Annotated in this window: 111 protein-coding genes and 2 tRNA genes (1 of these 113 only partly in view); 58 read left to right on the forward strand and 55 right to left on the reverse strand. The window is 63.7% G+C overall.

What is annotated here, in order from left to right; all coding sequences use genetic code 11:
* Positions 1-73 precede the first annotated feature (73 nt).
* Positions 74-568: a DUF2244 domain-containing protein gene (locus FJ979_RS26575; protein WP_140500184.1), complete on the reverse strand. Its 495-nt coding sequence runs from the start codon at positions 566-568 to the stop codon at positions 74-76.
* A gap of 22 nt (positions 569-590) precedes the next feature.
* Here FJ979_RS26575 and nth point away from each other — a divergent pair, with 22 nt between their 5' ends.
* Entirely contained in the window at positions 591-1,394 is an 804-nt protein-coding gene (nth, locus tag FJ979_RS26580) for an endonuclease III (protein WP_140584277.1), read from the forward strand.
* A gap of 1 nt (position 1,395) precedes the next feature.
* Here nth and FJ979_RS26585 read toward each other — a convergent pair whose 3' ends face one another.
* From FJ979_RS26585 to FJ979_RS26595, 3 genes are all read right to left on the reverse strand, one after another.
* On the reverse strand, positions 1,396-2,904 hold the full coding sequence (locus tag FJ979_RS26585) for a tripartite tricarboxylate transporter permease (protein WP_140513750.1): 1,509 nt from the start codon (positions 2,902-2,904) through the stop codon (positions 1,396-1,398).
* 10 nt (positions 2,905-2,914) lie between these two features.
* Positions 2,915-3,376, reverse strand: coding sequence for a tripartite tricarboxylate transporter TctB family protein (locus tag FJ979_RS26590; RefSeq protein WP_140496398.1), 462 nt, complete (start codon positions 3,374-3,376; stop codon positions 2,915-2,917).
* 75 nt (positions 3,377-3,451) lie between these two features.
* The gene (locus tag FJ979_RS26595) at positions 3,452-4,429 is read right to left on the reverse strand and encodes a tripartite tricarboxylate transporter substrate-binding protein (RefSeq protein ID WP_140584278.1); all 978 of its coding nucleotides are present in this window, start codon (positions 4,427-4,429) and stop codon (positions 3,452-3,454) included.
* A gap of 307 nt (positions 4,430-4,736) precedes the next feature.
* Between FJ979_RS26595 and FJ979_RS26600 the strand changes: the two genes are divergently transcribed.
* Positions 4,737-5,276, forward strand: a complete 540-nt coding sequence (locus tag FJ979_RS26600) for a GNAT family N-acetyltransferase (RefSeq protein WP_140584279.1) — start codon at positions 4,737-4,739, stop codon at positions 5,274-5,276.
* A 112-nt stretch (positions 5,277-5,388) separates the two neighbouring features.
* Here the strand turns inward: FJ979_RS26600 and FJ979_RS26605 are convergent, their stop codons facing one another.
* On the reverse strand, positions 5,389-6,237 hold the full coding sequence (locus FJ979_RS26605; protein ID WP_246675019.1) for an IclR family transcriptional regulator: 849 nt from the start codon (positions 6,235-6,237) through the stop codon (positions 5,389-5,391).
* Positions 6,238-6,420: 183 nt separating this feature from the next.
* Between FJ979_RS26605 and FJ979_RS26610 the strand changes: the two genes are divergently transcribed.
* The 5 genes from FJ979_RS26610 to FJ979_RS26630 all read left to right on the forward strand — a co-directional run bounded on the left by FJ979_RS26610 (position 6,421) and on the right by FJ979_RS26630 (position 11,655).
* Positions 6,421-7,398 carry a tripartite tricarboxylate transporter substrate-binding protein gene (locus tag FJ979_RS26610; RefSeq protein ID WP_140513746.1) on the forward strand — a complete coding sequence of 326 codons (978 nt, stop codon included), beginning with the start codon at positions 6,421-6,423 and terminating at the stop codon, positions 7,396-7,398.
* A gap of 130 nt (positions 7,399-7,528) precedes the next feature.
* Positions 7,529-8,065 (forward strand): tripartite tricarboxylate transporter TctB family protein, encoded by a 537-nt coding sequence (locus FJ979_RS26615; protein ID WP_140584280.1) that lies wholly within the window; start codon positions 7,529-7,531, stop codon positions 8,063-8,065.
* Positions 8,066-8,069: 4 nt separating this feature from the next.
* Positions 8,070-9,593 carry a tripartite tricarboxylate transporter permease gene (locus FJ979_RS26620; RefSeq protein WP_140584281.1) on the forward strand — a complete coding sequence of 508 codons (1,524 nt, stop codon included), beginning with the start codon at positions 8,070-8,072 and terminating at the stop codon, positions 9,591-9,593.
* A 15-nt stretch (positions 9,594-9,608) separates the two neighbouring features.
* Complete coding sequence (locus FJ979_RS26625; protein WP_140522488.1) at positions 9,609-10,793, forward strand: CoA transferase; 1,185 nt, start codon at positions 9,609-9,611, stop codon at positions 10,791-10,793.
* A 16-nt stretch (positions 10,794-10,809) separates the two neighbouring features.
* A complete protein-coding gene (locus FJ979_RS26630) occupies positions 10,810-11,655 on the forward strand; it encodes a citryl-CoA lyase (RefSeq protein ID WP_140584282.1) in 846 nt (281 codons plus the stop codon).
* A gap of 5 nt (positions 11,656-11,660) precedes the next feature.
* Here FJ979_RS26630 and FJ979_RS26635 read toward each other — a convergent pair whose 3' ends face one another.
* Both FJ979_RS26635 and FJ979_RS26640 read right to left on the reverse strand, forming a co-directional pair.
* The gene (locus tag FJ979_RS26635; protein ID WP_140496381.1) at positions 11,661-12,137 is read right to left on the reverse strand and encodes an NUDIX hydrolase; all 477 of its coding nucleotides are present in this window, start codon (positions 12,135-12,137) and stop codon (positions 11,661-11,663) included.
* A gap of 123 nt (positions 12,138-12,260) precedes the next feature.
* The gene (locus tag FJ979_RS26640) at positions 12,261-12,539 is read right to left on the reverse strand and encodes a hypothetical protein (RefSeq protein ID WP_224557047.1); all 279 of its coding nucleotides are present in this window, start codon (positions 12,537-12,539) and stop codon (positions 12,261-12,263) included.
* 368 nt (positions 12,540-12,907) lie between these two features.
* On the opposite strand from FJ979_RS26640, the gene FJ979_RS26645 reads away from it, so the two are divergent.
* Complete coding sequence (locus FJ979_RS26645; protein WP_140584283.1) at positions 12,908-13,483, forward strand: invasion associated locus B family protein; 576 nt, start codon at positions 12,908-12,910, stop codon at positions 13,481-13,483.
* Positions 13,484-13,557: 74 nt separating this feature from the next.
* On the opposite strand, the gene coaBC is transcribed toward FJ979_RS26645, so the two are convergent.
* From coaBC to ubiE, 4 genes are all read right to left on the reverse strand, one after another.
* The gene (gene coaBC / locus FJ979_RS26650) at positions 13,558-15,030 is read right to left on the reverse strand and encodes a bifunctional phosphopantothenoylcysteine decarboxylase/phosphopantothenate--cysteine ligase CoaBC (protein WP_210241485.1); all 1,473 of its coding nucleotides are present in this window, start codon (positions 15,028-15,030) and stop codon (positions 13,558-13,560) included.
* A 2-nt stretch (positions 15,031-15,032) separates the two neighbouring features.
* A complete protein-coding gene (locus FJ979_RS26655) occupies positions 15,033-15,242 on the reverse strand; it encodes a plasmid stabilization protein (protein WP_140496375.1) in 210 nt (69 codons plus the stop codon).
* Positions 15,243-15,317: 75 nt separating this feature from the next.
* On the reverse strand, positions 15,318-16,892 hold the full coding sequence (gene ubiB / locus FJ979_RS26660) for a 2-polyprenylphenol 6-hydroxylase (RefSeq protein WP_140496372.1): 1,575 nt from the start codon (positions 16,890-16,892) through the stop codon (positions 15,318-15,320).
* Between the two features lie 13 nt (positions 16,893-16,905).
* Positions 16,906-17,682, reverse strand: a complete 777-nt coding sequence (gene ubiE, locus FJ979_RS26665) for a bifunctional demethylmenaquinone methyltransferase/2-methoxy-6-polyprenyl-1,4-benzoquinol methylase UbiE (RefSeq protein ID WP_140584284.1) — start codon at positions 17,680-17,682, stop codon at positions 16,906-16,908.
* A gap of 133 nt (positions 17,683-17,815) precedes the next feature.
* Between ubiE and FJ979_RS26670 the strand changes: the two genes are divergently transcribed.
* The 3 genes from FJ979_RS26670 to FJ979_RS26680 all read left to right on the forward strand — a co-directional run bounded on the left by FJ979_RS26670 (position 17,816) and on the right by FJ979_RS26680 (position 20,301).
* Positions 17,816-18,790 (forward strand): adenosine deaminase, encoded by a 975-nt coding sequence (locus tag FJ979_RS26670; protein WP_140513737.1) that lies wholly within the window; start codon positions 17,816-17,818, stop codon positions 18,788-18,790.
* A 130-nt stretch (positions 18,791-18,920) separates the two neighbouring features.
* Positions 18,921-19,550: a uracil phosphoribosyltransferase gene (gene upp / locus FJ979_RS26675; RefSeq protein ID WP_140496366.1), complete on the forward strand. Its 630-nt coding sequence runs from the start codon at positions 18,921-18,923 to the stop codon at positions 19,548-19,550.
* 187 nt (positions 19,551-19,737) lie between these two features.
* Positions 19,738-20,301, forward strand: coding sequence for a TIGR02281 family clan AA aspartic protease (locus FJ979_RS26680; RefSeq protein WP_140584285.1), 564 nt, complete (start codon positions 19,738-19,740; stop codon positions 20,299-20,301).
* A gap of 30 nt (positions 20,302-20,331) precedes the next feature.
* Here FJ979_RS26680 and deoA read toward each other — a convergent pair whose 3' ends face one another.
* The 6 genes from deoA to FJ979_RS26710 all read right to left on the reverse strand — a co-directional run bounded on the left by deoA (position 20,332) and on the right by FJ979_RS26710 (position 26,553).
* Positions 20,332-21,651 carry a thymidine phosphorylase gene (gene deoA, locus FJ979_RS26685; RefSeq protein WP_140584286.1) on the reverse strand — a complete coding sequence of 440 codons (1,320 nt, stop codon included), beginning with the start codon at positions 21,649-21,651 and terminating at the stop codon, positions 20,332-20,334.
* Positions 21,651-22,457 carry a purine-nucleoside phosphorylase gene (locus FJ979_RS26690; RefSeq protein ID WP_140522472.1) on the reverse strand — a complete coding sequence of 269 codons (807 nt, stop codon included), beginning with the start codon at positions 22,455-22,457 and terminating at the stop codon, positions 21,651-21,653. Before FJ979_RS26690 ends, deoA begins: the two co-directional genes overlap by 1 nt.
* On the reverse strand, positions 22,454-22,846 hold the full coding sequence (cdd, locus tag FJ979_RS26695) for a cytidine deaminase (protein ID WP_140584329.1): 393 nt from the start codon (positions 22,844-22,846) through the stop codon (positions 22,454-22,456). The genes FJ979_RS26690 and cdd overlap by 4 nt, the downstream gene beginning before the upstream one ends.
* A 65-nt stretch (positions 22,847-22,911) precedes the next feature.
* Positions 22,912-23,883 (reverse strand): ABC transporter permease, encoded by a 972-nt coding sequence (locus FJ979_RS26700; RefSeq protein ID WP_140496358.1) that lies wholly within the window; start codon positions 23,881-23,883, stop codon positions 22,912-22,914.
* Between the two features lies 1 nt (position 23,884).
* Complete coding sequence (locus tag FJ979_RS26705; RefSeq protein WP_140556487.1) at positions 23,885-25,024, reverse strand: ABC transporter permease; 1,140 nt, start codon at positions 25,022-25,024, stop codon at positions 23,885-23,887.
* On the reverse strand, positions 25,021-26,553 hold the full coding sequence (locus FJ979_RS26710) for an ABC transporter ATP-binding protein (protein WP_140513932.1): 1,533 nt from the start codon (positions 26,551-26,553) through the stop codon (positions 25,021-25,023). The genes FJ979_RS26705 and FJ979_RS26710 overlap by 4 nt, the downstream gene beginning before the upstream one ends.
* 214 nt (positions 26,554-26,767) lie before the next feature.
* Here FJ979_RS26710 and FJ979_RS26715 point away from each other — a divergent pair, with 214 nt between their 5' ends.
* Positions 26,768-26,977 carry a SlyX family protein gene (locus tag FJ979_RS26715; protein WP_140513732.1) on the forward strand — a complete coding sequence of 70 codons (210 nt, stop codon included), beginning with the start codon at positions 26,768-26,770 and terminating at the stop codon, positions 26,975-26,977.
* An 18-nt stretch (positions 26,978-26,995) separates the two neighbouring features.
* On the forward strand, positions 26,996-27,379 hold the full coding sequence (locus FJ979_RS26720; RefSeq protein WP_140584287.1) for a hypothetical protein: 384 nt from the start codon (positions 26,996-26,998) through the stop codon (positions 27,377-27,379).
* Here the strand turns inward: FJ979_RS26720 and FJ979_RS26725 are convergent.
* From FJ979_RS26725 to FJ979_RS26740, 4 genes are all read right to left on the reverse strand, one after another.
* Positions 27,374-27,814 (reverse strand): GNAT family N-acetyltransferase, encoded by a 441-nt coding sequence (locus FJ979_RS26725; RefSeq protein ID WP_224684735.1) that lies wholly within the window; start codon positions 27,812-27,814, stop codon positions 27,374-27,376. The two genes, FJ979_RS26720 and FJ979_RS26725, sit on opposite strands and share 6 nt — an antisense overlap.
* 107 nt (positions 27,815-27,921) lie before the next feature.
* On the reverse strand, positions 27,922-28,911 hold the full coding sequence (locus FJ979_RS26730; RefSeq protein ID WP_140496350.1) for a BMP family ABC transporter substrate-binding protein: 990 nt from the start codon (positions 28,909-28,911) through the stop codon (positions 27,922-27,924).
* Between the two features lie 194 nt (positions 28,912-29,105).
* Positions 29,106-29,423 carry a hypothetical protein gene (locus tag FJ979_RS26735; RefSeq protein WP_140513730.1) on the reverse strand — a complete coding sequence of 106 codons (318 nt, stop codon included), beginning with the start codon at positions 29,421-29,423 and terminating at the stop codon, positions 29,106-29,108.
* A gap of 130 nt (positions 29,424-29,553) precedes the next feature.
* Complete coding sequence (locus FJ979_RS26740; protein ID WP_224684734.1) at positions 29,554-30,303, reverse strand: hypothetical protein; 750 nt, start codon at positions 30,301-30,303, stop codon at positions 29,554-29,556.
* Positions 30,304-30,672: 369 nt separating this feature from the next.
* Here FJ979_RS26740 and FJ979_RS26745 point away from each other — a divergent pair.
* Positions 30,673-30,762: transfer RNA gene (locus FJ979_RS26745), tRNA-Ser, on the forward strand.
* Positions 30,763-30,861: 99 nt separating this feature from the next.
* Here FJ979_RS26745 and FJ979_RS26750 read toward each other — a convergent pair.
* A complete protein-coding gene (locus FJ979_RS26750) occupies positions 30,862-31,041 on the reverse strand; it encodes a hypothetical protein (protein ID WP_140584288.1) in 180 nt (59 codons plus the stop codon).
* A 190-nt stretch (positions 31,042-31,231) separates the two neighbouring features.
* On the opposite strand from FJ979_RS26750, the gene FJ979_RS26755 reads away from it, so the two are divergent.
* Together FJ979_RS26755 and FJ979_RS26760 are read left to right on the forward strand one after the other, a co-directional pair.
* Positions 31,232-31,477 carry a hypothetical protein gene (locus FJ979_RS26755; protein ID WP_140584289.1) on the forward strand — a complete coding sequence of 82 codons (246 nt, stop codon included), beginning with the start codon at positions 31,232-31,234 and terminating at the stop codon, positions 31,475-31,477.
* A gap of 105 nt (positions 31,478-31,582) precedes the next feature.
* Entirely contained in the window at positions 31,583-32,035 is a 453-nt protein-coding gene (locus tag FJ979_RS26760) for a hypothetical protein (RefSeq protein ID WP_140584290.1), read from the forward strand.
* Here the strand turns inward: FJ979_RS26760 and FJ979_RS26765 are convergent.
* From FJ979_RS26765 to FJ979_RS26790, 6 genes are all read right to left on the reverse strand, one after another.
* Complete coding sequence (locus FJ979_RS26765; RefSeq protein ID WP_140584291.1) at positions 32,008-32,448, reverse strand: hypothetical protein; 441 nt, start codon at positions 32,446-32,448, stop codon at positions 32,008-32,010. The two genes, FJ979_RS26760 and FJ979_RS26765, sit on opposite strands and share 28 nt — an antisense overlap.
* A 476-nt stretch (positions 32,449-32,924) precedes the next feature.
* On the reverse strand, positions 32,925-33,362 hold the full coding sequence (locus FJ979_RS26770; protein WP_140584292.1) for a hypothetical protein: 438 nt from the start codon (positions 33,360-33,362) through the stop codon (positions 32,925-32,927).
* Positions 33,355-33,558, reverse strand: a complete 204-nt coding sequence (locus FJ979_RS26775; RefSeq protein WP_140584293.1) for a hypothetical protein — start codon at positions 33,556-33,558, stop codon at positions 33,355-33,357. Before FJ979_RS26775 ends, FJ979_RS26770 begins: the two co-directional genes overlap by 8 nt.
* A 99-nt stretch (positions 33,559-33,657) precedes the next feature.
* Complete coding sequence (locus FJ979_RS26780) at positions 33,658-34,332, reverse strand: ParB/RepB/Spo0J family partition protein (protein WP_210241486.1); 675 nt, start codon at positions 34,330-34,332, stop codon at positions 33,658-33,660.
* 344 nt (positions 34,333-34,676) lie between these two features.
* Positions 34,677-35,201 (reverse strand): hypothetical protein, encoded by a 525-nt coding sequence (locus FJ979_RS26785; RefSeq protein ID WP_140584295.1) that lies wholly within the window; start codon positions 35,199-35,201, stop codon positions 34,677-34,679.
* The gene (locus FJ979_RS26790; RefSeq protein WP_140584296.1) at positions 35,198-35,791 is read right to left on the reverse strand and encodes a recombinase family protein; all 594 of its coding nucleotides are present in this window, start codon (positions 35,789-35,791) and stop codon (positions 35,198-35,200) included. Before FJ979_RS26790 ends, FJ979_RS26785 begins: the two co-directional genes overlap by 4 nt.
* A 380-nt stretch (positions 35,792-36,171) precedes the next feature.
* On the opposite strand from FJ979_RS26790, the gene FJ979_RS26795 reads away from it, so the two are divergent.
* The gene (locus FJ979_RS26795; protein ID WP_181181815.1) at positions 36,172-36,975 is read left to right on the forward strand and encodes a toll/interleukin-1 receptor domain-containing protein; all 804 of its coding nucleotides are present in this window, start codon (positions 36,172-36,174) and stop codon (positions 36,973-36,975) included.
* A 17-nt stretch (positions 36,976-36,992) separates the two neighbouring features.
* On the opposite strand, the gene FJ979_RS26800 is transcribed toward FJ979_RS26795, so the two are convergent.
* On the reverse strand, positions 36,993-38,348 hold the full coding sequence (locus tag FJ979_RS26800) for a site-specific integrase (RefSeq protein ID WP_140584298.1): 1,356 nt from the start codon (positions 38,346-38,348) through the stop codon (positions 36,993-36,995).
* Positions 38,349-38,713: 365 nt separating this feature from the next.
* Here FJ979_RS26800 and FJ979_RS26805 point away from each other — a divergent pair, with 365 nt between their 5' ends.
* The 8 genes from FJ979_RS26805 to FJ979_RS26840 all read left to right on the forward strand — a co-directional run bounded on the left by FJ979_RS26805 (position 38,714) and on the right by FJ979_RS26840 (position 47,558).
* A complete protein-coding gene (locus tag FJ979_RS26805) occupies positions 38,714-38,938 on the forward strand; it encodes an alkylphosphonate utilization protein (protein ID WP_140584299.1) in 225 nt (74 codons plus the stop codon).
* Positions 38,939-39,356: 418 nt separating this feature from the next.
* Positions 39,357-39,446 (forward strand): K(+)-transporting ATPase subunit F, encoded by a 90-nt coding sequence (gene kdpF, locus FJ979_RS26810; protein ID WP_015315765.1) that lies wholly within the window; start codon positions 39,357-39,359, stop codon positions 39,444-39,446.
* 22 nt (positions 39,447-39,468) lie between these two features.
* The gene (kdpA, locus tag FJ979_RS26815; protein ID WP_140584300.1) at positions 39,469-41,169 is read left to right on the forward strand and encodes a potassium-transporting ATPase subunit KdpA; all 1,701 of its coding nucleotides are present in this window, start codon (positions 39,469-39,471) and stop codon (positions 41,167-41,169) included.
* A gap of 12 nt (positions 41,170-41,181) precedes the next feature.
* Positions 41,182-41,412: a hypothetical protein gene (locus FJ979_RS26820; protein WP_224518924.1), complete on the forward strand. Its 231-nt coding sequence runs from the start codon at positions 41,182-41,184 to the stop codon at positions 41,410-41,412.
* Entirely contained in the window at positions 41,409-43,502 is a 2,094-nt protein-coding gene (gene kdpB, locus FJ979_RS26825) for a potassium-transporting ATPase subunit KdpB (RefSeq protein WP_140584301.1), read from the forward strand. The genes FJ979_RS26820 and kdpB overlap by 4 nt, the downstream gene beginning before the upstream one ends.
* Positions 43,503-43,514: 12 nt before the next feature.
* Positions 43,515-44,084, forward strand: a complete 570-nt coding sequence (kdpC, locus tag FJ979_RS26830) for a potassium-transporting ATPase subunit KdpC (protein ID WP_140584302.1) — start codon at positions 43,515-43,517, stop codon at positions 44,082-44,084.
* A 52-nt stretch (positions 44,085-44,136) separates the two neighbouring features.
* Positions 44,137-46,869, forward strand: a complete 2,733-nt coding sequence (locus FJ979_RS26835; RefSeq protein WP_140584303.1) for a sensor histidine kinase KdpD — start codon at positions 44,137-44,139, stop codon at positions 46,867-46,869.
* Complete coding sequence (locus FJ979_RS26840) at positions 46,866-47,558, forward strand: response regulator transcription factor (RefSeq protein ID WP_140560272.1); 693 nt, start codon at positions 46,866-46,868, stop codon at positions 47,556-47,558. Before FJ979_RS26835 ends, FJ979_RS26840 begins: the two co-directional genes overlap by 4 nt.
* 16 nt (positions 47,559-47,574) lie before the next feature.
* On the opposite strand, the gene FJ979_RS26845 is transcribed toward FJ979_RS26840, so the two are convergent.
* From FJ979_RS26845 to FJ979_RS26885, 9 genes are all read right to left on the reverse strand, one after another.
* On the reverse strand, positions 47,575-49,011 hold the full coding sequence (locus FJ979_RS26845) for an MFS transporter (RefSeq protein ID WP_140584304.1): 1,437 nt from the start codon (positions 49,009-49,011) through the stop codon (positions 47,575-47,577).
* Positions 49,012-49,189: 178 nt separating this feature from the next.
* Positions 49,190-49,672: a DUF992 domain-containing protein gene (locus FJ979_RS26850; RefSeq protein WP_140513722.1), complete on the reverse strand. Its 483-nt coding sequence runs from the start codon at positions 49,670-49,672 to the stop codon at positions 49,190-49,192.
* Between the two features lie 73 nt (positions 49,673-49,745).
* Positions 49,746-50,753, reverse strand: a complete 1,008-nt coding sequence (locus tag FJ979_RS26855; protein WP_140584305.1) for a hypothetical protein — start codon at positions 50,751-50,753, stop codon at positions 49,746-49,748.
* 9 nt (positions 50,754-50,762) lie between these two features.
* A complete protein-coding gene (locus FJ979_RS26860; RefSeq protein WP_140522454.1) occupies positions 50,763-51,773 on the reverse strand; it encodes a hypothetical protein in 1,011 nt (336 codons plus the stop codon).
* A 415-nt stretch (positions 51,774-52,188) separates the two neighbouring features.
* Positions 52,189-52,665 (reverse strand): DUF992 domain-containing protein, encoded by a 477-nt coding sequence (locus FJ979_RS26865; protein WP_140584306.1) that lies wholly within the window; start codon positions 52,663-52,665, stop codon positions 52,189-52,191.
* A 201-nt stretch (positions 52,666-52,866) separates the two neighbouring features.
* Positions 52,867-53,709, reverse strand: a complete 843-nt coding sequence (locus FJ979_RS26870; protein ID WP_140584307.1) for a tetratricopeptide repeat protein — start codon at positions 53,707-53,709, stop codon at positions 52,867-52,869.
* A gap of 141 nt (positions 53,710-53,850) precedes the next feature.
* Positions 53,851-54,117: a 30S ribosomal protein S21 gene (rpsU, locus tag FJ979_RS26875; RefSeq protein ID WP_010911429.1), complete on the reverse strand. Its 267-nt coding sequence runs from the start codon at positions 54,115-54,117 to the stop codon at positions 53,851-53,853.
* Positions 54,118-54,296: 179 nt separating this feature from the next.
* Positions 54,297-54,683 carry an SET domain-containing protein-lysine N-methyltransferase gene (locus FJ979_RS26880; protein ID WP_140496333.1) on the reverse strand — a complete coding sequence of 129 codons (387 nt, stop codon included), beginning with the start codon at positions 54,681-54,683 and terminating at the stop codon, positions 54,297-54,299.
* A 111-nt stretch (positions 54,684-54,794) separates the two neighbouring features.
* Complete coding sequence (locus tag FJ979_RS26885) at positions 54,795-55,553, reverse strand: SDR family oxidoreductase (RefSeq protein ID WP_140513718.1); 759 nt, start codon at positions 55,551-55,553, stop codon at positions 54,795-54,797.
* Between the two features lie 265 nt (positions 55,554-55,818).
* Between FJ979_RS26885 and FJ979_RS26890 the strand changes: the two genes are divergently transcribed.
* From FJ979_RS26890 to FJ979_RS26920, 7 genes are all read left to right on the forward strand, one after another.
* Entirely contained in the window at positions 55,819-57,072 is a 1,254-nt protein-coding gene (locus tag FJ979_RS26890) for a sarcosine oxidase subunit beta (RefSeq protein WP_140496331.1), read from the forward strand.
* A gap of 27 nt (positions 57,073-57,099) precedes the next feature.
* Entirely contained in the window at positions 57,100-57,411 is a 312-nt protein-coding gene (locus FJ979_RS26895) for a sarcosine oxidase subunit delta (RefSeq protein WP_140496330.1), read from the forward strand.
* Positions 57,408-60,401 (forward strand): sarcosine oxidase subunit alpha, encoded by a 2,994-nt coding sequence (locus FJ979_RS26900; protein WP_140584308.1) that lies wholly within the window; start codon positions 57,408-57,410, stop codon positions 60,399-60,401. Before FJ979_RS26895 ends, FJ979_RS26900 begins: the two co-directional genes overlap by 4 nt.
* Complete coding sequence (locus FJ979_RS26905) at positions 60,394-60,978, forward strand: sarcosine oxidase subunit gamma (RefSeq protein ID WP_140522448.1); 585 nt, start codon at positions 60,394-60,396, stop codon at positions 60,976-60,978. Before FJ979_RS26900 ends, FJ979_RS26905 begins: the two co-directional genes overlap by 8 nt.
* A 57-nt stretch (positions 60,979-61,035) precedes the next feature.
* The gene (locus FJ979_RS26910; protein ID WP_140496327.1) at positions 61,036-61,257 is read left to right on the forward strand and encodes a hypothetical protein; all 222 of its coding nucleotides are present in this window, start codon (positions 61,036-61,038) and stop codon (positions 61,255-61,257) included.
* An 80-nt stretch (positions 61,258-61,337) separates the two neighbouring features.
* Positions 61,338-62,123: a ThuA domain-containing protein gene (locus tag FJ979_RS26915; RefSeq protein ID WP_140513714.1), complete on the forward strand. Its 786-nt coding sequence runs from the start codon at positions 61,338-61,340 to the stop codon at positions 62,121-62,123.
* 13 nt (positions 62,124-62,136) lie between these two features.
* Positions 62,137-63,186, forward strand: a complete 1,050-nt coding sequence (locus FJ979_RS26920; RefSeq protein ID WP_140513713.1) for a Gfo/Idh/MocA family oxidoreductase — start codon at positions 62,137-62,139, stop codon at positions 63,184-63,186.
* A gap of 44 nt (positions 63,187-63,230) precedes the next feature.
* Here the strand turns inward: FJ979_RS26920 and FJ979_RS26925 are convergent, their stop codons facing one another.
* The 6 genes from FJ979_RS26925 to FJ979_RS26950 all read right to left on the reverse strand — a co-directional run bounded on the left by FJ979_RS26925 (position 63,231) and on the right by FJ979_RS26950 (position 67,584).
* Positions 63,231-63,479 carry a DUF680 domain-containing protein gene (locus tag FJ979_RS26925; RefSeq protein ID WP_140496324.1) on the reverse strand — a complete coding sequence of 83 codons (249 nt, stop codon included), beginning with the start codon at positions 63,477-63,479 and terminating at the stop codon, positions 63,231-63,233.
* A 193-nt stretch (positions 63,480-63,672) separates the two neighbouring features.
* Positions 63,673-64,317, reverse strand: a complete 645-nt coding sequence (locus FJ979_RS26930; RefSeq protein WP_140496323.1) for a TetR/AcrR family transcriptional regulator — start codon at positions 64,315-64,317, stop codon at positions 63,673-63,675.
* A gap of 104 nt (positions 64,318-64,421) precedes the next feature.
* Positions 64,422-65,198: an SDR family oxidoreductase gene (locus FJ979_RS26935; protein WP_140513712.1), complete on the reverse strand. Its 777-nt coding sequence runs from the start codon at positions 65,196-65,198 to the stop codon at positions 64,422-64,424.
* A 17-nt stretch (positions 65,199-65,215) separates the two neighbouring features.
* Positions 65,216-66,247, reverse strand: a complete 1,032-nt coding sequence (locus FJ979_RS26940) for a phosphotransferase family protein (RefSeq protein ID WP_140584309.1) — start codon at positions 66,245-66,247, stop codon at positions 65,216-65,218.
* Positions 66,244-66,744, reverse strand: a complete 501-nt coding sequence (locus FJ979_RS26945; RefSeq protein WP_263483366.1) for a MaoC family dehydratase — start codon at positions 66,742-66,744, stop codon at positions 66,244-66,246. The genes FJ979_RS26940 and FJ979_RS26945 overlap by 4 nt, the downstream gene beginning before the upstream one ends.
* 24 nt (positions 66,745-66,768) lie before the next feature.
* The gene (locus FJ979_RS26950; RefSeq protein WP_140496320.1) at positions 66,769-67,584 is read right to left on the reverse strand and encodes an SDR family oxidoreductase; all 816 of its coding nucleotides are present in this window, start codon (positions 67,582-67,584) and stop codon (positions 66,769-66,771) included.
* A gap of 120 nt (positions 67,585-67,704) precedes the next feature.
* Here FJ979_RS26950 and FJ979_RS26955 point away from each other — a divergent pair, with 120 nt between their 5' ends.
* From FJ979_RS26955 to FJ979_RS26980, 6 genes are all read left to right on the forward strand, one after another.
* Positions 67,705-68,943 carry an acyl-CoA dehydrogenase family protein gene (locus tag FJ979_RS26955; RefSeq protein WP_140496319.1) on the forward strand — a complete coding sequence of 413 codons (1,239 nt, stop codon included), beginning with the start codon at positions 67,705-67,707 and terminating at the stop codon, positions 68,941-68,943.
* 50 nt (positions 68,944-68,993) lie between these two features.
* Entirely contained in the window at positions 68,994-70,031 is a 1,038-nt protein-coding gene (locus FJ979_RS26960; RefSeq protein ID WP_140556519.1) for a zinc-binding dehydrogenase, read from the forward strand.
* A 228-nt stretch (positions 70,032-70,259) separates the two neighbouring features.
* Positions 70,260-71,426 carry a glycosyltransferase family 87 protein gene (locus tag FJ979_RS26965; RefSeq protein ID WP_140496317.1) on the forward strand — a complete coding sequence of 389 codons (1,167 nt, stop codon included), beginning with the start codon at positions 70,260-70,262 and terminating at the stop codon, positions 71,424-71,426.
* A complete protein-coding gene (locus tag FJ979_RS26970; protein WP_140584310.1) occupies positions 71,419-72,405 on the forward strand; it encodes a glycosyltransferase family 2 protein in 987 nt (328 codons plus the stop codon). Before FJ979_RS26965 ends, FJ979_RS26970 begins: the two co-directional genes overlap by 8 nt.
* Positions 72,402-73,223, forward strand: a complete 822-nt coding sequence (locus FJ979_RS26975) for a ChbG/HpnK family deacetylase (RefSeq protein ID WP_140496315.1) — start codon at positions 72,402-72,404, stop codon at positions 73,221-73,223. The genes FJ979_RS26970 and FJ979_RS26975 overlap by 4 nt, the downstream gene beginning before the upstream one ends.
* Entirely contained in the window at positions 73,220-73,627 is a 408-nt protein-coding gene (locus FJ979_RS26980) for a GtrA family protein (RefSeq protein ID WP_140496314.1), read from the forward strand. The genes FJ979_RS26975 and FJ979_RS26980 overlap by 4 nt, the downstream gene beginning before the upstream one ends.
* 55 nt (positions 73,628-73,682) lie before the next feature.
* Here the strand turns inward: FJ979_RS26980 and FJ979_RS26985 are convergent, their stop codons facing one another.
* The 3 genes from FJ979_RS26985 to FJ979_RS26995 all read right to left on the reverse strand — a co-directional run bounded on the left by FJ979_RS26985 (position 73,683) and on the right by FJ979_RS26995 (position 79,069).
* Positions 73,683-76,814, reverse strand: coding sequence for an efflux RND transporter permease subunit (locus FJ979_RS26985; RefSeq protein WP_140584311.1), 3,132 nt, complete (start codon positions 76,812-76,814; stop codon positions 73,683-73,685).
* Positions 76,811-77,965 (reverse strand): efflux RND transporter periplasmic adaptor subunit, encoded by a 1,155-nt coding sequence (locus FJ979_RS26990; protein WP_140496312.1) that lies wholly within the window; start codon positions 77,963-77,965, stop codon positions 76,811-76,813. The genes FJ979_RS26985 and FJ979_RS26990 overlap by 4 nt, the downstream gene beginning before the upstream one ends.
* Positions 77,966-78,244: 279 nt before the next feature.
* Positions 78,245-79,069 (reverse strand): MurR/RpiR family transcriptional regulator, encoded by an 825-nt coding sequence (locus FJ979_RS26995; protein ID WP_140560291.1) that lies wholly within the window; start codon positions 79,067-79,069, stop codon positions 78,245-78,247.
* Positions 79,070-79,212: 143 nt separating this feature from the next.
* Here FJ979_RS26995 and FJ979_RS27000 point away from each other — a divergent pair, with 143 nt between their 5' ends.
* The 14 genes from FJ979_RS27000 (at position 79,213) to FJ979_RS27065 (ending at position 94,352) form a co-directional block, all read left to right on the forward strand.
* On the forward strand, positions 79,213-80,031 hold the full coding sequence (locus tag FJ979_RS27000; protein WP_140584312.1) for an N-formylglutamate amidohydrolase: 819 nt from the start codon (positions 79,213-79,215) through the stop codon (positions 80,029-80,031).
* Between the two features lie 19 nt (positions 80,032-80,050).
* Positions 80,051-81,607: an amino acid permease gene (locus FJ979_RS27005; protein ID WP_140584313.1), complete on the forward strand. Its 1,557-nt coding sequence runs from the start codon at positions 80,051-80,053 to the stop codon at positions 81,605-81,607.
* A 99-nt stretch (positions 81,608-81,706) separates the two neighbouring features.
* On the forward strand, positions 81,707-83,077 hold the full coding sequence (locus FJ979_RS27010; RefSeq protein WP_140496308.1) for a glutamine synthetase family protein: 1,371 nt from the start codon (positions 81,707-81,709) through the stop codon (positions 83,075-83,077).
* Between the two features lie 61 nt (positions 83,078-83,138).
* The gene (locus FJ979_RS27015; protein WP_140584314.1) at positions 83,139-83,591 is read left to right on the forward strand and encodes a hypothetical protein; all 453 of its coding nucleotides are present in this window, start codon (positions 83,139-83,141) and stop codon (positions 83,589-83,591) included.
* A gap of 8 nt (positions 83,592-83,599) precedes the next feature.
* Positions 83,600-84,004 (forward strand): type II toxin-antitoxin system VapC family toxin, encoded by a 405-nt coding sequence (locus FJ979_RS27020; protein ID WP_224518925.1) that lies wholly within the window; start codon positions 83,600-83,602, stop codon positions 84,002-84,004.
* A 30-nt stretch (positions 84,005-84,034) separates the two neighbouring features.
* Positions 84,035-85,420, forward strand: coding sequence for an aldehyde dehydrogenase family protein (locus tag FJ979_RS27025; RefSeq protein ID WP_140584315.1), 1,386 nt, complete (start codon positions 84,035-84,037; stop codon positions 85,418-85,420).
* Between the two features lie 16 nt (positions 85,421-85,436).
* Positions 85,437-86,609: an iron-containing alcohol dehydrogenase gene (locus FJ979_RS27030; RefSeq protein WP_140496304.1), complete on the forward strand. Its 1,173-nt coding sequence runs from the start codon at positions 85,437-85,439 to the stop codon at positions 86,607-86,609.
* Between the two features lie 240 nt (positions 86,610-86,849).
* Positions 86,850-87,956 (forward strand): ABC transporter substrate-binding protein, encoded by a 1,107-nt coding sequence (locus FJ979_RS27035; protein WP_140522419.1) that lies wholly within the window; start codon positions 86,850-86,852, stop codon positions 87,954-87,956.
* Positions 87,957-88,020: 64 nt separating this feature from the next.
* Positions 88,021-88,935, forward strand: coding sequence for an ABC transporter permease subunit (locus tag FJ979_RS27040; RefSeq protein ID WP_140496302.1), 915 nt, complete (start codon positions 88,021-88,023; stop codon positions 88,933-88,935).
* Positions 88,932-89,723 (forward strand): ABC transporter permease, encoded by a 792-nt coding sequence (locus tag FJ979_RS27045; RefSeq protein ID WP_140496301.1) that lies wholly within the window; start codon positions 88,932-88,934, stop codon positions 89,721-89,723. Before FJ979_RS27040 ends, FJ979_RS27045 begins: the two co-directional genes overlap by 4 nt.
* Positions 89,724-89,739: 16 nt before the next feature.
* The gene (locus FJ979_RS27050) at positions 89,740-90,804 is read left to right on the forward strand and encodes an ABC transporter ATP-binding protein (RefSeq protein ID WP_140496300.1); all 1,065 of its coding nucleotides are present in this window, start codon (positions 89,740-89,742) and stop codon (positions 90,802-90,804) included.
* Positions 90,805-90,931: 127 nt separating this feature from the next.
* Positions 90,932-92,482, forward strand: coding sequence for a sodium:proton antiporter (locus FJ979_RS27055; protein WP_140584316.1), 1,551 nt, complete (start codon positions 90,932-90,934; stop codon positions 92,480-92,482).
* 108 nt (positions 92,483-92,590) lie between these two features.
* Positions 92,591-93,499, forward strand: coding sequence for an endonuclease/exonuclease/phosphatase family protein (locus FJ979_RS27060; protein ID WP_140556537.1), 909 nt, complete (start codon positions 92,591-92,593; stop codon positions 93,497-93,499).
* Positions 93,500-93,506: 7 nt separating this feature from the next.
* Complete coding sequence (locus FJ979_RS27065; protein WP_140496297.1) at positions 93,507-94,352, forward strand: EamA family transporter; 846 nt, start codon at positions 93,507-93,509, stop codon at positions 94,350-94,352.
* On the opposite strand, the gene FJ979_RS27070 is transcribed toward FJ979_RS27065, so the two are convergent.
* Together FJ979_RS27070 and FJ979_RS27075 are read right to left on the reverse strand one after the other, a co-directional pair.
* Positions 94,339-95,574 (reverse strand): MFS transporter, encoded by a 1,236-nt coding sequence (locus FJ979_RS27070; protein ID WP_140496296.1) that lies wholly within the window; start codon positions 95,572-95,574, stop codon positions 94,339-94,341. The two genes, FJ979_RS27065 and FJ979_RS27070, sit on opposite strands and share 14 nt — an antisense overlap.
* Before the next feature lie 227 nt (positions 95,575-95,801).
* Positions 95,802-96,089 (reverse strand): hypothetical protein, encoded by a 288-nt coding sequence (locus FJ979_RS27075; RefSeq protein WP_140496295.1) that lies wholly within the window; start codon positions 96,087-96,089, stop codon positions 95,802-95,804.
* Between the two features lie 193 nt (positions 96,090-96,282).
* Between FJ979_RS27075 and FJ979_RS27080 the strand changes: the two genes are divergently transcribed.
* The gene (locus FJ979_RS27080; protein ID WP_140496294.1) at positions 96,283-96,615 is read left to right on the forward strand and encodes a hypothetical protein; all 333 of its coding nucleotides are present in this window, start codon (positions 96,283-96,285) and stop codon (positions 96,613-96,615) included.
* 690 nt (positions 96,616-97,305) lie between these two features.
* Here the strand turns inward: FJ979_RS27080 and FJ979_RS27090 are convergent.
* A tRNA-Val gene (locus tag FJ979_RS27090) sits at positions 97,306-97,380 on the reverse strand.
* 116 nt (positions 97,381-97,496) lie between these two features.
* Positions 97,497-97,859: a response regulator gene (locus FJ979_RS27095; RefSeq protein WP_006199474.1), complete on the reverse strand. Its 363-nt coding sequence runs from the start codon at positions 97,857-97,859 to the stop codon at positions 97,497-97,499.
* Between the two features lie 164 nt (positions 97,860-98,023).
* Here FJ979_RS27095 and FJ979_RS27100 point away from each other — a divergent pair, with 164 nt between their 5' ends.
* The gene (locus FJ979_RS27100; protein ID WP_140513692.1) at positions 98,024-98,965 is read left to right on the forward strand and encodes an N-formylglutamate amidohydrolase; all 942 of its coding nucleotides are present in this window, start codon (positions 98,024-98,026) and stop codon (positions 98,963-98,965) included.
* Positions 98,966-99,348: 383 nt separating this feature from the next.
* The gene (gene hisN, locus FJ979_RS27105; RefSeq protein ID WP_140496291.1) at positions 99,349-100,122 is read left to right on the forward strand and encodes a histidinol-phosphatase; all 774 of its coding nucleotides are present in this window, start codon (positions 99,349-99,351) and stop codon (positions 100,120-100,122) included.
* Between the two features lie 24 nt (positions 100,123-100,146).
* On the opposite strand, the gene FJ979_RS27110 is transcribed toward hisN, so the two are convergent.
* Together FJ979_RS27110 and FJ979_RS27115 are read right to left on the reverse strand one after the other, a co-directional pair.
* Positions 100,147-100,590, reverse strand: a complete 444-nt coding sequence (locus FJ979_RS27110) for a hypothetical protein (RefSeq protein WP_140584317.1) — start codon at positions 100,588-100,590, stop codon at positions 100,147-100,149.
* A gap of 293 nt (positions 100,591-100,883) precedes the next feature.
* Positions 100,884-101,864: an alpha/beta hydrolase gene (locus tag FJ979_RS27115; RefSeq protein WP_140496289.1), complete on the reverse strand. Its 981-nt coding sequence runs from the start codon at positions 101,862-101,864 to the stop codon at positions 100,884-100,886.
* Between the two features lie 471 nt (positions 101,865-102,335).
* Here FJ979_RS27115 and FJ979_RS27120 point away from each other — a divergent pair, with 471 nt between their 5' ends.
* A complete protein-coding gene (locus FJ979_RS27120; protein ID WP_140496288.1) occupies positions 102,336-102,803 on the forward strand; it encodes an Hsp20 family protein in 468 nt (155 codons plus the stop codon).
* 73 nt (positions 102,804-102,876) lie between these two features.
* Here the strand turns inward: FJ979_RS27120 and FJ979_RS27125 are convergent, their stop codons facing one another.
* A complete protein-coding gene (locus FJ979_RS27125; RefSeq protein WP_140584318.1) occupies positions 102,877-103,929 on the reverse strand; it encodes a low specificity L-threonine aldolase in 1,053 nt (350 codons plus the stop codon).
* Between the two features lie 473 nt (positions 103,930-104,402).
* Here FJ979_RS27125 and gltB point away from each other — a divergent pair, with 473 nt between their 5' ends.
* Together gltB and FJ979_RS27135 are read left to right on the forward strand one after the other, a co-directional pair.
* Complete coding sequence (gltB, locus tag FJ979_RS27130; protein ID WP_140584319.1) at positions 104,403-109,127, forward strand: glutamate synthase large subunit; 4,725 nt, start codon at positions 104,403-104,405, stop codon at positions 109,125-109,127.
* Positions 109,128-109,269: 142 nt separating this feature from the next.
* Entirely contained in the window at positions 109,270-110,724 is a 1,455-nt protein-coding gene (locus tag FJ979_RS27135) for a glutamate synthase subunit beta (protein WP_140584320.1), read from the forward strand.
* Between the two features lie 157 nt (positions 110,725-110,881).
* Here the strand turns inward: FJ979_RS27135 and FJ979_RS27140 are convergent, their stop codons facing one another.
* Positions 110,882-111,990, reverse strand: partial view of a DUF459 domain-containing protein gene (locus FJ979_RS27140; RefSeq protein WP_140560304.1) — the 3' portion only. It continues 121 nt past the right edge of the window; 1,109 of the gene's 1,230 nt are visible here — the last part of the coding sequence; the start codon falls outside the window, past its right edge; the stop codon is at positions 110,882-110,884.

Here is a 111,990-nt window from a genome sequence, read left to right on the forward strand (position 1 = left end):
AATCCAGCCAGCATCTTGAATCACAAACATCCGGTTTTGGGAATCCTACGATTCTCCCAAAATAGGAAATGCTCTAGCGCGCCTTGGCGGTGGCGAGCGCACGTGAAAAGGCGGTGGCGAAGCTTTCGCGGGAATCGGGGTCGAGAAAGCCGCCGATCGCCACGTTTTGTCCCTGCGCCTCGACCGCCATCCGGGTGATGCCGATTTCGGCGTGACGGGCGACCGAAAAGCGCGCCCAGAACGGGTTGAAGCGGTGCGCTTCCGATTTTCCCGACGGCGCGGTCTTGCGGATATCGAGGCTGGTGCGCGAGATCGACACCTCCTCGCGGGCGCGGGCGGCACGGTAGTTCATGCGGAAGGCAATGTAGACGGCGACAACGTCCAGACCGAAGAAGCCGAAAACCGGCCAGGCGCCGCGCGACAGGAAAAAAGCCCCGGTCACCAGCCAGCCGAACAGCAGCGCGACCATCAGCACGGCGAAGCCGGTCTTGCCCAGCGACCGGTGCGGGGTCAGCAAGGCGCTGAAGAAGGGTTCGTCCGCCTGGAACGAGGCATTTGTGTCGTTCATATCTGGATATTATAGGAAGGAAATGGCAAGCCCCAAGTCCAAAGTACCCGCACAATCCGAAAAGAAGCCACTGCCTGGACGGCGCGACGGCTCGAACGCCAAGCCGAGCCCCAGGCCGGCCCGATCCAGAACGCTCTACAGTCCGGCGGAGGTGCATGAGATTTTCCGGCGCTTTGCCGTCCAGCGGCCGGAGCCGAAGGGCGAGCTCGAACATGTAAACCCCTTCACCCTGCTGGTGGCCGTCATGCTGTCGGCGCAGGCGACCGACGCCGGCGTCAACAAGGCGACGCGGGCGCTGTTCAAGATCGCCGATACGCCGCGCAAAATGCTGGATCTGGGTGAGGCCAGGGTCGGCGACTATATCAGGACCATCGGTCTGTGGCGCAACAAGGCCAAGAACGTCATCGCGCTGTCGCAGGCATTGATTCGCGATCATGGTGGCGAGGTGCCGGACAGCCGGGACGAACTGGTCAAATTGCCGGGGGTCGGGCGCAAGACCGCCAATGTCGTGCTCAACATGGCCTTCGGCCAGCACACGATGGCCGTTGACACGCACATCTTCCGCATCGGCAACCGCATAGGACTGGCGCCCGGCAAGACGCCCGACCAGGTCGAGCAGGGGCTGTTGAAGATCATTCCCGACGAATATATGCGCCACGCGCATCACTGGCTGATCCTGCATGGCCGCTACGTCTGCAAGGCGCGCAAGCCGGATTGCCCGGCCTGCGTCATCGCCGACCTCTGCAAGGCGCAGGAAAAGACGACCAGCGTGCCGGCGCCGCTGGTCGAGATCGCTCCGCTCGAGGAAGCGAGCGGAATTCAATAAGTTAACTCTCCTCCACAAACACCTCTTCGCGCTTCTTCTTGACCGCGGGCAGGAAGACGATGACGAGCACGGCGAGCGCGATGAGGAGCAGGCCGGCGCTGATCGGTCTCGTCACGAAGGCGCTGGGATCGCCACGCGACAGAATCATGGCCCGGCGGAGATTTTCCTCAAGCAGGGGGCCAAGCACGAAGCCGAGCAGCAGGGGCGCGGGTTCGCAGCGCAGTTTGGTCAGGAGATAGCCGAGGAAGCCGAAAAAGGCGACGGCGTAGAGGTCGTAGACATTGGTGTTGACGCTGTAAACGCCGATCGAGCAGAACGCCATGATGATCGGGAAAAGCACGTAATAGGGGATCGTAAGCAGCTTCACCCAGAGCCCGATCAGCGGCAGGTTCAGGACGATCAGCATCAGGTTGCCGATCCACATGGAGGCGATGATGCCCCAGAAAAGCGCCGGCTGTTCGGTCGCGACATTCGGGCCGGGCACGATGCCCTGGATGATCATCGCGCCGATCATCAGCGCCATGACCGGATTGGCTGGAATGCCGAGCGTCAGCATGGGGATGAAGGAGGTCTGCGCGCCGGCATTGTTGGCCGATTCCGGCCCGGCGACACCTGCGATCGCGCCCTTGCCGAATTCTTCGGGGTTTTTCGATACGCGCTTTTCGACCGTGTAGGAGGCAAAGGCCGCGAGGATCGCGCCGCCTCCCGGCAGGATGCCGAGCGCTGAACCGATGATCGTTCCGCGCACGATGGGCGCCGCCATGCGCCTGAAGTCGTCGCGGGTGGGCATGAGGCCGGAAACCTTTCGGATCATCACCGAGCGCTCATGCTCGTTTTCGAGGTTGCGAAGGATCTCGGCGATGCCGAAGACGCCGACCGCCACGGCGACGAAATTCAGCCCGTCGGCATATTCGGGGATACCGAGCGTGAAGCGCGGCGTGCCGGTGTAGATATCGGTGCCGACAATGCCGAGCAACAGACCGAGCACGACCATCGCCAGCGCCTTGACGATCGAACCGTGCGCAAGCGCGACCGACGAGACGAGGCCGACGACCATCAGCGAAAAATATTCGGCCGCGCCGAACTCCAGCGCGATCGAGGTCAGCGGCGGGGCGAAGATGGCGACGAGGAAGGTCGACACCGTGCCGGCGAAGAACGAACCGATCGCCGCGATCGCGAGTGCCGCGCCGGCGCGGCCGTTCCTGGCCATCTGATAGCCGTCGATCGCCGTGACGGCCGAGGACGATTCGCCGGGCATGTTGATGAGAATGGCCGTGGTCGAGCCGCCATATTGCGCACCGTAATAGATGCCGGCGAGCATGATGAGGGAGGAAACCGGGTCGCCGATCTGAAAGGTGATCGGCAAGAGCATGGCGATGGTCGCGGTGGCGCCAATCCCGGGCAGGACCCCGATCAGCGTGCCAAGAAGGACGCCGATCAGGCAGAATCCAAGGTTCGTCAGCGATGAAGCGGTCGAAAAGCCGAGCGCCAGATTGTCGAGGAGCTCCATGCTCATCTCCTCACAATGGCAGCCATGGGCCAAAGCGCCGGAACGGGAGGCCGAGCGCGTAGCTGAAGACGAGGAATGCAAACAGGGTCAGGCCGGTCGACAGCACGAACGCAGTCAGCGGTTTCATGCGGCCGCTGGCGAACGATGCGATCAGCGCCGTCAGGAAGATAGACGGAATGAAGCCGAGGCCGCGCACCGTCAGGCCGAAGAAGATCGGAGCGGGAAGGATAAACAGCGAGCCGCGCCACGCAATGTAGCCGATCGGATCGCCCTCGAATCGCATCGCCTGGACGAGGATGACGAGGCCAAGCAGGATCAGCACGATCGCCAGCACCAGCGGGAAATAGCCCGGCCCCATGCGGAAGGCGGTGCCGATTTCCAGGCCGAGCGACTGCAACGCGAAAAATGCGCCGAAAACGATGAACAGCGCAGCGCATATGCCGTTCGTCCTGTCGATTGCGAAAGCCTTCATGACATTCCTCCCAAGCTGCGGGCGCGCGACGATACCGAAGCGAAAACGGGGCGCCGGCGGCGCCCCGTTCAAAACTCAGTCGGCGTATTGGCCGGCGGCTTCGATGATCGGCTTCCAGCGCGCGATCTCGTTTTCCAGCTTGGCCTTCAGCGCGGCCGGCGTCGCGTCGGCCTGCGGCGACGGCCTGGTGCCGAGCTCGGCGAAGCGGGCGGCGACGTTCTCGTCCTTCAGCGCGACCTGCAGGGATTTCGACAGCCGTTCGGTGATCTCCGCCGGAGTGCCCTTGGGGGCATAAAGACCGTGCCAGATGCTGACCTGCACGTCGGGAAGGCCGGCTTCCGTCGTCGTCGGGACATCGGGCAGCACATCGAGGCGCTCCGGCGAGGTGACGGCGTAAGCCTTGATCGTGCCGCCCTGGATCTGCTTGGTGGTGTTGGTCGTCTGGTCGCACATGATGTCGACCTGGCCGCCGAGGAGATCGGTCATGGCCGGGCCGGTGCCCTTGTAGGGGACGGTGACCAGCGGCGTCTTGACAGCGCTCATGAACAGCATGCCGCAGAGATGCGAGGCAGCACCTATGCCGGCATTGGCTACGGTGACGCTATCCTTGTTGGCCTTGGCGTACTCGACCAATCCCTTCAAATCGGCCGGCTCGAGGTCCTTTCGGCCAACGATGGTCATTGGCACCTCGGTGACGAGGCCGACATATTCGAAGGCGTTCAGCGTGTCGTAGGCGAGCTTTCGGTAGAGTGTGGCACTGGTGGCCATGCCGATGTGATGGAGGAGCAGGGTGTAACCGTCCGGCTCGGCCTTCGCGACGCGGCCAGCGCCCAGCGTGCCACCGGCGCCGCCGACATTCTCGACGATGACCTGCTGGCCGAGATCCTTGGACATGGCTTCCGCGACAAGACGCGTGACCGTGTCGGTCGGGCCGCCGGCCGCAAACGGCACCACGACGGTGATGGTGCGTTCGGGATAGGTTTGCGCGCCTGCGGCGACGGGATAAAGCATGACCGCCACGGCGGCAGCCAGAGCGGCGACAAATCTTCTCATCGTGATTTCCTCCCAGAGCTTAAATCTTCAACCGCTGCGCGGAGTTCTCCTCGACACCGGCTGCACGGGTACAACTAGGGCAGGCTAACAGATTGCAATCGTACTCAAATGGCAAAGTGCTGATATCCGCAACCGTTCTGGCTTGCGATCCATGAGGCGGCCGGACCATCGGAGGAACGACTGCCCCGGCTGGATCGGGGCACGCCAAGCGCGCGCCGTCTGTCTGGAAGATGATCCGTCCTGGCCTGGCCCTTGCACGCGGCCGGTGATTTGCTAGGTGCTTTGCAGGTTTGAGCGAGGGCGACCCATGAACCATCACGACACAAGCGGCGTTCCGGTGATCGAAACGACGCGCGCCGTCCTGCGAGCGCACCGGCTGGAGGATTTCGACGCCTATGTCGCCATGTGGGCCGATCCGGTCGTCACCCGCTTCATCGGCGGCAGGCCGCGCACGCGAGAAGAGAGCTGGATGCGCTTCCTGCGTCACGCCGGGCTCTGGTCGCTGCTCGGCTACGGTTTCTGGGCGATCGAGGACAAGGCGACGGGCCGTTTCGTCGGTGAGGCCGGGTTTCACGACCTCAAGCGCGATATGGAGCCGCCGATAGAGGGCATTCCGGAGGCCGGGTGGGCGCTCGCTCCGGCCGCCCACGGCGCCGGCCTCGCCACCGAGATCGTCAGCCGCGTGCTTGGCTGGGGCGACGAGACCTTCGGACGTGGCAAAACCGTCTGCATCATCGATCCCGAAAACACCGCTTCCTTGAACGTGGCGACGAAGTGCGGCTACCGGGAGGTGGCGCGGACCATCTATCACGAAACCCCGACCATCCTGCTGGAGCGGTTGGCCTGAGCACTCGCCAAGTGCCTAAAGCGCGCGGCGTCGAAACGGATTCATGCGCTGCGCTTAGCTTTCTTGTTTTACGTCGTTCTCCCAAAGCCGAGGTCCCTTTGGGCGGCATGCATTAGCGGTCGTTCCGCAAGGGCGTCGAAATGATCCGAGAACGCCGTCTGCTCCTGATAACCGCGCCGGGACTGGCATTATCCGTTTGCACCGCGGCTTCGCGAGCCGCTTCATCGAGCATCGCGGCATCCTCGCCGAAGGCGCGGGTGGCACGGGCCGCCGCCTCGAGCAGCGGCCGCCGCATGCGCCGCAGGAAGGCCGCGTCGACGCGTGTGCTCGGGCCGGCCAGGGTCAAGGCGCCGAGCAGAACCCGCCCCGGCCCGAACACCGGCGCCGACAGGCCCGCCGTCTGCGGGTCGCGGTCGCCGATAGCGAGGCAGTTGCAAGTCTTGCGGATGGTTTCGTAGGGTTCGCCCGGCTGTCCGGAAAACGCCGCCAGCACACGCCCGCCGGAGCCCACCAGCAACGGCAGGACGTCACCCTCGCGGATCGTATAGCGGATAGGATGCTTGGACTCGACCCGGTAGAGACAGGTGCGCACGTCTCCCGAGCGGACATAGAACGCAACGCTTTCCCAGCTTAGCTCGCAGAGGTCGCGCATGATCGGCAGCAGGATGTCGACCGCCACGACTGACCGCTGATAGAGCGCGCCGAGCCGGAAGCTGGCCGGTCCGATGCGGTAGCGGCCGTCGTCCAGGCGCTCGAGCAATTGTCCGCGCAAAAGCGAATTGGCCAGGCGCAGAATGGTGCTCTTATAGAGGCCGGTTCGGGCCGCGATCTCGGAAAGGCTGAGCGAGCGGTCCGCCGTGGTGAATGCATCGAGGATGGCAATGGCCCGGTCAAGCGCGGCAACACCGTCGGCTGACGCGCTCCGGATTTCGATGCCAGCTGGTTTGCCTGCCGAATTCATTGGTCCCCAGTCGAACAAAGGTCGAGCGGCGCGATTGTGTCGCGCAGCTCAAGCATTCTGTCCAGCAGAATATCGTTCCTGTTGACGGAACGCGGTAAAGTCTGCTTGAACTCAAGCACGGGTCTGGTTTCAGGCGCGTTTTTGGCGGGCACCGGAGGAGGTGTCGTGATTTGGAGGAATCCCATGCTGAACAGACGCAAATTTTTGATGAGCACCGCTGCCGCGGGGGCCGCCGGGCTGGTGGCGTCGCGTCTTTCTCCCGCCTTTGCCCAAGGCACGCCGCAGATCCAGATTTTCGTGCCGGCGGCGCCCGGTGGCGGCTGGGACCAGACCGCGCGCACGATGGACCAGGTGCTGCGCAGCGAGAAGCTGATCTCCGGCTCGCAGATCACCAATGTCGGCGGCGCCGGCGGCACGGTCGGGCTGCCGCAATTCATCAGTCAATGGAACGGCAAGGGCAATTCGCTGATGGTCGGCGGCATGGTCATGGTCGGCGCCATCATCGCCAACAAGGCCGCCAATAATTTGACGCAGGTCACGCCGATCGCCCGGCTCACCGGCGAGTTCGAAGCGCTGGTGGTGCCGGCGGCCTCTCCGTTCAAGACGGCCGCCGACTTCGTCGCCGCGCTTAAAGAGGATCCGACGAAGGTTCCCGTCGCCGGCGGCTCGGCCGGCGGTTCGGACCATATCCTGTTCGGCCTGATCGCCAAGACGGCGGGCGTGCCGGCGACAAACCTGTCCTACGTGCCGTTCGCGGGCGGCGGCGAGGCGCTGTCAGCGCTGCTCGGCAACCAGGTGGCGGCGGGCATTTCCGGCTTTGGCGAGTTCTCCGAACAGGTCAAGGCCGGGGCGCTCAGGCTGCTCGCCATTTCCGCCGACAAGCGGCAGGAGGGCATCGATGCGCCAACGCTGAAGGAAGCCGGCATCGACGTCGAACTGTTCAACTGGCGCGGCGTCTTCGCACCCCCCGGCGTCTCCGATACCGATAAGGCGGCGATGATCACGCTGGTCGAGACCATGGCCAAGAGCGATGCCTGGGCCACGGAATGCAAGAACCGCAACTGGACGCCCATCCTGCTCACCGGCGACGACTATGCGAAGTTCCTTGCCGAGGATACGGCTCGCATCGAAGCCATCCTCAAGGATCTCGGGCTCGCCTGATTTCCCTGAAGGGGGCGGGTCCATGGTCCGCCCTTTTTCCTCCCGCCGTTCGCATGGACATGCGATCCACCGGGGATGAAGATAGGATAAAAGCCGGCTGTGAGACGCCGGCTGTCTTGGGAGGACATTCATGAGCACCAGCGACCAGCAGGCTGCGTCCTCGCGCCTTGCCGTACCCGAACTGCTGATCGGCATCGGGCTTCTGGCCTGTGCCGGGGCGGTCGCCTGGCAGACCTTGGCGATCCCGGTGTCGCCGCTCTACTCCAAGGTCGGCCCGACCGTCTTTCCCTACCTCACCATGTTCGGCCTGGTGGTTCTTTCGCTCCTGCTCATCGTCGCCGCACTGCGCGGCGGCTGGCAGCCGGAGGAGGAAAAGGAGACGCCGACCGACTGGAAGGCGATGGGCTTCGTCGTCATCGGCCTTGTCGCCAACCTGCTCCTGATCCAGCCGCTCGGCTTCACCGCGGCATCCGTCATCATGTTCGTTCTGGTCTGCTACGGCTTCGGCAGCCAGCATACGCTGCGCGATGCGCTCACTGGCCTCGTGCTGGCGCTGGCCGCCTATTTCGGCTTCGCCAGGGCGCTCGGCGTCAATATCGGCGCCGGTTTCATCGAGAACCAGCTGAATACGGTAATCGATGCGTTCACCAGCACGCTGAGGGGCTGACGCCATGGAAACGCTAGGCCATCTGGCACACGGTTTCGCCGTCGCCTTCACTCCGCTCAACCTTCTGTGGTGCCTGCTCGGCACCACGCTTGGCACCGCCATCGGCGTGCTGCCCGGCCTCGGACCGGCGCTGACCATCGCGCTGCTTCTGCCGATCACCTACCAGGTTGCGCCGGAGGCCTCCTTCATCCTGTTTGCCGGCATCTATTACGGGGCCATGTATGGCGGCTCGACGACCTCGATCCTGCTCAACACGCCAGGCGAAAGCGCTACCATCGTCACCGCGCTGGAAGGCAACAAGATGGCCCGGTCCGGGCGCGGCGGCGCCGCACTTGCCACCTCGGCGATCGGCTCCTTCGTCGCCGGCACTCTCGGCACGCTGGGCGTCGCCTTCCTGGCGCCTATCGTGGTCAGGTTCGCGCTGGCCTTCGGCCCGGCCGAATATTTCTCGCTGATGGTGCTGGCCTTCATCACGGTTTCGGCGGTGCTCGGCTCGTCCTCGGTGCGCGGCTTGACCAGCCTGTTCGCCGGCTTTGTTATCGGCATGATCGGGGTCGACCTGCAGACCGGCCAGCCGCGCTTCACCTTCGGCATGACCGAACTGCTCGACGGCGTCGACGTCATCATCGCCGCCGTCGGCCTGTTCGCCGTCGGTGAGACGCTCTACATGGCCTCGCGCCGTTATGCCGGCAAGGACGAGATCGTGCCGCTGAAGGGCTCGCTCTATATGACGGCGGCCGAATGGAGGCGCTCGTGGAAGCCCTGGTTGCGCGGCGCCGCGATCGGCTTCCCGATCGGCGCCATGCCGGCCGGCGGCGCCGAGATCCCGACCTTCCTGTCCTATGCCATCGAAAAGAAACTTTCGAAGCACAAGCAGGAATTCGGCACGGTTGGCGCCATCGAGGGCGTAGCCGGTCCGGAGGCCGCCAACAATGCCTCGGCCGCCGGCGTGCTGGTGCCGATGCTGACGCTCGGGCTGCCGACCTCGGCGACGGCGGCAATCATGCTTTCGGCCTTCCAGAGCTACGGCATCAATCCAGGCCCGCTGCTTCTGACGACACAAGGCAACCTGGTCTGGGGACTGATCGCCAGCCTGTTCATCGCCAACGTCATTCTCGTCATCCTCAATCTGCCGCTGATCGGGCTTTGGGTGCGGCTGCTGAAGATCCCGGCGCCGCAGCTCTATGCCGGCATCCTGGTTTTCGCCACCGTCGGCACCTACGGCATTTCGCAGTCGCCGATCGACCTCGCCATCCTCTATCTCCTGGGTGCTGCCGGCTTCCTGATGCGGCGCTTCGATTTCCCGACCGCGCCCGTCATCATCGGCATGATCCTGGGACCGCTCGCCGAAACCCAATTCCGCCGCGCCATGACGATCTCGAACGGCGACTGGTCGGTGTTCTACAAGCACCCGCTGTCGCTGACCCTGCTGACGCTGGCCTTCATCGGCCTGGTCGGGCCGCATATCTGGGCCTACATCGAACGCCGCCGATTGCGGGGGCCGGAGCATGTGCCGGGCGATGCCTGATCGATTTGAAGTGACATGACAGACCTGCTTTCCGGCATTCGCGTGCTCGACCTGACCAACGTCCTGGCCGGGCCCTACTGCGCCTACCAGTTGGCGCTGCTCGGCGCCGACGTCATCAAGGTCGAGGCGCCGCAAGGCGGCGACCTGGCGCGACAGCTCGGCGGTTCGCCGGAACTCAACCAGGCCGGCATGGGAGCTTCGTTCCTGGCTCAGAATGCCGGCAAACGCTCCGTCGTGCTCGACCTCAAGAAGGAAGCCGAGCGCGAACGCTTCCTCGACCTGGTCGCCAGCGCCGATGCGCTGGTGGAAAACTTCCGCCCCGGCGTCATGGACCGGCTTGGCCTCGGTTACGAGGCGCTGAAGGCGGTTCGCCCCAGCCTTGTCTACTGCGCGATATCGGGCTTTGGCCAGACCGGGCCGATGCGCGACAATCCGGCCTATGACCAGATCATCCAGGGCCTTTCGGGCATTATGAGCATCACCGGCACGCCGGAGACGGCACCCTTGCGGGTCGGCTATCCCGTCGCCGACACGCTGGGCGGACTGGTCGGGGCCTTCGCCATCGTCTCGGCGCTGGTAAGGCAGAAGACGAGCGGCGAGGGTGCTTTTCTCGACGTGTCGATGCTTGAATGCACATTGTCGGCGCTTGGCTGGCCGGTTTCCAACTATCTGACGGCCGGGGTCGATCCCAAGCCGATGGGCAATGAGAACATGACGGCGGCACCGTCGGGCGCCTTTCGCACCGGCGACGGTCTGCTCAACATCGCCGCCAACAAGCAGGAGCAGTTCGTAACGCTTTGCCGGCTTATCGAACGGCCGGAGCTGGCGTCGGATCCACGCTTTGCCGAGCGCGAGACGCGCAAGCGGAACCGTGCGGCGCTGAAGATCGAGATCGAGGGGGCCCTGGCGAATGGCCCGGCGGCTGCGTGGGAAGAAAAACTGAACCGCGCCGGGGTGCCGGCGGGCAGGGTGCTGACGATCCCGCAAGTGCTGGCCGAACCGCAGGTGCTGGAGCGCCAGATGACCAGGGCTTTCGACGGCGTGGCTGACATGGAGAGACCGCTGACGGTTCTGCGCGGCGGCTTCATGGTCGATGGTACGGCTCCATTGCCGGCCTCCCCGCCACCGGCCCTGGGCGAGCACATGGACGAGGTTTTCGCCGGCCTGTCGCCCCGAGCGAAGACAAAGGCACTCACATGAACGAGCAAAAGACGATATGAGTGAGCAAAAGACGGGCCGCGAGCGTGCAGAGGAGTGGTGGCAGACCGGCATCATCGAAATGCGGCCGGGCGTCATCCGGCTGCGCGGCTATGAAATCCAGGACCTGATCGGCCGCGTCAGCTTCCCGGCTGTCATCTGGCTGATGCTGCGCGGCGAATTGCCCAGCGAGGAACAGGCCGCGCTGCTCGGCATTGCGCTGGGCGCCGCAGTCGACCACGGGCCGCAGGCGCCGTCGATCGCTATCGCCCGCATGGCGGCGACCTGCGGTGTCGGCATCAACAGCGCCATGGCTTCGGCCATCAACGTGCTTGGCGACGTGCATGGTGGCGCCGGCGAGCAGGCGCTTGCCTTCTATGGCGACATTGCCGCGGCGCTCGATGGCGGCACGACGCTGAAAGAGGCTGTCTCGGGGCAGCTCGACCGGTTCTTTGCCGGGGAAAAGGGCTACGTGCCGGGGCTGGGCCATCGCTTCCATCCGGTCGACCCGCGCGCGCCGCGCCTGATGGAACTGACGCGGGAGTTTGCCGCGCGCGGCGTGATCAATGGCCGCTTCGCCGACATCGCCGAGGCGATCGAGGCGGAGGTCGCGCGGCGCAAGGGCAAAAAGATACCGCTCAACATCGATGGCGCGACCGCCGTCATTTACGGCGAGCTCGGCTTTCCGCCGCCGCTAACGCGGGGGCTTTTCGTGCTGTCGCGCTCGGTCGGCATCCTGGCGCATGCCTGGGAACAATCCCAGCAAGCCGAGCGGAACAAAGGTCCGCTGCCACGCGAATGGCTGTGGGCCTATGCCGGGACGCCAGTGCGACCGCTCCCCGAAGAGGACGGCGCCGGGGCGTGAGGCCTTTACGTAGGGCCGATTTGTGCCGGCTGGGGAAGCTTCAAGGTCCTTACCAGCGTCGAAAGTTCGGGTTCGTCGATGAGCATGGCCGCATCGGCCGGCGCCAGCCAGGCCCGTTGCCGCCGTTTGGCTTCCTGCCAGTCGGCAAGCTCTTGCGTTACTTCCAACAGATAGACGATGACATCGACGCGCACGAACCGGTTGGCCAGCCGCTTCCAATAGGAATAGGTGCCCGCCGGCTGCTTCAGGGTCTTGCCGAGCACGCCCGCTTCTTCCTGCGCCTCGATGGTGGCCGCCTTGCGTCCGCTCTTGCCTTTCATCGGCCAGCCCTTGGGTACGATGAAGCGCCTGGTGGTGCGCGAGGTGACCAGCATCACCTCGATGTCGCCGCGCTGGTCCAGCCGAAAAGGGATAGCCGCGACCTGGCGGATCGTCTCGCCCTTCTTGGCCTTGCGCACGGCCTTTTTCTTGGTGGCTGCCATTCGTAAAATCCAGTCGGTGCAGTGCCCATACCGTGACGCGGTGTCGTTGCAAAACCCAAACTGCCGCAGGGGCACCGGAACGCCCCTACCATGTAAGTCGGCTAAATAAAAGGGAAGCCCGCCTCAGCGGCAGGTGCTTACGGCGGTGTTGCCGATTATCTGGGTCTGGCAGTTCGGCCTGACCCGCGGCACGATGGGCGGCGGCTGTTGCACGATCACCCGGTCCTGAGCCCGATTCTGTTGCTGCTGCTGCTGAAACTGCTGCCGCTGGACACGGTTTTGCAAGGCCTGCAGATCGTTCTGCTGGATCAACGCGTTGTTGTCGACGGAGGGAATGAGCACCTGCGCGGAAGCAGGCAGACAGATGCCCGCCAGCGTCGAGGCTGCCAATGCCGCCGTCATGAAAACCGTTGATGGCCGAAGCGCCAACATCTGCTCATTCCCGCACAAACAAAATTCACTCTACATATAGTGCGTTTGTCCCCTCGTGCCACGCCAGAGTGCCGAATAACAGGAAATCGCGTGATCGCGCCCCCTTCGCGGCGGAGGAGAATCTGCCCCGCCGCCCGCATCGCACTTGACGGAAGCGGTCGATTCACCGCTCTATCGGGTTGACGCTGGCCTCGAATTCCATGGCGTCAACGGCGTCGGCATGTCCGTCGGATGCAACGGCGCCTTCGAGGAAACGGTCAAACAGAACGCCGACAGTGCGTCCCTCAGGATCAGCTTCCAGCTGGCTCAGGGATGGAGCCGGGCAAAAAGGGGTCCTTATGAGGAAGCATGCGTATCTGCTGGCGATGCTGGCGGCTGCCTGCATCGCCGGTCTTCCGGCCACGGCGGCGCAGACAAAAGGCGACAAAGCGGCGGCCGCGCCCGCCGCCAACCAGCCACAGCTGCCCGGCGGCGCATCGGCCCTCTCCGAAACCCATGGCGACTGGGCGGTCAACTGCCAGATATCGGGCGCGGCCAAGGCATGCAGCCTGTCACATCAGCAGTTCAACAAGCAAAGCAACCAGCGCCTGCTGGCGATAGAGCTGTCGAGCAGGACGGGCGAAGACGCGACCGGCACGCTCGCCTTGCCGTTCGGCCTGGCGCTCGCCAAGGGCGTCAGCCTGACGATCGACGACCAGAAGCTGGACGGCAGCCTGCAGTTCAACACTTGCCAGGCTGTCGGCTGCCTGGTGCCGGTGGCGTTCGATGCCAATGTCGTCCCCGTGCTCAAGGCGGGCACCACCTTGAAGGTCGATGCCTTCGCGGCGGATACGGGGCAAGCGGTTAGCTTCTCCATTCCGCTCAATGGCTTCGGCAGTGCGCTTGCACGGACCGCGGAGCTTCTTGCCGACTAACACGTTCAGCGTTCGATAGACTCGCCAGCCCGCGCTAAACCTTTGTTTTTGCGGAATTCCGACGATCCAGCTCGTCAAACCACGATCGTTTTCAGCCGTTCTGCGATCAGGGTGGCGAGCCGGGCCGCGACTTCGTCCTTGCTCATCTCGGGCCATTCCTCGACGCCGGCCTTCGAGACGATGCGAACACGGTTGCGGTCGCCGCCCATCACACCGGACGGACCGACGCCGCTGGTCTGCGACACGTCGTTGGCGACAATGAAGTCGGCGCCCTTCTTCCTCAGCTTGGCTTCGGCGTTGCGCAAAAGGTCCTGCGTCTCGGCGGCGAAGCCGACTACCATCGTCGGCCGCCGCCTGTGATGCCCGACGCCCGCAAGGATGTCGGGGTTCTCGATCATGCGCAGCACCGGCGGGCCTTCCCCCGGTGCCTTCTTGATCTTCTCGCCGGCCGGGCTGTCGGCGCGCCAATCGGCGACGGCGGCGACGAATACCGCCGCATCGGCCGGTAGAAGCTGTTCCACGGCATCGCGCATCTCCTGCGCCCGCTCGATATGGATGGTCTTCACACCAGCCGGATCGGCGATGCTGACGGGACCGGAGACCAGCCTCACGTCGGCGCCGAGCCTGGCCAATGCCGCCGCAATGGCATGGCCCTGCTTTCCCGACGATCGGTTGGCGATGTAGCGAACGGGGTCGATCGGCTCGTGCGTCGGGCCTGACGTGACGATGATCTTCTTGCCGGCCAGCGGCTTGGATCCGGTATAGAGCAGCGCCTCGATGGCGGCGACGATCTCCAGCGGCTCGGCCATGCGACCTTCGCCAGCCTCGTTGCTCTCGGCCATCTCGCCTTTGGCGGGGCCAACGAAGGTGATGCCATCCTTGTGCAGCGCCGCACGATTGCGCCGCGTCGCCGGATGCGCCCACATTCTGGGGTTCATGGCCGGCGCCATCAGCACCGGCTTGTCGGTGGCCAGGAGCACGGTGGAGGCAAGATCATTGGCGTGGCCGTTGGCGAGCTTGGCCATCAGGTCGGCGGTGGCGGGCGCCACCACTAGCAGATCGGCCTCGCGCGATAGCCTGATATGGCCGACATCGTGCTCGTCATTGCGATCGAAGAGATCGGTAAAGACATGGTCTGCCGAGAGCGCACCGGCGGACAGCGTGGTGACGAATTCCCGCGCAGCCGACGTCATGACCACGCGCACCGCCGCACCCCTTTCACGCAGACGGCGGATCAGGTCGAGTGCCTTGTAGGCGGCGATGCCGCCGCCGATGATGAGCAGGATGCGCTTGCCGGAGAGGCTCATGAAGGACCAGAGATCATCAGCGACTTTCTTCTGATCAAAATCTGCTTTTTGCAGCTCCCGGCCGAATTCGAGGATCTCCTCCGCCGTAACGAAATCCTCGGCACCTTTGAAGGTGGGCGCCACTTCCTTGAGCAGCAGACTTCTTGCCTCCTGCTCCATCGACACACCATGACGGGCAGCCCGCTCGCGCAGTCTTTGTTTCAAATCCTCGTCGAGATTGCGAATGGTCAGGGTACCCATGGCTAACTTTGCCTCCCTGCCATTGGTTGAACCTTGGCCTCGTCCTTGAATGTCAGGCGTCCACCATCGAAGCCTTTCGTGGTCGGAAGCCCCACTGATGCCGCGAGCACATCCCGCGCCTCCTGCTCCATGGAAACGCCGCGCGCAGCACCGCGTTCACGCAATCGCTGCATGACATGATCTTCCAGATTCCGGACAGTAATCCTGGCCATAGTCGCACTCCCTGCGCACAATATAGCTATCCCGTCTCTCGACTGCAATGACCGCATTGCTGTCATTGCAGTCACTCAGAGCAGCTTCCAGGCTATATAGACCAGCGTCAGGGCTATCACCCACAGCGCCACGCGGCCGGAGCGGTTGTAGCGCGCTTCGGCCTTTCCGATGGCGCGGGCCGTCGCCTCGTCGAAGCGCAGGCCATGCTCGGCCATCAGGTCGATCTCGCGCGACAGCCGCTCGGTGCGCGCTGCCAACTCGGGGGCTTGGCGGATCAGCGTCAGCATCGCCTTGCCGCCGTCGCGGGCGTCGGCCAGCAGGCCGCTTGGCCCGAGATTTCCTGATATCCAGCCGCTGACCACGGGTTCGGCGGTCTTCCACATGTTGAAGGCCGGATCGAGCGTGCGCGCCACGCCCTCGACCACCACCATGGTTTTCTGCAGGAGGATCAGTTCGGGCCGCGTCGCCATGTCGAAGAGTTCGGTCACCTCGAACAGCAGCGTCAGAAGCTTGGCCATGGAAATGGTCTCGGCCGGCTGGCCATGGATCGGCTCGCCGATGGCGCGGATCGCCTGGGCGAAGGCCGCGACATTGTGCTGGCGCGGCACGTAGCCGGCCTCGAAATGAACCTCGGCGACGCGCAGATAGTCGCGCGTGATGAAGCCGTAGAGGATTTCGGCGAGGAACCGGCGCTCCTTCTTGCCGAGCCTGCCGGCAATGCCGAGATCGACCGCGACGATCGTGCCATCAGCCTCGACGAACAGGTTGCCCGGATGCATGTCGGCGTGAAAGAAGCCGTCGCGCAGCGTATGGCGCAAGAACGACTGGATGAGGTTGGCCGCGATTGCCCTCAGATCGTGTCCAGCGGCGGCGAGTCCGGCGATGTCGTTCATCTTGATGCCGTCGACCCATTCCATGGTCAGCACGTCGCGGCCAGTGCGCTCCCAGTCGACGGAAGGGACGCGAAAGCCCGGATCCTCCCTGGTGCTTTGACCAAGTTCGGAAAGCGCGGCCGCCTCGAGGCGCAGGTCCATCTCGATCTTGGTGGTCTGCGCCAGCGTCTCGGTCACCTCCACAGGCCGCAGCCGGCGTGAGGAGGGGATGTATTTCTCCTGCAGGCGGGCGGCGAGGAAATAGCTTTCGAGATCCTGGAAGAAGCGGCGGCGCACGCCCGGCCGGATCACCTTGACCGCTACCTTCCTGGCGACGCCGCCATCGACGGTTTCAGCGGCATGGACCTGGGCGATGGAGGCCGCGGCGACCGGGTCGCCGAACCGCGTGTAGAGGTCGCCGAGCTTGCGCCCGAGCGAGCCCTCGATGGCCGCCACCGCCTCGGCCGTTGGGAAGGTGTGCATCTTGTCCTGCAGCATGGCGAGATCGAGCGCCATGTCGTTGCCGACGACATCGGGTCGTGTCGCCAGAAACTGGCCAAGCTTGACATAGGACGGCCCGAGCCGGACCACCGCCTTGGCCAGCCGATCGCTGCGCTCATAGGCGAGCGCGCGGCGGCGGGTAAACAGCCGCGCCAGCCGCCAGCCCAATTTCGGCAGGCCGGACAGTTCCTCGCCGGGCAAAGCGGCGACGACGCCCTCGCGCACAAGCACCCAGCCGGCCCGCATGAGCCGAAATCCAGCGCTGACGGTGCTCATGCCCGGGCCTGCCTCAAAGTTTCCAGCCCGAATGAAGCGCGGCGATGCCGCCGGAATAGTTGCGGAACGAGACCCGATCGAAGCCCGCGCGGGTTATCATGGAAGCAAAATTCGCCTGGTTGGGGAATTTCGCGATCGACTCGACCAGATAGGAATAAGGCTCGCCGTCGCCGGTGACGGCCTTGCCGATCTTCGGAATGGCCTTGAACGACCAGGCCTCGTAGACCCTGTCGAGCAACGGCATCTCGACCTCGGAAAATTCCAGGCACAGGAACCGCCCGCCCGGCTTCAGCACGCGCAACGCTTCGCTGAGAGCGACGTCGATCCTGGGGACGTTGCGGATGCCGAAAGCGATGGTGTAGGCGTCGAAGGTGGCGTCCGCGAACGGCAGTTCCTCGGCATTGGCTTCGACGAAGTCGGTGTTGCCGGACATGCCTTTCCTTTGCGCCCTGTCGCGACCGACGGCGAGCATCGAGCCGTTGATGTCGAGCACGGTGGCATGAGCATGCCCATGGCTGGCATCGACGATGCGAAAGGCGATGTCGCCGGTGCCGCCGGCGACATCGAGCACGCACCAGCCCGGCCGCTTCGGCGGATTGAGCCAGGCTACCATGGCGTCCTTCCACAGCCGGTGCAGGCCGCCCGACATCAGGTCATTCATCAGATCGTAGCGGTTGGCGACCTTGTGGAAAACATCGTTGACCAGGGGCTGCTTGTCGCCTGCCCCTACACGCTTGAAACCATAGGAGGTTTCCATGCCGCCGGCGGCCGTGGTTCTCTCAACTGACATTTTTTTGATCCGTCATAAAACCGGCGGGACCATAGCCGATCGATGGTGCGGGCGCTATTGTTTAAGGCGCGGTGTTCGGCCGCGCTTCCAGGTGGCGGGTTTCGAGACCTGGACTGACCGACGGGATGTTTGAATGCCTTTGAAAGCGGAACTGCACTGCCACATCGAAGGGGCAGCGGCACCGGAACTCGTCATCCGACAGGCGCAGAAATACGGCAAGGACATCTCGCCCTATATCCAGAACGGCTCTTTCGTCTGGCACGATTTCACCTCTTTTCTCGCCGCCTATGATTTCGCCTCCGACCTGTTCCGGACCGAGGAAGACTATGCGCGGCTGGCTGACCATTATCTGACCAGCCTGGCTCGTGACGGCGCCATCTACTCAGAGGTCTTCACCTCGCCGGATCATGCCATGAAGGCGGGCCTGTCGCCCAAGGCCTATACTGACGCGCTCGGCGAAGGCATGGCCCGCGCCAAGGCCAAGACCGGCATCGAGGGCCGCATGATCGTCACCGGCGTGCGCCATGCCGGCGTCGAGTCCATCGAGCAGGCAGCGCGCTTTGCCGCGCGCTGCGGACATCCGCTGGTAACCGGCTTCGGTGTCGCCGGCGACGAGAGGGTCGGCGAGATGGAGGACTACGTCAGGGCATTCGAAATCGCCCGCGAGGCCGGGCTCGGCATTACCGTCCATGCAGGCGAACTGACGGGGTGGGAGACGGTCCAGGCGGCGCTCGATCACATCCGCCCGTCGCGCATCGGCCATGGCGTGCGCGCCATCGAAAACCCCGATCTTGTCCGGCGCATCGCCGATGAGGGCGTGGTGCTGGAATGCTGTCCCGGCTCCAACATCGCGTTGAAAGTGTTCGACAGTTTCGCCGCCCACCCGTTCCCCGCCCTGCTAGCGGCCGGCTGCAAGGTGACGCTAAACTCGGATGATCCGCCCTATTTCTGGACCTCGCTGAAACGCGAATACGACATCGCGGCCGAGTATTTCTCGATGAACGAGAAGGCGCTGGCGGCCGTTACCCGAACGGCCATCGAGGCCGCTTTCGTCGACAGGAAGACCAAGGCAACGCTGCTCAGCCGGCTGGATGCGAAGGCCAGGTGAATGAAGGCTGGGTGGACAGGGAGTGGCCAGCAGTGAGCAGTTTGGCGGAGCGCGCATCGGGACTCGCAAATCGGCTCACTATTCACTACTCACTATTGGCTACTCACCACGAACCACGTCGGAGCACATCATGAAGGGCGTCACCGTCGTCGACCACCCGCTTGTCCAGCACAAGCTGAGCATCATGCGCAAGAAGGAGACCTCGACGGCCGGTTTCCGGCGGCTGCTGCGCGAGATCTCGCTGCTGCTCGGCTATGAGGTGACGCGCAATCTCGAACTCACGACGACGACCATCGAAACGCCGATCGAAACGATGGAGGCGCCGACGCTGGAAGGCAAGAAGCTGGTCTTCGCCTCGGTGCTGCGCGCCGGCAATGGCTTGCTCGAAGGCCTGCTCGACCTGGTTCCGGCGGCCCGCGTCGCCCATATCGGCCTCTATCGCGACCATGAGACGCTGGAGGCGGTCGAATATTTCTTCAAGGCGCCGAGCGACCTCGCCGACCGGCTGGTCATCGTCGTCGATCCGATGCTGGCCACCGCCAATTCCGCCATCGCGGCGATCGACAAGTTGAAGGGGCGCGGCGCCACCAACATCCGCTTTCTGTGCCTGCTGGCGGCGCCCGAAGGCATCGAGCGCTTCACCAAGGCACATCCCGACGTTCCCGTCTTCACGGCTTCCATCGATCGCCAGCTCAACGAGAAGGGCTACATCATGCCCGGCCTCGGCGACGCCGGCGACCGCATGTACGGGACAAAGTGATTTACCGAAAGTTTACGCAACGGCGCGGTTTCGAGCGGCGTTAAAACGGCAAACACCATCCCGGCGTTAAGGATCGGCCTTCACGACAGCGCCGCGCGTCCTGTCGGACGCTGCGGCACTTTGATTCGCGCGTGATCCTTTCCGAAAATCGATCCCGATTTTCGGGGTCATCCGCCGGGGCCGATCCATGCTGCGCAAGCTACTTGTCCTCAGCGTCTTTGCCGGTACATCGGCATCCATCCCGATTGTCTATCAGTCGAATCCGCAGATGTTCGAAAGCCTGCTGAAAACGGCGGTGACGGCCAAGCCAGCGGCCGACGCCCGTCCGGAGGTCGCCTTGGCAGCGGCTCCCGACAAGCCGGTGGCGCCGTTGCCGATGGGCCGCAAGGTTGTCGTCACGGCCGACGCGCGAGGGCATTTCTCGTCGGCCTTCAAACTGAACGGACGCCAGATCGACGGCATGATCGATACAGGAGCGACACTGGTCGCCGTCAACACCTCGACGGCGCGCAGGATCGGTCTGTCGCTGAACCCGTCGGACTTCAGTCATGAGGTCAACACGGCCAACGGCACGATCAAGGCGGCGTTGGTGATGATCGACCGCGTGCAGATCGGCAGCATCACCGTCAACGACGTGCAGGCTATCGTGCTCGACGACAAGGCGCTGCACACCAATTTGATCGGCATGAGCTTTCTCAATCGGCTGGGCAAATATCAGGCCGAAAACGGCACGCTGCTTCTTGTCCAGTGAGCGGGCACGGCCGTTCGGGGCTGGGTCATATCAGCCACGCGGCAGGATGCGCCGGATGACCGACTTGTCGGCAGGCGGCTTGGAAGCGCCGATCGCATAGGCCGAAAGCACCGTTGCCGCCGTGGCTTCGGCGTCGGACACCGAGCGGGCATGGACCAGCGCCAGCGGCTCGCCAGCTCGAACCTCGGCGCCGACCGGCAACAGCCTGGTGATGCCGACCGCCGGGTCGACCTTGTCGTCTGGCCGGGTGCGGCCGCCGCCCAGCCCGACCACGGCAAGGCCGATATCGCGCGTGGCAATGCCGGTGACGAAGCCGTCCGCGATCGCTCTCACCGCGTGTTCCGTTGGCGCAACGGGCAAATATCGTTCCGGCTTCTCGATGAAATCGGCGGGGCCGCCGAGCACCGTCACCATGCGCGCGAAGGTGGCGGCGGCGCGGCCGCTGGCAAGCGTTTCGGTCGCCCGCCGCATGCCGTCCTGGTTGGACGGCACCAGACCCGCCGCCTGCAGCATTTCGGCGGCGAGCGCCAGCGTCACATCCTCCAGGCGCCGGTCGCGAAGGCGGCCGGTCAGGAAATCGACGGCGTTGCGCACCTCGACCGCGTTGCCGGCGGCCGAGGCCAGCGGTTCGTTCATGCCGGTGATCAGCGCCGAAACTTTCAGTCCGGCGCCGCTTGCGACTTCGACCAGACTGTTGGCGAGCGCCGTCGCGTCGCGCGACTTCTCCATGAAGGCGCCATTGCCGACCTTGACGTCGAGCACCAGCGAGCCCAGGCCTGCTGCCAGTTTCTTCGACAGGATCGAGGCGGTGATCAGCGGCACCGACTCCACGGTTCCGGTCACGTCACGGATGGCATAGAGCCGGCGGTCGGCCGGCGCGAGGTCCGCGGTCTGGCCGATGATGGCGCAACCCGCCTCCAGCACCGCCTTGCGAAACAGCGCGATGTCGGGCTGGCTGGCGTAGCCGGGGATGGAATCCATTTTATCCAGCGTGCCGCCGGTGTGGCCGAGGCCGCGGCCGGATATCATCGGCACATAAGCGCCGCAGGCAGCGACGATCGGCGCCAGCATCAGCGAGACGTTGTCGCCGACGCCGCCTGTCGAATGTTTGTCCGTGACCGGGCCGGGCAGGTCCGACCAGTCGAGCACGTCGCCGGAATCGCGCATGGCCAATGTCAACGCCACGGCCTCGTCGCGGCTCATGCCGTTGAAGAACACCGCCATGGCGAAAGCCGCGACCTGGCCATCGGTGACGGCGCCATCGGTTACGCCAGCGATGAAGTCGGCGATTTCGCGCGCCGGCAGTCTGTGGCCGTCACGCTTGTGGCGGATGATTTCCTGCGGAAGCATCAGTTCTCCAACAGTCCGTCGCGGAACACACGCTTTAGGATCGTCGCCAGCCGCGCGCCGCCGACCGGGGCCATATCCTTGGTCTCCTGGTGCGAAAGCTCGGCTCCGGTCATGCCGGCGGCAAGATTGGTGATGATCGAGCAGGCGGCGACACGCAGGCCAAGGAAGCGGGCAAGGATGACTTCCGGCACGGTCGACATGCCGACCGCGTTGGCGCCCATGATGCGCGCCATGCGGATCTCGGCCGGCGTTTCGAAGCACGGGCCGGAGAACCACATGTAGACGCCCTTGTGCAGCGCCGTGCCGGTCGCCTTCGCCGCCTGTTCGATCGCCTTGCGGATGCCGGCATCGTAGGCTTCGGTCAGGCCGACGAAACGGCGATCGCTCGGCTCGCCGATCAGCGGGTTGGTGCCGGAGAAATTGATGTGGTCCGATATCAGCATCACCGAACCCGACCCCATCTCCGGATCGACCGAGCCGGCGGCATTGGTGAGGATCAGCTTGGTGATGCCGGTGCCGGCGAGCACCTCCAGCACCGGCCGCATCGCCGCCGCGTTGCCGTGCTCGTAATAGTGGGCGCGGCCCGACAGCATCAGCACCGGCGTGCCGGCAAGCAGCCCGACCACCACCTCTCCGGCATGGCCGGAAACGCCGCTTCTGGGAAAGCCGGGCAGATCGGCATAGGAAACACGGATCGGGTTCTCGACCTGGCTGACCAGCCCTCCCAGGCCAGACCCCAGCACCAGCGCCGTGGTCGGCGCCAGGCCGTCCAGCCGTTCGATCAGATGGTCGAGCGCTTCCTTCATTTCAGCATGTCGCCGCGAAAGCCGTAAGGCAGCATGTCGCCCATGGTCACGGTCTCGGCGACGCCGGTATTGTCGCAGAGATAGAGTTTGGTGTCGGGACGGCAGAATTCGGCCAGCCGCTGCCGGCAGCCGCCGCAAGGCGAGCATTTGGCCATGCGCTCGGCAAGGACGGCGATTTCCATGATCTTGCCGCCGCCGCCCATGATGTAATGGCCGAGCGCCGTCGTCTCGGCGCACCAGCCTTCCGGATAGGAGGCGACCTCGATGTTCGCGCCTGTGAAGACGCGCCCGTCCTCGGTACGAAGTGCCGCACCGACCGGAAATTTCGAATAGGGGGCATAGGCCTTGCCCATGGCAGCCTTCGCCGCTTCGAACAATTCATGCGACATTTCAGTGTTCTCTCCGATGATCTTGTCCATAAGCCGGCGCGCCTTTTGCGTCGCGCCCTCGATCCTCAGCGTTCCTTGACATAAGGCACGCCGCCGGCGCGCGGCGGGATCGCCTTGCCGATGAAACCGGCGAGCAGGATGACGGTGAGAATATAGGGCAGGGCCTGCATGAACTGCACCGGCACCTTGCCGATGAGCGGCAGCGGCGAGCCTTGCAGGCGGATCGACAGGGCGTCGAGGAAGCCGAACAGCAGGCAGGCGAACATGGCGTTGACCGGCTTCCACTTGGCAAAGATCAATGCGGCCAGCGCGATGTAGCCCTTGCCGGCGGTCATGTCCTTCACGAAGCCGCCATTCTGCACCATCGACAGATAGGCGCCGGCGACGCCGGTCAGGATGCCGGTGCAGATCAGCGCCCTGTAGCGCAGCCAGGCGACCGAGATGCCGGCGGTGTCCACGGCGGCTGGGTTTTCGCCGACCGCGCGCAGCCGCAGCCCAAAGCGCGTGCGAAACAGCACCCACCAGGTGAACGGCACCATCGCGAAGGCGAGATAGACCAGTATCGAGTGGCCCGACAGCAGTTCCGAATAGATCGGCCCGAGAAACGGCACGTCGCGGATCGTCTCGGCGCCGGGCCATGTGATCGCCTCGAACCGCTCGGCTGGTTCCAGCGCCGGCGTGCGCCCGCCTTGCTGGAACCAGGCCTGGCCGAGGATGATGGTTGAACCGGCGGCGATGAAGTTGATCGCCACGCCGGAAACGATCTGGTTGCCGCGATGGGTAATCGAGGCAAAGCCGTGGATCATGGCGAACGCGACCGAGATCAGGATCGCCATGCCCAGTCCGAGAAAGGCGGAATGGAAGACCGACGCGGCCGCCGCACCGGCGAAGGCGCCGACCAGCATCTTGCCTTCGAGGCCGATGTCGAAGATGCCGGCGCGTTCCGAATAGAGGCCGGCCAGGCAGGCGAGCAGCAGCGGCACCGAGAGGCGGATGGTGGAGTCCAGCGTCTGGACGATGGCGTTGAAGGTGTCCATCTCAGGCGCCTTTTCCCTTGACCGCTTCCATGCCGACCGACCTCGGGCTGAGCGAGGCGAACAGCGCCTGGATGTAAGGCCTGAACATGTGTTCGAGAGCACCGGCGAACAGGATGACCAACCCTTGGATGATCACGATCATGTCACGGCTGATGGCAGGCATCTCGAAGGCGAGTTCGGCGCCGCCCTGGTAGAGCATGCCGAACAGGATGGCCGCCAGCACGATGCCGACAGGGTGCAGGCGACCCATCAGCGCCACGGCGATGCCGACGAAACCGGCGCCGCTGACGAAGTCGATCGCGACATTGTGCTGGTCGCCCATCACCGGGTTGAGCGCCATCATGCCGGCGAGCGCACCCGAGATCATCATGGCGGTGATGATGATGCGGGTTTCGGAAATGCCGGCATAGCGCGCCGCCTTTGGGCTGTGGCCGTAGGTGCGCATCTCATAGCCGAGCTTGGTGCGCCAGATCAGCAGCCAGACCAGGAAGGCCATGAGCAGCGCGAGCATGAAGGAGATGTTGAGTGGTGCCGAGCGGATCTTGGCGCCGAACAGCTCGATGACCCAGTTGAGTTTCGGCAATTCCGCGCCCGCCAGGAAGTTGCGCGTCTGCGGCGCCTGCGAGGCTGCCGGTTTCAACGGGCCGACCAGCAGGTAGACCATGATCGAAGCAGCGATGAAGTTGAACATGATGGTGGTGATGACGATGTGCGAGCCGCGCCTGGCCTGCAGATAGGCGGGGATCAGCGCCCACAAGGCGCCCACGGCCGCCGAAGCCACGATGGCCAGCGGAAATGTCAGCCACCATGGCAGCACGCTGTCGAAGGAGAGACAGACGATGGCGATGCCAAGGCCGGCGATGTAGGCCTGCCCCTCGGTGCCGATGTTGAACAGGCCGCAATGCGCTGCTACCGCCACCGAAAGTCCGGTGAAGATGAAGGTGGTGGCATAGAAGAGGGTAAAGGCGATACCTGTTCCCTTGCCGAAGGCGCCCTCGACCAGGATGACGGCGGCACGGAACGGGTTCTCGCCGACCAGAAGCACGACGAAGCCCGCGACGATGAAGGCCACAGACAGATTGATCAGCGGGATCAGCCCATAGTCGGCCCAGGCCGGCAATTTGGCATAGGGCGTGCTCATTGCGCCGCCTCCTGGCGCTCAACACCCGCCATCAGCAGGCCGAGCTCGCCCTCGCTTGCCTCCGGCCCGCGCTCGCCGACGATGCGGCCGGCAAACATCACCAGGATGCGGTCGGAGAGCGAGCGGATCTCATCGAGCTCGACCGACACGACCAGCACGGCCTTGCCCTGGTCGCGCATGGCGATCAGGCGCTTGTGGATGAACTCGATGGCGCCGACGTCGACGCCGCGCGTCGGCTGGCCGACGATGAGAACGCCGGGGTCCTGTTCGATTTCCCGCGCGAGCACGATCTTCTGCTGGTTGCCGCCGGAGAAGTTGGCCGTCTTCAGCCGAGGATTGCCGGGGCGGATGTCGTATTTCTCGATCTTGTCCTTGGCATCGGCAACGATGGCATCGATGTTGAGGAAGGGTCCTCTGAGGTAGCGGGGATCGTCATGGTAGCCGAGGATGGAATTCTCGTTCTCCTCGAAGGCCAGCACCAGCCCGACATGATGGCGATCCTCAGGCACATGGGCGAGGCCGCGGTCGCGCAGTTCGCCGGGATCGGCCTTGCCGGTGAGATCGATCGGCTTGCCCTCGAGCATCACCGAACCGGAAACGGCGTGCCTGATGCCGGAGATCGCCTCGAGCAGTTCGGACTGGCCGTTGCCGGCGACACCGGCGATGCCGACGATCTCGCCGGCGCGCAGGTCGAAGGAGATGTCGTCGACCATGGTGACGCCGCGGGAATCCTTGACCGTCAGGTTCTTGACCGCGAGTTTTACCGCGCCGGCTTCCGCTTCGCCCTTCTCCACCCGCAAGAGCACGCGGCGCCCGACCATCAGCTCGGCCAGTTCCGCGACGGTGGTCTTCTTCGTTTCCCTGGTCGCCACCATCGTGCCCTGGCGCATCACCGAAACCGTGTCGGTGATGGCCATGATCTCGCGCAATTTGTGGGTGATCAGCACCACCGTCTTTCCCTGCTCCTTCAATTGCTTGAGGATGCGGAAGAGGTGGTCGGCCTCGGCCGGCGTCAGCACACCCGTCGGCTCGTCGAGGATCAGGATCTCGGCGCCGCGATAGAGCGCCTTGAGGATCTCGACGCGCTGCTGCAGGCCGACCGGCAATTCCTCGACGATGGCGTCGGGATCGACCTCAAGGCCGTATTCACGCTCCAGCCGCTCCAGTTCGGAACGCGCCTTGGCGATGCTTTTCTTCAGCAAGGCGTCGCTTTCGGCGCCCAGGATGACGTTCTCCAGGACCGAGAAATTGTCGACCAGCATGAAATGCTGGTGCACCATGCCGATGCCGAGCGCGATCGCATCGTTGGGCGTGCTTATCGATGCCGGCTTGCCGCCGACGCGGATCTCGCCGCTGTCGGCCTGGTAGAAGCCATACAGAATCGACATCAGCGTCGACTTGCCGGCGCCGTTCTCGCCGACGATGCCGTGGATGGTGCCGCGCGCGATTTCCAGGTTGATGTCGCGGTTGGCGCGCACGGCGCCAAAGCTCTTGTTGATGCCAATCAGTTCGATTGCGGCCAGTTCAATCGCGGCATGCGCCATGCAGCCTGTCCCACTCTTATTTTTTTATCGCTTGGTCAAAATGCCTAGCATGACGCTCCGCCCGTGCCAATTGGCCGGAGCAGCGTCCACTCTCGACAAATCCCGGCGCGCTTGTCAATTTCGAACGTGGCCGAAGCTCTCATATTCGCTAATATGGCAAGCCGATTTGACGCTGCGGCGCAACGCCTGAGGACTTTGCATGACCATGCCCGCCGACCGGCTGACGACGCTGGAGATCCGCTCCGCCGAGCAGGAGAAGACCATCGAGGAGCTGTCCGGCCAGATCGCCGAGCAGTGGAAGGTGATCGAGCGCATGCAGCGCAAGCTGGACGCGCTGACCGACCGCTTCCTGGCGCTGGAGGAACAGGCGGCACCCGACGTGCCGGTGACCAAGCCGCCGCACTGGTAGGGAAGGGAAGTGCGAGCGATGACCAGCGACCGCATCGCAAGAGCCGGCGACTACGTGCTTGGCCTGATGAACGATGCGCAACGCCAAAGGGCCGAGCGCGATCTGGAGGTCGACCCCGCCTTTCGCGATGCGGTGGTCCAGCTTGCCGAGCGCATGCATATTTTCGACCGCGCCGAACCTTCCGGCGACGATCGCTGGCGGCTGATCTCGCAACGCATCGCCGAACTGCCGCAGATGCGCTCGCCCGGCGATGACGAGGCGAAACCTTCGGTGGTAATCCGCAAGCTGGAACGCCAACCCTACGGCGTCGGCGTTCCCGCGCTCGGCGGCCGGCGCGGCGCGGTCATCGCCATCTTGCTGATCGCGGTTTTCGCGCTCGGTTATCTGGTGGGCCAGCTATAGCCGAAGCTCGCGCACCATTAGCAGCATTGGGTGACCGTCCTGTTCAAACGGCTCGACGACTACCCAACCGAGCCCAGCATAGAAATCACGCGCTTCCCACGTATAGAGGTAGAGTCGCTCCGCACCGATCGACGCCCCATGTGCTTCGATGGCCCGGACCAGTGCGCCACCGATCCCTTTGTTGCGGTGGTTGCGATCCACGACCAAGCCGGCAAGCCATGGCGTCAGGTCGTGCGAAGGTTCCAATTCGTGGCGAACCAGCAGGCATGTGCCAACCGATACTTCGCCGATCCGGGCCACAAGCGCCGTCTCGAAGCCGTCCCCGGCCAACAGCCTGCGGAGCCCGGCGGCATCCTCGTCCGGCGTCCTTGCGCTACCCTCGAAAAAGGCGGCAACCCGCAATCGTGCCATCGCCTCGACGTCGCTTTCGGTCATGGGTTCTATCATCGGCGCCACTCTTGCCTCGGTGCATGCCATCAAGGTCTTCCAAAAACAAAACCGCCGGGATAAGGCCCGGCGGTTCGAAACTTAGTGCTTACCGATCAATACGGGCAGGCGTTGTCGGCGGTGTAGTCGTGCACCTCGACCTTGCCGGCGATGATGTCGGCCTTGGCCTTCTCGACCGCCGCCTTCATTTCGTCGGTCACCAGCGCCTTGTTGTTGTCGTCCATGGCGTAGTCGACGCCGCCTTCCTTGAGGCCGAGATTTTCGACGCCACCCTTGAAGGTGCCGTTCTTGCCGTCCATGAAGGCGGTGTAGACGGCAACGTCCACGCGCTTCAGCATCGAGGTCAGAACCTTGCCGGGCTGGAGGCCGTTCTGGTTGGAATCGACACCGATGCCGAGCTTGCCGGCATCAGCCGCCGCCTGAAGCACACCGACGCCGGTGCCGCCGGCGGCCGCATAGACCACGTCGGAACCCTGGTCGATCTGCGTCTTGGCGATCTCGCCGCCCTTGGCCGGGTCATTCCAGGCGGCCGGCGTGTCGCCGGTCATGTTCTGGATGACGTCGGTCGCGCCTGCCGATTTGGCGCCGCCGACATAGCCGCATTCGAACTTGCGGATCAGCGGAATGTCCATGCCGCCGACGAAGCTCACCTTCTTCGTCTTGGAGGCCATCGCCGCCATGATGCCGACGAGATAGGAGCCTTCATTCTCCTTGAATACGAGCGAGCGGACATTGGGCAGGTCGACGGCATCGTCGATGATGGCGAAGTTGAGGTCAGGATATTCGGTCGCGACCTTCTTAAGCGCATCCTCCCAGGCGAAGCCGGCCATGACGATCGGGTTGTGGCCGTCCTCGGCGAAGCGGCGCAACGCCTGCTCGCGTTGCGAAGCGTTGGACACTTCGAACTCGACATAGGGGACGCCGGTCTCGGTCTTGAACTTTTCGGCGCCATGGTAGGCCGCCTCGTTGAAGGATTTGTCGAACTTGCCGCCGAGATCATAAAGGATGGCCGGCTGCACATCCGCGGCGAAAGCCGGAAGAACCATTGCAGTTGCGGCCAGAAGGCCGAGAACGATACGTTTCATGTGATCCACACCCTGTCGGTTATTTTTTTCCGTTACGCCCCGCCCGCCTGCCCGGTTCTGCGGCATGCGCGCGACGTCAGCCAGGAGTGTATATTCCCCTCCCGCTCAGCGGCAATCTGGCACGGCCCGAAACAAAATTCACGTGGAATTTTGACCTTTTGGAAAAGCATGGCGGGGTGCGATGCCCGTGCCCTTCAGGCGAACTGCCCGGTGCGCCGCTGCCGCCTGTAGCCGATGGCATAGAGCAGCAAGGCCAGCACCGCGAACACGGCAAAGCCCGGCTGGTTGAGCACCCAGGCGATGGCGCCGTCCCATAGCAGCGGGCCGGCCTTGGCGCGAACGAAGCTTTCAAAGGCGGCGCGCGTGTCGGGCGACACGGCCAGCCAGCTTGCATTGAGCGGGGTCAGCACCAGTGCCGAGGCGGCCACCGTGCGTGTCGTGTCAAGCACCGCCATGATGACCGAAATCGACAGCGCGACCATGGCCGCGAGACGAAAGACGAAGCGAAACATCAGAGACCTTTCCCCTGGCCGATCCTCAACATCTTCCCGAGGATCTCCGGCGGTGTTCCGAAATGAGAAATAGAGCGCATGGGCCCCGTTCGCAATCACGGCACGCGAATTGAATCGCGGCCGACGCAGCCTAGCCGGCCGGCCTGCGCTTGCGCCGGTTGGCGAGCCAGACGGCGAGAATGCCGCCGGCAATGGCGCCGACCACCAGCCCGGCCAGGCCGATGAATGCGGCGAAGTAGCCGCACGCACCCTCGAAGCAACTCACGTCGGTGACATCGGCGATGAGCGAACCGGCCAGGAAACCGCCCACCGCGCCGACGACCGCGCCGAGGATGATGCCGAGCAGCGCGGCGACAATGGAAACGAAGACCGACGGCGCTTCGGCTCGCGGCTTGGCATAAACGGTCTCGGCGCCGGAGCCGCGGCGCAACAGGTAGATGCAAAGCAGGCCGATGGCGATCTCGGCGGCGGTGATGGCCAGGCTTCTGGCGGAGAAGACGAAGCCCGGCACGGCAAGTGCGTAAGCGTGACTTGCCAGCAGCCATATGATCGTGGCGGCCTGCCAGATGGTGAAGTGGCTGGGGAAGCGCGCCGAACGGCCGAAGGCGAGGCCGAGCAGGTAAAGTCCCCATAGGATGGTGATGACGTCGGCGACGAGCCCGCTGAAGAGGAAATAGAAAACGGCGTCCGGCAGGCCTGAACTCCCCACCAGCCACAAGGCCGACGCCAGCCAATAGACCGACAGGGCCATGACGATAACGAGCCAGCCCACCGGGACGTAGGAAAGTCCGCTGTCCGGATGTCGGGCCGGGACATTTCCCTCGGCCGGTGGCTGTCCGTTGCCAGGCGTACCGCCCGGAATTCCGCTGCTTGACGTCATGTTGCGACGATGCCCCCCGCAAAGCCTTTCGGACACTCGACAGGCCGCTCGGGACGAAGTCAAGCGCGGCTGGCCTCGCAGCCTTGCCCGTGCACGTCATCAAGCAGCGATTGAAGTGGCGGGACTCCAAACGGATGTGCCGGCGGCCCCCATGAACGCCGTTTGGCCGGCAAAGCGAATTGACCGCCGTTATGGCTTGGCATTCGGCGCCGGATCGACTAGATGAGCCCCGCGCCTGTTGCTTTGACGGCTCAGGTGCGGGCAGGGAGTCCGCTGGTTGGCGGCGCCCGGTGCGGAAGTTCCGCAGCCCAAAGGGAGAGCATCTCCCCAACCCGCGCGGCGAAACCGGCCGGCGCGAAAGGCAAGGACGGAGAGGTGGCCGAGTGGTTGAAGGCGCACGCCTGGAAAGTGTGTTTACGGGAAACCGTAACGCGGGTTCGAATCCCGCTCTCTCCGCCATTCCACAGAATAGCTGAATTTCTATAGCAAAATCAGTGTCTTGGCTGATCGGCTGCTGGCGGCTTAGACCAATAACTTAGACCAATCTGGCATCATTCCTCAAGCGGCCTTCCTCACGTCCTCGACGTACCACTGCAGGGCCTGCCACGGGTCATCCTCAAGCAACCTCACCGCCTCGGCGTACGCTTCACCCTCGCCACAGTATTCCTTGACGCGCTCAATGTGGCCCTTCATCCACTCGGCCACGTCGGCTTCAAGGATGCTGTAGTTGATGCTCATTGGTCCCGCTCCTATTGTGACCGCGTCATCGCGGCCCCAGTGGGGTAGAAGACCGCACGACAATTCGTCAAATCAAATAAATTCAATGCGTTAGAGGAACTGTTCCCTTGGCGGAACCATCCCGCGAGCGGGTCGATCTATTGCCCTCGTTTTCAACTTCCAGCATTCTGCGCCAAACCGGGAGGGATGGATGCGTTCCATGTTCATAGCCGCGCTCTGCTTGGCGCTTGTCGGGTGCAACAATACGACGTCGTCAGGGCAGTGGCGTGAGGTTCAGGCCACAACAAAAGACAGCCGTTTCGAGAGGGCCAAGACAATTTGCAATGGTCGCGCAGGCGAAACGCAGGTGATGGCGGGACGGCTCTGGATTGCCGGGGCGATGGCAGCGAACAGCACCTTTAAAGCCTGCATGGCGGAACAGGGGTTCGTGCAATGAAAGGCCCCGCCCCCGACGCACCTCTTGGGGCGATGCATCGGGAGCAGGAAGGGGTTAGTCGCTGTAAGCCGAACCGTCCTTGCGAGCGGCTGCAATGGCCTGAGCATGCCTGTGAAAGACGTGCCATTCGCCTTTGGCTGCGGCCTTGCGCAGCGCCGGGTAATCCGCCTCGTCGACATGCTCGAAGTAGGTCTGAAGGCTCAACCCATGCTGCCGCAGCACATTCCTATCGAGGTGCTGACTGAACGCAGTCTCGACCACAGCCGCCTCAACCTCCTCGATCCCGAAGGCTTCACCCACAGGTATCTCTCCGGTCTCCACATAGGCGTCCAAGATGAATTGCTGCTGGGCTTCACTGTGGGTCTCCCTGAAGCGGTCAAGGCTCTGGTCGGCCATACGGACGAACTCGGCATGTTGCTTCTCCGCTTTCTCATCGTCAGTCAGTTCCTCGGCCTCGGTCTCGGTCTGCTCATCTTCCCCGGTGGGCAACGGAGCGGCATCAACCGCCCCGTCACTCTCGGCCCCCGGAGTTACCTGAAAGACTTCGGCGCGGCGTAGCCACGGGCAGCCAGCCCGTCGACCACGGCCTTGTTGAACTCGGCCTGCGTGATCTGCCCGACCTCGGCCATGTCCTTGGCCTGCTGATACGAGACCTCAATGCCGCCGAGAACCCTGACCGTGGTCTTCTCGACCTCTGCCATCGGCGGAACAACCCCTGCGCTCTGCGATGTGATCACGCGATTGGTTGTGATGCCCATGCGCTCGGCTTGAAGCTGAGCATTGTTCCTGACGGAAAGCTCGACAGCACGGGCAATCTCTTCCTGCTGGCTGCGCTCTTTCGCTTCGGCAACCAAGGCGTCTTGCTTGGCCCTGTCAGCTTCGGCCTGTGCGGCCTGAGCCCGCATCATGGCCTGCCCGAGAGCGGTCTGGTCGATCTGGTACTTGTTCGGATTGTCGATGTAGTCGGTCATTTCGTTTCGTTCCTTGAATGTGAATTGCTGGCCTCGGAGCGGCATTGCCCCGAGACCTGTTCGATTGCTGTTGACGTGGGGTGCTGATCGCTGCGGTTCAGCGTCGAGGCGTGAACCCATAGGTCATCGGCTGCGAGCCTTCAGGACGCTCGCTCGGGGCGGCTGGGGCAGATGGCTGGGAAAGACCGTCGCTGCCTCCGGCGACCCCTACACGTGGCGGCGAGAGACTGGGCCGCATCGTCACTTCGGCGAACCGCCGCGCACAGGCCACGGCCTCCAAATCCGGGTAGCCGTAGACCTCAAAACAACGCTCGGCTGCCGAAGAGAAACTATCGGTCCACCCGATGCCGATCCCCGCCAGCCTCCGGTCAAGCTGAGACACGCTCTCCCAGTCGTCGGCCTTCAGCCATGAGACCAACGCAAGAGCTGCCTCCCGCGCGGGATAGGTCGCGACCCAGTCCCGCCGCCTGATCTCGTCAAGGGTCAAAGCGGGCGTTCCGGTCGTTGCGGTATTTCAGCGGGCCGTGCTTCACGATAAGCGGCAAATGGTCATGGAAGGTTTCCCCATGCTCGCTGCCCCCTGTCGACGCCTCCAGCATGTCGATAACGCTTGGCTCCCGATCCCTCGACGGATGCCGCACCGGCACCCCGTTCAGCCAGTCCAGAACCTCCAGGCTGACGTGCCCGACAAGGCCCGTCTTGGCCGCGCCATTACGGACCAGCCGCTTCAGTTCCATGTTCAGCATCGACCGGCTGGTGATGTATGCGCGGTCGGTCCACTCGTCGGTCGCCTGAGCGCCGCGCCTGCGGGTCCGCTTCATCTCGGCTGCCTGAACAATCCATTCTCGGTCGGTCTCGACAACGCGGACTGCCGACGTGATCTGGTGGACGTTCTTCGGCTGGCTGTCAGCCACGGGTAGCCGCCTCCGGTGCCTTCAGGGATTGCCGCCACTCGGCGAAGAGCTTCCGCACTTCCTTCCGCTTCTGGTTGATGGTCTCGCGGTTCCGGTAATAGGTCTCGCGGTCAAGCTCGCGGTTCCGCTCCCGGTTGGTGGCGCGCCACTTACGTTTGTGTTCGCGCCATTGCCTGCGCGTTGCTTCGTCTTGCATTTCTTCCTCTCTGATGTCGTGTTGATGCTGTTGCCGGGGCCGCTCGGGTCCCAGCCTGTACAATTTGTACACCGTAGTGTTTGTACACCTGAGGGTCCCTTAGAACTCCTCGTCGTCCACTTCGGGCAAGAACCCTTGAAGTTCCCCGACCACCTCGGGAAGCCGCCTGCCGAAGTACGCAGCGAGGGCCATAGCGGCAATCTCAGGGTCGTCGGACAGTCGCCCCGAGAACGTCCTCGCAAGCGTGTCCGCAAACCGATCTGCTACCTGTTGCTTCCATTCTTCAGGGTCAAATTCGTCCACGCCGTCCATGTCCTTTCCTTCAGCCGCTTTCCTCGCCTTGAACCACGTTTCGTAGTTGCCGGCGTCGACCCCCAGTGCCTTCTTCGCTTTCCTCATGGTGGCCACCTGTGACGTCGAGGTTCCCGATGCGTCTGCCACCCTCGCCTTGCTGTATCGGTCCAGCATGACAAGCCGCCACGCGAAGTCCTGCCGTTCACTGGAGGACATCGGGAGCTTTGCCTTCGCGGTTGCCTTCCCGGCCTCCAGAACGGCCTCCTCGGGGTTCCCCTCGAAGTACACGGTGGGGATGCTGTCATTGCCCACCCGCTGGTAGGCTTCGTGCCGGTGGTGTCCGTCGATCAGGACGTAGGCGTCCCCCGCAACCATCACGGTCACCGCGTCGAGGTCCTTCCGGCTCCTGAGGAGCTTCACAAGGTCGGATAGATGCCGCTCGTCCATCCCGCCGCGTGGCTGGAATAGGTCTGGCAGCACCCTCACGCTCCCAAGCGGTAATCTGTCGGGCCTGCTTTGGTTGCCCTGACGGGACCCTGATAGTTCAATGAGGCCGGCCAATGCCTCGGCCGCTCCTGCGATCATGTTCACCTTTCAGATTGTTGTTGTATGGAGAAGCCCTGAACCGTCCAGTCCAAAAGGGGAGGACAGATAGAGGCACACACGGCCTCACATCTACCGACCGGCCACAGCCACGGCGCGCCACGACCCCGGAAGGGAACAGGGCAGGCAGCGGGAGAACGCTGGACAGATCGGTAGGTGAGAAGCCGTGAGGAGAGGGTGTTGTCGTCCGAACAGGTGGGCCCTGTCCAGCCAAGTAATCTCTACCGACCCATTTGAGCATCCCTGAGGATTTCCTGAAGTTCGTCGAGCAGTTCTTTCTCGCTCTTCTGAACGCGTTTCCCATCATCTGGTCTGTTTACCGGGATGAAATGGTCCTTTATTTCCTCGATGCTGTCACCCATCCCCGGCTGTCTTCCATCCCACGTCTGATACTCGGAGGTCCCCGCCGCGAAGCTCCGCGCCATTACTCGCTCCAGCACCATGATCTGGATGGCACCCGCTGACCGCTTGGCCTTCACCATCTCGTCAATCTCGACCATCATCGGTTTGTAGACTTCCCAGTCCGTGCGCCACGCCCGAAGCTGACCACGCGCCCAGTACCGAAGCGCCTTGCGCATCCGCTCGCGTTTCACCGCGCGGCTTTCCTCTCCGGTCTTCGGGAACTTGGCTTTCACGACATCTTTGAAGTCCCAGCCGTCATGCTCCCATCCCGCCTGGAACCGCTTCGGTCCGGCGTATTCATAGCGCCCTGACTTACCGCCAAGGAACTTTCTCCCCTTCTTCACTGCATTCTTTCCTGTGCTATGGCCGCTGGGGCCGTTTCCTTGAGGACGCTCTGAACGGTCGCTGTGGAGTATCCCACGGCGGCAGCAATGGCCCTCAGGGACGCCCCCTCGGCTCGCATGTCGCGTACTCTCTGTTCAATCTCTTGGGTCACCGTCTTGGGCCGCCCAAGGTGGTCGCCTCGGGCCTTCGCCTTGGCGATGCCTTCCATCTGCCGTTCCTTCCTGAGGGCAGTCTCAAACTCTGCGATGCTGGCGAGGATGCCAAACATCAGCTTGCCGTGCGGCTTGGTCGTATCGAGCGACGGGTCGTTCAGCACCCGGAACCCGACCCCCCGCTTGTCGAGGTCTTCCACGATCTGGTGGAGGTGCGCCGCTGATCTCGCCAGCCGGTCGACCTTGCTGACCACCAGCGTGTCACCCTTCCGAACGAACCTTAGCGCCTCGGCCAACTTGGGCCTCTCATTGTCCAGCCCCGAGAGCCGGTCTTGAAAGATGGTGTCGTCCGTTGCCCCTGCCGCCCTTAGCTGGTCGATCTGAACTGCCGTGTTCTGGTCGGTCGTGCTAACCCGGGCGTATCCAACGATTGCCATGGTGTGAACTATCTCCTAAGAGCCAATGTTCACATTTATTACCTCACGCTAAGTTCACATGTCAACGGGTATGTGAGAAAAAGATTACCTTTGTTCACAGTCCGCTCCTCGTGGTCGAGGGGATAGACCCCATCATTCGAGACAAGCAGCAACCCCACCAGCGCGCGTTCATGTCAGCTTGATGTGTCACTCAACGCCAGCCGCCGCGCTACCCGCTCGCGCTTGAACTCGCCCCGGGTGGGAACCGAAGGGGGTACGGGGGGTCTTCTCGCGAGCCAGTTATCCGATCCCCTGCGCGGATTTTTTCACCAAACATTCTCTGGTGCCGTTGAACTGCTGCTGTAAGTATGGTCCATCGAAGGATTGCGCGGGCGGGGTCAATGAGCAACAAAATGCTATTTCTTTCTCACATTCATGAAGAACGTGAGTTGGCAGTACTGATCAAGAGCGAGCTTGAAAGCGAGTTCAGTGGGTTTGTAGACGTATTCGTCTCCTCCGATGGAGTAAGCATCCCGGCGGGGGCTAATTTCCTCAAGCGGATTGAGGATGGGTTGGTCGCCTGCGTTGGCGCGCTTTATCTGATCAGCCCAAAGTCGGTCGCCCGCACATGGATAAGTTTCGAGCTTGGGGCGGTCTGGGTCCGAAATGCGATGAGCCTCCGGTCGGGGGGCGTCGAAATTCCAGCATTGCCGGTCTGCCATTCCGGCATGAAGCCGGGCGCGCTCCCAGCGCCGTTGAGCAACCTCAACGGGATCGTTGCAAACCAGTCTTCTCAACTTGAATTTGCGTTTAGGTCAATACAATCGGCAGTGGGCGGAAAGGGCGGCCTGAAGACCGACTTCGACCAGCTGTCGGCGCGAATAATCGCCTTCGAGAACGCCTACACGTTGGGCGCAAGTTTGGTTCGCCTCCTCAAAGGCATCAACGTACCTGGCCTGATTGCACACTGCGAGGCAAACCCCAATACCACCGTCAACATCCAGTTTGGCTTTGTCCCAAATGAACAAATCGACGTCATTCGTGGGCTCGAACGCAACGAACTTCAGGGGCGTATAAAAGTCGAAGTAAAAAGCTCCGTCGTTGCATTCGGAGCAGATGGCGCGCAGAACGGCGGCGACATTGAAGTCATGATCGGGACGGCCCTACTATTGCAATTCAGGAATGAACTCCTTTCCGCCGCATGAAAGTGGCTGAGCCTTACTTAGGCGTTGCGTTGCGGCAACTTCACGGCCCTCACACATGCCACCTTCTGTGCATCACTCGGTCCTCCTGAGTAGACCCCGAAGGTGATCGACTTGCGCCCCTCGACGTGCCCGACAACAGCCGCCACGGTTGTCTCAGGGATGCCGGCCTGTTCCGCCTGAGAAACAAACCAGCGCCGGAACGAATGGAAGTTGACCAAGCTCCGGCGCTTGCCGTCCCGCTTGTCGTCGACACCACACGCCACCCGGTAGCGCGTGAACCGTTTGGTCGTCACAGCCGCCGCGTCCCGCTCGTCGGCCAACTCGTGGAACAGCCAATCTCCCGGCTTCTTGCCCTTCGTCCGTCTCGCGATCAGCTTGACCAGCCCCGAATGTATCGGCACTCGACGCACACCGGCCTGTGTCTTCGCGTCCCGTATGTCAAACCAGCCATCCGCGCATTGCTCGACCCGAAGCGTCACGATCTCTTCCAGGCGCATTCCAGACAGCGCCCCGGCCAATGCTGCGTCCTGTAGCTGGTGATCGAATTGCCCCGCCTCTATCGTGTCGCCGCTATCGAGGTGCTGGCCATTCAGGACCGCGTTCAATTCCTTCGGGGTGAATGGTCGTTCCCCCTGCGTGGCCTCGGCAGAGCCCTTCTTGCGCCGCTGGGGCTGTAGCTGGCGGTCCCATGGGTTGCCGCTCTGCTCGGTGTCAACGAGGCCCCGCCGCGCCAGATAGTCCCAATAACCCCGCACCGCCGAAAGGTGCTTCTTGGCGGTCTTCGGGTGCATCTCTGCGATTTCCTCGGAGACGTACTTGCCTGCGTTTCTACGGTCGATGTCGGCCAGCCTGAGGGTCTTCTCGGCGCACCATCGGGCAAACCGCTTGACCAGTCCTCGCCACTCAGCGGTGGTCTTGTCAGCGAGCTTGGCCTCCTTCAGGTATGCCTCAAGGTGCTGATCGACGGGCACCTTCCCAGACACGGCAGCATCGAACAGCTTCCGTTCCTTGCCCCGGTAATGGTCACGCTCGTCCTCGGCGGCGCTCACAGCGTCGTGCAGCGCGTCGGTATCGCCTGCATCTTGAAGGGCTTTGATCGCTTCCCGAACGATGGCACCCCGCGAGGTCGCGTCGATCTGCTCCGGTGTCACCGCTTCCCCGGCCTTGATGGCCTTGAATAGGTCGAGGGCTGTCCGCTCTCTCGCGTCTCGCCTTTCCATTGCAACCCGGATGTCCCCGGTTTCGAGGCTTTCCACGATGGCCGTGCGGCGCTTGAACTCATGGCGAGCCGCCTCCGGTATCGCCATCTTGAACCACCACGTTCGCCCCCTCAGCGAGAGGTGCCGCCGCGCTCTGCCCTTGAAACCTGCCATGCTTAGACCATCCACTTAGACCAATTCCAAGGGGCGATTACCAAGCACAATCAACGATTTCAAGGGCATAGGGCCGTTTGGCGTCTAATCCCGCTCTCTCCGCCATCCTGCTTCGCTCTTCGAGCTTCGCAGGATTGGCTCAATCGACAGCGCGAAGCAGGATGCCCTCCGAAGCTTTAGCGTAGGAGGGCAGGGTCATCAACCTTGCCGACCGGCTTGCACGATTAAAAAAGCAGCTGTTAGTTTCGAGCGCTTTGGGAAGCGCGTCGAGTGATCCTTGGGCATTCTATGAACACGCCGCCCCCGACCCGGTTTTGGAATTCCCGGTGATCTGGTAATGGGTGATCCCGACCACAGGAGATGGCATGCCGGACGATGTAATGGTGCGCGACAGCAACGGCGCTCAGTTGAGTGACGGCGATTCCGTTACGCTGATGAAGGACCTCAAGGTCAAGGGCACTTCGGAGACGATCAAGCGCGGCACGTTGGTGAAGAACATTCGCCTTAACGGTAATCCCGGTGAGATCGAATGCAGTACCAGGCAAGTGAAGGGCCTGGTGCTCAAAACCGAGTTCGTAAAGAAGGCGTGACCCTCAAGGCGGTCGAGCCGCAGGGGTAGAATGCGTTTACCGGCGGCGAGCCGTTTCGTCGGCCAACCTGTTACCCCTTACGACTGACGATATCGCTGGAGCGCCAGGACGCGTTCACCACTTCCAATTCATCCGCCGAAAATCTTTACAAAATTCCTATTTCTTTCCGCTTTGCCCCGTCTCGAACCTTTATGGCGATCGGGTCCATATTCCGCTTTGAGAAAAACGTCGGACGCCGTCACCCAAGTGGGCGGGGCGTTCTCACGTAATCGCCAAGCTGCTTCGAGCGGGCGCAAAGTGGAAAAATCAAAGCAAGGACAAGCACAATGGACATCATTGTTCTCGGGATCGGGGTTTTGTTTTTCGCCCTCTCCTTTGCCTACGTCAAAGCCTGCGACAGAATTTGAGCGATCGGGACATGCTTGTCGATTACATCCTCGGTGGCGGCGTGACGTTGTTCCTGCTCGCCTACCTGACATACGCACTGATCCGCCCGGAACGCTTCTGACCGGCGCACGGAAAGCCAAATCATGACTATCAACGGATGGATACAGATCCTCCTCTATTGCGGGATCCTGGTTTTGCTCGTGAAGCCGCTGGGCGGCTACATGCATCGCGTCTTCACCGGCGACCGCAGCTTGCTGTCGCCGGTGCTCGGCCCCGTCGAGCGGGGCCTTTATCGCCTGGCTGGAACCGGCGACCAGGAGCAGCACTGGACGGGCTATGCCGCCGCCATGCTGTTGTTCAACCTTGCCGGTTTCCTGGCGCTCTATTTCCTCCAGCGCCTGCAAGGCGGCCTGCCCTACAACCCGGCCGGCATGAGCGCGGTCGAACCGGGGCTCGCCTTCAACACCGCGGCCAGCTTCATGACCAACACCAACTGGCAGAACTACGGCGGCGAGAGCACGATGTCCTATCTCGTGCAGATGGCCGGCCTCACAGTGCAGAACTTCCTGTCGGCGGCCACCGGCATCGCCATCGCCATGGCGCTGATCCGCGGCTTTGCCCGCGCTTCCGGCAAGTCGATCGGGAATTTCTGGGTCGATATGACCCGTGCCACGCTCTACGTGCTTTTGCCGCTCTGCGTCGTGCTCACCCTGGTCTATGTCTGGCTCGGAATGCCGCAGACGCTGGGAGCCTATGTCGACGCCACCACGCTCGAACGCGCCAAGCAGACCATCGCCGTCGGGCCGGTCGCCTCGCAGATCGCCATCAAGATGCTCGGCACCAATGGCGGCGGCTTCTTCAACGCCAATGCCGCGCATCCCTTCGAGAACCCGGACGCCGTCTCCAACCTGATCCAGATGCTGTCGATCTTCGCCATCGGCGCGGCGCTCACCAACGTCTTCGGCCGCATGGTCGGCAACCAGCGCCAGGGCTGGGCGATCCTGGCCGCCATGGGCGCGCTGTTCATCGCCGGGGTTGCGGTCTGCTATTGGGCGGAAGCCGCGGGCAATCCGCTGGTCCATGCGCTGGGCATCGACGGCGGCAACATGGAAGGCAAGGAAACCCGCTTCGGCATCGCGCTTTCGGCGCTGTTCGCGGTCATCACCACGGCGGCCTCCTGCGGCGCGGTCAATGCCATGCATGACAGTTTCACCGCGCTCGGCGGCATGATCCCGCTCATCAACATGCAACTCGGCGAAGTCATCGTCGGCGGCGTCGGCGCCGGCTTCTACGGCATCCTGATGTTCATCCTGATCGCCGTCTTCGTCGCCGGCCTGATGGTCGGGCGCACGCCCGAATATCTCGGCAAGAAGATCGAGGCCAAGGAGGTCAAGATGGCGATGCTGGCGATCCTGTGCCTGCCGCTGGCGATGCTGACCTTCACGGCCATCGCGGTGGTCCTGCCGAGCGCCGTGGCATCGATCGCCAATGGCGGTCCGCACGGCTTCTCCGAGATCCTCTACGCCTATACGTCGGCGGCGGCGAACAACGGCTCGGCCTTCGGCGGCCTCACCGGCAACACGCCCTGGTACAACATCACGCTGGGTCTCGGCATGCTCATGGGCCGTTTCCTGGTCATCATCCCGGCGCTCGCCATCGCCGGCTCGCTGGCGGCGAAGAAGACCGTGTCCGCCTCGGCCGGCACGTTCCCGACCGACGGCCCGCTGTTCGTCGGGCTGCTGGTCGGTGTCATCGTCATCGTCGGCGGCCTGACCTTTTTCCCGGCGCTCGCCGTCGGGCCGATCGTCGAGCATCTGGCCGCCATCCACGGGCAGACATTCTGAGACGGAAGTGTCTTGGCTGAAACGGAAATGTCCTGGTTCAACAACAGGCATCGCAACGATCGCCATCCCGCCGACAACGGAAAGGAGGAACGGCCTCCTCCTTTCCCCACCATGTCGACATTCCTCGGCATCGCCGCCGTCATGATCGTTCTGTGGTTGCTGGCCTACGGGCTTCCGCATCTTCTTTCGGCATCCGACCGCTCGGTGCCGTCCAACAACACCGAAGCTGGAGCTTCAAAATGAGCCAGTCGAAATCAGCCAGCATCATGGATGCCGGCATCCTGTGGCCCGCCATCGGCGGCGCCTTCAAAAAGCTGAACCCACGCACATTGGCCAGGAACCCGGTGATGTTCGTCGTTGCCGTCGTCTCGGCGCTGACATCAGTGCTTTTCGTCAAGGACCTCGCCAGCGGGCGCGGCAACCTCGGCTTCACCATCCAGATCATCATCTGGCTGTGGTTCACCGTGCTGTTCGCCAACTTCGCCGAAGCCGTCGCCGAAGGCCGCGGCAAGGCGCAGGCCGATTCGCTGCGCAAGGCGCGCACCGAGACCCAGGCCAAGCTCCTGACCGGCGAGCACCGGACGAAATTCAAGCTGGTGCCCGGCACCAGCCTGAAAGTGGGCGACGCCGTGCTGGTCGAGGCCGGCGACATCATCCCCTCCGACGGTGAGGTGATCGAAGGCGTGGCTTCGGTCAACGAGGCGGCGATCACGGGCGAATCGGCGCCTGTCATTCGCGAATCCGGCGGCGACCGCTCCGCGGTCACCGGCGGCACGCAGGTGCTCTCCGACTGGATCCGCGTGCGCATCACCGCCGCCGCCGGCCACACCTTTCTCGACCGCATGATCTCGCTGGTCGAGGGCGCCGAGCGCCAGAAGACCCCGAATGAGATCGCGCTCAACATCCTGCTGGTCGGCATGACGCTGATCTTCGTGCTGGCCACCGCTACCATCCCGAGCTTCGCTTCCTATTCGGGGGGCTATATCCCGGTCACGGTGCTCGTCGCTTTGTTCGTGACCTTGATCCCGACCACTATCGGCGCGCTTTTGTCGGCCATCGGCATCGCCGGCATGGACCGTCTGGTGCGCTTCAATGTGCTCGCCATGTCCGGCCGCGCCGTGGAGGCGGCCGGCGACGTCGACACGCTTTTGCTCGACAAGACCGGCACGATCACGCTCGGCAACCGCCAGGCGACCGAATTCCGCCCGGTGAAGGGCGTCACCGAGCAGGAACTGGCCGATGCGGCACAGCTTGCCTCGCTCGCCGACGAAACGCCGGAAGGCCGCTCGATCGTCGTGCTGGCCAAGGAGAAATACGCCATCCGCGCCCGCGACATGGCGACACTGCACGCCACCTTCGTGTCCTTCACCGCGCAGACCCGGATGAGCGGCGTCGACATAGACGGCTCCTCCGTGCGCAAGGGCGCGGTCGATTCCGTGCTCGCCCATGTCAACCAGACGACATCAGCCAGCCACGCAACGCGCCCGAACAGCGATACGATCAGGGATCTCCAGGCGATCGCCGACGAGGTCGCCAAATCGGGCGGCACCCCGCTTGCGGTCGAGCGCGACGGACGCCTGCTCGGCATCGTGCACCTCAAGGACATCGTCAAGGGCGGCATCCGCGAGCGCTTCGCCGAGCTGCGCAGCATGGGCATACGCACGGTGATGATCACAGGGGACAATCCGATGACGGCGGCGGCCATCGCGGCCGAAGCCGGCGTCGACGACTTCCTTGCCCAGGCGACGCCGGAGGACAAGCTGAAACTGATCCGCGACGAGCAGGCCAAGGGCAAGCTGGTCGCCATGTGCGGCGACGGCACCAACGATGCACCGGCTCTTGCCCAGGCCGACGTCGGCGTCGCCATGAACACCGGCACGGTGGCGGCGCGGGAGGCCGGCAACATGGTCGACCTCGACAGCGATCCGACCAAGCTGATCGAGATCGTCGAGATCGGCAAGGCGCTGCTGATGACACGCGGTTCGCTGACCACCTTCTCCATCGCCAATGACGTGGCCAAGTACTTCGCCATCATCCCGGCCATGTTCGCCGTGTTCTACGTCGCGCCCGGCCAGACCACAGGTCCGCTGCAGGCACTCAACATCATGCATCTGGGGACGCCGCAGAGCGCCATCCTGTCGGCCATCATCTTCAATGCGCTGATCATCATCGCGCTGATCCCGCTGTCGCTGCGCGGCGTCAAATACCGGGCGATCGGCGCCGGGGCGCTGCTCAGCCGCAACCTGCTCGTCTACGGCCTCGGCGGCATCATCGTGCCGTTCGCCGGCATCAAGATTATCGACATGGCCGTCACGGCCCTCGGCCTTGCATAAGGGATCATTCCGATGCTCAAGCAAATCAGACCCGCGATCGTCATGATCGTCTTCTTCACCGTGCTGACCGGGCTCATCTATCCCATCGGCATGACCGGCATCGCCCAGGCGCTGTTCCCGAAACAGGCCAATGGCAGCCTGATCGAGAAGGACGGCAAGGTGGTGGGTTCGGAACTGATCGGCCAGGCCTTCGCCAGCGACCGCTATTTCCACGGCCGGCCCTCGGCGGCCGGCAATGGCTACGACGCCGGCGCCTCCAGCGGCTCGAATCTGGGTCCGACCAACCTCAAGCTGATCGAGCGCATCAAGGGCGACGCGGCGAAGTTGAAGGCCGAAAACCCCAATGCGCCGGTTCCGATGGGCCTCGTCACGACATCGGGCAGCGGGCTCGATCCCGACATCAGCCCCGAGGACGCTTCTTTCCAGGTTCCGCGTGTCGCCAAGGCCAGGGGTATCGATGAAGCCAAGGTCAAGGCGCTCGTCAACAGCCATGTCGACGACCGGGAGCTCAGCGTCCTGGGCGAGCCGGTGGTCAATGTGCTGGCCCTCAACCTCGCATTGGACGACACAGCCAAGCAATGAAGAACAGCGCCGGGATCGACACCGTCCCCGGCGCCGTTCAAACTGGATGCCGATGCCGGACGAGAGAAGCAACGTCGAAAACAGACCTTCCCCCGACGCGCTGCTCGAGCATGCCGAGCGCGAGGGCCGCGGGCGTCTGCGCATCTTTCTGGGCGCGGCACCGGGCGTCGGCAAAACCTATGAAATGCTGATGTCGGGACGCGCCAGGCTGGCCGACGGCATCGACGTGGTGATCGGCGTGGTCGAGACGCACGGCCGCAAGGAAACCCTGGCCCTCGTCGAGGGCTACGAGGTCATTCCGCGCCGCCCGGTCGAATACAAGGGACGCACCCTGGACGAGATGGACATAGACGCCATCCTGGCACGCCGCCCGGCACTGGTCCTGGTCGACGAACTCGCCCACACAAACGCGCCCGGCAGCCGTCACCCCAAGCGCTATCTCGACGTGCAGGAAATCCTGGCGCGCGGTATCGACGTCTACACGACGCTCAACATTCAGCATGTCGAAAGCCTGAACGACGTCGTCGCCCAGATCACGCGGGTCAGGGTGCGCGAGACGGTTCCCGATTCCATCATCGACCAGGCCGACGATGTCGAAATCATCGATCTGACGCCCGACGACCTGATCAAACGGCTGGAGGAAGGCAAGGTCTATTTCCCCAACACCGCCCAGCGCGCCATCGAGAACTATTTCTCGCCGGGCAATCTGACGGCGCTGCGCGAACTGGCGCTGCGCCGCACCGCCCAGCGTGTCGACGAACAACTGCTCAACCACATGCAGTCCCATGCCATCCAGGGCCCATGGGCGGCGGGGGAAAGGGTGCTCGTTTGCCTCGACGCGCGTCCGGGCGGGGCGGCGCGCGTGCGCTATGCGCGCAGGCTGGCCGACCGGCTCCGCGCGCCATGGACGGCGCTTCATGTCGACACGCCTCGTTCGGCCGCCATGTCGGAAGAAGAGAAGGACAGGCTGGCGAACCATCTGCGCCTCGCCGAGCAACTCGGCGCCGAGGTGACGACCATTCCGGGCCAGAACGTCGCGCAGGACATCGTGCGCCATGCGACGGCGAACAATTTCACCCATATCGTGGTCGGCAGGCCGACCCGGTCGCGCTGGCGGGAATTGATCGAGGGCTCGCTCACCTATGATCTGATCCGCAATGCCGGCGACATCAGCGTCCATGTCATCTCGGGAACCGAGCGCGATACCGACGCAGCATCGAGAAAGGTCAGGACGGCGGCCGAGCAGCGGCCGTTCCAGATATGGCCGTATCTGTTCGCCACGGCCTATGTCGCGGGCTCGCTGGCCGTCGGCACGGTTCTCGATCAGTTCCTCGACGTGCGCAATCTGGCGATCGTGCTGCTGCTGGCGGTGCTGACATCGGCGGTGACGTTCGGACTGTGGCCGGCCTTGTACGCCTGTTTCCTGAGCGCCCTTGCCTTCAACTACTTCTTCCTCGAGCCGCGCTACACGCTGACGATCAGGGATCCCGAGAGCATCGTTGCGTTTGCCGTCTTCCTCGTCGTTGCCGTCATCGCCAGCAACCTGACGGCGCGCGTGCAGCGCCAGGCCGTCGCCGCCCGCTCACGCGCGCGGGCCACGGAGGACATCTACCTGTTTTCCAAGAAACTGGCTGGCGCCGGTACGCTCGACGACGTCCTGTGGGTCACGGCCTTCCAGATCGCCTCCATGCTGAAACTGCGGGTGGTGCTGCTTTTGCCCGAAAACGGCGCCATCACCGTCAAGGCGGGCTATCCGCCCGACGATACGCTGGCCGAGGCCGATATCGCCGCGGCCCGCTGGGCCTGGGAGCACGACCGCGCCGCCGGCCGCGGCGCCGATACGCTGCCCGGTGCGAAGCGGCTCTATCTGCCGCTACGCACAGGACGCACGGCGGTCGGCGTGGTCGGCCTCGACAACGACAAGCAGGGTCCGCTGCTGACGCCCGAGCAGCAGCGGCTGCTCGACGCGCTGGCCGACCAGGCGGCGGTCGCCATCGAGCGCATCCAGCTCGTCGCCGATGTCGACCGTGCCAAGCTCGCGGCCGAAGCCGACAGGCTGCGCTCGGCGTTGCTGACCTCCATCTCCCATGATCTGAAGACGCCGCTCGCCGCCATCATGGGCGCGGCCGGCACTCTCAGGGAGTTCGCGCCTGATCTGCCCGAGCAGGACCGGACGGAGCTGTTGTCGACGGTGGTCGACGAAGCGGAGCGGCTGAACCGCTTCATCGCCAATCTGCTCGACATGACCAAGATCGAATCCGGTGCGATGGAGCCCAATTATGCGCTGCATTATGTCGGCGACGCCGTCGGCACCGCGCTCGATCGCGCCCGCAAGATCACCAGCGAGCACAAGATCGAGGTCGATATTCCGCCCGACCTGCCGATGCTGAAGCTCGACCCTGTGCTGTTCGAGCAGGTCCTGTTCAATCTGCTCGACAATGCGTCGAAATATTCGCCGCCCGGCTCGACGATCCGCCTGCAGGGCTGGACCGACATCGGCTCCGTCGTGCTTCAGATCATGGATGAGGGATTGGGCATCCCTCCGCAGGATCTTGAGCGCGTGTTCGATACTTTCTACCGGGTGCGCAAGGGCGACCAGGTGCGCGCCGGCACCGGGCTCGGCCTGTCGATCTGCCGCGGCTTCATCGAGGCGATGGGCGGCACGATCTCGGCCGCCAACCGGACCGACCGTTCGGGTGCTGCCTTCACCATCAGGATGCCGGTGCCGGCGGAGTTGCCCAACATCGGCAATCGCATCGGCTCCAGCGCGGATCAGCCTCGATGACCAATTCGAACGTCAGGATATTGGTCGTCGATGACGAGCCGCCGATCCGCAAGTTGCTCCGGGTCGGCCTCGCCAGCCAGGGCTACGCGGTCAGCGAGGCGCCGAACGCCAAGGCGGCTATCGAGCTGATGGTGCAGGAAAAACCGGATCTCGTGCTGCTCGACCTTGGCCTGCCCGGCATGAGCGGCCATGAACTGCTGCGCAAATGGCGCGACGACGGCCTCGATATCCCGGTGGTCATTCTCTCCAGCCGCGCCGACGAGGCCGGCATCGTCGACGCGCTCGAACTCGGCGCCGACGACTACATCACCAAGCCGTTCGGAATGAACGAGCTGGTGGCGCGCATCCGTGTGGCACTGCGGCACAAGTTCCAGCAGCAGGGCGAGAGGCCTGTATTCCAAACCGGAGATCTTTCCGTCGATCTGGTCAAGCGCATCGTCAAGGTCGGGGGCAAGGAGGTAAAGCTGTCGCCCAAGGAATACGACATTCTGCGCATTCTCGTGCAGTATGCGGGCAAGGTTCTCACGCACCAGTTCCTGCTGAAGCAGGTGTGGAACGATTCGACCGACGTGCAGTATCTGCGGGTCTATGTCCGGCAGTTGCGGCAGAAGATCGAGAAGACGCCGGACCAGCCGCGCTACATCACCACCGAGACCGGCGTCGGCTACCGCCTGCGCGAGGTCGAATGAGCGTTGCCTGGCCTGATTAGCCGACAGCTTCCGGCAGCCGGTTCGCGGTCGTCGATGTGCGCAGGGCGGCGACGCAGCCAATGATGCCGAGCGGCACGAAGGCGAGGAACAGCCAGGTTGCCACATCAGCCGCCGCGTCCCGGTTCAGGCCTTGCGAGAAGCCGCTGGCATTGGCGACGATGCCGGCAAGGGCGGCACCCACCGCATAGCCGATGCGCTGCATGGTCGGCACCGCGGCCGAGGCGATGGTCTGCTCATCTTCCGGCGCGGAGGCCACGATGACGCGCGTCAGGAACGGCCAGGCAACGCCGAAGCCGCCACCCTGCAAAAGGGCGCATACCAGGATCAGCGGGATCGAGCCTGCCGGGATGGTGTAGGCGAAACCAGCCAGGCCGGTGGCGATCATCAGGGCGCCGATGACGATGATCAATCTCTCACGCTCCTGTGGCGCGTTGGCGACAAGGATCGACAGGATCGACCAGGCGATCGATTCGGCGGCGATGATGTAGCCGGTGGTCAGGAGCGGAACGTGGTGCAGCGTGGTCAGAAGCAGCGGGCCGTAAATGGCAAAGGAACAGGTCGCCACCGAGAAGGCGGCGACCATGGTCATGCCGCTGCCGACCGGCGTGCGCCACGAGAACAGCTGCGAGGGGAAAAGCCGAGATTTCGGCTTCAGCGCATCGATACGGAAGAACAGCACAAGGCCGATCAGGCCGAGCACCATCAGCAGCGACGAGCGCAGAAGGGCGATATCGACCCCCGCCGAGGCGATCAGCACGACGGCGACGGCAAGGCAGCCAAGCGCTATGAGCGGGAAGGGTGGTGCCTTGCCCGCGCCGGCACTCGGCCTCGTCGCTTCCGGCGTGTCGAGCACGACGAAGCTCGCCAGCGCCATCGCCGCACCGCCGAACACGAAGATGCCGAACGCCCAGCGCCATGACAGAAGCTCTGTCATGATCGCGCCAAGCATCGGCCCGCTGAAGGCGGCGACGCCCCAGATCGCCGACATGATACCGAAAAGCTGCGGCCAGATGGCCCGCGGAAACAGGCGCTCCACCGAGACGAAAGCCAGCGACACCAGCGCGCCGCCGCCCAGGCCCTCGATCAGGCGCCCGGCCAGGAACAATTGCATCGAGGGCGCGGTGGCGCAGATCAGCGCGCCGGCCGCGTAAAGCAGCGCCGCGACCACCATGTTGGTGCGCAGCGCCACATAGCTGACCAGCCGTCCGGCCGCGGCACCGGCGACGATGGCGCCCAGTTCATAGATCGCCAGCGACCAGCCGACGAGCTGCACGCCCGCCAGTTCGCCGATCATGGCGGGCATGACGGTCGCCACCATCGTCTCGTTGGTGGCGTGCAGCAGGATGCCGAGGCTGATGAAGCAGAAGCGCGCGAGGTCGCCGCTCGCCCACAATGCGCGCCAGTCGACCCTGTTTGTGCTGATGTCGGTCACTTCGGTCCCTCGAATTTCATATCCCGATGCAAACGCATGGCGCCAGGAGCCGGCTCGGGGGTCCGGCAGGACCATGGTCGGATGGGTTTGTAGAACCTCAACCAAGCTTGAGCTCAAGCGATTTTTTGGACATGTTCGTGGATGCCCGCATCCCTGGCCGGCCGGCATCGCCGGCCAATCAGTTCTCCGTGCTGCGCAGCTGGAACTGGCTGACACCGATGGCGAAATTGATGCCGGTCTGGGTCTGCAGGCTGAGCGGCTGCAAGGTGAAGGACTGCGAGGAGCCGCCAACCAGCAGATTGGCCCCGGCGCCGACGGTTGCCGTCACCTCGGCGCTGGCGCCGACATAGTCGCCGGCCAATGCGCCCGGCGCGTAGATGTTCTTCAGCGGCGTCAGCACCAGCCATCGCATCACCGCCTGCTTGGTCGTGCCGATGTCGAGGCCGTATTTGTTGACCGCGCCGAAATAGGCTTCCGGCGCGAAAGTCTTGTCGGCAGGGGTGAAGGTGCAGCTCAGATCCTTGCTCGAGCCGAAGATGAAGCCGGTGCCGCCCGATATGGCGCATTCAAGTGTGCCGAGCTCGATGCCCTGGTCCTGTGCCTGGGCCAAGGCGGGGCTGGCAATGGCAACGATGGCAGCAAGGATCATTTTGCGTGTCATGGGCCCCTCGTGCATTCGCTGCAGCCATCTTTGAGGAGCAGATGACACTGCTTCGCGAGCGAAGGATGCCAGGTCAGTGCACGGGGTCCGGTCGGTGATCGTCGGGCTTTGGCCGGCAACCGTCTATGGCGGGATGTATCGTCCACTGGTTCTGAGGCTCCTGCTGGGATGCGACGGTCAATGGCGATCCTGCCGTCTCAACGGCTTCACACCAGCGCGCGGGGCTGCCGTCGGGAACCGGGGATTCGTTCCAGCTGCCGTTCCAGGTGCCGATCTTCTGACAGTGCTTGATGGGATGGATTTCGTTCCAGCCGTCATGTGCCGAATCGTAGACCCACGTTCCCTTGACGAACAGGATGTCCGCGCCGCGGCGCGTCGGATCGTTGACGTGAAGATCGCCGAGATTCTCGTCGAGATCCGTCGGATTGGCTGTGTCGAGCAGGCCGACTATGCCGCCTATGATGACGATGACCGCCGCGATGAGCGACAGGACCGCGCAGGCGATCCAGCCGAAGAAGGGAATGGCGCAAGCAACCGCGGCGGCCGTGGCGACTGGAATTGCGGCAAGGCAGGCTATCATGAGGTCGTAGACGCCGGCGCCTTCGAACTCGCAATGCAGCACCGCGGTCGGGTCGTCATTGGCCCATTGGCGCGCTTCCTGACCTTTCCAGTCGAGGCCCGCGCCCTGGATCGCAGGCGTGTTGGCGATCAGGCGTCCAAACGGCGCTATCTTTTCGGCCGTTGCCTGGTTGGTGAATTCGACGACATTGGCCGGCACCAGATTGAGACTGTAGTCGGTGTCGAACCGGTCCAGTCCCGACTTCTCCTCCGGCGGATCGACCTTGAGCAGCCAGCCCACCGCGCATTCGTCGCCACCGAGACAGATCAGCCGGTCGTACAGCCACCAGCGGCAATAGGCCAATATGGCCGCAAGCGCCACCAGCATGGCGGCCGGTCCGGGAAGGGCGCCCACAAGGATGAGCGGCAAAGCGACCACGGCCGCCGCAATGATCATCTGCCCGTATTGTTTGCCGTGGTGATTTCCGACCGATACGCATTTGGTGTAGTGCCGATAAGCCATGGCGACCCCCTATCGCTCGACATAGAGCGTCACGCCGCCGGCGAGGCCGCGGGCCGAGAAAGCATGAACGTTGATTGCCTTACGGCCGGTGAAACCGGCTGGCGGTTCAATATTGACAGTGACGGGGATTTCCTCACCCGGGGCAAGGTCCGCTTGTGCGGGCTCGAACGTGACAAGCCAGCCGGCGGGCAAAGGATGCGATTGACGGGTGTGGCCGACAGGCACTGCCGCGATGGTGCCGGGGAAGGTGCGCAAGGGCCGGCGACGCGGCCTCGGGCGAGGGCGCGGCTCACAGACCGGCAATTCAGGAAGGGAATAGGCATCGGCCTCGAGACGAAATCCCATCCTCTCCCGCTCGCCATTGCGCAGGCGAAATTCAAATCTTGCGGGCGAATGGGCGACACCGACGGTGGTGTTGTCCTGGCCTAGGTTGTTGTTCGGGTTCGCATCGTCGAGCCAGTCGAGCAGGACCTGGATGCAATAGTGACCAGGCGCTGCCGGAGTTCGCCATTTGACCGACGCGAAAGCCGGATGGTTGGCCCCGCCCTTGACGCCGAGATCGGTCCTGGTCTCATCGATCCAATGCGACACCGTGCCGATGCCGAAACTCAGATAGGAGAATTTCACCGGCAGATCGACGACCGGGGCCTCGGTCGAGTTGTTCCAGATACGGGCGACGATTTCATATTCGGTGTCGGGCGCCAGCATATGTGGTGCGACAGGATTGCCGCCGCTTCGGATCTCGATGTCGGGGTTGTCCCATGTGACGGCGAGGCCCTGGCCCATCAAATAATACTGCGCGTAGATCAGGGGATCCGGGCGTTTATAGGCGGGGTCGCTGATCTTGACGCAACGTTGCGGCCCGCTTCGGTCCAACCGATCGGGGAGCTTCATTCTTTCGCAGAGCAATCTGGCGAGGGCGCAGATCCGGGCAGCGATCTGGCGCAGGTTCGATGGCCACTCGGTGAACGCGTCGGCGAGCGCGTTCAGGAAATCCAGTACTTTGGGGAGCGGGTTCATGGCCAGTCCGCGGCCATTTCGTCAACGTCGCTGTCGACGCATGAAAAACCAGACAGCGGCAATCAAGAATGGTGCGAGTATCAGAAGAAGTTCGAAGGATCCCGACCCGCCATCGGGCGAAAATCCGAATAACTGCTCGATGAAATCCATCACGGCCTCCGGCAGCTGCAACAAAATTGCATTCGACGATGTCTTTACATCTGCCGGAGCTCGCGCGCATTTTCGCGCAGAGCCAGCAACATTTCCGGTTGGTAGCACAGAACGAGCAAGTCTTCCATCGGCAATAATTTCGATCTGCTAGCTTGGCCTGGTCACAGCAGTTCGCAAATGCAAAGCGCGCGGCGGAACCAAGTCCACCGCGCGCTATTTTGATCATCGCGCGGTTGCCGTCCGTGCCGAGAAGATCAACGTGCCGTTACTTGAGAGAGTGGATCAGCTCAAGCGAGGTCACGGCAACGGCCAGGTTGACGCCGGTCTGCGCCTGGACGCTGAGCGGCTCCAGCATGAAGGCGCTGTCGAAGCCGCCGACCAGCAGATTGGCGCCGCCGCCGGTCACGACGCTCGCCTCGGCATTGACGCCGTAATAGCTGCCGGCAAGATCACCCGCGTCGCGGTCACGGGTCGCGGCAAACACGGCCCAGGCGAGTTGGCCCTGGTGCGTCCGGCCAACATCGACGCCGAGCTTGGAGATGACGCCGGTGTAAATCTCGGCCGGACCGTGATGATAGGGGCGGAAGACACAGGACACGCCCTTGTTGGATGTCACGATGTAGCCGGTGCCGCCGTCGATGGTGCAGTCGAGCGTGCCGAGCTGCAATCTGCCGGCGCTTGCCGGTGCAACAGCGAACATGGTCGTGGCGAGCGCAGCGGCGCAGACGAGTTTCTTGGTCATGGGAGGTCCTTTCGCAAAACGCTTCAAAGTAACGGCTGGGTGGCCAGACCGTTCCGCTGAAACCTTGGCGCGAACAAGGCAGGCGATCACGGCTTGCAGCGGGGTCAGCGCGCGGTTGCCGGATTGATGGCGATCTGCGGCGATACGTGTCCTTTCGGACACGCATCCGACGCGTGTGGGCTTGGCCGGCCTTGCCTGATCTCAGCTGACGCGGGCGAGGCCATCCTTGGCCGGCTGGTAGGTGGGATCGAGCCGAACGGCTTCGCGGTAGGACTTGGCCGCCTTGGCCTTGTCGCCGCGCCGCTCGTAGATCAGCGCCTGGTTGGACCAGGCCTCGGCGTTCTTGCCGTCGAGCTTGATGGCCATGTTGAAATCGGAGAAGGCATTGTCCTCGTCATTGGTGGCGAGGTAGGAAAGGCCGCGGCCATTATACGGCTCGGCGGCGTCCGGGGCCAGCGAGATGGCGGTCGAGAAATCCTCGATAGCGAATTTGTGCTGGCCCTGGCTCTGATAGATCAGGCCCCGATTGTGATAGGCGCGGGCATCGGTCGTGTCGAGCTGGATCGCCTTCTGGAAATCGTTGAAGGCTTCCTGGGTGCGGCCGGCCTTCCGGTAGAGATTGCCGCGGCCGATATAGGCGGCATCGTAGTTGCCGTTGATCTGGATCGAGCGGTTGTAGTCCGCCAGCGCTGCTTCCTGATTGCCGAGGAAGCGCTGGATGAGCGCACGGTTCGAATAGGCCTGGTAGAAATTCGGGTTAAGCTGGATGGCCTGGTTGAAATCCTTGAGCGCCGCCTGGTACTGGCCGCCCCGGCCATAGGCCGAGCCGCGCACATTGTAGCCTTCAGGATCCTGCGGATTGCGCTGAATCACCGCCGACAGCGAGGAGATGTTCTCGCTCGACCCTTGCGCCTTGTCGATGTTGTTGAACTCGCCGGTCGGGCCCGAGGTCTGGCAGCCGGCAAGCATCAATCCGGAAAGCAGGGCTGTCGCCAGGGCAAAGCCACGAAATATGGTTTTGCTCTCCACGCTGATTGCGTTCATGTCTGCCCTGTCCTCACTTGCCGCGTCATTCAGGTCCGGATCCCCCCTCCGGGCCGGGTCACATCAAAATAAAAAGGTGGCGGCGATTCCGCATCGCGCCACCCCTGGTATCCTTCGAAAAGGACGAAATATAGGCGTTAATCAGCGCGGCGGACGCGCTGCACCGGCGGCACCGCCGGCAGCCACCGGACGCGGCGTCATCGGCAGCAGACCTTCGCGCTGTGCACGCTTGCGGGCCAGCTTGCGGGCTCGGCGCACGGCTTCGGCCTTTTCACGGGCGCGCTTCTCGGAAGGCTTCTCGTAGTGACCGCGCATCTTCATTTCGCGGAAGATGCCTTCGCGCTGCATCTTCTTCTTGAGAGCGCGAAGCGCCTGATCAACATTGTTGTCGCGGACGAGTACCTGCACGGGCAATCCTGTCTTTCGGGTTTGATATCAACAGGCAAGCGGCCATAGCCACTAGCCTCCGCGGCGATTTACACCACGAATTGTGGCGGCTGATAGCAGAATCACGCCGCGCTGTCCACAGCCGAAATGAACGGAGGCGGCCAATTCGCCCAGCGGGCGCTCGCAAGATAGGCAGCCAACTACGCGGTAGCCAGATGCAACCGCTCAAAATCCTCGAAGAATTCGCCATAGTCGCAGGTTATCTCTTCGCCCGCCGCTATGTCGCGGGTCGCAGTTGCCCCGCCATATTGCGAAAAGTCCGTGTTCGGCGTCGCCGAATGGTTCATGAAGCGGCCATTGTCGACCTCATAGACCACGAAGCCGGGCCGGTCGGGACTGGGATAGGCGTAGCGGTCGAGCAGTTCCCTGAGATGCGAGGGTGCCGCCTGGTATTTTTCCAGCGGGATCAGCCGGTCGAAATCCGGGTCGAGCCGCCAGATCGAGGCGCCTTTCCTGATCGGCTCGGCGGCGAACACGCCGACGCCCTCGATTGCGCTTTGGGCGACATAGGTTTTGATCAGCAGCATGGTTCCGGCCCGTTTCCAAGGAGAGAACGGAATCGTCAATTCGAGCCCAAATGCAAGCCCGGATTGCGACATCGCGGCCCGCGTTGATCCGCATGCCGGCGCCGAAACCGCTCACGTCCGGTTGATCGACACGCCGCCGTCGGCGAACAGTGCGGTTCCGGTGGTGAAGCTCGACGCCTCGGAGGCAAGATAAAGCGCCGAGCGGGCGATCTCTTCCGGCCGGGCCATCCGCTTCAAGGCATGGATGCCTTCGACGAACGTGCGGGCCTCGGGCGTGGTTGTGGTCGCGCCGGGCGTGTCTGTGCCGCCTGGCAGCAGTGCGTTGACGCGCAACCCCTTCGGCCCGTACTCGGCGGCCAGCACTTGCGTCAGGCCGATCAGGCCGGCCTTGGCCGCGGCGTAGGCCGCCATGCCTGGCATGCCGGCGGTATAGCCGACGAAGCTGGAGGTGAAGACCAGCGATCCGCCGCCACGCTCCAGCATCGCCGGTATCTGATGCCTGGCGGCCAGATAGGCGCTGGTCAGATTGGTATCCATCGTGTCGTGCCACGACGCCGGCGGCAGGTCCGGCAGCGGCGCCATCATGCCGACAGCGCCGGCATTGTTGAATGCAATGTCGAGACCACCGAAGCTGCCGGTGGCAAGATCGACCACCGCCTTCGCATAGGCTTCGTCCCTGACGTCGCCGGCAAGAGCGAGCGCAGTGCCGCCGGTTTCCACGATCTCCTCGACAAGCCTATCGAGCTCGGCCTGACGGCGCGCGGCGGCGACGACTTTGGCTCCTTCCTCGGCAAAGAGCTTTGCAGTGGCGCGGCCGATGCCGGAACTGGCGCCAGTGACGATGGCGATCTTGTTGGCGAGTGCGAGCATGTTTCTGTCATCCTTCCGCTAAGCCGGCCTTGCCGGCGGTCGGATGCGTCGTCGCAAATGAGCATGGCCGCAGCCACCCGAAAGCTGCGAACCCGCCGATTTTCCCTGGCCTCGCACGCCGCGGCCGGTTGCGGCGCAAAACGGCAAGAGCCGTCGCAAACAGCGCAAGGGTGGCAGCGCTGTTTCGCTAGTGATACACCTCGCGCGCCGGGGGAAATTGCTAGCCCGGCCGCAAATCCGCGAGACTTTGGCGCGAGGCTGGAACGTGAAGAAATACTCTGTATTCGCCATCGCGCGTGAGGCCATGCGCGGCCACAAGGGCTGGGAGGAGCAATGGTCCTCGCCGGAGCCGAGGAAGGAATACGACGTCGTCATCGTGGGCGCCGGCGGCCATGGCCTGGCTACCGCCTATTATCTCGCCACCGTGCACGGCATCACCAATGTCGCGGTGCTGGAGAAGGGCTGGCTCGGTGGCGGCAATACCGGCCGCAACACCACCATCATCCGCTCCAACTACCTCTATGACGAGAGCGCCGGCATCTACGACCATGCGCTGAAATTGTGGGACGGGCTCAGCCAGGAGCTCAATTACAACGTCATGTATTCGGCGCGCGGCGTCATGATGCTGGCGCACAATGTGCACGACATCCAGGTGCTGAAGCGCCATGTCCACGCCAACCGGCTGAACGGCATCGACAATGAATGGCTCACACCCGAGCAGGCGAAGGAATTCTGCCCGCCGCTCAATATTTCCAGGGATGCGCGCTACCCGGTCGTCGGTGCCGCCTTGCAGCGGCGCGGCGGCACGGCGCGCCATGACGCGGTCGCCTGGGGGTATGCGCGCGGCGCCTCGGCGCGGGGCGTGCACATCATCCAGAATTGCGAGGTCACCGGCGTCAAGCGGGCGGCCAATGGCGCGGTGACCGGTGTCGAGACGACGCGCGGCTTCATCGGCGCCAAGAAGGTCGGCGTGGTCGCGGCCGGCCATTCCTCGGTCATCATGAACATGGCCGGCGTGCGCATGCCGCTGGAAAGCTATCCGCTGCAGGCGCTGGTGTCGGAGCCGGTCAAGCCTGTCGTTCCCTGCGTGGTGATGTCGAACACGGTGCATGCCTATATCTCGCAGTCCGACAAGGGCGAACTGGTGATCGGCGCCGGCACCGACCAGTACGTCTCCTACTCGCAGACCGGCGGCCTGCACATATTACAGCATACGCTGGACGCAATCTGCGAGATGTTCCCGATCTTCACGCGCATGAAGATGCTGCGCTCCTGGGGCGGCATCGTCGACGTCACGCCCGACCGCTCGCCGATCCTGGCCAAGACGCCGGTGCCCGGCCTCTACGTCAATTGCGGCTGGGGCACGGGCGGCTTCAAGGCGACACCCGGCTCCGGCCATGTCTTTGCCCACACCATCGCCAGGGACGATCCGCATCCGATCAACGCGCCCTTCACCATCGAGCGGTTCCGCACCGGCCGGTTGATCGACGAGGCGGCGGCGGCGGCGGTGGCGCATTGACGATGACTGAGCTGTAGGAACGAAAACATGCTTCTCATCCGCTGCCCCTATTGCGAGGAAGAGCGTCCGGAACTTGAGTTCCGCAACGCCGGCGAGGCGCATATCGCGCGCTCGGCCAACATGTCAGGCGAGAGCGACGAGGATTTCGAAAAATTCTTCTTCATCCGCTCGAATCCCAAAGGCATCATCTATGAGCGCTGGCGACACATGCATGGCTGTGCGCGCTTCTTCAACGCCGTGCGCGACACCGTCACCGACAAGTTCGTCATGACCTACAAGGCCGGCGAGCCGAAGCCTTCCAAGCTGCCCAAAAACTCCAGCGAAGTGGTTGCCAAATGAGCGGCGCGTTCCGCATACCGAGCGCCGGCCGCCTGAGCCAGGCCAAGACCGCCCGCTTCAGCTTCGACGGTCAGTCTTTCATCGGCATCGAAGGCGATACGCTGGCTTCGGCGCTGCTGGCCAACGGCGTGCACCTGGTCGGCCGCTCGTTCAAATATCACCGGCCGCGGGGCGTGCTGTCGGCCGGCGCGGAGGAGCCCAACGCGCTGGTGCAGATCGTGCGCGACGACGCGCGCAAAACGCCGAATGTTCGCGCGACCGTGCAGGAACTCTATGACGGACTCGCCGCCAACTCGCAGAACCGCTGGCCGTCGCTGTCCTTCGACGTCAGCGCGGTCAACGATCTGGCGTCGCCGCTGTTTTCGGCCGGCTTTTACTACAAGACCTTCATGTGGCCGAAGGCGGCCTGGAAGAGCCTCTACGAACCCAAGATCCGGGAAGCCGCCGGGCTTGGCGTGTCCCCCGACAGGCCGGACCCCGACCATTATTCGTCGCGTTACGCTCATTGCGACGTGCTGGTGCTGGGCGGCGGTGCGGCCGGCATCGCGGCTGCATTGGCAGCGGCTGAAATCGGCGTGCGGGTCATTCTGGCCGATGAGCAGGCCGAATTCGGCGGCAGCCTGCGCTTCGAGAGCGGCGCGAAAATCGACGGCCAGGGCGGCTTTGCCTGGGCGCAGGCGGCGATCGCCAGGCTGAAAGGCATGGACAATGTCCGCGTGCTGTCGCGCACGACCGCGTTCGGCTATTACGCACAGAACTTCGTCGGCCTGGTCGAACGGGTCAGCGACCATCTGCAAAATCCCGGCCACGACCTGCCGCGCGAGCGGCTGTGGCAGGTGCGCGCCAGGCGCGTGGTGCTGGCGTCCGGGGCCATCGAGCGCCACATGGTGTTCGCCAACAACGACCGGCCGGGCATCATGCTGGCCTCGGCCGCGCGCACCTATCTCAATCACCATGGCGTCGCGGTCGGAAAAAACGTCGGCGTCTACACCGCCAATGATTCCGCTTACGCGGCGGCGATCGACCTGAAGAAGGCCGGCGTCAACATCGCGGCTATCGTCGATCTGCGCGACAATCCGACCGGGCCGGTGATCGATGAAGCAAGGACGCTCGGCATCGAGATCAATTTCGGTCGCGCGGTGATCCGCGCCGGCGGCAAGCTGCGCGTCTCGTCGATGACGGTGCAGCCGAAGAATGGTGGCGGCGAGCGCACCATTGCGGTCGATGCGATCCTGATGTCGGCCGGCTGGACGCCGTCGGTGCACCTGTTCTCGCAGTCGCGCGGCAAGGTCGCCTTCAACGACGAAACCAAGCGCTTCGTGCCCGGCACCTATGCGCAGGACTGCGTCTCTGTCGGCGCCTGCAACGGCACGGACGGCCTGTCGGCGACCCTCGACGAGGCCTATGCGGCAGGGGCCAAGGCGGCAAAGGACGCCGGCGCAAAGACTGCCAAGGGTACAAAGCCAAAAGTCGACGCCTCGGAAAGCTGGTCGCGTGGCATGCTGGGCGCCGCCCCCGGCGCCGGTCCGGATACGACGGTGAAGGCCTTCGTCGATTTCCAGAACGACGTCACCGCCAAGGACATCCGCCAGGCGGTGCATGAGGGCATGCGCTCGATCGAGCACGTCAAGCGCTTCACCACCAACGGCATGGCGACCGACCAGGGCAAGACCTCGAACATGCACGGCCTGGCGATTGCCGCCGAGACGCTTGGCAAGCCAATCCCCGAGGTGGGCCTCACCACGTTCCGCGCCCCCTATACGCCGGTGACCTTCGGCGCCATCGTCAGCCATGCGCGCGGTCCGCTGTTCGATCCGACGCGCAAGACGGCGATCCATCCCTGGGCTGAAGCCCAAGGCGCCGTGTTCGAGGATGTCGGGCAGTGGAAGCGCGCCTGGTATTTCCCCAGGGGTGGCGAGGACATGCATGCGGCGGTCGACCGCGAGTGCGTCGCGGTTCGAAACACGGCTGGCCTGTTCGACGCCTCGACGCTCGGCAAGATCGAGGTGGTCGGTCCCGATGCGGCCAAGTTCATGGAACTGCTCTACACCAATCCGTGGGAAAAGCTGGAGCCCGGCCGCTGCCGCTACGGCATCATGCTGCGCGAGGATGGCTTCATCTATGATGACGGCGTCGTCGGCAGGCTGGCGCCCGACCGGTTCCATGTGACGACGACGACCGGCGGCGCGCCGCGCGTCATGAACCACATGGAGGACTATCTCCAGACCGAGTTCCCGCATCTCAATGTCTGGCTGACCTCGATCACCGAGCAATGGGCTGTCATCGCCGTGCAGGGGCCGAAGTCTCGCGACATCATCGCGCCGCTGGTCGAAGGCATCGACATGTCGGACGAGGCGCTGCCGCACATGTCGGTACGCGAGGGCAAGATCTGCGGCGTGCCGACAAGGCTGTTCCGCATGTCGTTCACCGGCGAGCGCGGCTTCGAGGTCAATGTGCCGGCCGATTACGGCCAGGCCGTCTGGGAAGCGCTGTGGGCCGAGGGCCAGAAGCATGGCGCCACCGCCTACGGCACCGAGGCGATGCACGTGCTGCGCGCCGAGAAGGGCTACATCATCGTCGGCCAGGACACCGACGGCACGGTGACGCCCAATGATGCCGGCCTCGACTGGGCCGTCGGCAAGAAGAAGGCCGATTTCGTCGGCATTCGCGGCCTGACGCGGCGGGACCTGGTCGCCAAGGGCCGCAAGCAACTGGTCGGCCTCAAGACCAAGGATCCCAAGGTGGTGCTGGAGGAAGGCGCGCAGATCGTGGAGGATCCCAGGCAGGCGATCCCGATGAAGATGATCGGCCATGTCACGTCGAGCTATTGGTCGCAGAATTGCGGCCGCTCGATCGCTCTGGCGCTGGTCGCCGGCGGTCGCGCACGCACGGGCGACACGCTCTACGTGCCGATGCCTGGCGGGACGATCGAAGTGGAGGTTTCCGGCATGGTGTTCTTCGACGAAACGGGAGGCCGCCTCAATGGCTAAGGCAGTCGCGAAAAAGACGGCTTCGGCCGCATCGCCGGCGGCCGAGCGCCGTCCGGCGCTGGCCGGGCGCGCTATCTCCGCCGCCGGCGTCAAGGTAGAGGTGCTGCCGCCGGCCGAACGGATCTCGCTGCGCGCTCCGGAGGCGTCGCTTGCCGCCTTGTCGAAGGCGCTCGGCGTGACCATGCCGAAAAAGCCGAAGACGTCCGTGTCGAAAGGCGGGCGCACCGCGCTGTGGCTTGGGCCGGATGAATGGATGATCATCGACGAGGCCGGCAAAGACCCGCTCGCCGATTGTGCAAAGATTTCCGCCTTGCATTCCGCTGTCGGCATCTCGCATCGCAACGTTGCGATATCGGTCGCCGGTCCGGCCGCGGCCGCGGCAATCAATTCGGGCTGCCCGCAGGATCTGTCGCTCGAAGCCTTCCCGGTGGGTGCCGCCTCGCGTACCATTCTCGGCAAGGCCGAGATCGTTCTGCTGCGCACGGCGCAAGACGCTTTCCGGGTCGAGTGCTGGCGTTCCTTCTCGGATTATGTCTTTACTTTCCTCTCCGAGGGAGCACGCGACGCGGCGGCCTGATCCCGGAACGTTTGCCGCCCGCGCCCATTTGCGGCAACAGGTCGAGGGAGAATGCCGATGCCATCGAAGTCCACGCCGAAGTCGCCCGGGAAAAGCTCGGCCGTGCGCTCCCTGGAGCATGAGCGGCATCACGGCGCCGACGCCGAAGAGGAACTCGAGGAAGGCCTCGAGGATACGTTCCCGGCCAGCGATCCTGTGTCGATCACGGGGACGGCTATCCCCGGCGCCCCCGCAAGGCCGGGCAAAGCCAAGACCGTTCCCGGACGCAAACCGCGCTGATTTCCCCAGCTTCGGTTGAGGAGCCATCTTTCCAAGACGGCGCCAAGTGGGATATTCAAAGCGCTTTGGGAGATCGTAAAATGCCGGTAAAAGCCGTCGTCTGGGGCGAGAATGTCCATGAGCAGACCAATGCCGCCGTGCGCGGCCTTTATCCATTGGGCATGCATGGGACCATCGCAGCCGCGCTCAACCAGGATAAGGGCATCGAGGCGACCACCGCCACCTTGCAGGAGCCGGAGCACGGCTTGAGCGAAAGCCGGCTGGCTGCCACCGATGTCCTGCTCTGGTGGGGCCATGCCGCCCATGGCGAGGTCAAGGACGAGATCGTCGAGCGCGTGCAGAAACGGGTCTGGGAAGGCATGGGTCTGATCGTGCTCCATTCCGGACACTATTCGAAGATCTTCAAGCGGCTGATGGGCACGCCTTGTTCGCTGAAATGGCGCGAAGCGGGCGAGCGCGAGCGCGTCTGGGCCATCAACCGCAGCCATCCGATCGCGCAAGGCATCGGCGAGTGCCTGGAGATCGGCGAGACGGAGATGTATGGCGAGCCCTTCGCGGTGCCGGAGCCGCTGGAGACGGTGTTCGTCTCCTGGTACGAAGGCGGCGAAGTCTTCCGGTCGGGGCTGACCTATCAGCGCGGCGCCGGACGGATCTTCTATTTCTCGCCCGGCCACGAGACCTACCCGATCTACCACAATGAAGGCGTGCAGCAGGTGCTGCGCAACGCCGTGCATTGGGCGCACAATCCCGCACCCGCATGGTCCGGCATCATCAATGCGCCGAACGTGCCGACAGACCAGGCCAAGGAGAAGATCGTCCAGAAGGGCCTGCGCCTGCATGCCGACGGCGACAAGGGCCTGAGTTAGGCGTGAGTTGAAGATGCACCGCCTCCTTCTGCTCGGCACCGGTGGCATTGCCGGACATCACGTCGAGGAGTTCGCCAGGATTCCAGGATGCACAATCGTCGCCTGCGTCGACCAGGTGCCGGGCCGCGGTGCGATGTTCGCCGCCGCCAACAAGATCAGCCAGTCTTTCGAGAGCCTGGAAGCGGCGATCGGCTGGGGTGCGTTCGATGCGGCCATCAATGCGACGCCGGATGGCGTGCACAAGGCCACGACGCTGGCGCTGCTTGCCCAGGGGAAACACGTCTTTTGCGAAAAGCCGCTGGCGCCGAACCATGCCGACGCGCTTGCAATGACGGAAGCGGCCGAGGCGGCCGGGGTCGTCAACATGGTCAACCTGACCTACCGCAACTCGGCGGCGATCGAGGAAGCGCGACGCATGGTGCAGGCCGGCGAGATCGGCGCATTGCGCCATGTCGAGGCGAGCTACAAACAGAGCTGGCTGGTCAGCAAGTCATGGGGCGACTGGCGCATCGAGGACAAATGGCTATGGCGCCTGTCCAACCGGCACGGCTCGACGGGCGTGCTCGGCGATGTCGGTATCCACATTCTGGATTTCGCAAGCTATGGCGCCGACCAGGACATCGCCACCCTGCACGCCGACCTGGTGACGTTTCCCAAGGCCGAAGGCGATCGGATCGGCGATTATGTGCTTGATGCCAACGACAGTGTCGCAATGACGGCGCGGTTCAAATGCGGGGCGCTCGCGACGATCGTCGCCAGCCGCTACATGACCGGCCACGCCAACGACCTGTCGCTGGCCATGCATGGCACCAAGGGCGCCATCAAGGTCAAAACAGACGGCAAGGTTTCGCGCCTGTCGGCCTGCCTGGGCGAGGACATCGACCAGCAACGTTGGCGGACACTGGCGCTGCCGGATGTGAAGCGCAACGCGCTGCGTTTCGCCGAAGCGCTCGATAGGGGAAGGAACGGCGATCCATCCTTCCGTCGCGCCGCCGACATGCAGAGGCTGATCGACGCGGCCTTCGAGAGTTCGTCGTCCAGACTGCCGGTCACGATCGCCTGAATCACATCTGGCCGGCTGCACCAGCCAGGCGTGTGTTGCCGCTATCAGAACGCGCTCGGCACGATCCAGGGATTGATGCTGATGCCGAGGCGCGGGCCCTTGCCTTCAGCGGTGGTTTCCGTGACGCCCTTTTTCTCGAGCGAGCCGGTCGATGCGCAATCGAGCTTCACATTGGCCTTGGTGTCGACGCAGGTCGCGGCGGGCACGTGCTTGACCGGGTGGGTCGTGTTGGCGGCAAGGGCCGAGCCCGAAAGTGCCAGCACGGCGGCGAGGGTGAGGAGGGTCTTTTTCATTGTCCGTCTCCGGGTTCGATGGGTGAATTTGTTCTCGTACATGTACGGTATTCCGTACAAATACGCCCACTGATCGCGGAGTTCAAGCCAGAATCGTACGCGTACGGAAATTTTTGTTAACCAAGAAAATCCATCCCGCTTGGCACGTAAACGCGGAGCGGCGATGAAGCGTGGAAACGCAAGGAGATATCGTTCAGCAGTTGACCGGTGTCTCGGTCAGCGGGGGCACGTTCTGCGTGCTGAGGGTGGCAAGGGTGAAATCGCACATCCGTTTCACGAAAGCCTGCGGATCACCGAAAGGGTAGAAGGGGAAGGTGATCAGCAGCGAGATGGTGCCGTGGCCGACCGCCCACAGCATGGTGGCGATGGCGCGCGGATCACCCTGCAACTTCCCCGCGGCGACGCAGGCCTCGACCCTGCTGATCAGCACCTTCATCGCCGGGTTGCTTTCTTCCATGTCCTCGTAGCTCCGGCCTGCCGGCAGCTTGGTCTTTTCGGTCATGAAGACGGTGCGGTATTCATTGGGATTGCCAAGTCCGAACGCGGCGTATTCCGTCATCACTGCTTGCAGCGCCTCGATCGGATCGTCGGAAGGATGCTCCTCGATGCGCCGGGCGAGCGTCTCGAACGCATCTTCGGCCAGCGCGAACAATATGTCCTGCTTGTCGGCGAAATAGGAATAGACCGACATCGGCGCGTAGCCGACGCGCTTGGCCAGCTTGCGGATGGTCAGGCCCTCATAGCCTTCCTCCTGCACGAGCTTGTGCGCGGCCTCCACAAGTTCGGAACGCTGTTCGGCCTTTTGTTTCTCACGGCGTGTCTGGGCGCTCACCGGCAATATCGCCTGCCTCTGCTGGTTGGGGGCCAACTGAATTATATACGCTGTACGGAAACGGACAAGGGCCTCGCTGGTTCCCGTCGCAGGTTCCCAGGCGGCAGGCGTCAGATGGCGCCGACGCCGCCGTCGACGGCCAATGTGTGGCCGGTCATGAAGGAGTTGGCGGGGTCGGCGGCGAACAGGATCACCGTGGTGATCTCATCCACTTCGGCCACCCTCCTCATCGGCACGCCGCGCGTCAGTTCGGCCAAGGCGTCAGCTTCCGGAGCGCCGGAGACGCGCACGAAACCGTCCACCATCGCCGTTCTCGTGTGCGCCGGACAAACAGCGTTGATGCGCAGGCCCTTGCTGGCGTATTCAATTGCCGCCGACCGGGTCAGCCCAACCACGCCGTGCTTGGCGGCGGCATAGATCGAGAGCTTCGGCGCGCCACCCAGTCCTGCGGCGGAGGCGATGTTGACGATGGCGCCGCCCTTGCCGTCAGCCTTGAACTGCCGCTCCATCTGCTGGATCTGGTGTTTCATGGCATAGAAGACGCCGAGCAGATCGATTTCGATCACGCGGCGCGCCTCCTCCGAGGCGACCTGCGGCAAACGCACGAAACTCTGGACGATGCCGGCATTGTTGACCGCGACATCCAGCCGGCCGAATCTTTCGACCGCCAGAGCCACCAGCGCCTGCGACAGCGCCTCGTCGGCGATGTTTCCGGCCAGGACCGCCGTCTCGGCATCGAGCGTTTCGGCAAAGCTCCTCAAGGTTGGTTCATCGAGGTCGGAGAGGACCAGCCGCGCGCTCTCGGCGGCAAAAGCTTTGGCGGCGCCGCGGCCAAGCCCGCCCGCGGCACCCGTGATCAACACCGTTTTTCCGTCGAAGCGGCCCATCGATTATTTCTCGTCGATCAGTTTCGGTCGATCAGTTTCGCGGCGAGGTGCGAAAGCAGTTTCACCGCCTCGCCATAGGTCCTGGCCTTTTCCGGGTTCGAGGCATTGCCGTCCAGCGCGCGCTTGTAGACGCCCTGGCAGATCGCGGCCAGCCGGAAGAAGGAGAAGGCGAGGAAGAACGTCCAGTCGCCGATGCCGGTGAGCCCGCGCCGCCGGCAATAGGTGGCGACATAGTCCTCTTCCGAAGGCAGTCCGAGCGCGGCGCGGTCGATACCGCCCAGGCCGCGAAAGCCCGAGCTATGCGGCAGGCGCCATTGCATGCACTGGTAGGCGATATCGGCAAATGGATGGCCTGATGTGGACAGTTCCCAGTCGAGCACCGCCATCACCGTCGGCCGGTCCGGCGCGAATATCAGATTGTCCAGCCGATAGTCACCATGCACCAGCGAGACACGGCCGTCGTCGGCGGGCCTGTGCGTCTCCAGCCAGTCGATCAGCCGGTCCATGTCGGCAATGGCACCGGTCTCCGAGGCGCGGTACTGACTGGTCCAACGCGCCAGTTGGCGCTCGAAATAGTTGCCCGGCCGGCCGAAATCGCCGAGACCCACGGCCTCGATATCGACGCCGTGCAGGGCGGCGAGCGTGGCGTTCATGGCATCGTAGATGGCGGCGCGCTCGCCATTGTCGCGCGCTTCCGGCAGTGCCGGATTCCAGAAGATGCGGCCGTCGATGAAATCCATGATGTAGAACATGCGGCCGATCGGCGAGTTCTCGGCCGAGAGATGCAGCATCCGCGGCACCGGCACGGCGGTGCCCGAAAGGGCGCTCATCACCCTGAATTCACGGTCGACCTGGTGTGCCGATTTCAGCAACTGCCCCGGCGGCTTGGCGCGCAGCACGTAGCGGCCGCTGGCCGCCGTCAGCAGATAGGTCGGGTTGGATTGGCCGGATTTGAATTTTTCGACGGAGGAAAGTCCGGCAAAACCGGGGATCCGCGCCTCGAGATAGGGCGAAAGCGCTGCCTGGTCGAGCGCGTTCGGGTCGCTCATGCGGTCTCTGGCTGGCGTTCGATCAGGGTCAGCGTCAGCCAGCGGGCGGTGAGCGCCGGTTTCTTCGAGCCCTCGATCTCGATCGTCACGTCATGGGCCGTCTGCACCCAACCTGAGGGCCTGACCTTGACGTCAGCCAGCACGAAACGGGTGCGGATGCGCGCGCCGGTCTTCACCGGCGCCAGGAAGCGCAGCGAATCGAAGCCGTGGTTGACGCCCATCTTGCCGTTTTCCAGCGGCGGCATGGTCTCGAACGTCATTGCCGACAACAGCGACAGCGACAGGAAGCCATGCGCGATGGTGCCGCCGAATGGCGTCTCGCGCTTGGCCCGCTCCGGATCGCAATGAATGAACTGGTGGTCGTCGGTGGCGTCTGCGAACTGGTCGATCATGCGCTGCGTGACCACCCGCCATGGCGAGACGCCCACCTCCTTGCCGACGCTGGCCAGAAGCACATCGAGACTGATCGGTTCCACGCGGATGTCCTCCAGTTTCATCCCCGGCTTCCCCGGCCGGACATGTCATTCCTTGAACAGGGTCAGCCCATGCTGCACCGACTGTCCGCCGTCAATCGGCAGGATGGCGCCGGTGACATAGCTGCCTGCACGGCTGCACAAATAGAGCGTTGCGCCGGCAATGTCATCCGGGGCGCCGATACGGCCGATCGGAACGTGGCTGCCGACATACCTGGCCTGTTCCTCAGTGGCGGTGGCAAACGCCGTCATCCGGCTCTGGAAGGGCCCAGGGGCAAAGGCGTTGACGGTGATGCGGCGGCCGGCGAATTCCAGCGCCAGGGTGCGCGTCAGGTGATGAACGGCCGCTTTGGAGGCGGTGTAGGAGTAGGCGTCGTCGGCCAGCGGCTGCGTGCCCATCACGGAGCCCAGATTGATCACCCGGGCTGGATCCTCGTCGCTGGCGGCGGCTTCGAGCAGCGGCAGCAGTTCGCGGGTCAGGTGGAAGACGGCGGTGACGTTGACGCCGAACACCTTGGCCCAGGCATGATAGGGGAAGCTCTCCAGCGGCGCTCCCCAGGACACGCCGGCATTGTTGACCAGGATATGCAGCCGTTCGGCCCGCGTCTTGACCTCGCCGACCAAGGCGGCAATGCCGGCCTCGCTGGAAACGTCTCCGGCAAAGCCTTCCGCCCGGCCCGGCGCGCCAAACCCGTTCAATTCCTCGGCGACCTTGATGCAGTCCTCGCCCTTGCGCGAGGCGATCATCACCGTTGCGCCGGCCTTGACGAGGCCCGTCGCCGCCATGCGGCCGATGCCGGTCGCCGCGCCCGTGACCAGCGCGGTCTTGCCGGCCACCGAAAAAAGATCGTCGAGATAGCTCATCGAACTCCTGCGCCTTTCATCGGCGGATCGGGGAAAGCGTTCGCGTTGACAAGGCTATCCGAAGTACGGTCATCCTTGCCACTGACAAAATGCCCGGCCTGAATGAAGGGTTAGCAACCGATGACGGAGATGAATCTCGGCATGACGGAGCGGCTGAGGCCGATCCATGCGCGCGTCGCGGCCATGGTGCGCGACGAGATCATGCCGCTCGACAAGGAATTCCTCGGCGAAGTCGGCAAGGCGGGCGACCGCTGGACATACACGCGGCGCCAGACCGAGATCCTCGAAGGGCTGAAGACGACCGCAAGAGAGCGCGGCCTTTGGAATTTCTGGCTGACCGGCTCGGAACGCGGCTACGGTCTTTCCACCGTCGAATACGCCTATCTGGCCGAGGAGATGGGCAAGGCGCATCTCGGCGCCGAGACCTTCAACTGCTCGGCGCCCGACACCGGCAACATGGAGGTGCTGGAGCGCTACGGCTCGGCGGAGCACAAGAACGCCTGGCTGGAGCCGCTTCTCGACGGAAAGATCCGCTCGGCCTATCTGATGACCGAGCCGGACGTAGCCTCGTCGGATGCCACCAACATTTCGATGCGCTGCGAACGGCGCGGCGACGGCTATGTGCTGAACGGCGAGAAATGGTGGGCCTCTGGTGCCGGCGATCCCCGCTGCGCCATCTATATCGTCATGGTGAAGACCTCCGATGGAGAGCCGAAGCACAGGCGGCATTCGATGATCCTCGTGCCGGCGGACACCAAGGGTGTCAGCAAGCTGCGTCCAATGCAGGTCTACGGCGACGACGACGCGCCGCACGGCCACATGCATCTTCGCTTCGACAATGTGCTGGTGCCGGCGTCGAACCTGATCCTCGGCGAGGGCAGGGGTTTCGAGATCGCGCAAGGCCGCCTCGGCCCCGGCCGCATCCATCACTGCATGCGGGCCATCGGCCAGGCCGAGATGGCGCTGGAGCTGCTGTGCCAGCGTTCGGTCCGCCGTGAAGCGTTCGGCCAGCCACTGGCGAAACTCGGCGCCAATTTCGATATCATCGCCGAGTGCCGGATGGAGATCGAGATGGCCCGCCTGCTCTGCCTCAAGGCGGCGTGGATGATCGACCAGGGCGACGCGCGCGCCGCCGCGCCCTGGATCAGTCAGATCAAGGTGGTCGCGCCACGCATGGCTCTGAAGGTCACCGACGAGGCGGTGCAGATGTTCGGCGCGCAAGGCATCAGCCAGGACACGCCGCTGGCGCGCTCGTGGACGCATCTCAGAACGCTGCGCCTCGCCGACGGGCCGGATGCCGTGCATCGCCGCCAGGTGGCGCGGGCTGAATTGAGGAAATACACGCAGGAAAAGGTTTGAGCCGGCCGGCATCTCATCGTCTTGCGTCGACAACCAAGGAGCAGCCACCAATGGCCATACCCTCCGAAATGAAGGCCCTGCTCCTGGTCGGCGACGGCTACACCAGGGCGCCGAGCGGCAGCGTGCTGGAGGCGATGGAGCCCTATCTCAAGCCAGGCAGTATCGCAGTGCCGGCACCTGGGCCGACGCAAGTGCTGATCAAGGTCAGCCTTGCGTCGATCAATCCGTCCGATGTCGCCTTCATCAAGGGCCAGTACGGCCAGCCGCGGCTCAAGGGCCGGCCGGCCGGCTTCGAAGGCGTCGGCGTGGTCGTTGCCGGCGGCGACGAGCCCTATCCCAAGAGCCTCGTCGGCAAGCGCGTTGCCTTCGCCACCGGGCTCTCCAATTGGGGCTCATGGGCCGACTATGCCGTTGCCGAAGCCGCCGCCTGCATTCCGCTCCTCGACACCGTGCGCGACGAGGATGGGGCTGCCATGATCGTCAATCCGCTTACCGCGCTCGCCATGTTCGACATCGTCAGCCGAGAAGGCGAAAGGGCCTTCATCATGACCGCCGGCGCCAGCCAGCTCTGCAAGCTGATCATCGGGCTGGCCAGTGAGGAAGGATTCCGGCCTATCGTCACCGTGCGCCGCGACGAGCAGATCGCGCTGCTGAAGGAAATCGGCGCCGCCCATGTGCTCAACGAGAAGTCGCCCGATTTCGAAGCCTCGCTGCGCGAGGTGATAAAGGCCGAACAGCCGCGCATCTTTCTCGATGCGGTGACCGGGCCACTGGCCTCGGCCATCTTCAACGCCATGCCGAAGCGCTCGCGCTGGATCATCTATGGACGGCTCGATCCCGAGGCCACGATCATCCGCGAACCCGGCCAGCTGATTTTCCAGCACAAGCACATAGAGGGCTTCTGGCTGAGCGAATGGATGCGGCAGCATAAGGATCGCCGCGGTCCTGCGATCCTCGAGGCGCAGAAGCGCTTTTCCGACGGGCGCTGGACGACCGACGTGACGGCTGTGGTGCCGCTGGCCGAGGCGATGGCGCGCGTGCCGGCGGAACTGGCCAGGCCCAATGGCAAGGTGTTCATTCGGCCGTAAAGCAGGGGGTGTGCGGTTGAGCTGCATTCCGGTTCATCGAGAGCACAGCTGCTATAACCTTCGAGGGCCGGAAAGAGGGTGGTTTGTTGGCTGCGATCGTTCAATGTCATCGGCGGCCACGCCGTTCGATCCCCCTATGCCACCCCGCTTTGTCCGTGATATGCCGCCGCCAATGAACGCTGGGACAGTGCCGGACCGGGCCTGTTCCGGATTGGTGTGGGGTGCTTGGTGAGGATTTCCAAACCGGTTTTCGACCGCCTGGGGCTTGGCCTGTGGATCGGGGCATTCGCGGTCGTGCTTGGCCTGGTCCTGTGGTCGCCCGATGCGCGCACCGTATTGCACGCCTACAGATATGGCAGTGTGGAGTTTCTCGCCGGCCGGCCGCTCTACGACCTCGAGTCCGAGATGGGATACCTTTACACGCCCGCCTTCGCCGCGCTCTATATTCCGTTCTTGAATCTGGGACCGCATCTTGGCGGGCTGGTCTGGCATGCCCTCGGTTTCGCCGTTCTCACCCTTGCCGCGGCGCGGCAGGTGCGCAAGCTGGGCGGACAGGAGCAGACCTGGCTGCTTTCCTTCGGCCTCTTTCTCGCTTTGCCGATGACACTGGGCGCCATTCGCAACGGCCAGGCGACAATCCTGCTGACCGGCGCCTGCTGGCTCTTGACCCTGTCGGCACTGGAAGGACGGCGTGCGGAGACCTTTTTCTGGGCCTCGCTTGCTATAACGGCCAAGCCGACCGCGATCATCATGCTGCTGTTGGTGGGGGCGTTGCGCCCGCGGCTGATACCGGTGCTGGTGCTCGCGGTGCTGTTCGTGCTCGCCATCCCCTACGCTTTCGCTCCCGCCGGCTACCTGAACGAGCAGTATGGCGATTTCGCCCGCATGCTGACGTCGATGGCCGTCGACAAGACCAGCCATTTTGTTCCTACCGATTTCACCGCGCCCTTTATCGAGATGGGGCTGCCCGTTCCGGATTCGGCTGCCACGGCGGTGCGCGTCGTGATCGGCCTGCTGACGCTCTCGATCGTGCTCTGGTTCGACCGCAAGCTCGAACAAGGAGCGGCCGGACTCGCGATCTTCCTGGCGGCCGCCTTCTACATGTGCGTCTTCAACCCGCGCGTCGAGCCCAACACCTATGCGATGATCGCGGTACCCGCCGGCCTTGCCATTGCCCTGTTGTGGCGCGAAGAAAAAGGTGGCGTCCTGGCCTGCGTGCTGTCCATGACTTTATTCCTGACAGGTTTGACCGGTGTCGAGCGCCACATGCATGACTTTCTCTATCCCTGGTTTCGGCCGATCACGGTCACTTTCATCGCCTGCTTCCTGATATGGTGGTTCTGGGCCAAGGCGCGACAAAAATTGGTGAATGTGGAGCCTGTCGCCCATGGCTGAGATGCGCCCGAGACTCGATATCGTGGCGCCGTTCTTCAACGAGGCGCAATCGGCGACGGCTTTCGCGGCATTGCTCGACGCGCTCGAGGCGGCGGTGTCGAGCCGCTTCGGCATGCAAGTCCACAAGATCCTGGTCGACGACGGCAGCCGGGACGATAGCGCCGGGCGGTTTTCGCATGCGCTTTCGGGATCCTGGGAAATCGTGCGCCTCAGCCGCAATTTCGGCAAGGAGGTCGCCGTGCTCGCCGGCCTCGACCACTCGCGGGGCGACATGGTGCTTGTCATGGACGCGGATCTGCAGCACTCCCTGGAGACCAGCCTGAAGATGATCGTCGAGCTGGCTGAGAATCCGGACGTCGACGTCGTCTACGCGCAGAACGACCGGCGCGGGGCAAGCTGGCGGCGCAGCCAGTTGGCGAAACTGTTCTACAGCCTGATCAACAGCAGCCAGCGGTTCGATATTCCCGAGAATGCAGGCGACTTTCGCGTCATGCGCGGCACCGTGGCGCGCGCATTGACCAGCCTGCGCGACAAAAGGCGCTTCAACAAGGGCCTGTTCGCCTGGGCCGGCTTCCGCCAGAAGGCCATATCCTATTCGCCGGAAAACCGCGCCAGCGGCAAGTCGAAATGGAGCCGGCTCAACCTGATCGCCTTTTCGCTAGAGGGGTTTACGTCCTTTTCGGTGATTCCGCTGCGCCTGATCAGCCTCAGCGGACTGCTTGCGGCGTTTGGCGGCGCGGTCTACGGCGCGAAAGTGCTCTTCGAGGTGCTGTTCTACGGCATTGCCGTTCCAGGCTATCCGAGCCTGCTGGTCGCCGTGGTGCTGCTCGGCGGCCTCAACCTGACACTTCTCGGGCTGATCGGTGAATATGTCTGGGTCACCCTCAGCGAAAGCAAGGATCGCCCGGTCTACATCGTGCGCGATATCGTGCGCAGCGATGTTCCCGCCAGGTCGGCGCCGGGCGTTTCCGGGGCATGATGCGCGGCATCCGCCTGATCGCCGACGATTACGGCCTGGCGCCCGGCGTCTCGGCGGCGATCCTCGACCTGCTCGATCGCGGGCGGCTAACGGGCACCGGTTGCATGACCGGTTTCGCGGAATGGCCGGGGGAGGCGGAACGCATCAAGCCGCTGTGCGGCCGGGTCGCCGTCGGCCTGCATCTGACCTTGACGGACCAGCCGGCCGTGACCGGCCCGTCGAGCCTGGCGCCGGAAGGCCGGCTGCCGCCGCTCCGCTCGCTGGCATTGCCGATCCTGCGCGGCAGCATCGAGACCTGCGACGTCCATGCCGAGCTCGACGCCCAATTTGGCCGCTTCGTCGAGGCGCTCGGACACCGGCCCGATTTCATCGACGGCCACCAGCATGTGCATTTCCTGCCTGTCGTGCGCAAATGGCTGCGGGGGCGTTTCGCCGGAGATGCCGGCAGACCGTGGCTGCGCGGCGCGCCGGCACTGGCCGGCAGCGGAGCGGCGGCATCGAAAATTGCGGCGATCGCCGCCCTGGCAACTGGTTTCAACCGATCCATGCGGCGCGCCGGCTTCACCGTGAGGGCGCCGCTCGCCGGCATCTATGACTGGCGGCAGCCGGAAAAGTTCGCGCCCGCCCTGCAAACCGCCGTTGAAAGCCTGCCGGAAGAGGGACTGTTCATGTGCCATCCCGGGCATGTCGACGAGACGTTGCGTGCACGCGACCCGATGCAAGATGTGCGCGAAGTCGAATTCGCGGTTCTCGCCTCCGATCATTTCGGCGCAAACCTGGCTCGCGCGCGTGTCGGCATCATGGACGGCACAGCATGAGTGCCGATCAGTCCCGGCGTTCGACCGGCAACAAGATTATCCGCTTCGCCATTGTCGGCCTGGTGAACACGGCCATCGACCTTGCCGGTTTCTTTCTGCTGCTCAAGCTGCACGTGCCGCCGCTGCCCGCCAACGTTGCGTCCTGGTTCATTGCCGTCACCTTCTCCTTCGCGGCCAACGGCTTCTGGTCGTTCGAGCGCGATCCGGCCATCCGGCTGCATCATGCCTTTCTTCGCTTCGCCTCGCTCGGCGCGCTGATTTCGCTTGGTGTCTCCAGCCTTGCGATCGCGCTGTTCGCCGGCGTCGTCGGCGTGTGGCCGGCAAAGATCGGCGGGGTGGTTGTGGCGGCGGTGCTGAATTTCCTCGCCGCGCGCTGGTCGATCGAGGGCCGTCTCTTGAAATAGCAGGCTGTTTCCCCACGAAAATTCCGGACCCGCTACACGGTCTCCTGGAATTTCCCTATTCAGCCGGCTCCACATCGGTGTAGGCGGCTTCCTCGAGTTCGCGCTTCAGCCGCGCCTCCTCGTGGGTCTTCGGCGTGACGAAGCGGCCGAGCAAGAGATAGGCGACGGGGGTCAGGAACAGCGTCGAGACGGTGGCCAGCCCCAGTCCGCCGACGATCACCCAGCCGAGCGCGATACGGGCCTCGGCGCCGGCGCCCGCCGCCAGCACCAGCGGCACGCCGCCGAGCACGGTGCAGATCATTGTCATCATCACCGGGCGCAAGCGAATGGTCGAGGCCTGTTCGATCGCCTCGCGCACGCCCAGTCCGCGATCGCGCAGCTGGTTTGCGAATTCGACGATCAGGATGCCGTTCTTGGCCATGACGCCGACCAGCAGCACCAGACCTATCTGGCTGTAGGCGTTGAGGCTGGTGCCCGAGAGCAGAAGCGCGAAGATGGCGCAGGCGAGGCCGAGCGGCACTGTCGCCATGATGATGATGGCGCTGACGAAGCTCTCGAATTGCGCGGCAAGCACCAGCAGGATGATGACCAGGGCAAAACCGAAGATGGTGACCATGGCGCTGTTTGTCTCACCCAGTGTCGCCGCCTCGGCCAATGGCACGATGCGGCTGCCCGGCGGCAGAAGCGGCGTTGCGATCTCCTCGGCGCGCGTAAGGGCCGAGCCGAGGGCGAAATCGCCGCCGAGGTTGGACGTGATCGCCACCGACGGCTGCTGCTGCTCGCGCGACAGCGAGGGCGGCACGGCACGCTCGGTCAGCGTGGCTATGGTCGACATCGGCACGAAACGGCCGTCAGCCGTCTTTAGGAAGACGTTCTCCAGGTCGGTCGGATCGTTGATCGGGTTGGTGGTCGAAACCAGCTTCACCCCGTAGCTGCGGTCGGCGATGTAGACATCGACGACGTCGTTGCCGTCGAGCATGGCCTGCATGGTGTTGGCCAGCCCGGTGATGTCGATGCCGAGATCGGAGGCGCGCTCGCGGTCGATGGCGACGGAGAGCTGCGGTTGCGTCGGGTCGATGGAAAGACGGGGTGTCTGGAAACGCGGATCCTTCTGCATCTCGGCGATGATCTTGACGGCCGCGTCGCCGAGCGCCTTGCGGTCGTTGCCGACCAGCGCGAACTGCAGGCCGTTGCCGGCGCCACGGATGCCGAGGCTGTTGGGCTGCACCGGGAAGATACGCACACTGGGCACCTGGCGGGTGAGTTGGCTGATCTCGGCCATGATCTCCTGCTGGCTGCGGCTGCGCTCGTCCCAGGGCGCCAGCGTCATCACCATGAAGCCTGAATTATAGGCGCCGTTCTGGCCGGCGCTCTCGAAAGTGCTGACGATTTCGCTGGAATCACGCAGCGGCTGGATCAGTTTTTCGATCTTCTGCATCTGCTGCGTCGTGTAGTCGAGGCTGACGCCTTGCGGGGCGCTGATGCGAAGCAGCACGACCGCGCGATCCTCGGTCGGCGTCAATTCCTGGCGGATGGTGCCGAACAGCGCGAATGCGGTGCCGGCGAACAGCAGCGCCACCAGCACCACGATCCACGGCGCGTCGAGGCAGACATGCAGGCTGCGCCGGTAGGCCGCGTTCAGCGCGCCGCCGATGCGTGCGCCGACGCCGTTGCCGCCCTCGTGGTGGAGGGCAGCAGTGGACAGCATGCGCGAGGCAAGCATGGGGCAAAGCGTCAGCGCGACCACGCAGGACAACAGCACCGACATGGCGAGCACGAAGCCGAATTCGCGGAACAGGCCGCCGGTCTGGCCCGGCAGGAAGGAGATCGGCACGAAGACGGCAACCAGCGTCAGGGTGGTGGCGATGACGGCGAAGAACACCTCCTGTGCGCCGAGCACGGCGGCGGCACGCGGCCCCATGCCTTGATTGCGCCGCCGCACGATGTTTTCCAAAACGACGATCGCGTCATCGACGACAAGCCCCGTCGCCAGCACCAGGGCCAGCAGCGTCAGGATGTTGATCGAGAAACCAGCGAGATAGATCGCCGCAATGGTGCCGATCATGGCGACGGGCATCGACAGGCCCGGAATGAGCGTGGCGCGCCAGTCGAGAAGAAAGGCATAAATGACGACCAGAACGATGGAGACGGAAAGCGCGAGCGCGATCTCCACCTCGTGCACGGCGCCGTTGACGAACACCGCGTCGTCGCTGGTGACCTTGATCGACATGCCTTCCGGCAGGTTTGCCTGCAATTTCTCGACGGCGGCCTTGACGCCGGTGGAGATATCCAGCGTGTTCGATTCCGCCTGGCGGATGATGCCGATGCCGATGCCGGTCTTGCCGTCCGAACGCAACGTGGTCTGGCCGATGTCGGGGCCGAGCGTGACGGTAGCGACATCGCGGATGCGCGTCGTGCCGCCAATGATGATGTTCTCGAATTCTTCCGGCGTCGTCACATCGGCCGTGGTGCGAACGATCAGGTCCTGATTGGTCGTGGTGATCGAGCCGGCGGGTGAATCGAAGGCGACCGAGGCAAGGGCGGTCCTGAGGTCGGCGACGGTGAAGCCCAGGCTGGCGAGCTTGTTCTGGTCGACGTCGATGCGGAAGATCTTGTCGCGGTCGCCATAGACCTGGACGTCCGCGACGCCTGGAACGGCAGCCAGTTCGTCCTCGATCTGGTCCTGGACCACAACGGTCATGTCCTGTACCGACATGGTGTCGGAGGTGACGGCCAGGCGCATCACGGGGTCGGAGTTGGCGTCGGCCTTGACGATGCGCGGCGGATCGGCCGTCTCCGGCATTTGGTTGGCGACGCGGCCGACGGCATCCCGCACATCCGAGGCCCCGACATTGAGGTCGACGCCGTCGTTGAATTCGATGGTGACGCGGCTCGAGCCGAAGGAGGAGGTCGACGAGATCGACTTGACGCCGGAAACGCGGGCAACAGCTCCCTCGATCGTGTCGGTCAGTTCGCGATCGACCGTTTCGGCCGCCGCGCCTTCGAAAGTCGTGGAAACGGTGACGACGGCGCGGTCGGCATCAGGCAGTTCGCGGATCTCGACGCCATAGAAGGCGGCGAGGCCGGCGACCGCGATGAGGACATTCAGCACCAAGGCCATGACCGGCCTGCGGATGAACAGGGCGGTAAAGCCGGTCTCGCTGGCGGCGTTGACGGCTCCGGTCATGAGCCTTCGGCCGCGTTCGCGGCGCGCTGCTCTCCGCGGGCGATGCGGACTTCGCCGCCCTCGCTGACGCTCTGGGTGCCTTCGGTCACCACCATGTCGCCACTGTCCAGTTCCGCGTCGATCAACACGGTTTCGGTGTTGCGCTGGATGATGCGCACCGGCACCCGCTTGGCCTTGCCGTTCTCGACCGCCCAGACGTAAGCGCCCTCCGAGCCCCACAGGATCGCCAGCGGGCTGACGGCGGGGTAAGTCTCGCCAGGGAACTTCATGGTGATGGCGAACGACATGCCGGCGCGCAGCGAATCGGCCGGGTTGGCGATCGTCGCCTTGACCAGAAGCGTACGGCTGTTCTCGTCGATGTGGTTGTCGATGGCCGAAACCGTGCCGGTATAGCTGTTGCCGGGATTGGCGATCGGCGTCGCCGACAATTGCGCGCCGATCTTGACGGCGGCCGCGAAGCGTTCCGGCACCAGGAAATCGACAAGGATCGAGGAACGGTCGTCGAGCGTCGCGATCGCCGACTGGTTGGTCACATAATTACCGGCGGAGATCGGCAGGATCCCGACCGTGCCGGAGATCGGGGCGAGAACAGACCGGCGGTGCAGTGCGAGTTCCGCATCCTGTAGCGCCAGCTTGGCACCGGCCAGCACCACTTCGGCATCGGCGACGGCGACCGGTGTCGCCGCATTGGAGGCGCGCAGCGACCTGACCCGGTCGAGCTTGGCCTGTGCGTCCTGAAGCGCGAGCCGGGCACGGTCCTGGGCGATCACTTCGGTCTCGGAATCAAGAGTCGCGATGACCTGTCCCTTGTCGACATGGGTGCCGGACGAAACCAGCAATTCGGCGAGACGGCCGGAGGAGTAGGGGTTGACCGTCACCGACGCATTGGCGCGGCCGGTGCCGATGGCCTGGAGCCGATCGTTTATGGTCGCGGAAATAGCGGGCACGACGACGACGTTGACCTGACGGGCTCGCTCGCCGCCAGCGGATTTCGTGCCGGCGCCGGTTTCAGCCGGAGGCGTTGCCGCGTAGGCCCAGTCTATTCCCCAGCGCGCCAGCACGTCCGGCGCGCCCGGGAAAAAGCGCAGCCAGGCGGCAACCGCCACCACCAGCACCACAAGGGCGAAAAGTATCTGTTTCCAGGCGGCCATCGGCACTCCGGTTGGCAAAACAATCCTTCCGTCCACCGGTTTCCCGAAATAAGCAGACGCAGCGGGGCTATTCTAAGGCAAGAAGCAAGCCCCCGATATCGTGCCTTTATGACAATTCTTCAGTGTCCGCGCACATTAAATATGCGTAACGTTGCCGGTGTTCGTGCCGTTTTGATTTTTTAGTTCACTTCGAGCCGGGCTTTCGAGATTACAACGCTGGCTATGCCGCCCCGACGCCAGTTTCGGACCGAAATCGTTCCAGACTTATCCCGGGCTGCATCAACGCAGGCCTTCCATCTCGCGGATGCGCCGGGCGCCGTCGGCCTCGAGTTGCCTTGTGACGGCGCCGATCAGCGTTTCGGCGACGACGAAGAGCGCCGCCGAGGAGTCCCACGCCGAAGGCACGGCGGTTCGCCCGGCGATGACGTGACGGGCGAAGCGGGCGATCGGCGACAGCCACTGGTCGGTGAACAACACGATCTGCACGCCACGCTGATGCGCCTTCTCGGCGAAGCGGATGAGGCTGTCCTGGTAGCGCCTGATGTCGAAAATGACCAGCACGTCGCGCTTGCCCATGTCGATCAGCCTGTCGCGCCACATGCTTTCCTGGCCGGCGAGGTGAATGACGTCAGGCTGGATGATGGCGAGGTGGGCGGCCATGTAGCGCGCCAGCGGATCGGTGAAGCGGCCGCCGATCAGGAATGTCTTGCCGCGACGCTCGGCGAGGCGGGACGCGATGTCGGCAAGTTGCTGGTCGGACAGGTGCCGGAACGTCTCGCGCATATTGTCGAGCGTTGCCTCCAGCATCGGCGACGCCGTGCCGCCGGGCAAGGGCGGATTGAGCGTGCGGGTCGCAGGGGACTGCAATTGCGCCGCCAGTTCGTCCTGCAGGCTCGACTGGAACTCCGGATAGTTCTGGAAGCCGAGCCTGGCGACGAAACGCAGGATCGTCGGCGAGGACACGCCGGCCGCGGACGAGAATTCGGCGACAGTCTTCAGACCGATCATCGGATAGCTCGCTATCAGCGTCTGGGCCGCGCGCCGCTCGCCGGCCGGCATTGTGCCGATGCGGTCGGCGATCAATTCGGCAATACTGGAAATCATCTTTCCCATCCATGGCCCGGCCGACGGTGTTTTCCCCAAATCGCATTTGACAAAGCCGGGCAAACTGTATGAAATCATCCATAGGGACGCAATGAGGCAAAATACGTAACATACGATACAGCGCTCCCCGGGGACCGCAGACTATGGAGAAAGCACGGCCCGCCAGCCTTGCATCGCCTGATGCCGTAAGGGTGACCAACCCGGGCGGATCGAGTCCCTTCGTGCTCACTTGCGACCACGCCTCCAATTTCGTGCCCGCCGAATTCGGCACGCTCGGCCTCACCGCCGAGGACCTGTCGCGTCACATCGCCTGGGACCCGGGCGCGCTGCCGGTTGCGCTGCGCATGGCGCAGGCGCTCGATGCGACGCTGGTCGAAACCTGCATTTCGCGTCTCGTCATCGACTGCAACCGGCCGCTTGACGCGCCGGACCTGGTGCCGCCGGTCAGCGAAACTACGGCCATACCGGGCAACACCGGCCTGTCGGAAAAGCAGCGCGCGGCGCGGGTCGCCCTGTCCTGGCAGCCGTTTCATAACGCCATCGAGCATATTGTTGAAGACAGGCTGGCGCGCGGCCAGGAGACGCGGCTGGTATCGGTGCATTCCTTCACGCCGGTCTACAAAGGCCGAGACCGGCCCTGGCATATCGGCATCATCCACGATGACGACCGCCGGCTGGCGGCGCCGCTGATATCGGCGCTGCGGCACCTTGCCGGCATCACCGTCGGCGTCAACGAACCCTATTCGCCGGCCGACCGCGTCTATTTCACGCTGGAACGCCATGCGCGCCCGCGCGGGCTGCCCTGCGCGATGATCGAAATCCGCAACGATGAAATCTCCGGCGAGACCGGGCAGCGGAAATGGGCGGATTTGCTCACAGGCATCTTTTCGGATTTGGAGCCCGAGGAGACCAGGGGCGCCAGGGAACACGCAACGGGAAAGTCAGTTCAATCGGCTAGCTGAGAACGCAAGGGGACTAAAAATGGCAGCACCTGGATATACCGAAGTTGACAAGGCGGAGGACGTCAAGGTCCTCCACAGCATGGGCTACGCCCAGGAACTGGAGCGGCGCCTCAGCCGCTTTTCGAATTTCGCCGTTTCCTTCTCCATCATCTGCATCCTGTCGGGCGGCATCAATTCGCTGGCGCAGGCAACGTCGGGCGCCGGCGGCATCGGCATCGGCATCGGCTGGCTGGTCGGCTGCTTCGTCTCGTTGACGTTCGCCGTCGCCATGTCGCAGATCAGCTCGGCCTATCCGACGGCAGGCGGGCTCTATCATTGGGGCTCGATCCTGGGCAACCGCGGCACCGGCTGGGTCACGGCCTGGCTCAACCTGCTCGGCCTGATCACCGTGCTCGGCGCCATCAATGTCGGCACCTGGACATTCTTCATCGGTGCCTTCGGACCGGCGCTCGGCATCGAAGGCACGCTGACCAACCAGATGATCTTTCTGGTCATCATCACCGGCGCCCAGGCGCTCATCAACCATCTCGGCATCAAGCTGACGGCCAAGCTCACCGACTTCTCGGGCTACCTCATCTTCTTCGGCTCGATCCTGATCGCCGTGGTCTGCCTGCTCTCCGCCGAAACCTGGGATTTCAGCCGGCTGTTCACCTTCCATAACTACTCCGGCGATGCCGGAGGCGGCGTCTGGCCGTCGGTTTCGAATGCCTGGGTGTTCGCGCTCGGCCTCCTGCTGCCGATCTATACCATCACCGGTTACGACGCCTCGGCGCATACCTCCGAGGAGACCATCAAGGCGGCCAGTTCGGTGCCGCGCGCCATGGTCATGTCGGTGATCTGGTCGGCGGTCTTCGGCTATCTGTTCCTGGCCGCCTTCGTGCTGATGATCCCGAACATGGACGATGCCGCCAAGCAAGGCTGGAACGTGTTCTTCTGGGCCTTCGACCAGCGCGTCAGCCCTGGCCTCAAGGAGTTCGTCTATCTCGTCGTGTTCATCGCTCAGCTGCTGTGCGGCCTCGCCACCGTCACCTCAGCCTCGCGCATGATCTTCGCCTTCTCGCGTGACGGCGGCCTGCCGGGTTCGTCGGCACTGGCCAAGGTCAGCCCGACCTACCGCACGCCGGTGGCCGCGATCTGGACGGCATCGATCCTGTCGGTGCTGTTCGTCTGGGGTTCGACGCTGGTTTCGGTCGCCGGCACCTCGGCCTACACCATCGTGGTCTCCTGCACCGTCATCTTCCTGTTCCTGTCCTTCACCGTGCCCATCGTGCTCGGCATGCTGGCCTGGGGCACGCCCAAATGGGACAAGATGGGACCGTGGAACATGGGGCGCGGCGTGTTCATGCTGTTTGCCTTCCTATCGATCGTGTCGATGATCCTGATCTTCGTCATCGGAATCCAGCCGCCGAACGACTGGGCGCTCTACATCACCGTCGGCTTCTTCATCCTGACCGCGATCGTCTGGTTTGCCTTCGAGCGCAACCGCTTCCAGGGTCCGCCGCTCGGCGACATCATCGCGGCGCGCCAAGCGGCGATCAAGGCGGCTGAGCAGGCCGTCGGCGAAACCGGCCACTGAGGCCAGCATCTCACAGCCATGGCCGGCGCATCGCCGGCCATGGCTTCGACCCTTCGAAATCGACAAGCCCAAAATGACAAGCACTGGAGCGCCAAAGGAATGGCCGGAAATTTCTCGTTCGATCAGTTGAAGAAAGCGGTTTCCGGCGGGGAGATCGACACGGTGCTGGCCTGCATCGTCGATATGCAGGGACGGCTGGCGGGAAAACGGTTCCTGGCCCAGTACTTCGTGGATTCCGCGCATGACGAGACGCATGGCTGCAACTATCTCCTGGCCGCCGACATCGATATGGAGCCGGTGCCCGGCTACAAGGCGGCAAGCTGGTCGAAGGGCTATGGCGATTTCGTCATGAAGCCCGATCTCGCGACGCTGCGGCGCATTCCGTGGCTGGAAAAGACGGCGCTCGTGATCTGCGACGTGCTCGATCACCACACCCATGACGACCTGCCGCATTCCCCGCGCGCCATCCTGAAGAAGCAGGTCAAGCGGCTGACGGAGCGGGGCTATATCGGCTATTTCGCCTCCGAACTCGAATTCTACCTCTTCAGCGAGACCTACGATTCCGCCCGCAAGAAGCACTGGCAGGGCCTCGACACCGCCTCGCCCTATATCGGCGACTATCAGATCGGCATCACCACCAAGGAAGAAGGCGTCATGCGACGGCTTCGCAACGAAATGGAAGCGGCAGGCATCCCGATCGAGAACTCGAAGGGCGAGTGGGGGCCGGGTCAGGAAGAGATCAATGTGCGCTATGCCGAGGCCCTCGACATGGCCGATCGCCACGTCATCCTGAAGAACGGCGCTAAGGAGATCGCCGAATCCGAAGGCAAGGCGATTTCCTTCATGGCCAAGTACAATTACGGGCTCGCCGGCAATTCCAGCCACATCCACAATTCGCTCTGGAGCGCCGACGGCAAGACGCCGCTTTTCTTCGACAGACAAGCCGACTGGACGCTGTCGAGCCTCGGCCAGCAATGGGCGGCGGGCCAACTTAAATACGCCAAGGAGTTCACCTGGTTCCTGGCGCCCTACATCAATTCCTATAAGCGCTTCCAGGCCGGAACGTTCGCGCCGACCAAGATCATGTGGAGCGAAGACAATCGCACCGCCGGCTTCCGCCTGTGCGGCGAAGGCACCAAGGGCATCCGGATGGAATGCCGCATCGGCGGCGCCGACTTGAACCCCTATCTCGCCTTCGCGGCGTTGATCGCCGCCGGCCTTGCCGGCATCGACGAGAAGCTGGAGCTGCAAAAGCCCTTCGTCGGCGACGCCTATCAGGCCTCGCGCCTGCCGGAGATCCCGAAGACGCTGCGCGACGCCACCGACACGCTGGCCAAGTCCAAGATGCTGAAACAGGCGCTCGGCGAGGACGTGCTCGAACACTACGTCCACACCGCCAAATGGGAGCAGTTCGAATACGACCGCCGCATTACGGATTGGGAACTGCACAGGGGGTTCGAGCGATACTAGAAAGATAGTAAGTTACTACCCTTACCTTGATCGGAAACGCGGATTGAACTAGATTTATGTGATGACCGAAGGAACCAAATACCATCCGCTTTTCGAGCATCTTCTGTTCTCGGGCCAAGGCCATATGTCCATGAGCTTCGCGGAGATTGAGCAAGTAATAGGCGGCCGCTTGCCGCCGTCGGCGCGACAGCGGGAGGAATGGTGGGCGAACAGCCCGAACGGGCACAGCCAGGCACGCGCCTGGTTGCGCGCAAACTATCGGGCGTCCCATGTCGACCTTGCGAACGAACGCGTGGATTTTAAACTGGAGGGATGGCCCGAGGGCTATCGAAAGCCGAACATGGCTACCATGGACAAGACTCCTCCGGGAATGGCGGAGCCAGCGCAGGCTAGGTACGAACTTCCACGGGAAAATATCGACCATCCGCTTTTCGGCATATGGACAGGCAAGGTTACGCTTTGCCCAGGGCATGATTACACTAGGCCGGCTTTTGAGCCTGATGTGCAGCCGTGACGCATAGGTTGCTGCTCGACACGTGCGCGATCATATGGATAGCGCTGAACGAGCCGATCAGGCCGGAAGCCAAGACTGCGATCAATACCGCCGCGGCTGTTGACGAGAAGATCCGGGTTTCCCCCATTTCGGCCTGGGAATTGGGCCTGCTGAGCGCCAAGGGCCGGTTGGCGGCAGCAAAGTCGCCAACAAGCATTTTTGGGGAAGTGATCGCCACGCCAGGCATCAAGGTGGAGGCTCTTTCGCCGGGCTTGTTGATTGAATCGTCCTTCTTGCCCGGATCGCTTCACGGCGATCCGGCAGATAGAATATTGATCGCGACGGCACGGGCGTTCGATCTGACGCTCGTGACGCGCGATCAGTCGATACTGGATTATGCGAGAGCGGGGCATGTTCGCGCCCTTGCCTGCTGACGCTTTGCCTTTCGATATGGAGACATCTTCTTGGAAATCGTGAAACTCAAATCCCCTATCGATGGTTCGGTCTATGCCGAGCGTCCGATCGCCACCGACCAGGCGGTCAATGCCGCTGTCGAGCGCGCCAAGGCAGCGCAGGAGAAGTGGGCGCAGACTCCGATCGCCGAGCGCGGCAAGTACATGCTGGCGATGCTCGAGGCGTTGGTTGCCATGACCGACGAGATCGTGCCGGAGATCGCCTGGCAGATGGGGCGTCCGGTGCGCTATGGCGGCGAGTTCGGCGGCGTCAAGGAACGCACCAGCCATATGGTCGAAATCGCCGAGGCGGCGCTGAAATCCGTGCCGGCCTCCAATCCGAAGGACGGGTTCCGCCGCTATGTGAAGAAGGATCCGCTCGGCGTGGTCATGGTGATCGCGCCGTGGAACTATCCTTACCTCACCGCGGTCAACACGATCGTGCCGGCGCTGATGGCCGGCAACACCGTCATCCTCAAACACGCCGCGCAGACTCTGCTTGTCGGCGAGCGTTTCCAACAGGCTTTCGACAAAGCCGGCCTGCCCAAGGGCGTGTTCCAGAACATCGTGCTGAACCATGTCCAGACAGAAAAATTGCTTGGCGCGGGCAAGATCGACCACGTCAATTTCACCGGCTCGGTCGCCGGCGGCCGCGCCATCGAAAAGGCGGCGGCGGGCACCTTCATGACGCTCGGGTTGGAGCTTGGCGGCAAGGATCCTGCCTATGTGCTGCCCGACGCCAAGATTGACCATGCAGTCGCCAATCTGGTCGATGGCGCCTTCTACAATTCCGGCCAGTGCTGCTGCGGCATCGAGCGCGTCTATGTGCATGAGAAGGTCTATGACGAATTCGTCGCAGGCTTCATCGCCGAGACGAAACACTATGTCGTCGGCAACCCGCTCGAACAGGCGACGACGATGGGACCGATGGCGCAGGCTCGTTTCGCCGACCTGATCCGCGAGCAAAAGGCCGAGGCGCTGCGCAAGGGCGCCAAGGCGCACATCAACATGAAGGTGGCTCAGGACAAGGCCGGCTCGCCCTATCTGGCGCCGGAGGTGCTGACCGGCGTCGACCACCAGATGAGCGTCATGCGCGAGGAAAGTTTTGGCCCGATCGTCGGCATCATGAAGGTGCGCAACGACGAGGAGGCGATCGCGCTGATGAACGACAGCCCCTACGGCCTGACCGCCTCGATCTGGACGCGCGACACCGAGCATGCGGTGGCGATCGGCGACCGCGTCGAGACCGGTACCGTGTTCATGAACCGCTGCGACTACCTCGACCCGGCGCTGGTTTGGACCGGCGTCAAGGACACCGGCAAGGGGGCCGGCTTGTCAGCCATCGGCTACGACAACCTCACCCGGCCGAAATCCTTCCACCTGCGCGAAGCCATCTGATTTTTGAAAGACAAACATGTCCAAGCTGATCTCCAAATGGAACTACCCCACCACCGTCCGCTTCGGCGCGGGGCGCATCAAGGAATTGCCCGAGGTGCTCGCCGCCACCGGCATCAAGCGGCCGCTCTTCGTCACCGATCCGGGGCTGGCGAAACTGCCGGTCGTCGCTTCGACGCTGAAAATCCTCGATGACGCAAAAGTGCCCTACGGCGTTTTCTCCGAAGTGAAGCCGAATCCGGTCGATTCCAATCTCACCGCCGGCATCGCGGTGTTCAAGAAGGGCAAGCATGACGGCGTCATTGCCTTCGGCGGCGGCTCGGCGCTCGACCTTGGCAAGCTGATCGCCTTCCAGGCGGGACAGACGCGGCCGGTCTGGGATTTCGAGGACATCGGCGACTGGTGGACACGCGCCAACTCGGACGCGATCGCGCCGATCATAGCGGTGCCGACCACCGCCGGCACCGGCTCCGAAGTCGGCCGCGCCGGCGTCATCACCAATGAGGCGACCCACACCAAGAAGGTCATCTTCCATCCGAAGCTGCTGCCGGCGATCGTCATTGCCGATCCGGAACTGTCGGTCGGCATGCCGGGCTTCATCACCGCCGGCACCGGCATGGACGCGCTGGCCCATTGCCTCGAGGCTTATTGCGCGCCGGGCTACCATCCGATGGCCGACGGCATCGCCGTGGAAGGCATCAGGCTTGTTTTCGAGAACCTGCCAAAGGCCTATGCCAACGGCAGGGATCTGGTCGCCCGTGCCAACATGATGAGCGCCGCGGCGATGGGCGCGGCAGCCTTCCAGAAGGGGCTGGGGGCGATCCATTCGCTGTCGCATCCCATCGGGGCGCTCTACGACACCCATCACGGCATGACCAATGCGGTTTTCATGCCCTATGTGCTCGCCTTCAATCGCGAGGCGATCGAGGACCGCATCGCGCGGCTCGCCGCCTATTGCGGCATAAGAGGCGGCTTCGACGGCTTCGCCAAGGCTGTCATCAAGCTTCGCAAGGAATTGAAGGTGCCGCATGCGCTGCCAGGCCTGATCAAGGGGCTCGACATGGACAAGAAGCGCAAGGCCTTGATCGCCGATATGGCGGTGGTCGATCCGACAGCCGGCGGCAACCCGGTCAAGCTGACCAAGAAAGCAGCGCTGACGCTGCTCGAAAATGCAATCGCCGGGACGGTGTGATACCGCTTTCAGGGTAAAGTTGATCTGGAAAATCAGGGGCAACCAAGGGGAAAGGGGTGAAGTGCAAGGCAAAAGTAATTAGCCGGAAAATTAAGTGGTGGCTAATTGCTACAGTCGATTAAAAGGAGTTAACTTTCGTGCTGCCAGCGGTGGGGTTTCATAAAGCTTTCATCTGGCTGTCACACGAAAACGATACCGCATCGCAGGCGTCCAACGGCGTCAGTTCAACGGAGAGAACACATGTTCAAATTCACGGGGAAAGTGCTTTCCCTTTCGGCCGCGGCGCTGTTTGCGTCGACGGTGATTTCGTCCGCGGCTCCGCTGGACGATCTCGTCAAGGCCGCGAAGGCGGAAGGCCAGCTTACCACCATCGCGCTGCCGCATGACTGGTGCGGTTACGGCGACGTCATCGCCGGGTTCAAGGCGAAATATCCGGAAATCACCATCAACGAGCTCAATCCCGACGCCGGTTCGGGCGACGAGGTCGAGGCGATCAAGGCCAACAAGGACAATAAGGGCCCGCAGGCGCCCGACGTCATCGACGTCGGCCTGTCCTTCGGCCCGACCGCCAAGGCCGACGGCCTGCTGATGCCCTACAAGGTGTCGACCTGGGACTCGATCCCCGACAGCGCCAAGGATGCCGACGGCGCCTGGTACGGTGATTACTACGGCGTTCTGGCGATGATGGTGAACAAGGATCTGGTCAAGGAATCGCCGAAGGACTGGGCCGATCTGCTGAAGCCGGAATTCGCCAATTCGGTGGCTCTCGCCGGTGATCCGCGCGCTTCGAACCAGGCCATCCAGGCGGTCTATGCCGCTGGTCTTTCGAGTGGAGCCGCGGCTGGCGAAGCCGCGGGCACCGCCGGCCTCGACTTCTTCAAGAAGCTCAATGCCGCCGGCAACTTCGTACCGGTCATCGGCAAGCCGGCGACACTCGCCCAGGGTCAGACCCCGATTCTGATCAACTGGGACTACAACGCGCTCGCCGGCCGCGACACGCTGAAGGGCAACCCGCCGGTCGACGTCGTCGTGCCGAAGACCGGCGTCGTCGCCGGCGTCTACGTGCAGGCGATCAGCGCCTATGCGCCGCATCCGAACGCAGCCAAGCTCTGGATGGAATACCTCTATTCAGACGAAGGCCAGATCGGCTGGCTCAAGGGCTATTGCCACCCGATCCGCTTCAACGATCTCGCCAAGAACGGCAAGATCCCGGCGGACGTGCTGGCCAAGCTGCCGCCGGCGGAAGCCTATGCTTCGGCGGTGTTCCCGACGCTGGACGAGCAGGGCAAGGCCAAGGAAGCCGTCACCAAGAACTGGGACTCCGTTGTCGGTGCCAACGTCAAGTAACAGTTGAAATCCACCGGGCGGCTTCGCGGCCGCCCGGTTCCCCCTCGAAGACGGTAGCCGGCGCATGACCGATCTCTCGCTTTCCAATCACGATGCCGCAGGCAAGACTGCGCCGCCCGCGGAGGCACGCGCATTGCGATTGCCGACGCAATGGCTCGGCGTCGCACCGTTCTTCATCTTCGCCATCATGTTCCTGATTTTGCCCACGCTCTATCTGATGCTGGGCGCGTTCCAGAATGATGCCGGCGAATTCACGCTCGAAAACATCGTCGCTCTGGCGCAGCCGTCGATCGTTGCCGCTTACTGGATATCGATCAAGGTTAGCCTGGCCTCGGCGCTGATCGGTGCTTTCGCGGGCCTGGCCATCGCCATCGCCATCGTGCGCGGCGGGCTGCCGGACTGGATACGCTCGGCGACCCTGACCTTTTCCGGCGTTGCCTCCAATTTCGCCGGCGTGCCGCTGGCCTTCGCCTTCCTCGCCACGCTCGGCCGGCTCGGTCTTGCCACGGTGATCCTGAACACCGTGTTCGGCCTCAACATCTATGCCCACGGCTTCAATATCCTGTCCTTCTGGGGCCTGACGCTGACCTATGTCTATTTCCAGATCCCGCTGATGGTGGTCATCATCACGCCGGCGATCGATGGCTTGAAGAAGGAATGGGGTGAAGCTGCCGCCACGCTTGGCGCGACCACCGCGCAATATTGGCGCATCGTGGTCATCCCGGTGATCTGGCCGAGTTTTCTCGGCACCGTGATCCTGCTTTTCGCCAACGCCTTCGGGGCGATCGCCACCGCCTATGCGCTGACCGGCTCGTCGCTTAACATCGTGCCGATCCTGCTCTACGCGCAAATCCGCGGCGACGTGCTGCACAATGCCCATCTCGGCTACGCGATCGCCTTCGGCATGATCGTCATCACCGGCCTGGCCAATGTCTTCTACATCTGGTTCCGGACCCGTTCCGAGAGGTGGCTGAAATGAAGTCGGGCAAATTCTGGGCCTGGGTGGTCTTCATCCTCGGCGCGGCCTATTTCTTCATCCCGCTGATCGCGACGGTGGAATTTTCCATGCGCATGCGGCGCGGCGCCTATTCCTTCGACGCCTACCGGATCGTGCTCGGCGACGCGCGTTTCCAGGCGACCTTCCTGTATTCGGTGGTCGCCGCCATCTTCACCATCATTCTGGGTGTGCTGATCGTGGTGCCGGCGGCCTACTGGATCCGATTGCGGCTGCCGCAGCTCAGGCCGATCGTCGAGTTCATCACGCTTTTGCCGTTGGTCATTCCGGCCATCGTCATCGTCTTCGGCTATATCAGGATGTACGGCTCGAATTCACCCTTGCCGTTCCTCGGGTCCGATATGGGAACCAATGCCTTGCTGGTCATCGGCTATGCGACCTTGGCGCTGCCCTATATGTATCGTGCCGTCGATACGGGGCTCCGAACCATCGACGTGCGGACGTTGACGGAAGCGGCCCAGATCCTCGGAGCCGGCTGGGGCACGATCATCACCCGCGTCATCCTTCCCAATGTGCTGATTGCGGTGTTGTCCGGCGCCTTCCTGACATTCGCCATCGTCATCGGCGAGTTTACGATGGCGAGCTTGCTGAACCGGCCGGCTTTCGGCCCGTATCTGCAGAATGTCGGGGCCAACCGCGCCTATGAGCCGGCGGCCCTTGCCATCATCGCCTTCGTCATCACCTGGGGCTGCATGTCGCTGATCCAGATCCTGTCGCGCTTCGCGCCGAAATCGGCTAATCGTCCGAACTGACCCGAAAGAAAAAGCCATGGCCGAGCCATTCCTCTCCATCCAGCATGTGCGAAAATCCTTCGGCGCCACCACTGTTGTCGAGGATTTCAATCTCGACGTCGAACCGGGCGAGTTCGTCTCATTCCTCGGCCCGTCAGGCTGCGGCAAGACGACGGTGCTGCGCATGGTCGCCGGCTTCGAGGAGCCGTCGGCCGGCAAGATCGTCGTCGGCAGCAAGGACATCACCAGGCTGAAGCCGAACCAGCGCAATGTCGGCATGGTGTTCCAGGCCTATGCACTGTTCCCGAACCTGACCGTGGCGCAGAACATCGGCTTCGGACTGAAAGTCGCCGGCATGTCCAGGGCTGATATCGATGCCCGTGTCGCCGAAATGCTGGGCATCATCAAGCTGCCGCAGATGGCCGACCGCTATCCTTATCAGCTCTCGGGCGGCCAGCAGCAGCGTATCGCGCTGGCCCGCGCCATCGCACCGAAGCCGAAGCTCTTGCTGCTCGACGAGCCGCTGTCGGCGCTTGATGCCAAGGTGCGCGTCTCGCTGCGCGAGGAAATCCGCTCGATCCAGAAGAAGCTCGGCATCACCACCATCTTCGTCACCCATGACCAGGAAGAGGCGCTGTCGATCTCCGACCGCATCGCGGTGATGTATGGCGGCAAGGCCGAGCAGGTCGGCACGCCGTTCGAGATCTACAACCGGCCGGCAACCAAGTTCGTCGCCAATTTCGTCGGCACGCTGAATGTGCTGGAAGGCACCGTCACCGACGCGGCGTCGGGCAAGGTCCGTGTCAACACCGAGGAAGTCTCGCTCAAGGGCAGGCTCAACGGCTCGAAGTCCGGCGATACGCTGTCATTGGCGCTGCGGCCGGAAGCCATTTCGCTCGGCCGCCAGCCCGGCCGCGATTCAAGCCTGTCCGGCGAGATTTCCGAAGTGCACTTTCTCGGCTCGGTGATCCGGGTCCGGGTCGGCATCGGCGGCAACACCGTTTCGCTCGACACGTTCAACAGTTCGACGACGCCACCGCCGGCCGTCGGTGAGAAGGCGGAGATTTCCTTCTCGTCGGGCGACCTGCTGGTGCTGCACTGACGCGGCCGAAGCGCCTGCCGATCCGGCCACCGGTCCAGTTGCCGGACGATGCACTCCTATTGGACAATCAACAGCATCCTGCCGCTTTGCCACTGCCAAGAGCTCCGCTTCGCCGCTACGATGAGCCATGGCGCTATTTGAGTTCACCCTTGTCCTCCTGCTGATCGCCGTTGCGCTGACGGCGCTGTCGCGGCGCCTGCAGGTTCCTTACCCCGCCTTGCTGGCGCTGGCGGGCGCCGGCCTTGGCTTCCTGCCCGGCGCGCCGACGATCGAGATCGATCCGGAACTGGCGCTTGCGCTGTTCATTGCGCCGGTGCTGCTCGACGCGGCCTACGACACATCGCTGCGCGATCTTAACCGCTACAGGCTGCCGCTTGTGCTGCTGGCGCTTGGCGCGGTCGTTTTCACGACCGCCGTCGTGGCACTGGTCGGCTGGAAAATGGCCGGCCTGCCGATCGCTGCCGCCATAGCCCTTGGCGCCATCGTGGCGCCGCCGGACGCGGTTGCCGCGAGCGCCGTGCTCGGGCAGTTCAAGGTGCCGCACCGCATCACGGCCATCCTTCAGGGCGAAAGCCTGCTCAATGACGCCACCGCGCTTTTGATCTATCGCATCGCGATCACCGCCGCCGCCGGTCCCGTTCTTTTGGGCAGCGCCGTTCCGATGGTCCTGCTGTCGACCATCGGCAGCCTGGCCGCGGGCTATCTTCTCGGCCGCCTATCCCAGGCGATGCTTGGACGTATCGAAGATGCGGCGAGCGGCACCGTCGTGCAGTTCGCCGGGACGTTCGGCGTCTGGATCCTGGCTGACAGGCTGGGGCTCTCGGCCATCATCACCATCGTCGTCTATGCCATGACCATCGCGCGCACCGCACCGCGGCGCATGTCGGCCAGAAAGCGCGTCAGCTCCTATTCCGTCTGGGAGACGGCGGTGTTCGTGCTTAACGTGCTGGCTTTCGTGCTGATGGGCCTGCAGGCGCGGCTGATCGTCGGTCGCCTGGCCGAGCAGGGACAGTCCGAGGCATTCCTGTTTGCAGGGACGATCCTGGCGGTCGTCATCGTTTCCCGCCTTGCCTGGGTGCTGGGCTGCGGCGCCGTGATCCGATGGCTTGCCCGCTTCGGCAATGCGGAGCAGCGGCAAGAGGTGCCGTCGTTTCGCGGCGGGGTGCTGATCGGCTGGTGCGGCATGCGCGGCCTGGTGACGCTGGCGGCTGCCTTCGCATTGCCGGCGGACTTCCCCGGCCGCGATCCGATCGTGCTCACCGCCTTTTGCGTGGTGCTGGGCACGCTTGTCCTGCAAGGCATGAGCCTGAAGCCGTTGCTGCGCCTGCTTCGTCTCGAACCGGATGAGACCATAGACCGCGAGGTCGCGCAGGCCCGTGTCGCCATCATGCAGGCGGCCCTCGACATTTTGAGCGGCAAGACCTCGACCGCGGCGGCGGCGGTGCGCGAGCAGTATGCCGCACAGCGCAAGGTCGCCAAGAACCCCGACGACGCCCAGGCAGCAACCGAGTACGACCGGCTGCGGCTCTATGCCATCAAGCGCCAGCGCGACGCGCTGGAAGAACTTCGCCGCAACGGGACGATCGGTGACGAGGCCTATCACCGGCTGGAGGAAGAAATCGACTGGTCGGAGCTGGCGGCTTCCCCGGCGGGACGGTTCCAGCCGCTGACGACCTAGGCGAGGCGAGGGGCTTTTGCGTCGTGGCCCAGCCGGACCGCCGCGGCGGTCCATTGCAAGGTCGCCGTCGAAACGGTACTGCCGTCACCAAACTGAGCCGGATAAGCAATGAAGCTGGTCAGCTACAATATCCAATACGGGTTCGGCAGCGACGGCCTCTACGATCCGGCGCGCGCCGCGCGCATTGTTGCCGGCGCCGATATCATCGCCTTGCAGGAGGTCGAGCGGCACTGGCAGCGCAGCAATTTCGACGACCAGCCAGAGCTGCTTTCGCGGCTGCTGCCGGACTATCACTGGGTCTACGGCCCGGCCTTCGACATGGACGCCAGCGAACAGCGCGACGGCCGCATCGTCAACCGGCGCCGGCAGTTCGGCACCATGGTGCTGTCGAAGCTGCCGATCGTCTGGTCGCGGCTGCATGCGCTGCCGATGCGCCGCACACTGCGGCCGCTCAACACCCGCAACGCGGCGCTCGAATGCATGATCCGCACGCCGGCGGGTCCGGTGCGGGTGCTTTCATTGCATCTCGCCCATGTCGCGGCTGAAGAACGGCTCGAGCAGATCGACTATCTGCTTGCCGAGCATCGCCGGGCGCCCTCCGATGGGGGGCCGTGGAGCGGCGCCGACGACGAGCCGGCGCGCAATTGGAGCAATGGCGAGCCAGAGCCGGAGAACCCGCTGGCGGCGATCTGGATGGGCGATTTCAACATGGAGCCGGGCAGCGCCGAATACCGCCGCATCGTCGGCGGCACGCCCTATCATCGCGGTGCCGCCTATCTGGATGGGTTCGTCGATGCCGCTGCCGTGGCGATTGAACCGGCGGATGACTTCCACACGCATGAGAAGATCATCGACGGCAGGTTGGCAAAGCGCCGGCTCGATCATTGCTTCGTCGGCGGCCTGTTTGCCGGTCGTGTGCGCTCCGTCAGCTCGGACATTGGCGAAGTGGCTTCCGATCATTTTCCGGTCAGGATCGACATCGATCTCGAAACGCCCGCCGGCCCCGGAGGCGGATGAGGCCCAAATGACGCTTTTCGTCTTCTTCGCGGTGCTTGCCGCGGCCGCGATGCACGCGATCTGGAATGCGCTGGTCAAGGTCCATCTCGACCGCTTCCTGTCGATCACCCTGATGACGCTTGGCATGGGATTTGCCGCGCTTTTCGCACTTCCCTTCGTCGAGGTGCCGAGGGCGGAGGTCTGGCTCTATATCATTGCCTCCGTCGTCTTCCACATGGGCTACCGGACCTTCCTGATCGGCGCTTACCAGGCCGGTGACTTCGCTCAGACCTATCCTCTGGCGCGCGGCACCGCGCCCTTGCTGGCGGCGCTTGGCGGTATGTTCGTGGTCGCCGAAGTGCCGGCGCCGCTCGCCATTCTGGGTATCCTTTTATTGTCGGCCGGCACGCTGGTGATGTCGTTTCGCGGCGGCGCGCATCTGGAACGATTGAACCTGCGCGCGGTCGGCTTTGCGCTGGGGACCTCGATCTTCATCGCCAGCTACACACTGTCCGACGGCAGCGGGGCGCGGCTGGCGGCCACGGCGCAGAGCTATGCCGCCTGGCTGTTCGTGTGCGATGCGCTTGGAGCGCTGGTGCTGTGCCTGATCTTCCGTGGCCCGCGGGCCTTGCCGGTGCTGGCGCGCGACTGGAAAGCGGGGCTGTTCACCGGCGTGCTCAGCGGCGCTGCCTACTGGATCGTCATGTGGGCTATGACCAAGGCGCCGATCGCCTCGGTGGCATCGCTGCGCGAGACCTCCATCCTGTTCGCCATGGTGATCTCGGTGTTCGCGCTCGGCGAGAAGATGACAGGCTGGCGCGGCGCCGCCGCGCTCAGCATCGTCGCCGGCGTCGTGGCGCTCAGACTCGGCTGACGTCGTGGTCCAGCACGGTCATCACCTGGCCGCGCCGTTCCGGACTGAAGCGGATGACGATGATGATGCAGACGGCGACCACGCCGGCGAACAGCGCCAACGCGTAGCCATAGCTGCCTCCGGGAGCCTCGGCTATGCCCGCCTGATAGGGACCGCCATAGGAGGCCGCGAGATTGCCGGCCTGGTAGATGAAGCCGGGCAGGGTCGCGCGCACCGCGCCGGGCGAGAGCTCGTTGAGGTGCACCGGAATGACGCCCCAGGCGCCCTGGACCGCGACCTGCATGACGAAGGCGCCGATGGCCAGCATGAAGGGCGTCGAGCTGTAGGCCCATAGCGGGATGGACGGCAAGGCAATCAGGCAGGCGAGCGTGATCGCATTGACGCGGCCGATCTTCTCGGACAGCGCCCCGAACGCCAGACCGCCGACGATGGCGCCGATGTTGGCGACGATGGTGATCCAGCTCACCGTGTGCGGGTCGAAACCATGCTGCTTCTTCAGGAATGTCGGGTAGAGATCCTGCGTGCCGTGGCTGAAGAAGTTGAAGAACATCATCAGCACGACCGCATAGAGGGCGACGCCCCAGTGCTTTTGCAGTGTCTCCAGCATGCCGGGCCTCGCGGTCTTCCGCGCCTCGACGAAGGCCGGCGATTCCGGAACATGCGAGCGGATGAAAAGGACGATCAGGGCCGGGATGAAACTGAGCAGGAACATGGCGCGCCAGCCGATCGTGTAGCCGCCGATCGTCTGGTGATAGAGCAGGCCATAGACGACCGCCGCCAGGAGGTAGCCGGCCGGATAGCCGCATTGCAGGATGCCCGAGACCATGCCGCGGGCGCTGGGCGGGATGGATTCCATGGCAAGCGAGGAGCCAAGTCCCCATTCGCCGCCCATGGCGATGCCGAACAGTGCGCGCAGCGCCAGGAATATGCCGAGATTGGGCGAGAAGGCGGCCAAAGCGCCGATCACGGAATAGCTGACGATGTTGAGCATCAGGATGGGCTTGCGCCCGAATTTGTCTGCCAACGTGCCGAAGAAGAACGCGCCAATGAAGCGCGTCGCAAGGGTCAGGAAAAGCGCCTTTGACACCGCCGGGAGGTCGGTCTGGAATTCAGACGCAATGTCGGTGAGCAGGAATGTCAGAAGGAAGAAATCGAAAGCGTCGAGCGTCCAGCCCAGGAATGAGGCAAGGACGGTTTTCTTCTGCTGCGAATTGAGCTTCAAGGCGTTCCTCCTGATGTCGAGGAACGTTATCGCGTCGAGGCGAACAATCGTCAGTCACTTTTCAGAGAACTTGGTCACGTTTGCGTAGGGGGTCACCGAGTCCACAGCCGCATTCATTGGACGCCCGCCGGCCGAAGCCGACGGGCTATCAGCCCAGCAGGTGGTTCCAACTGACGCGAGGCACCTGGAGGCCAAGGTTGCGAGTCGAGACATCAGCGGCAATGCGGTCAGCAACCTTCCGTCGTCATTTCCATCTGGCCAGGGGCCGCGGACTTGGCGCTGGTATCCTGCTGACCGGGAGCTGACTCCTTGGCGCTGCCTGTCTGTTGGCCCGGTGCGCAATCCTTGGCGGAGTTGGAGTTGGTCGACTTGGTCGTGGTCGAGTCCGTGTTCTGATCCGTCGGCATCGTTGTCGTCGTGGAGGAGGAGCCGCTCGACGTCGTATTGGTCGATTGCGCCAGGGCAAGGCCGCCGGAAAGAATCATTACGACGGAAGCGAGAAGAAGTCGTTTCATCATTCACTCCTGGTGAGTATCCCTTCGGCCGCATAACAAGGGAGTCGGCGAACGCTTCCGTGGAGTATCTGGCGCCGTCGCCGTGGCATCAACGTGCCGGTTGTGGTGCGTCGATGACGACATACGGCCCGGCCCGGAACAAAGAAAAGCGCCGTTAGTTTCACCCGCAGGGCACTCAAACAGAAGGACGAGCATGATGAAAATGGCTTTAGTAATCGCGCTTGCGGTGTCGTTTTCTGCGGGCTCTGCAATCGCGGCATGTCCGGACAAGTCGGCTGCCAACACGGGCGCCGACACCCAACAGACAGCCGGTATTTCGAAAGATGGTACCCACGCGCCCTTGGAAACTCCGAAGGCCAAGGATAGTGCCGGCAAACCGGCCGCCAAGGATGGCAGCACAATGCCGTTGGCAGGGGCGGAAGGCGGCGGTGACAAGAATCTCGCAACATCGCAGCAGGATATCGAGGCGCAGCAGCATGGCGGCAAGACCGCGGCGGCAAAGGCCGACGACAGCTGCAATGACTGACGACGGAATAGGGCCGGAGCGGTTGTTGGCTCCGGCCTTTTCATCAAGTCTACAGAAGAGCCGGCCGGCCGGAGCCAGCGGGGCCTCGACGGACCGCGAGTGTTTGCCTTCGGCAGGTAGAGCTATGCCTTGGACGAGGCGGCCTCAGAGTTCCGCGTCGTTCGATGGCCGAAGGGGAAGAGGGAGCCAAACGAAGAGCACTCCTCCGCGGCCAGGGCTATGATCATTTCATCGATTCTCTCAACCGTTTCTCTGCTCACGTGATCATCGCCATGAAGGCACTGACGCGCGCGCTTCAGGTGTCGTCGTGCGGCCTCGAAATCGCTGCCCATCCGTTCCTCCCGCTTAGAGAGACTCCAGATTTGAACAGTTCACTCCTTTAAGAAAGTCACCCGAAAGAGCGATTCGGTCGGCAATTGGAGGTAGATGCCCAAAACGCAGAAACCCCGCCCCGCGAGCGCAGACGGGGCTATTGAGCCGACGGAGGGCGGAGGGAAGCGTGCCGCCTAATCTCTCACGGCGCTGGTTGTTCCGTTCGGCTTTTTCTTGATCCGCGCGATATCGGGCGCAACACACAAGCTGTCACGGATCGGCCGCATCGGAATACTCAAGGGCACCATTCAGGAGCTCAGTGGGCGTTTTGTGCCGTTTCTGTGCCAATCGGCCCAAGAAGCTAAGTCTTTGAAAGGATGGTGGGCGTGACAGGGATTGAACCTGTGACCCCTGCAATGTCAATGCAGTGCTCTCCCGCTGAGCTACACGCCCATCCGAAGCCGCGCATACACCATTTTTGATCCGGCGCGTCAATAGCAGGAAAAGGGAAAGAAGGCTCCGTTTTGCCGCACCGGCCGATAGTCGCCGATGCCTTGGGCAAAAACGGCTCAGGCCGCCTGCAGCATCTTCTCGACCTCGTTGACGAGGTCGCGCAGATGGAACGGCTTCGACAGCACCTTGGCGTCTTTCGGCGCCTTGGAATCCGGGTTCAGCGCAACGGCGGCGAAACCGGTGATGAACATGACCTTGAGGTCGGGATCGATCTCGGTGGCGCGGCGGGCCAGCTCGATGCCGTCCATCTCCGGCATGACGATATCGGTCAAAAGCAGCGAGAACGGTTCCTCGCGCAGCCGCTCATAGGCACTGGCGCCGTTGTCGAAGTCGCTGACCTGGTAACCGGCGCGCTCCAGCGCCTTGACGAGGAAGCGACGCATATCGTCGTCGTCTTCCGCCAGAAGAATGCGTGCCATGATATCCCGTCCGAATCACCCGCCCGGACTCTGCCGAAAGGCAGGGCCGTTAACCATCCTGTATATGAGGAGGCGAGGGTAAACATCAAGTGAACGAGGCGCGGCATAATCCGCATTCGCAAAGGCGGTGCCGGCGCCGAAATGCTGGACATGCGGCCGTCAAGGTGGCACTTTCATCCCATGATGCATTGGTGTTTTCGGGTTCGTTCAAATTGAAGACGGCAGCCGAGGATTTTTCGGTCGTTCCCCCCTTCGAAATCCGGTCGGGCGCCGAGCAGCGCGTCCCCTTCCTCTTCAACTCACCCCACAGCGGGCGCCATTATCCGGAGCGCTTCCTCGCCATGGCAAGGCTGGACCGCAACGCCATTCGCCGGTCCGAGGACTGCTATGTCGACGAGCTGTTCGGCGGCGCGGTGGCGCTTGGCGCGCCGATGCTCGCGGCTAATTTCCCGCGTGCCTATCTCGACGTCAACCGCGAGCCGTGGGAACTCGATCCGCGCATGTTCGCCGAGCCGGTGCCATCCTTCTGCAACATCCGTTCCGCACGCGTGGCCGGCGGGCTCGGCACCGTTCCGAAGCTGGTCGGTGAAGGCCTCGACATCTACTCCGGCCGCCTGCCGCTGGCCGAAGCGGTTGCCCGCATAGAGGCGGTCTACAAACCCTATCATGAGACGCTGAAACGGCTGTTGACGCGAACCCACGCGCGTTTCGGCTTTGCCGTGCTGATCGACTGTCACTCGATGCCGGCGAGCATCCGCGTCGGCGACAACGGCCTGCGGCCCGATTTCATCATTGGTGACCGCTTCGGCATCTCGGCCACCGCGGCATTGACCGAGACCGCAATCGGCCTGCTCAACACCATGGGCTATACCGTCGCCCACAACAAGCCCTATGCCGGCGGCTTCATCACCGAACACTACGGTCGCCCGGCGCGCCATCTCCATGCGCTGCAGATCGAGGTCAATCGCGGGCTCTATATGAATGAGCGGACATTCGAGAAAGCGGCGGGCTTCGATGCGCTGGCCGACGACCTGGCGCGATTTTCGGCCGACCTGATGGCCATGCCCGACCACCATTTCATGGATCTGCCGCTGGCCGCGGAGTGAACAGAGCCCGGTTTCATTAGATGGCGCCATCCACAACCGCCGCATAGTTCTGGGCGACATGGATCGGGATTGGCGGGGATTGGAACTGGCGGCGAAAAAAAGACCGCATCGTTCGCACGATACGGTCGAAGTCTAGGGAGGAAACGCCCAAGGAGGGCATGGACAGGAAACCCTGTCCGAGATCAAGGGTATGGTGCGCTGCACAAATGTCAAGCGACCTACCGGCTTTTTTAATTCAGAGTGATGTGGAAATTGCGCTTCGGTGGCGCCGGCGTGTTATTCTGGCAACAGTCGGCGCGGTGAAAAATCCTGGAACACCCTTGTCTTGGCGCGGAACTGGCGGCACACGTGGGCTCGGCCATGCTGCAATGCGGGAGAATCAGTTGGACATCAGCATCGATTTCATGCGCCGCATCGCGCAAGCGGCGGCGGCGGAAACCTTGCCGCGCTTCCGCAGCCAGGGTGCGGTCGCCAACAAGGAAAAGGGCAGCTTCGATCCGGTCACCGAAGCCGATCGCGAAGCCGAGCGCGCCATCCGGGCGCTGATATCGGCGCAATATCCGGACCATGGCATTCTCGGCGAGGAACACGGAAGCGAGAACATTTCCAGCAGGCATGTCTGGGTAATCGATCCGATCGACGGCACGCGCGCTTTCATCTCCGGCCTGCCGGTGTGGGGGACGCTGGTCGGATTGACGGTGGAGGGCGATGCCGTTGCCGGATTGATGTCGCAGCCCTTCACCGGCGAGCTCTTCTACGCCAACGCCTCCGGCTCCCATTATGAGGGGCCGGGCGGGCCGCGCAAACTGGTCACACGCAAGACGACGAGCCTTGCTGAAGCAACGCTGTTCACCACGACGCCGGCGCTGTTCCAGGGCGAGGCACGCCTGCGCTATGACCAGTTCGAGAAGCAGGTACAACTCGCCCGCTATGGCACCGATTGCTATGCCTTCGCCATGGTCGCCGCGGGAAGCGTCGACATCGTCGCTGATCCCGGACTGAAGCCCTATGACATCGTGGCGCTGATCCCCATCATCGAGAAGGCGGGCGGCGTGGTCACTACCTTCGACGGCGGGCCGGCCGAGAATGGCGGCGACATATTGGCGGCGGCGACGCCCGAACTCCATGCGGCGGCGATGGCGGCCCTGCGCGGCTGAGCATCCGTTTCGCCGCGATGCGCTTTAGGCGTCCGAGAGACGCAGGCCCCATAGAATGAGCGCGAAAGCGATGAGGCCGGTCGGCGCGGACGAATAGGCGATGGCTTTGATCGCGTACTCCTGAAAGGCGCTTCCATGCGCGGCTCCTGCCGCCAGCGGCATCGTCTCGTTGCCGGCTCCCCAGAGGCTGGCCATCACAGAGGCTGCCAGGACGGCCAAGGCTGAATAGATCAGGAACCAGAACGCAATCCGCGACATCGCGACGCCGAGATTGAGCCTGGACCAGACGAGACCCAAAACCAGCAGCAGGACGCCTTGCAAGGCACCGAGCGTGTGAACCGACAATCCGAGCCGCGGTGCGGCGAGGGATGGGATGGCGAACCCTTCGACTGACGAAAACAGCAGGAGGGCGATGCCGAGCTGCAGCAGGCGATGCCCCTGGCGTGGCAGCGTGTCCGATGCGTTCATGGCCGCTCCTCCCGATCCGTCGACTGACCTCTGCGGACGGTAACTAGCGCTCGGGCCCCGAACGGGAACTGGCGTCAAGTTGCCTCCGGTTGAGCAGGAGGCAGGCGTAGCCGTTAGAATTGCCGAGGCGTCGGCGCGATCATCGTCCGACATTGATCGCGCAAGACGCGGGCGCTGGGAACGGGCGTTGTCAGCGGATAGCGAGCGACCTGGGGGGCCAACCGGATTATGGAATTTCGCCAACCAGGCATGAGCCGGCGCCGGACCGGCTCCGGTCTCGGCAATACGCGCCATCAGGCCGTCGGGTCGTCGCTGCCGGGAATGAAAGCGTCGAAGGCGGCGAGGAATTGCTCGCGGTAGATGTCGGCCTCCTGCAGGATCTCGTGACGCGCGCCGTCGATCATGAGCAGCGAGCCGAGGCGCAGACGCCTGGCATAGGCTTCCACGGCCTTGGTCGAGACGACCTGATCGGCACCGGCGGCGATGACCAGCAGGGGGACCCGGATGCGGGCCATGAATTCGGGATCGCTTACCGCTTCCGCGGCTTCGGCAGCCGCTCTCAGCCAGCGGATCGTCGGGCCGCCAAGCGCCAGTTGCGGGTGATCCTCGTAGATCTTGGTGTTGCGGCGGTAGCGTTCCGGATCCGTCGTTACCTTGTTGGTGTCGAAGGGAGCGGTAACCTTCGGCCGCGGCCCCCAGGCGGCGTAAAGCCGGCCAAGGCCCAGGGCACAAAACAGCGAACAGACGCGGCGGACCGTCCGGATCGAGACCGGCAGGTCGGGCAAGGTGAAGAACGGCGCGATCAGCACCATGCGCCGCACGCGGTTGACCATGGAGGGCGAAGCAAGCAGCGTGATCACGGCGCCGGCCGAATGGGCAAGAATGTAGTACGGCCCGCGGCAGTCCGGCAGCACGATCTCCTCGAAGAACTGTTCAAGGTCGGCCGTGTGGTCGCGGAAGGACCTGATATAGCCGCGCTGGCGATCGCGGATCAGCCGGTCGGAGCCGCCTTGGCCGCGCCAGTCAAGCGTGGCGACGCCAAAACCGCGCGCCGCAAGATCGCGAATGGTTTCGAAATATTTCTCGATGCACTCGTTGCGGCCGGACAGCAGCACCACGGTGCCCTTCATCGGGCGGGCGACCGCGGCGAACAGGCCATAGCGTATCTTCTTGCCGTCGCGTGCCGTAAAAAAGCCGCCGGTGGCGTTTTCCGGTCGCGGGTTGCCCTCAGTTTCATGAAAAAGGGGAATTTCGTGAAAAAGGAGATCCGTCATTCGGCGCTTCGTGCTCGGCGTCTCGCATGCCTGCCTGTCGTGGCCGGCCTCGCCAAGGTTGATAGCCGTCCATGGGCCAAAAGCAAAGGAATTCCGGGAGGCGTCGGATCGGCAACAGGGAAGGCCGGAAGCCGCTATGAGCGCGCTTCCGGCCCCTGTCGATCCGGGAGGAAGGGACGTTGCACCCGGTTCGGCCTCGTCGCGGCGCCCGGTCCATGCAAATCCGGCGCCGCTTGTCCTTGATGTCGAGAGCAGTCTAGCGGCGGCTGTCTGAACGCGCGCAAAAGCGCCGGTTCATCTGCCGTTCATCCTCGATTTTTGCCGGGAGGCAAAATCTTGAAATGGCTTTGCCCGCTCCCCAAATGTGGGTTGCGGCCGCCAATGTCGGGGCCGCTGGTCAAACCGGAACGCCGCTTAAGGGTTTCGCACCGGCCAAACGCAAAACCTTGTTGCTCAACAGGAGAACACACCATGCGTCACGTTGATTTTTCCCCGCTCTATCGCTCGACCGTCGGCTTCGACCGTCTCTTCACCATGCTTGATTCCCTTGCGCAGCCCGATGGCGCGCAGACCTATCCGCCCTACAATATCGAGCGCACCGGTGAGGATGCCTACCGCATCTCGATGGCTGTCGCCGGCTTCTCGGACGAGGAGATCTCGATCGAGGCCCACCGCAATGTGCTGACCGTGAAAGGCGAGCGCAAGGATGAGGGCACCGGCGAGGGTTCCGAACTGCTCTATCGCGGCATTGCCTCCAGGGCCTTCGAGCGCCGCTTCCAGCTTGCCGACCACGTCGAGGTCGTGGGCGCCACGCTGAAGAACGGCCTGCTCTTTGTCGACCTGAAGCGCAACATCCCCGAGGAACTGAAGCCGCGCAAGATCGCGATCACGTCGGCTCCGGCCAAGGCCAAGCAGATCGAGGCCAAGACCGCTGCGTAATCCCTAAGTCTCCTCCCGAGACGGAAGCGGCGCCGAAAGGCGCCGCTTCTTTTTTATTTGCCGGGAACAGCAATTACCCGGCGATCAAATGGCCAAAGCGGTCGACTTCCTCTGACGTCGTCGCAAAACTGGTGACGAAGCGATAGAGCAATTCGTCCTCGCCGATATGGCCTTCGAAGCCATGCGGCTTGTGCCAGTCGTAGAAAACAGCACCCGCCGCCTGCAGCCTGTCGGCTTCAGCCTTTTTCATCACCGCGAAAACCTCGTTCGCTTGCGGCAGCCAAGCCAGTTTCGCCGTCTCGGAATCCTCGATCGCCGCGGCAAGGCGGGCAGCCATGGCATTGGCGTGCCTGGCGGTGTCGAGCCACAGGCCGTCGCGGAAATAAGCCTCGAACTGTGCCGCGATAAAGCGCGATTTGGAAAACAGCTGGGCGGCGCGCTTGCGCAGGAAGGCCAATTCCCGGGCACGCTCGAGATCGAACAGCACGATCGCCTCGGCGCACCAGCAGCCGTTCTTGGTGCCGCCGAAAGACAGTATGTCGACGCCACTTTTCCAGGTCATTTCGGCGGGCGTCGTGTCGAGCGCGACCAGTGCATTGGCAAAGCGGGCGCCGTCCATATGCAATGGCACGGAATGTTGCCGCGCGATGGCCGAGATCGCGGCGATGTCATGCAGGCCGTAGACCGTGCCGACCTCCGTCGACTGGGTGATCGAGACCGCCATCGGCCGGCCCCAATGGACCACCTCGCCGGCGAAACGGCCGATCGCCGTTTCCAGATTGTGCGGATCGATCCGGCCCAGCGCGCCATCGACGGCATGCAGCCGCGAGCCGCCGGAGAAATATTCCGGTGCGCCGCACTCATCTTCGATGACATGCGATTCGCGATGAGCGAAGGAAATGCCGCCGGGCTTGTTGTAGGCGGTCAGCGCCAGCGAATTGGCGGCGGTGCCGGTGGCCACGAAGAACACCGCAACCTCGCGTTCGAAAATTTCGCTGAAGCGCTGGGAGACGGCCTGGTCGAGCGCGCCATCGCCATAGGCAGTGGAAAAGCCGCCGGCGTGGGCCGAGAGGCCGGAGGCGATGTTGGGGTGGGCGCCTGCCCAATTGTCGGAAGCGAAGAACATGCATCTGCCTGTGCTGGGAAAATCGCTGCAACCTTGACCGGTTTCATGGCTGGCTCGCAAGGGCCAGACGCCAGAAAACGGGTAAAGCCAGCGAGCTGCCGAAAACCGACAGGGACCGAAGCTTGCGTTTAGCGGGTATTTCACGAAACTTTGTGTCGCGAAACGCGGAAGTTTTTTGTGAATCGGTCTTGTATGCGCCCGGCTTTTCTGCCATAAAAATTTAGGACAGTAGTGCTGTCTTATTTTGTCGCGCAAAACAGGCTGGATTGGCGTATTCTAAGCCTCTCCGGCTTTTGCCGCGAGCGACAGGTGGACGGCCGTGCTCTGGCCTGTACGATACCGGATGCGAACCGCGCGGCGAGCCGCATGGTTCGGCAAGGATTTCGCAAGACGTGCCGTAAGGATGAAGGGGAAGCAATGCGCTTCCCGAGGCAAACCAGCGCCCGCAAGGACGCGGAATGGAGGACAGGACGATGACGGAATTGACGCACGCTGCGACGAACGGCAAGGCCGCGCAGACGAAAGCGGCAGCCGTCAAAACCCTGGCCAATACCCGCCGCACCGGTTTGACCGCCCAGGGCCTTTACGATCCGCGCAACGAGCACGATGCCTGCGGTGTCGGCTTCATCGTCAACATGAAGGGCGCGAAGTCGCACACGATCGTCGAGGACGGGCTTTCCATGCTCGAAAACCTGACGCATCGCGGCGCCGTCGGCGCCGATCCGCTGATGGGCGACGGCGCGGGCGTGCTGGTGCAGATACCCGACGGCTTCTTCCGCGAGGAGATGGCCGCGCAGGGCGTCGAGCTGCCGTCGGCGGGGCAGTATGGCGTCGGCCATTGGTTCATGCCGCAGGATGCCGCGCTGCGCGCCCATGTCGAGGACATCATTGCCGAATCGGCGCAGTCCGAGGGGCTGCCGCTGCTCGGCTTCCGTGACGTGCCGGTCGACAATTCGTCGCTTTCCAAGGCTCCGGATATCGTGGCATCCGAGCCGTTCCACCGGCAGGTCTTCATCGGCCGCACGGCCGACATTCCCGACGACGAGGAGTACGAGGCCAGGCTCTATCTGCTGCGCAAGGTCATATCGGGCCGCATCTACGCCGAGAACGACAACAAGGACATCGGCGCCTACTGCGTGTCGCTGTCGGCGCGCACCATCGTCTACAAGGGCATGTTCCTGGCCTATCAGGTCGGAGCCTATTACAAGGACCTGTCCGATCCGCGCTTCGAAACGGCGCTGATCCTGGTCCACCAGCGCTTCTCCACCAACACCTTCCCCTCGTGGAAGCTGGCGCATCCCTATCGCATGGTCGCGCATAATGGCGAGATCAACACCGTGCGCGGCAACAACAACTGGATGGCGGCGCGCCAGGCGTCGGTGGATTCGGAGCTGTTCGGCAACAACATCTCCAAGCTCTGGCCGATCTCCTATGAGGGCCAGTCCGACACCGCATGTTTCGACAATGCGCTCGAGTTCCTGTTCCAGGGCGGATACAGCCTCAGCCACGCCATGATGATGCTGATCCCGGAAGCCTGGGCCGGCAACAAGCTCATGGACGCCGACCGCAAGGCCTTCTACGAATACCACGCGGCGCTGATGGAGCCGTGGGACGGGCCCGCCGCGGTCGCCTTCACCGACGGGCGCCAGATCGGCGCCACGCTCGACCGCAACGGCTTGCGGCCAGCGCGCTACATCGTCACCGACGACGACCGGGTCATCATGGCGTCGGAGGCCGGCGCGCTGCCTGTGCCGGAGGAAAAGATCGTCCAGAAGTGGCGGCTGCAGCCCGGCCGCATGCTCTTGATCGATCTTGCCAAGGGCCGCATCGTTTCCGACGAGGAGATCAAGTCGGAGATCGCCACCAGGCATCCCTACAAGACCTGGCTCGCCAATACGCAGCTCATCCTGGAGGACCTGAAGCCGGTCGAGCCGCGCGCGCTGCGCAAGGATGTCAGCCTGCTCGACCGCCAGCAGGCGTTCGGCTACACCCAGGAAGACACCAAGCTCTTGATGTCGCCGATGGCCACCACAGGCCAGGAAGCCGTCGGTTCGATGGGCACCGACACGCCGATCTCGGCGATGTCGGACAGATCGAAGCTGCTCTACACCTATTTCAAGCAGAACTTCGCCCAGGTCACCAATCCGCCGATCGACCCGATCCGCGAGGAACTGGTGATGAGCCTGGTGTCCTTCATCGGCCCGCGGCCCAACATATTCGACCTGGTCGGCAGTTCGCGCCGCAAGCGGCTGGAAGTGCGCCAGCCGATCCTGACCAATGGCGATCTCGAAAAGATCCGCTCCATCGGCCACACCGAGGATCGGTTCGACACCAAGACGATCGACATCACCTATGCCTCGATCGAGGGCGCGGCCGGCATGCAGGGCGCCATCGATCGGCTGTGCGAGCGGGCCGAAGCGGCGGTCGCCGGCGGCTACAACATCATCATCCTGTCCGACCGCCAGCTCGGGCCGGACCGCATCGCCATTCCCGCGCTTCTGGCCACGGCCGCGGTGCATCATCATCTGATCCGCAAGGGGCTGCGTACTTCGGTCGGGCTCGTCGTGGAATCCGGCGAGCCGCGCGAAGTGCATCATTTCTGCTGTCTTGCCGGCTACGGCGCCGAAGCGATCAATCCCTATCTCGCCTTCGACACGCTGCTCGACATGCACAAGCGCGGCGAATTGCCGGAAGAGGTCGACGCCTACGAAGTCGTGTCGCGCTACATCAAGTCGATCGGCAAGGGCATCCTCAAGGTGATGTCGAAGATGGGCATCTCGACCTACCAGTCCTATTGCGGCGCGCAGATCTTCGACGCGATCGGGCTGAAGACCGATTTCGTGGAGAAGTATTTCACCGGCACCGCCACGCTGATCGAAGGCGTCGGGCTGGACGAGATCGCCGAGGAGACGTTCAGGCGTCATACGGATGGTTTCGGCAACGATCCGGTGCTGCGCAACAGCCTGGATGTCGGCGGCGAATACCTGTTCCGCATGCGCGGCGAGGCGCATATGTGGTCGCCCGACGCGGTCGCCACCTTGCAGCATGCCGTGCGTCAGGGGTCTTGGGAGACCTTCAAGGAGTATTCCGCGCAGATCGACAGCGAGACGGCGCGCGCGCAGACCATTCGTGGCCTGTTCAAGATCAAGCTGGCGGAAGATACCGGCCGCAAGAAGGTCCGTCTCGACGACGTCATGCCGGCGGCCGAGATCGTCAAGCGTTTCTCGACCGGCGCGATGTCGTTCGGCTCGATCTCCAGGGAAGCGCATACGACGCTGGCGCGCGCCATGAACGCCATCGGCGGCAAGTCGAACACTGGCGAGGGCGGCGAAGAGGCAGACCGCTATCTGCCGCTGCCCGGCGGCGGCAAGAACCCCGAACGTTCGGCGATCAAGCAGATCGCTTCCGGACGGTTCGGCGTGACGACCGAATATCTCGTCAACTCCGACGTCATGCAGATCAAGGTGGCGCAAGGCGCCAAGCCCGGCGAGGGCGGCCAGTTGCCCGGCCACAAGGTCGACGCCACCATCGCCAAGGTCCGGCACTCGACGCCCGGCGTCGGCCTGATCTCGCCGCCGCCGCATCACGACATCTATTCGATCGAGGATCTGGCGCAGCTGATCTACGATCTGAAGAACGTCAACCCGGCGGCCGACATTTCGGTCAAGCTGGTGTCGGAGGTCGGGGTCGGCACGGTCGCGGCGGGCGTCGCCAAGGCGCGCGCCGACCACATCACCATCTCGGGCTACGATGGCGGCACGGGTGCCTCGCCGCTGACGTCGCTCAAGCATGCCGGCAGCCCGTGGGAGATGGGCCTTGCCGAGACGCACCAGACGCTGGTGCTCAACGGTCTCAGGTCGCGCGTGGCGCTGCAGGTCGATGGCGGATTGCGCACGGGCCGCGACGTCATCATTGGCGCGCTGCTCGGCGCCGACGAGTTCGGCTTCTCGACCGCGCCGCTGATCGCGGCCGGCTGCATCATGATGCGCAAATGCCATCTCAACACCTGCCCGGTCGGCGTGGCGACGCAGGATCCGGTGCTGCGCAAGCGCTTCAAGGGCACGCCCGAGCACGTCATCAACTTCTTCTTCTATGTCGCTGAAGAGGTGCGCGGGCTGCTTGCCGAAATGGGCTTCACCCATATCGACCAGATCATCGGCGACGCCGATCTCCTGGAAAAGCGCGACGTGATCCAGCATTGGAAGGCGCGCGGGCTCGACTTCTCGAAGATGTTCTACAAGCCCGATGCGCCACATGAGGCGGTGCACTGGACCGAGCGGCAGAAGCACCCGATCGACGACGTGCTCGACCGCAAGCTGATCGAGCTGGCCAAGCCGGCGCTGGAGGCCAAGCAGCCGGTCAAGATCGAGGTCGACATCCGCAATGTCGATCGTTCGGCGGGCGCCATGCTGTCGGGCGAGGTGGCCAAGCGCTTCAAGCACAAGGGCCTGCGCGAGGATACGATCCAGGTGAAGCTGACCGGGACCGCCGGCCAGTCCTTCGGCGCCTTCCTGGCGCGCGGCATCTCCTTCGAGCTGGTCGGCGCCGGCAACGACTATGTCGGCAAGGGCCTGTCGGGCGGCCGCATCATCATCCGGCCGCCGGATGAAGCCAAGATCGTCGCGGCCGAGTCCATCATCGTCGGCAACACGGTGCTCTATGGCGCTACCGAAGGCGAGGCCTATTTTGCCGGTGTCGCCGGCGAGCGCTTCGCGGTGCGCAACTCGGGCGTCGTCACCGTCGTCGAGGGCGTCGGCGACCATGGCTGCGAATACATGACCGGCGGCATCGTCGTCGTCATCGGCAAAACCGGCCGCAACTTCGCCGCCGGCATGTCGGGCGGCGTTGCCTATGTGCTGGACGAGGCGGGCGATTTCGCCGAGCGCTGCAACATGGCCATGGTCGAGCTGGAGCCGGTGCCGGAAGAAGACGACCTGATGGAAAAGCTGCTGCACCATGGCGGCGACCTCGACCACAAGGGCCGCGTCGACGTCTCGGGTGACATGACCAGCCATGACGAGGAGCGGCTCTACCAGCTGATCTCGAACCACGTGCACTATACGGGTTCGGTGCGCGGCCGCGAGATCCTCGACAATTGGGCGGGGTTCCGGCCGAAATTCCGCAAGATCATGCCGGTCGAATACCGCCGCGCGCTGATCGAGATGGAACGCATGCGCATGAGCGTGGCGGCCGAATAGATCTTCGCAAAGGCCGGGAAGCCCAGGCTTCCCGGCTCCATGTCACTGATAATTTGACCTCTCGCGGAAGGTTGCCACGGCTGCCTGAAGAGGTTAACGGGTGCGGCGAAAACCGCACCATCTGGACAGCAGGAACTGGACTATGGGCAAGGTAACAGGCTTTCTCGAGATCGACCGGCAGGTGCACAAGTATCAGCCGGCCTCCGACCGCATCCGGCATTTCCGCGAGTTTACGCTGCCGATGTCGGACAAGGAGGTCGAGAAACAGGCCGCGCGCTGCATGGACTGCGGCATCCCGTTCTGTCACGGGCCGACCGGCTGCCCGATCCACAACCAGATCCCGGACTGGAACGACCTCGTCTATAACAGGGACTGGGACAATGCGATCCGCAACCTGCATTCGACCAACAATTTCCCCGAATTCACCGGCCGCATCTGCCCCGCGCCTTGCGAGGAAGCCTGCACGCTGAACCTCGAGGACATTCCGGTGGCCATCAAGACGGTCGAGCAGGCGATCGCCGACAAGGCCTACGAGACCGGCCATATCAGGCCCTATCCGCCGGAGAGGAAGACGGGCAAGCGCGTCGCCGTCATCGGCTCCGGCCCGGCCGGCATGGCCGCCGCCCAGCAGCTCGGCCGCGCCGGCCATGATGTCCATGTCTACGAGCGCGAAAGCCGGCCAGGCGGGCTGATGCGCTACGGCATTCCGGACTTCAAGATCGAGAAGCACTATATCGATCGTCGCATCGAGCAGATGCAGGGCGAAGGCGTGACCTTCCATTGCGGCGTCAATGTCGGCATCGACAAGCCCGTGGCCGAACTGCTCGCCGAGCATGACGCGGTGCTCTATTGCGGCGGATCCGAGACCCCGCGCACGGCCAATATCCCCGGCGACGATCTCGGCGGCGTCTATGACGCGATGCCCTATCTCGTGCAGCAGAACCGGCGTGTCGGCGGCGAGCCGATCCAGTCGGTGGCGTGGCCGTCGCACCCGATCATCGCCAGCGGCCAGCATGTCGTCGTCGTCGGCGGCGGCGATACCGCTTCCGACTGCGTCGGCACCGCCTTCCGCCAAGGCGCCGTGCGCGTCACGCAGCTCGACATCCGTCCGCAGCCGCCGGAGAAGGAAGACAAGCTCGCCGTCTGGCCCTACTGGGCGACCAAGATGCGCACCTCCTCCTCGCAGGCCGAGGGCGCCGAGCGCGAATTCCAGGTGGCGACACTCGAATTCATCGGCGAGGAAGGCCAGCTGACCGGTGTCAAATGCTGCGAGGTCGACGATAAGCGCCGACCGATCGTCGGCACCGAGTTCGTCATCCGCGCCGATCTCGCCTTCATCGCCATCGGCTTTGCCGGGCCGGCCATGGCCGGCGTGGTGTCGGAGCTCGAAGGGGATATGAAGATCGTCACCGACAGCCGACGCTCCCGCAATGTCGAGGCCAATGACCGCGACTACCGGACCAGCGTCGACAGGCTCTATGCCGCGGGTGACGTGCGCCGCGGCCAGTCGCTGGTGGTCTGGGCCATCCGCGAGGGTCGCCAGGCGGCGCGTTCGATCGACGAGGCATTGATGGGTTCGAGCGTCCTGCCCCGCTGAGACCGTTTGGAAACTCTACTCCTGCGGCCATCTGAAGGCGTTTCTGCGCTTCCGGTGCTCACGTACCCCAAAGTACGCTCCGCTCCGGTTCTCGAAAACGCCATCATATGACTCGCAGCAGCGAGTTCCGAAAACGGTTTCGGGCCCCTCCGCGTTGCTAAGGAGTGATGGCCGTCGTCGTGCCAGCCCTGGCGGCCGCGGCTGCCGGATTTGTCTTCGGCGGCCAGGCGAAATCGTCGGCGCGGCCGGGCGAAGCCACCGGCGCCTTGCCCTCGACCACCAGTTTTTCGCCGGGCAGGCCCGGGTTGGCCTTCGCGGGCGGTCCGGCGCCGAGCAGTTCCGTGCCGCCGTCGAGCGCCGGATCGCTGAGCAGCATCGGCGCGGTGCGGTCAATGACGATGGGAGCGGCGGCCGGCGCCGGCGCCTCGACCGGCGCGCCGGCAGGAGCAGCGGTCGGGGCGACGCTTCCCGGCGCGGCCAGGCCCAGGACCTTCATCAACGGCTTTTCGGTATAGAAGGCGAGCTTGCGCTTGCCGGCCTTCGACATGTTGATGCCGTCATCGGAGCGCAGCCGCACGGGCTGGCCGTTGATGTCGGGGCCACTGGTGACGAAGGCGCCGTTCTCGTCGACGAATCCATCCCAGATATCGACGAATTCGCCGCCATGGCTTTCGGCCGCCTGACGGTAGATGTCGTTGAAGGCGAGCATGTCGGATGTCATCTTCGAAACCCTGAACGCCGGCATGCCGACCCACAGGAAAGGCACCTTAGCCGTGGCGATGGCCTTGCCGAACGCTTCGGTGCGACGTTCGTATTCCTTGGTCCAGGTCTCGGAACGGGGCTGCTCGCGCACATCCCCCACCTTCATCGGCTGGCGGTCGTTGGAACCGAGCATCACGACCACGGCGGCGGGCTTTTCGGTCTCTATCAACGATTTGATCTGTTCCGGCCAATTGTAGAAATCATCGCGCACGAAGCCCGACGAGCCATTGGAGCGAACGACGATCCTGACGCCGGTATTCTCGGCAAAGGCGGTATCTAGACCTTCGGCGAGCCCGGCCGCCATGAAATCGCCGACCACCAGGACGACCCGGGCGTCCGGCGCCTTCTCGGCGATCGGGATTTCCGGTTCCGCGGGCGGACGCGGGGCACGCGGCTTTTTTGCCTTCGGCCTGGGCCTTGGTTTCTGGATGTCCAGCGGCGGCTCGATCCGCTCGCTGCGGCGCGGGAACAGAAGGTCACGCAATGACCAGCCGCGGCTTTGCT

It is taken from the genome of Mesorhizobium sp. B1-1-6, assembly GCF_006443035.1.
Classification (GTDB): Bacteria; Pseudomonadota; Alphaproteobacteria; order Rhizobiales; family Rhizobiaceae; genus Mesorhizobium.

What these genes read in the sequence shown, in the direction of transcription:
- FJ979_RS27030 (WP_140496304.1), top strand. Translation starts at nt 85,437, where the DNA reads ATGTCCAAGCTGATCTCCAAATGGAACTACCCCACCACCGTCCGCTTC.
- FJ979_RS27125 (WP_140584318.1), bottom strand. Translation starts at nt 103,929, where the DNA reads ATGTTCTTCGCTTCCGACAATTGGGCAGGCGCCCACCCCAACATCGCC.
- FJ979_RS27135 (WP_140584320.1), top strand. Translation starts at nt 109,270, where the DNA reads ATGGGCAAGGTAACAGGCTTTCTCGAGATCGACCGGCAGGTGCACAAG.
- FJ979_RS26950 (WP_140496320.1), bottom strand. Translation starts at nt 67,584, where the DNA reads ATGAGCTATCTCGACGATCTTTTTTCGGTGGCCGGCAAGACCGCGCTG.
- FJ979_RS26715 (WP_140513732.1), top strand. Translation starts at nt 26,768, where the DNA reads ATGACCATGCCCGCCGACCGGCTGACGACGCTGGAGATCCGCTCCGCC.
- FJ979_RS26645 (WP_140584283.1), top strand. Translation starts at nt 12,908, where the DNA reads ATGAGGAAGCATGCGTATCTGCTGGCGATGCTGGCGGCTGCCTGCATC.
- FJ979_RS26690 (WP_140522472.1), bottom strand. Translation starts at nt 22,457, where the DNA reads ATGAAGGAAGCGCTCGACCATCTGATCGAACGGCTGGACGGCCTGGCG.
- FJ979_RS27120 (WP_140496288.1), top strand. Translation starts at nt 102,336, where the DNA reads ATGCGTCACGTTGATTTTTCCCCGCTCTATCGCTCGACCGTCGGCTTC.
- FJ979_RS26805 (WP_140584299.1), top strand. Translation starts at nt 38,714, where the DNA reads ATGCCGGACGATGTAATGGTGCGCGACAGCAACGGCGCTCAGTTGAGT.
- FJ979_RS26980 (WP_140496314.1), top strand. Translation starts at nt 73,220, where the DNA reads ATGAGTGCCGATCAGTCCCGGCGTTCGACCGGCAACAAGATTATCCGC.
- FJ979_RS26970 (WP_140584310.1), top strand. Translation starts at nt 71,419, where the DNA reads ATGGCTGAGATGCGCCCGAGACTCGATATCGTGGCGCCGTTCTTCAAC.
- FJ979_RS26740 (WP_224684734.1), bottom strand. Translation starts at nt 30,303, where the DNA reads ATGACGTCAAGCAGCGGAATTCCGGGCGGTACGCCTGGCAACGGACAG.
- FJ979_RS27000 (WP_140584312.1), top strand. Translation starts at nt 79,213, where the DNA reads ATGGAGAAAGCACGGCCCGCCAGCCTTGCATCGCCTGATGCCGTAAGG.
- FJ979_RS26760 (WP_140584290.1), top strand. Translation starts at nt 31,583, where the DNA reads ATGCCTGTGAAAGACGTGCCATTCGCCTTTGGCTGCGGCCTTGCGCAG.
- FJ979_RS26655 (WP_140496375.1), bottom strand. Translation starts at nt 15,242, where the DNA reads ATGGCCAGGATTACTGTCCGGAATCTGGAAGATCATGTCATGCAGCGA.
- FJ979_RS26735 (WP_140513730.1), bottom strand. Translation starts at nt 29,423, where the DNA reads ATGTTTCGCTTCGTCTTTCGTCTCGCGGCCATGGTCGCGCTGTCGATT.
- FJ979_RS26910 (WP_140496327.1), top strand. Translation starts at nt 61,036, where the DNA reads ATGCCATCGAAGTCCACGCCGAAGTCGCCCGGGAAAAGCTCGGCCGTG.
- FJ979_RS26895 (WP_140496330.1), top strand. Translation starts at nt 57,100, where the DNA reads ATGCTTCTCATCCGCTGCCCCTATTGCGAGGAAGAGCGTCCGGAACTT.
- FJ979_RS26730 (WP_140496350.1), bottom strand. Translation starts at nt 28,911, where the DNA reads ATGAAACGTATCGTTCTCGGCCTTCTGGCCGCAACTGCAATGGTTCTT.
- upp (WP_140496366.1), top strand. Translation starts at nt 18,921, where the DNA reads ATGAAGGGCGTCACCGTCGTCGACCACCCGCTTGTCCAGCACAAGCTG.
- FJ979_RS27050 (WP_140496300.1), top strand. Translation starts at nt 89,740, where the DNA reads ATGGCCGAGCCATTCCTCTCCATCCAGCATGTGCGAAAATCCTTCGGC.
- FJ979_RS27065 (WP_140496297.1), top strand. Translation starts at nt 93,507, where the DNA reads ATGACGCTTTTCGTCTTCTTCGCGGTGCTTGCCGCGGCCGCGATGCAC.
- FJ979_RS26855 (WP_140584305.1), bottom strand. Translation starts at nt 50,753, where the DNA reads ATGGCTTATCGGCACTACACCAAATGCGTATCGGTCGGAAATCACCAC.
- FJ979_RS27010 (WP_140496308.1), top strand. Translation starts at nt 81,707, where the DNA reads ATGGCCGGAAATTTCTCGTTCGATCAGTTGAAGAAAGCGGTTTCCGGC.
- FJ979_RS26670 (WP_140513737.1), top strand. Translation starts at nt 17,816, where the DNA reads ATGCCTTTGAAAGCGGAACTGCACTGCCACATCGAAGGGGCAGCGGCA.
- gltB (WP_140584319.1), top strand. Translation starts at nt 104,403, where the DNA reads ATGACGGAATTGACGCACGCTGCGACGAACGGCAAGGCCGCGCAGACG.
- FJ979_RS26765 (WP_140584291.1), bottom strand. Translation starts at nt 32,448, where the DNA reads ATGACCGACTACATCGACAATCCGAACAAGTACCAGATCGACCAGACC.
- FJ979_RS26975 (WP_140496315.1), top strand. Translation starts at nt 72,402, where the DNA reads ATGATGCGCGGCATCCGCCTGATCGCCGACGATTACGGCCTGGCGCCC.
- FJ979_RS26870 (WP_140584307.1), bottom strand. Translation starts at nt 53,709, where the DNA reads ATGAACGCAATCAGCGTGGAGAGCAAAACCATATTTCGTGGCTTTGCC.
- FJ979_RS27055 (WP_140584316.1), top strand. Translation starts at nt 90,932, where the DNA reads ATGGCGCTATTTGAGTTCACCCTTGTCCTCCTGCTGATCGCCGTTGCG.
- FJ979_RS27080 (WP_140496294.1), top strand. Translation starts at nt 96,283, where the DNA reads ATGATGAAAATGGCTTTAGTAATCGCGCTTGCGGTGTCGTTTTCTGCG.
- FJ979_RS26635 (WP_140496381.1), bottom strand. Translation starts at nt 12,137, where the DNA reads ATGGCAGCCACCAAGAAAAAGGCCGTGCGCAAGGCCAAGAAGGGCGAG.
- FJ979_RS27005 (WP_140584313.1), top strand. Translation starts at nt 80,051, where the DNA reads ATGGCAGCACCTGGATATACCGAAGTTGACAAGGCGGAGGACGTCAAG.
- FJ979_RS26605 (WP_246675019.1), bottom strand. Translation starts at nt 6,237, where the DNA reads ATGAATTCGGCAGGCAAACCAGCTGGCATCGAAATCCGGAGCGCGTCA.
- FJ979_RS26880 (WP_140496333.1), bottom strand. Translation starts at nt 54,683, where the DNA reads ATGCTGCTGATCAAAACCTATGTCGCCCAAAGCGCAATCGAGGGCGTC.
- FJ979_RS27110 (WP_140584317.1), bottom strand. Translation starts at nt 100,590, where the DNA reads ATGAACGCATCGGACACGCTGCCACGCCAGGGGCATCGCCTGCTGCAG.
- FJ979_RS26915 (WP_140513714.1), top strand. Translation starts at nt 61,338, where the DNA reads ATGCCGGTAAAAGCCGTCGTCTGGGGCGAGAATGTCCATGAGCAGACC.
- FJ979_RS26960 (WP_140556519.1), top strand. Translation starts at nt 68,994, where the DNA reads ATGGCCATACCCTCCGAAATGAAGGCCCTGCTCCTGGTCGGCGACGGC.
- kdpA (WP_140584300.1), top strand. Translation starts at nt 39,469, where the DNA reads ATGACTATCAACGGATGGATACAGATCCTCCTCTATTGCGGGATCCTG.
- FJ979_RS27045 (WP_140496301.1), top strand. Translation starts at nt 88,932, where the DNA reads ATGAAGTCGGGCAAATTCTGGGCCTGGGTGGTCTTCATCCTCGGCGCG.
- FJ979_RS26900 (WP_140584308.1), top strand. Translation starts at nt 57,408, where the DNA reads ATGAGCGGCGCGTTCCGCATACCGAGCGCCGGCCGCCTGAGCCAGGCC.
- FJ979_RS26615 (WP_140584280.1), top strand. Translation starts at nt 7,529, where the DNA reads ATGAGCACCAGCGACCAGCAGGCTGCGTCCTCGCGCCTTGCCGTACCC.
- FJ979_RS26935 (WP_140513712.1), bottom strand. Translation starts at nt 65,198, where the DNA reads ATGGGCCGCTTCGACGGAAAAACGGTGTTGATCACGGGTGCCGCGGGC.
- kdpF (WP_015315765.1), top strand. Translation starts at nt 39,357, where the DNA reads ATGCTTGTCGATTACATCCTCGGTGGCGGCGTGACGTTGTTCCTGCTC.
- FJ979_RS26750 (WP_140584288.1), bottom strand. Translation starts at nt 31,041, where the DNA reads ATGAGCATCAACTACAGCATCCTTGAAGCCGACGTGGCCGAGTGGATG.
- FJ979_RS26620 (WP_140584281.1), top strand. Translation starts at nt 8,070, where the DNA reads ATGGAAACGCTAGGCCATCTGGCACACGGTTTCGCCGTCGCCTTCACT.
- FJ979_RS26700 (WP_140496358.1), bottom strand. Translation starts at nt 23,883, where the DNA reads ATGGACACCTTCAACGCCATCGTCCAGACGCTGGACTCCACCATCCGC.
- kdpC (WP_140584302.1), top strand. Translation starts at nt 43,515, where the DNA reads ATGCTCAAGCAAATCAGACCCGCGATCGTCATGATCGTCTTCTTCACC.
- FJ979_RS26945 (WP_263483366.1), bottom strand. Translation starts at nt 66,744, where the DNA reads ATGAAACTGGAGGACATCCGCGTGGAACCGATCAGTCTCGATGTGCTT.
- FJ979_RS27035 (WP_140522419.1), top strand. Translation starts at nt 86,850, where the DNA reads ATGTTCAAATTCACGGGGAAAGTGCTTTCCCTTTCGGCCGCGGCGCTG.
- FJ979_RS26610 (WP_140513746.1), top strand. Translation starts at nt 6,421, where the DNA reads ATGCTGAACAGACGCAAATTTTTGATGAGCACCGCTGCCGCGGGGGCC.
- FJ979_RS27075 (WP_140496295.1), bottom strand. Translation starts at nt 96,089, where the DNA reads ATGAAACGACTTCTTCTCGCTTCCGTCGTAATGATTCTTTCCGGCGGC.
- FJ979_RS27060 (WP_140556537.1), top strand. Translation starts at nt 92,591, where the DNA reads ATGAAGCTGGTCAGCTACAATATCCAATACGGGTTCGGCAGCGACGGC.
- FJ979_RS27095 (WP_006199474.1), bottom strand. Translation starts at nt 97,859, where the DNA reads ATGGCACGCATTCTTCTGGCGGAAGACGACGACGATATGCGTCGCTTC.
- cdd (WP_140584329.1), bottom strand. Translation starts at nt 22,846, where the DNA reads ATGTCGCATGAATTGTTCGAAGCGGCGAAGGCTGCCATGGGCAAGGCC.
- FJ979_RS26775 (WP_140584293.1), bottom strand. Translation starts at nt 33,558, where the DNA reads ATGCAAGACGAAGCAACGCGCAGGCAATGGCGCGAACACAAACGTAAG.
- FJ979_RS26885 (WP_140513718.1), bottom strand. Translation starts at nt 55,553, where the DNA reads ATGCTCGCACTCGCCAACAAGATCGCCATCGTCACTGGCGCCAGTTCC.
- FJ979_RS26625 (WP_140522488.1), top strand. Translation starts at nt 9,609, where the DNA reads ATGACAGACCTGCTTTCCGGCATTCGCGTGCTCGACCTGACCAACGTC.
- FJ979_RS26840 (WP_140560272.1), top strand. Translation starts at nt 46,866, where the DNA reads ATGACCAATTCGAACGTCAGGATATTGGTCGTCGATGACGAGCCGCCG.
- FJ979_RS26595 (WP_140584278.1), bottom strand. Translation starts at nt 4,429, where the DNA reads ATGAGAAGATTTGTCGCCGCTCTGGCTGCCGCCGTGGCGGTCATGCTT.
- FJ979_RS26600 (WP_140584279.1), top strand. Translation starts at nt 4,737, where the DNA reads ATGAACCATCACGACACAAGCGGCGTTCCGGTGATCGAAACGACGCGC.
- FJ979_RS26720 (WP_140584287.1), top strand. Translation starts at nt 26,996, where the DNA reads ATGACCAGCGACCGCATCGCAAGAGCCGGCGACTACGTGCTTGGCCTG.
- nth (WP_140584277.1), top strand. Translation starts at nt 591, where the DNA reads ATGGCAAGCCCCAAGTCCAAAGTACCCGCACAATCCGAAAAGAAGCCA.
- FJ979_RS26725 (WP_224684735.1), bottom strand. Translation starts at nt 27,814, where the DNA reads ATGACCGAAAGCGACGTCGAGGCGATGGCACGATTGCGGGTTGCCGCC.
- FJ979_RS26835 (WP_140584303.1), top strand. Translation starts at nt 44,137, where the DNA reads ATGCCGGACGAGAGAAGCAACGTCGAAAACAGACCTTCCCCCGACGCG.
- ubiE (WP_140584284.1), bottom strand. Translation starts at nt 17,682, where the DNA reads ATGTCAGTTGAGAGAACCACGGCCGCCGGCGGCATGGAAACCTCCTAT.
- FJ979_RS26640 (WP_224557047.1), bottom strand. Translation starts at nt 12,539, where the DNA reads ATGACGGCGGCATTGGCAGCCTCGACGCTGGCGGGCATCTGTCTGCCT.
- FJ979_RS26990 (WP_140496312.1), bottom strand. Translation starts at nt 77,965, where the DNA reads ATGGCCGCCTGGAAACAGATACTTTTCGCCCTTGTGGTGCTGGTGGTG.
- FJ979_RS26705 (WP_140556487.1), bottom strand. Translation starts at nt 25,024, where the DNA reads ATGAGCACGCCCTATGCCAAATTGCCGGCCTGGGCCGACTATGGGCTG.
- FJ979_RS26865 (WP_140584306.1), bottom strand. Translation starts at nt 52,665, where the DNA reads ATGACCAAGAAACTCGTCTGCGCCGCTGCGCTCGCCACGACCATGTTC.
- FJ979_RS26630 (WP_140584282.1), top strand. Translation starts at nt 10,810, where the DNA reads ATGAGTGAGCAAAAGACGGGCCGCGAGCGTGCAGAGGAGTGGTGGCAG.
- coaBC (WP_210241485.1), bottom strand. Translation starts at nt 15,030, where the DNA reads ATGGGTACCCTGACCATTCGCAATCTCGACGAGGATTTGAAACAAAGA.
- ubiB (WP_140496372.1), bottom strand. Translation starts at nt 16,892, where the DNA reads ATGAGCACCGTCAGCGCTGGATTTCGGCTCATGCGGGCCGGCTGGGTG.
- deoA (WP_140584286.1), bottom strand. Translation starts at nt 21,651, where the DNA reads ATGCTTCCGCAGGAAATCATCCGCCACAAGCGTGACGGCCACAGACTG.
- FJ979_RS26940 (WP_140584309.1), bottom strand. Translation starts at nt 66,247, where the DNA reads ATGAGCGACCCGAACGCGCTCGACCAGGCAGCGCTTTCGCCCTATCTC.
- FJ979_RS26680 (WP_140584285.1), top strand. Translation starts at nt 19,738, where the DNA reads ATGCTGCGCAAGCTACTTGTCCTCAGCGTCTTTGCCGGTACATCGGCA.
- FJ979_RS26590 (WP_140496398.1), bottom strand. Translation starts at nt 3,376, where the DNA reads ATGAAGGCTTTCGCAATCGACAGGACGAACGGCATATGCGCTGCGCTG.
- kdpB (WP_140584301.1), top strand. Translation starts at nt 41,409, where the DNA reads ATGAGCCAGTCGAAATCAGCCAGCATCATGGATGCCGGCATCCTGTGG.
- FJ979_RS26585 (WP_140513750.1), bottom strand. Translation starts at nt 2,904, where the DNA reads ATGGAGCTCCTCGACAATCTGGCGCTCGGCTTTTCGACCGCTTCATCG.
- FJ979_RS26995 (WP_140560291.1), bottom strand. Translation starts at nt 79,069, where the DNA reads ATGATTTCCAGTATTGCCGAATTGATCGCCGACCGCATCGGCACAATG.
- FJ979_RS27015 (WP_140584314.1), top strand. Translation starts at nt 83,139, where the DNA reads ATGACCGAAGGAACCAAATACCATCCGCTTTTCGAGCATCTTCTGTTC.
- FJ979_RS27040 (WP_140496302.1), top strand. Translation starts at nt 88,021, where the DNA reads ATGACCGATCTCTCGCTTTCCAATCACGATGCCGCAGGCAAGACTGCG.
- FJ979_RS26860 (WP_140522454.1), bottom strand. Translation starts at nt 51,773, where the DNA reads ATGAACCCGCTCCCCAAAGTACTGGATTTCCTGAACGCGCTCGCCGAC.
- FJ979_RS26755 (WP_140584289.1), top strand. Translation starts at nt 31,232, where the DNA reads ATGCGTTCCATGTTCATAGCCGCGCTCTGCTTGGCGCTTGTCGGGTGC.
- FJ979_RS26795 (WP_181181815.1), top strand. Translation starts at nt 36,172, where the DNA reads ATGAGCAACAAAATGCTATTTCTTTCTCACATTCATGAAGAACGTGAG.
- FJ979_RS26985 (WP_140584311.1), bottom strand. Translation starts at nt 76,814, where the DNA reads ATGACCGGAGCCGTCAACGCCGCCAGCGAGACCGGCTTTACCGCCCTG.
- FJ979_RS26790 (WP_140584296.1), bottom strand. Translation starts at nt 35,791, where the DNA reads ATGGCAATCGTTGGATACGCCCGGGTTAGCACGACCGACCAGAACACG.
- FJ979_RS26575 (WP_140500184.1), bottom strand. Translation starts at nt 568, where the DNA reads ATGAACGACACAAATGCCTCGTTCCAGGCGGACGAACCCTTCTTCAGC.
- FJ979_RS26800 (WP_140584298.1), bottom strand. Translation starts at nt 38,348, where the DNA reads ATGGCAGGTTTCAAGGGCAGAGCGCGGCGGCACCTCTCGCTGAGGGGG.
- FJ979_RS26905 (WP_140522448.1), top strand. Translation starts at nt 60,394, where the DNA reads ATGGCTAAGGCAGTCGCGAAAAAGACGGCTTCGGCCGCATCGCCGGCG.
- FJ979_RS26850 (WP_140513722.1), bottom strand. Translation starts at nt 49,672, where the DNA reads ATGACACGCAAAATGATCCTTGCTGCCATCGTTGCCATTGCCAGCCCC.
- FJ979_RS27115 (WP_140496289.1), bottom strand. Translation starts at nt 101,864, where the DNA reads ATGACGGATCTCCTTTTTCACGAAATTCCCCTTTTTCATGAAACTGAG.
- FJ979_RS26925 (WP_140496324.1), bottom strand. Translation starts at nt 63,479, where the DNA reads ATGAAAAAGACCCTCCTCACCCTCGCCGCCGTGCTGGCACTTTCGGGC.
- FJ979_RS26955 (WP_140496319.1), top strand. Translation starts at nt 67,705, where the DNA reads ATGACGGAGATGAATCTCGGCATGACGGAGCGGCTGAGGCCGATCCAT.
- FJ979_RS26920 (WP_140513713.1), top strand. Translation starts at nt 62,137, where the DNA reads ATGCACCGCCTCCTTCTGCTCGGCACCGGTGGCATTGCCGGACATCAC.